General features: G+C 66.0%; 102 protein-coding genes, 1 other RNA gene and 1 pseudogene (2 of these 104 cut by a window edge). 58 read left to right on the top strand and 46 right to left on the bottom strand.

Features of this window, described 5'->3' with window-relative positions:
- Together ACR9Y6_RS12095 and rsmI are read right to left on the bottom strand one after the other, a co-directional pair.
- Positions 1-1,355, bottom strand: partial view of a penicillin-binding protein activator gene (locus ACR9Y6_RS12095; RefSeq protein WP_481281502.1) — the 5' portion only. 445 nt of this gene lie to the left of the window's left edge; the window shows 1,355 of its 1,800 coding nt (coding positions 1-1,355); the start codon lies at positions 1,353-1,355; its stop codon lies off the left edge, out of view.
- Positions 1,356-1,531: 176 nt separating this feature from the next.
- A complete protein-coding gene (rsmI, locus tag ACR9Y6_RS12090; RefSeq protein WP_481281501.1) occupies positions 1,532-2,359 on the bottom strand; it encodes a 16S rRNA (cytidine(1402)-2'-O)-methyltransferase in 828 nt (275 codons plus the stop codon).
- Positions 2,360-2,427: 68 nt separating this feature from the next.
- Between rsmI and rnpB the strand changes: the two genes are divergently transcribed.
- The 16 genes from rnpB (at position 2,428) to lpxC (ending at position 20,048) form a co-directional block, all read left to right on the top strand.
- Positions 2,428-2,794: RNase P RNA component class A (gene rnpB / locus ACR9Y6_RS12085), an RNA gene on the top strand.
- 558 nt (positions 2,795-3,352) lie between these two features.
- Complete coding sequence (gene mraZ / locus ACR9Y6_RS12080; RefSeq protein WP_371022700.1) at positions 3,353-3,799, top strand: division/cell wall cluster transcriptional repressor MraZ; 447 nt, start codon at positions 3,353-3,355, stop codon at positions 3,797-3,799.
- A 51-nt stretch (positions 3,800-3,850) separates the two neighbouring features.
- Positions 3,851-4,774, top strand: coding sequence for a 16S rRNA (cytosine(1402)-N(4))-methyltransferase RsmH (rsmH, locus tag ACR9Y6_RS12075; protein ID WP_481281500.1), 924 nt, complete (start codon positions 3,851-3,853; stop codon positions 4,772-4,774).
- Positions 4,771-5,043: a cell division protein FtsL gene (gene ftsL, locus ACR9Y6_RS12070; RefSeq protein WP_306850873.1), complete on the top strand. Its 273-nt coding sequence runs from the start codon at positions 4,771-4,773 to the stop codon at positions 5,041-5,043. Before rsmH ends, ftsL begins: the two co-directional genes overlap by 4 nt.
- Entirely contained in the window at positions 5,040-6,848 is a 1,809-nt protein-coding gene (locus tag ACR9Y6_RS12065; protein WP_481281499.1) for a peptidoglycan D,D-transpeptidase FtsI family protein, read from the top strand. The genes ftsL and ACR9Y6_RS12065 overlap by 4 nt, the downstream gene beginning before the upstream one ends.
- The gene (locus ACR9Y6_RS12060) at positions 6,845-8,344 is read left to right on the top strand and encodes a UDP-N-acetylmuramoyl-L-alanyl-D-glutamate--2,6-diaminopimelate ligase (RefSeq protein WP_481281498.1); all 1,500 of its coding nucleotides are present in this window, start codon (positions 6,845-6,847) and stop codon (positions 8,342-8,344) included. The genes ACR9Y6_RS12065 and ACR9Y6_RS12060 overlap by 4 nt, the downstream gene beginning before the upstream one ends.
- A complete protein-coding gene (locus ACR9Y6_RS12055) occupies positions 8,341-9,705 on the top strand; it encodes a UDP-N-acetylmuramoyl-tripeptide--D-alanyl-D-alanine ligase (protein WP_481281497.1) in 1,365 nt (454 codons plus the stop codon). Before ACR9Y6_RS12060 ends, ACR9Y6_RS12055 begins: the two co-directional genes overlap by 4 nt.
- On the top strand, positions 9,695-10,777 hold the full coding sequence (gene mraY, locus ACR9Y6_RS12050) for a phospho-N-acetylmuramoyl-pentapeptide-transferase (protein ID WP_306850870.1): 1,083 nt from the start codon (positions 9,695-9,697) through the stop codon (positions 10,775-10,777). The genes ACR9Y6_RS12055 and mraY overlap by 11 nt, the downstream gene beginning before the upstream one ends.
- Positions 10,778-10,784: 7 nt before the next feature.
- Entirely contained in the window at positions 10,785-12,008 is a 1,224-nt protein-coding gene (gene ftsW / locus ACR9Y6_RS12045) for a putative lipid II flippase FtsW (protein ID WP_481281496.1), read from the top strand.
- Positions 12,005-13,099: an undecaprenyldiphospho-muramoylpentapeptide beta-N-acetylglucosaminyltransferase gene (gene murG / locus ACR9Y6_RS12040; RefSeq protein WP_481281495.1), complete on the top strand. Its 1,095-nt coding sequence runs from the start codon at positions 12,005-12,007 to the stop codon at positions 13,097-13,099. Before ftsW ends, murG begins: the two co-directional genes overlap by 4 nt.
- A complete protein-coding gene (murC, locus tag ACR9Y6_RS12035; protein WP_481281494.1) occupies positions 13,096-14,535 on the top strand; it encodes a UDP-N-acetylmuramate--L-alanine ligase in 1,440 nt (479 codons plus the stop codon). Before murG ends, murC begins: the two co-directional genes overlap by 4 nt.
- Positions 14,535-15,509, top strand: a complete 975-nt coding sequence (locus ACR9Y6_RS12030) for a D-alanine--D-alanine ligase (RefSeq protein ID WP_481281493.1) — start codon at positions 14,535-14,537, stop codon at positions 15,507-15,509. Before murC ends, ACR9Y6_RS12030 begins: the two co-directional genes overlap by 1 nt.
- Positions 15,506-16,246, top strand: coding sequence for a cell division protein FtsQ/DivIB (locus ACR9Y6_RS12025; protein ID WP_481281492.1), 741 nt, complete (start codon positions 15,506-15,508; stop codon positions 16,244-16,246). The genes ACR9Y6_RS12030 and ACR9Y6_RS12025 overlap by 4 nt, the downstream gene beginning before the upstream one ends.
- 7 nt (positions 16,247-16,253) lie before the next feature.
- A complete protein-coding gene (gene ftsA / locus ACR9Y6_RS12020; RefSeq protein WP_306850864.1) occupies positions 16,254-17,489 on the top strand; it encodes a cell division protein FtsA in 1,236 nt (411 codons plus the stop codon).
- Positions 17,490-17,624: 135 nt separating this feature from the next.
- Positions 17,625-18,809 carry a cell division protein FtsZ gene (gene ftsZ / locus ACR9Y6_RS12015; protein WP_371022711.1) on the top strand — a complete coding sequence of 395 codons (1,185 nt, stop codon included), beginning with the start codon at positions 17,625-17,627 and terminating at the stop codon, positions 18,807-18,809.
- Between the two features lie 327 nt (positions 18,810-19,136).
- A complete protein-coding gene (gene lpxC, locus ACR9Y6_RS12010; protein ID WP_167031507.1) occupies positions 19,137-20,048 on the top strand; it encodes a UDP-3-O-acyl-N-acetylglucosamine deacetylase in 912 nt (303 codons plus the stop codon).
- Between the two features lie 381 nt (positions 20,049-20,429).
- On the opposite strand, the gene ACR9Y6_RS12005 is transcribed toward lpxC, so the two are convergent.
- Entirely contained in the window at positions 20,430-20,888 is a 459-nt protein-coding gene (locus tag ACR9Y6_RS12005) for a DciA family protein (protein ID WP_306850861.1), read from the bottom strand.
- Positions 20,889-20,919: 31 nt separating this feature from the next.
- On the opposite strand from ACR9Y6_RS12005, the gene ACR9Y6_RS12000 reads away from it, so the two are divergent.
- Positions 20,920-21,858: a M23 family metallopeptidase gene (locus ACR9Y6_RS12000; protein ID WP_481281491.1), complete on the top strand. Its 939-nt coding sequence runs from the start codon at positions 20,920-20,922 to the stop codon at positions 21,856-21,858.
- A gap of 130 nt (positions 21,859-21,988) precedes the next feature.
- Positions 21,989-24,703, top strand: coding sequence for a preprotein translocase subunit SecA (gene secA / locus ACR9Y6_RS11995; RefSeq protein ID WP_481281490.1), 2,715 nt, complete (start codon positions 21,989-21,991; stop codon positions 24,701-24,703).
- A gap of 260 nt (positions 24,704-24,963) precedes the next feature.
- Here secA and ACR9Y6_RS11990 read toward each other — a convergent pair whose 3' ends face one another.
- From ACR9Y6_RS11990 to ACR9Y6_RS11955, 8 genes are all read right to left on the bottom strand, one after another.
- Complete coding sequence (locus ACR9Y6_RS11990) at positions 24,964-25,323, bottom strand: hypothetical protein (RefSeq protein ID WP_481281489.1); 360 nt, start codon at positions 25,321-25,323, stop codon at positions 24,964-24,966.
- A 251-nt stretch (positions 25,324-25,574) separates the two neighbouring features.
- Positions 25,575-26,426 carry a symmetrical bis(5'-nucleosyl)-tetraphosphatase gene (locus ACR9Y6_RS11985; RefSeq protein ID WP_481281488.1) on the bottom strand — a complete coding sequence of 284 codons (852 nt, stop codon included), beginning with the start codon at positions 26,424-26,426 and terminating at the stop codon, positions 25,575-25,577.
- Positions 26,427-26,483: 57 nt separating this feature from the next.
- The gene (apaG, locus tag ACR9Y6_RS11980; protein ID WP_481281487.1) at positions 26,484-26,867 is read right to left on the bottom strand and encodes a Co2+/Mg2+ efflux protein ApaG; all 384 of its coding nucleotides are present in this window, start codon (positions 26,865-26,867) and stop codon (positions 26,484-26,486) included.
- Between the two features lie 53 nt (positions 26,868-26,920).
- The gene (rsmA, locus tag ACR9Y6_RS11975) at positions 26,921-27,700 is read right to left on the bottom strand and encodes a 16S rRNA (adenine(1518)-N(6)/adenine(1519)-N(6))-dimethyltransferase RsmA (protein WP_481281486.1); all 780 of its coding nucleotides are present in this window, start codon (positions 27,698-27,700) and stop codon (positions 26,921-26,923) included.
- Complete coding sequence (gene pdxA, locus ACR9Y6_RS11970) at positions 27,697-28,692, bottom strand: 4-hydroxythreonine-4-phosphate dehydrogenase PdxA (protein WP_481281485.1); 996 nt, start codon at positions 28,690-28,692, stop codon at positions 27,697-27,699. The genes rsmA and pdxA overlap by 4 nt, the downstream gene beginning before the upstream one ends.
- Before the next feature lie 7 nt (positions 28,693-28,699).
- Positions 28,700-30,067: a peptidylprolyl isomerase gene (locus tag ACR9Y6_RS11965; protein WP_481281484.1), complete on the bottom strand. Its 1,368-nt coding sequence runs from the start codon at positions 30,065-30,067 to the stop codon at positions 28,700-28,702.
- 30 nt (positions 30,068-30,097) lie between these two features.
- Positions 30,098-32,608, bottom strand: coding sequence for an LPS-assembly protein LptD (locus ACR9Y6_RS11960; protein ID WP_481281483.1), 2,511 nt, complete (start codon positions 32,606-32,608; stop codon positions 30,098-30,100).
- A 144-nt stretch (positions 32,609-32,752) separates the two neighbouring features.
- Positions 32,753-33,313, bottom strand: coding sequence for a cob(I)yrinic acid a,c-diamide adenosyltransferase (locus tag ACR9Y6_RS11955; RefSeq protein WP_481281482.1), 561 nt, complete (start codon positions 33,311-33,313; stop codon positions 32,753-32,755).
- Between the two features lie 84 nt (positions 33,314-33,397).
- Between ACR9Y6_RS11955 and ubiH the strand changes: the two genes are divergently transcribed.
- The 3 genes from ubiH (at position 33,398) to ACR9Y6_RS11940 (ending at position 36,677) form a co-directional block, all read left to right on the top strand.
- Positions 33,398-34,606, top strand: coding sequence for a 2-octaprenyl-6-methoxyphenyl hydroxylase (ubiH, locus tag ACR9Y6_RS11950; protein ID WP_481281481.1), 1,209 nt, complete (start codon positions 33,398-33,400; stop codon positions 34,604-34,606).
- Complete coding sequence (locus tag ACR9Y6_RS11945) at positions 34,603-35,820, top strand: FAD-dependent oxidoreductase (RefSeq protein ID WP_481281480.1); 1,218 nt, start codon at positions 34,603-34,605, stop codon at positions 35,818-35,820. Before ubiH ends, ACR9Y6_RS11945 begins: the two co-directional genes overlap by 4 nt.
- Before the next feature lie 71 nt (positions 35,821-35,891).
- Positions 35,892-36,677, top strand: a complete 786-nt coding sequence (locus tag ACR9Y6_RS11940; RefSeq protein WP_481281479.1) for a dienelactone hydrolase family protein — start codon at positions 35,892-35,894, stop codon at positions 36,675-36,677.
- On the opposite strand, the gene ACR9Y6_RS11935 is transcribed toward ACR9Y6_RS11940, so the two are convergent.
- The gene (locus tag ACR9Y6_RS11935; protein ID WP_481281478.1) at positions 36,674-37,672 is read right to left on the bottom strand and encodes a polyprenyl synthetase family protein; all 999 of its coding nucleotides are present in this window, start codon (positions 37,670-37,672) and stop codon (positions 36,674-36,676) included. The two genes, ACR9Y6_RS11940 and ACR9Y6_RS11935, sit on opposite strands and share 4 nt — an antisense overlap.
- A 290-nt stretch (positions 37,673-37,962) precedes the next feature.
- Between ACR9Y6_RS11935 and ACR9Y6_RS11930 the strand changes: the two genes are divergently transcribed.
- The 5 genes from ACR9Y6_RS11930 (at position 37,963) to ssb (ending at position 42,999) form a co-directional block, all read left to right on the top strand.
- Entirely contained in the window at positions 37,963-38,517 is a 555-nt protein-coding gene (locus ACR9Y6_RS11930) for a fimbrial protein (protein ID WP_481281477.1), read from the top strand.
- Between the two features lie 72 nt (positions 38,518-38,589).
- Positions 38,590-39,330 carry a fimbrial biogenesis chaperone gene (locus tag ACR9Y6_RS11925; RefSeq protein WP_481281476.1) on the top strand — a complete coding sequence of 247 codons (741 nt, stop codon included), beginning with the start codon at positions 38,590-38,592 and terminating at the stop codon, positions 39,328-39,330.
- Between the two features lie 139 nt (positions 39,331-39,469).
- Positions 39,470-41,761, top strand: a complete 2,292-nt coding sequence (locus ACR9Y6_RS11920) for a fimbria/pilus outer membrane usher protein (protein ID WP_481281475.1) — start codon at positions 39,470-39,472, stop codon at positions 41,759-41,761.
- Positions 41,762-41,814: 53 nt separating this feature from the next.
- Complete coding sequence (locus ACR9Y6_RS11915; protein WP_481281474.1) at positions 41,815-42,276, top strand: fimbrial protein; 462 nt, start codon at positions 41,815-41,817, stop codon at positions 42,274-42,276.
- A 156-nt stretch (positions 42,277-42,432) separates the two neighbouring features.
- Positions 42,433-42,999: a single-stranded DNA-binding protein gene (gene ssb / locus ACR9Y6_RS11910; protein WP_481281473.1), complete on the top strand. Its 567-nt coding sequence runs from the start codon at positions 42,433-42,435 to the stop codon at positions 42,997-42,999.
- A 185-nt stretch (positions 43,000-43,184) separates the two neighbouring features.
- Here the strand turns inward: ssb and ACR9Y6_RS11905 are convergent, their stop codons facing one another.
- Both ACR9Y6_RS11905 and ACR9Y6_RS11900 read right to left on the bottom strand, forming a co-directional pair.
- Positions 43,185-44,126 carry an N-acetylmuramoyl-L-alanine amidase gene (locus tag ACR9Y6_RS11905; RefSeq protein WP_481282724.1) on the bottom strand — a complete coding sequence of 314 codons (942 nt, stop codon included), beginning with the start codon at positions 44,124-44,126 and terminating at the stop codon, positions 43,185-43,187.
- 30 nt (positions 44,127-44,156) lie between these two features.
- Positions 44,157-44,744, bottom strand: coding sequence for a hypothetical protein (locus ACR9Y6_RS11900; protein WP_481281472.1), 588 nt, complete (start codon positions 44,742-44,744; stop codon positions 44,157-44,159).
- 308 nt (positions 44,745-45,052) lie between these two features.
- On the opposite strand from ACR9Y6_RS11900, the gene ACR9Y6_RS11895 reads away from it, so the two are divergent.
- The gene (locus ACR9Y6_RS11895) at positions 45,053-45,835 is read left to right on the top strand and encodes an alpha/beta hydrolase (RefSeq protein ID WP_481281471.1); all 783 of its coding nucleotides are present in this window, start codon (positions 45,053-45,055) and stop codon (positions 45,833-45,835) included.
- A 22-nt stretch (positions 45,836-45,857) separates the two neighbouring features.
- Here ACR9Y6_RS11895 and ACR9Y6_RS11890 read toward each other — a convergent pair whose 3' ends face one another.
- Entirely contained in the window at positions 45,858-46,319 is a 462-nt protein-coding gene (locus ACR9Y6_RS11890) for a PA2169 family four-helix-bundle protein (RefSeq protein ID WP_481281470.1), read from the bottom strand.
- A gap of 170 nt (positions 46,320-46,489) precedes the next feature.
- Here ACR9Y6_RS11890 and ACR9Y6_RS11885 point away from each other — a divergent pair, with 170 nt between their 5' ends.
- Positions 46,490-47,302 (top strand): SDR family NAD(P)-dependent oxidoreductase, encoded by an 813-nt coding sequence (locus ACR9Y6_RS11885; protein WP_481281469.1) that lies wholly within the window; start codon positions 46,490-46,492, stop codon positions 47,300-47,302.
- Positions 47,303-47,403: 101 nt separating this feature from the next.
- Positions 47,404-49,746, top strand: coding sequence for a S9 family peptidase (locus ACR9Y6_RS11880; protein WP_481281468.1), 2,343 nt, complete (start codon positions 47,404-47,406; stop codon positions 49,744-49,746).
- Between the two features lie 201 nt (positions 49,747-49,947).
- Here the strand turns inward: ACR9Y6_RS11880 and msrB are convergent, their stop codons facing one another.
- The 4 genes from msrB to ACR9Y6_RS11860 all read right to left on the bottom strand — a co-directional run bounded on the left by msrB (position 49,948) and on the right by ACR9Y6_RS11860 (position 52,708).
- Complete coding sequence (msrB, locus tag ACR9Y6_RS11875) at positions 49,948-50,535, bottom strand: peptide-methionine (R)-S-oxide reductase MsrB (protein WP_481281467.1); 588 nt, start codon at positions 50,533-50,535, stop codon at positions 49,948-49,950.
- 85 nt (positions 50,536-50,620) lie between these two features.
- The gene (locus ACR9Y6_RS11870; RefSeq protein WP_481281466.1) at positions 50,621-50,968 is read right to left on the bottom strand and encodes a glycine zipper 2TM domain-containing protein; all 348 of its coding nucleotides are present in this window, start codon (positions 50,966-50,968) and stop codon (positions 50,621-50,623) included.
- The gene (locus ACR9Y6_RS11865; RefSeq protein ID WP_481281465.1) at positions 50,965-51,912 is read right to left on the bottom strand and encodes a YihY/virulence factor BrkB family protein; all 948 of its coding nucleotides are present in this window, start codon (positions 51,910-51,912) and stop codon (positions 50,965-50,967) included. Before ACR9Y6_RS11865 ends, ACR9Y6_RS11870 begins: the two co-directional genes overlap by 4 nt.
- 91 nt (positions 51,913-52,003) lie before the next feature.
- Entirely contained in the window at positions 52,004-52,708 is a 705-nt protein-coding gene (locus tag ACR9Y6_RS11860; protein ID WP_481281464.1) for an HAD family hydrolase, read from the bottom strand.
- Between the two features lie 167 nt (positions 52,709-52,875).
- Here ACR9Y6_RS11860 and ACR9Y6_RS11855 point away from each other — a divergent pair, with 167 nt between their 5' ends.
- Entirely contained in the window at positions 52,876-53,067 is a 192-nt protein-coding gene (locus tag ACR9Y6_RS11855) for a CPXCG motif-containing cysteine-rich protein (protein ID WP_306850833.1), read from the top strand.
- A gap of 202 nt (positions 53,068-53,269) precedes the next feature.
- Here ACR9Y6_RS11855 and ACR9Y6_RS11850 read toward each other — a convergent pair whose 3' ends face one another.
- From ACR9Y6_RS11850 to ACR9Y6_RS11810, 9 genes are all read right to left on the bottom strand, one after another.
- Complete coding sequence (locus ACR9Y6_RS11850; protein WP_481281463.1) at positions 53,270-54,610, bottom strand: carbohydrate porin; 1,341 nt, start codon at positions 54,608-54,610, stop codon at positions 53,270-53,272.
- 117 nt (positions 54,611-54,727) lie between these two features.
- Entirely contained in the window at positions 54,728-56,251 is a 1,524-nt protein-coding gene (locus ACR9Y6_RS11845) for a CoA-acylating methylmalonate-semialdehyde dehydrogenase (RefSeq protein ID WP_481281462.1), read from the bottom strand.
- Between the two features lie 26 nt (positions 56,252-56,277).
- Positions 56,278-57,075, bottom strand: coding sequence for a 5-deoxy-glucuronate isomerase (gene iolB, locus ACR9Y6_RS11840; RefSeq protein WP_481281461.1), 798 nt, complete (start codon positions 57,073-57,075; stop codon positions 56,278-56,280).
- Complete coding sequence (gene iolE / locus ACR9Y6_RS11835; protein ID WP_481281460.1) at positions 57,072-57,980, bottom strand: myo-inosose-2 dehydratase; 909 nt, start codon at positions 57,978-57,980, stop codon at positions 57,072-57,074. The genes iolB and iolE overlap by 4 nt, the downstream gene beginning before the upstream one ends.
- Positions 57,977-59,860 (bottom strand): 3D-(3,5/4)-trihydroxycyclohexane-1,2-dione acylhydrolase (decyclizing), encoded by a 1,884-nt coding sequence (gene iolD / locus ACR9Y6_RS11830; RefSeq protein WP_481281459.1) that lies wholly within the window; start codon positions 59,858-59,860, stop codon positions 57,977-57,979. The genes iolE and iolD overlap by 4 nt, the downstream gene beginning before the upstream one ends.
- Positions 59,857-61,824: a bifunctional 5-dehydro-2-deoxygluconokinase/5-dehydro-2-deoxyphosphogluconate aldolase gene (locus ACR9Y6_RS11825; protein WP_481281458.1), complete on the bottom strand. Its 1,968-nt coding sequence runs from the start codon at positions 61,822-61,824 to the stop codon at positions 59,857-59,859. The genes iolD and ACR9Y6_RS11825 overlap by 4 nt, the downstream gene beginning before the upstream one ends.
- Before the next feature lie 13 nt (positions 61,825-61,837).
- Positions 61,838-62,626, bottom strand: coding sequence for an ATP-binding cassette domain-containing protein (locus ACR9Y6_RS11820; RefSeq protein WP_371022748.1), 789 nt, complete (start codon positions 62,624-62,626; stop codon positions 61,838-61,840).
- An 11-nt stretch (positions 62,627-62,637) separates the two neighbouring features.
- On the bottom strand, positions 62,638-63,798 hold the full coding sequence (locus ACR9Y6_RS11815) for an ABC transporter permease (RefSeq protein ID WP_481281457.1): 1,161 nt from the start codon (positions 63,796-63,798) through the stop codon (positions 62,638-62,640).
- A 19-nt stretch (positions 63,799-63,817) separates the two neighbouring features.
- Positions 63,818-64,861 carry a sugar ABC transporter substrate-binding protein gene (locus ACR9Y6_RS11810; protein ID WP_481281456.1) on the bottom strand — a complete coding sequence of 348 codons (1,044 nt, stop codon included), beginning with the start codon at positions 64,859-64,861 and terminating at the stop codon, positions 63,818-63,820.
- Between the two features lie 202 nt (positions 64,862-65,063).
- Between ACR9Y6_RS11810 and ACR9Y6_RS11805 the strand changes: the two genes are divergently transcribed.
- The 5 genes from ACR9Y6_RS11805 (at position 65,064) to ACR9Y6_RS11785 (ending at position 69,881) form a co-directional block, all read left to right on the top strand.
- Entirely contained in the window at positions 65,064-65,930 is an 867-nt protein-coding gene (locus tag ACR9Y6_RS11805; protein ID WP_448096469.1) for a MurR/RpiR family transcriptional regulator, read from the top strand.
- Positions 65,923-66,915, top strand: a complete 993-nt coding sequence (gene iolG, locus ACR9Y6_RS11800) for an inositol 2-dehydrogenase (RefSeq protein WP_481281455.1) — start codon at positions 65,923-65,925, stop codon at positions 66,913-66,915. The genes ACR9Y6_RS11805 and iolG overlap by 8 nt, the downstream gene beginning before the upstream one ends.
- Before the next feature lie 2 nt (positions 66,916-66,917).
- Complete coding sequence (locus ACR9Y6_RS11795) at positions 66,918-67,931, top strand: Gfo/Idh/MocA family oxidoreductase (RefSeq protein ID WP_481281454.1); 1,014 nt, start codon at positions 66,918-66,920, stop codon at positions 67,929-67,931.
- A gap of 294 nt (positions 67,932-68,225) precedes the next feature.
- Positions 68,226-69,458: an MFS transporter gene (locus ACR9Y6_RS11790; protein ID WP_481281453.1), complete on the top strand. Its 1,233-nt coding sequence runs from the start codon at positions 68,226-68,228 to the stop codon at positions 69,456-69,458.
- Positions 69,459-69,488: 30 nt separating this feature from the next.
- Entirely contained in the window at positions 69,489-69,881 is a 393-nt protein-coding gene (locus tag ACR9Y6_RS11785; RefSeq protein ID WP_481281452.1) for a hypothetical protein, read from the top strand.
- Positions 69,882-69,931: 50 nt separating this feature from the next.
- Here ACR9Y6_RS11785 and ACR9Y6_RS11780 read toward each other — a convergent pair whose 3' ends face one another.
- Positions 69,932-70,693 carry a carboxylesterase family protein gene (locus ACR9Y6_RS11780; protein WP_481281451.1) on the bottom strand — a complete coding sequence of 254 codons (762 nt, stop codon included), beginning with the start codon at positions 70,691-70,693 and terminating at the stop codon, positions 69,932-69,934.
- A 243-nt stretch (positions 70,694-70,936) separates the two neighbouring features.
- The gene (gene cls / locus ACR9Y6_RS11775) at positions 70,937-72,358 is read right to left on the bottom strand and encodes a cardiolipin synthase (protein WP_481281450.1); all 1,422 of its coding nucleotides are present in this window, start codon (positions 72,356-72,358) and stop codon (positions 70,937-70,939) included.
- Between the two features lie 116 nt (positions 72,359-72,474).
- Here cls and ACR9Y6_RS11770 point away from each other — a divergent pair, with 116 nt between their 5' ends.
- On the top strand, positions 72,475-73,659 hold the full coding sequence (locus tag ACR9Y6_RS11770) for an MFS transporter (protein ID WP_481281449.1): 1,185 nt from the start codon (positions 72,475-72,477) through the stop codon (positions 73,657-73,659).
- Between the two features lie 10 nt (positions 73,660-73,669).
- Here the strand turns inward: ACR9Y6_RS11770 and ACR9Y6_RS11765 are convergent, their stop codons facing one another.
- Together ACR9Y6_RS11765 and ACR9Y6_RS11760 are read right to left on the bottom strand one after the other, a co-directional pair.
- The gene (locus ACR9Y6_RS11765; RefSeq protein WP_481281448.1) at positions 73,670-75,064 is read right to left on the bottom strand and encodes an FAD/NAD(P)-binding protein; all 1,395 of its coding nucleotides are present in this window, start codon (positions 75,062-75,064) and stop codon (positions 73,670-73,672) included.
- Between the two features lie 46 nt (positions 75,065-75,110).
- The gene (locus tag ACR9Y6_RS11760; protein ID WP_481281447.1) at positions 75,111-75,689 is read right to left on the bottom strand and encodes a cysteine dioxygenase; all 579 of its coding nucleotides are present in this window, start codon (positions 75,687-75,689) and stop codon (positions 75,111-75,113) included.
- Between the two features lie 161 nt (positions 75,690-75,850).
- On the opposite strand from ACR9Y6_RS11760, the gene ACR9Y6_RS11755 reads away from it, so the two are divergent.
- Positions 75,851-76,135 (top strand): hypothetical protein, encoded by a 285-nt coding sequence (locus ACR9Y6_RS11755; protein WP_481281446.1) that lies wholly within the window; start codon positions 75,851-75,853, stop codon positions 76,133-76,135.
- 6 nt (positions 76,136-76,141) lie between these two features.
- On the opposite strand, the gene ACR9Y6_RS11750 is transcribed toward ACR9Y6_RS11755, so the two are convergent.
- Complete coding sequence (locus tag ACR9Y6_RS11750; protein WP_481281445.1) at positions 76,142-76,813, bottom strand: energy transducer TonB; 672 nt, start codon at positions 76,811-76,813, stop codon at positions 76,142-76,144.
- A gap of 167 nt (positions 76,814-76,980) precedes the next feature.
- Positions 76,981-77,754 carry a universal stress protein gene (locus tag ACR9Y6_RS11745; RefSeq protein ID WP_481281444.1) on the bottom strand — a complete coding sequence of 258 codons (774 nt, stop codon included), beginning with the start codon at positions 77,752-77,754 and terminating at the stop codon, positions 76,981-76,983.
- Positions 77,755-77,915: 161 nt separating this feature from the next.
- On the opposite strand from ACR9Y6_RS11745, the gene trhA reads away from it, so the two are divergent.
- Complete coding sequence (gene trhA, locus ACR9Y6_RS11740; protein ID WP_481281443.1) at positions 77,916-78,584, top strand: PAQR family membrane homeostasis protein TrhA; 669 nt, start codon at positions 77,916-77,918, stop codon at positions 78,582-78,584.
- 259 nt (positions 78,585-78,843) lie between these two features.
- Here trhA and ACR9Y6_RS11735 read toward each other — a convergent pair whose 3' ends face one another.
- The 3 genes from ACR9Y6_RS11735 to ACR9Y6_RS11725 all read right to left on the bottom strand — a co-directional run bounded on the left by ACR9Y6_RS11735 (position 78,844) and on the right by ACR9Y6_RS11725 (position 81,944).
- Positions 78,844-80,619 carry a DUF885 domain-containing protein gene (locus ACR9Y6_RS11735; RefSeq protein ID WP_481281442.1) on the bottom strand — a complete coding sequence of 592 codons (1,776 nt, stop codon included), beginning with the start codon at positions 80,617-80,619 and terminating at the stop codon, positions 78,844-78,846.
- A 72-nt stretch (positions 80,620-80,691) separates the two neighbouring features.
- Complete coding sequence (locus tag ACR9Y6_RS11730) at positions 80,692-81,174, bottom strand: DUF456 domain-containing protein (protein ID WP_481281441.1); 483 nt, start codon at positions 81,172-81,174, stop codon at positions 80,692-80,694.
- Entirely contained in the window at positions 81,174-81,944 is a 771-nt protein-coding gene (locus ACR9Y6_RS11725) for a DUF3298 and DUF4163 domain-containing protein (protein WP_481281440.1), read from the bottom strand. Before ACR9Y6_RS11725 ends, ACR9Y6_RS11730 begins: the two co-directional genes overlap by 1 nt.
- 93 nt (positions 81,945-82,037) lie before the next feature.
- Between ACR9Y6_RS11725 and ACR9Y6_RS11720 the strand changes: the two genes are divergently transcribed.
- Complete coding sequence (locus ACR9Y6_RS11720) at positions 82,038-82,688, top strand: protein kinase family protein (RefSeq protein ID WP_481282723.1); 651 nt, start codon at positions 82,038-82,040, stop codon at positions 82,686-82,688.
- Positions 82,689-82,703: 15 nt separating this feature from the next.
- Here ACR9Y6_RS11720 and ACR9Y6_RS11715 read toward each other — a convergent pair whose 3' ends face one another.
- Positions 82,704-83,480, bottom strand: coding sequence for a ferredoxin--NADP reductase (locus ACR9Y6_RS11715; RefSeq protein ID WP_426286784.1), 777 nt, complete (start codon positions 83,478-83,480; stop codon positions 82,704-82,706).
- A 231-nt stretch (positions 83,481-83,711) separates the two neighbouring features.
- Between ACR9Y6_RS11715 and ACR9Y6_RS11710 the strand changes: the two genes are divergently transcribed.
- Complete coding sequence (locus ACR9Y6_RS11710; protein WP_481281439.1) at positions 83,712-84,104, top strand: hypothetical protein; 393 nt, start codon at positions 83,712-83,714, stop codon at positions 84,102-84,104.
- Between the two features lie 95 nt (positions 84,105-84,199).
- Here the strand turns inward: ACR9Y6_RS11710 and ACR9Y6_RS11705 are convergent, their stop codons facing one another.
- Positions 84,200-87,232, bottom strand: a complete 3,033-nt coding sequence (locus ACR9Y6_RS11705; RefSeq protein ID WP_481281438.1) for an outer membrane beta-barrel protein — start codon at positions 87,230-87,232, stop codon at positions 84,200-84,202.
- 490 nt (positions 87,233-87,722) lie between these two features.
- On the opposite strand from ACR9Y6_RS11705, the pseudogene xth reads away from it, so the two are divergent.
- The 4 genes and pseudogenes from xth to ACR9Y6_RS11685 all read left to right on the top strand — a co-directional run.
- Positions 87,723-88,547 (top strand): annotated as a pseudogene (gene xth / locus ACR9Y6_RS11700) (exodeoxyribonuclease III); the annotation flags it as partial.
- Positions 88,548-88,654: 107 nt separating this feature from the next.
- The gene (locus ACR9Y6_RS11695; RefSeq protein WP_481281437.1) at positions 88,655-90,823 is read left to right on the top strand and encodes an ATP-binding response regulator; all 2,169 of its coding nucleotides are present in this window, start codon (positions 88,655-88,657) and stop codon (positions 90,821-90,823) included.
- The gene (locus ACR9Y6_RS11690; RefSeq protein WP_481281436.1) at positions 90,820-91,677 is read left to right on the top strand and encodes an alpha/beta hydrolase; all 858 of its coding nucleotides are present in this window, start codon (positions 90,820-90,822) and stop codon (positions 91,675-91,677) included. The genes ACR9Y6_RS11695 and ACR9Y6_RS11690 overlap by 4 nt, the downstream gene beginning before the upstream one ends.
- Before the next feature lie 47 nt (positions 91,678-91,724).
- On the top strand, positions 91,725-94,760 hold the full coding sequence (locus ACR9Y6_RS11685; RefSeq protein ID WP_481281435.1) for a sensor histidine kinase: 3,036 nt from the start codon (positions 91,725-91,727) through the stop codon (positions 94,758-94,760).
- Here ACR9Y6_RS11685 and ACR9Y6_RS11680 read toward each other — a convergent pair.
- Positions 94,757-96,559, bottom strand: a complete 1,803-nt coding sequence (locus ACR9Y6_RS11680; protein WP_481281434.1) for a glycoside hydrolase family 97 protein — start codon at positions 96,557-96,559, stop codon at positions 94,757-94,759. The two genes, ACR9Y6_RS11685 and ACR9Y6_RS11680, sit on opposite strands and share 4 nt — an antisense overlap.
- A gap of 118 nt (positions 96,560-96,677) precedes the next feature.
- On the opposite strand from ACR9Y6_RS11680, the gene ACR9Y6_RS11675 reads away from it, so the two are divergent.
- Positions 96,678-97,517, top strand: a complete 840-nt coding sequence (locus ACR9Y6_RS11675; RefSeq protein ID WP_481281433.1) for a methyltransferase domain-containing protein — start codon at positions 96,678-96,680, stop codon at positions 97,515-97,517.
- Here the strand turns inward: ACR9Y6_RS11675 and ACR9Y6_RS11670 are convergent.
- Positions 97,497-98,408 carry a hypothetical protein gene (locus ACR9Y6_RS11670; protein ID WP_481281432.1) on the bottom strand — a complete coding sequence of 304 codons (912 nt, stop codon included), beginning with the start codon at positions 98,406-98,408 and terminating at the stop codon, positions 97,497-97,499. The genes ACR9Y6_RS11675 and ACR9Y6_RS11670 overlap by 21 nt on opposite strands.
- Positions 98,409-98,538: 130 nt before the next feature.
- Between ACR9Y6_RS11670 and ACR9Y6_RS11665 the strand changes: the two genes are divergently transcribed.
- Genes ACR9Y6_RS11665 through ACR9Y6_RS11655 form a run of 3 tightly spaced genes read left to right on the top strand, consistent with a single transcriptional unit; the run spans position 98,539 to position 100,426 of the window.
- Positions 98,539-99,372: a DUF2167 domain-containing protein gene (locus tag ACR9Y6_RS11665; protein WP_481281431.1), complete on the top strand. Its 834-nt coding sequence runs from the start codon at positions 98,539-98,541 to the stop codon at positions 99,370-99,372.
- Positions 99,373-99,380: 8 nt separating this feature from the next.
- Positions 99,381-100,094 carry a hypothetical protein gene (locus ACR9Y6_RS11660; RefSeq protein WP_481281430.1) on the top strand — a complete coding sequence of 238 codons (714 nt, stop codon included), beginning with the start codon at positions 99,381-99,383 and terminating at the stop codon, positions 100,092-100,094.
- Complete coding sequence (locus tag ACR9Y6_RS11655) at positions 100,091-100,426, top strand: J domain-containing protein (RefSeq protein ID WP_481281429.1); 336 nt, start codon at positions 100,091-100,093, stop codon at positions 100,424-100,426. Before ACR9Y6_RS11660 ends, ACR9Y6_RS11655 begins: the two co-directional genes overlap by 4 nt.
- 19 nt (positions 100,427-100,445) lie before the next feature.
- Here the strand turns inward: ACR9Y6_RS11655 and ACR9Y6_RS11650 are convergent, their stop codons facing one another.
- Positions 100,446-100,934: a hypothetical protein gene (locus ACR9Y6_RS11650; protein ID WP_481281428.1), complete on the bottom strand. Its 489-nt coding sequence runs from the start codon at positions 100,932-100,934 to the stop codon at positions 100,446-100,448.
- A 99-nt stretch (positions 100,935-101,033) separates the two neighbouring features.
- Positions 101,034-101,861: a ParB N-terminal domain-containing protein gene (locus ACR9Y6_RS11645; protein WP_481281427.1), complete on the bottom strand. Its 828-nt coding sequence runs from the start codon at positions 101,859-101,861 to the stop codon at positions 101,034-101,036.
- A 173-nt stretch (positions 101,862-102,034) separates the two neighbouring features.
- Here ACR9Y6_RS11645 and ACR9Y6_RS11640 point away from each other — a divergent pair, with 173 nt between their 5' ends.
- Positions 102,035-103,198, top strand: a complete 1,164-nt coding sequence (locus ACR9Y6_RS11640) for a threonine aldolase family protein (RefSeq protein WP_481281426.1) — start codon at positions 102,035-102,037, stop codon at positions 103,196-103,198.
- Between the two features lie 50 nt (positions 103,199-103,248).
- Positions 103,249-104,112: a TolB family protein gene (locus tag ACR9Y6_RS11635; protein WP_481281425.1), complete on the top strand. Its 864-nt coding sequence runs from the start codon at positions 103,249-103,251 to the stop codon at positions 104,110-104,112.
- Positions 104,113-104,141: 29 nt separating this feature from the next.
- On the opposite strand, the gene ACR9Y6_RS11630 is transcribed toward ACR9Y6_RS11635, so the two are convergent.
- Together ACR9Y6_RS11630 and ACR9Y6_RS11625 are read right to left on the bottom strand one after the other, a co-directional pair.
- Positions 104,142-105,044: an SDR family NAD(P)-dependent oxidoreductase gene (locus tag ACR9Y6_RS11630; RefSeq protein WP_481281424.1), complete on the bottom strand. Its 903-nt coding sequence runs from the start codon at positions 105,042-105,044 to the stop codon at positions 104,142-104,144.
- A 38-nt stretch (positions 105,045-105,082) separates the two neighbouring features.
- Positions 105,083-105,820: an SDR family oxidoreductase gene (locus tag ACR9Y6_RS11625; protein WP_481281423.1), complete on the bottom strand. Its 738-nt coding sequence runs from the start codon at positions 105,818-105,820 to the stop codon at positions 105,083-105,085.
- A gap of 127 nt (positions 105,821-105,947) precedes the next feature.
- Between ACR9Y6_RS11625 and ACR9Y6_RS11620 the strand changes: the two genes are divergently transcribed.
- The 8 genes from ACR9Y6_RS11620 (at position 105,948) to ACR9Y6_RS11585 (ending at position 112,303) form a co-directional block, all read left to right on the top strand.
- The gene (locus ACR9Y6_RS11620; protein WP_481281422.1) at positions 105,948-106,841 is read left to right on the top strand and encodes a LysR family transcriptional regulator; all 894 of its coding nucleotides are present in this window, start codon (positions 105,948-105,950) and stop codon (positions 106,839-106,841) included.
- A gap of 36 nt (positions 106,842-106,877) precedes the next feature.
- Complete coding sequence (locus ACR9Y6_RS11615) at positions 106,878-107,291, top strand: DUF1801 domain-containing protein (RefSeq protein ID WP_481281421.1); 414 nt, start codon at positions 106,878-106,880, stop codon at positions 107,289-107,291.
- A 123-nt stretch (positions 107,292-107,414) separates the two neighbouring features.
- Positions 107,415-108,179: a hypothetical protein gene (locus ACR9Y6_RS11610; protein WP_481281420.1), complete on the top strand. Its 765-nt coding sequence runs from the start codon at positions 107,415-107,417 to the stop codon at positions 108,177-108,179.
- A gap of 65 nt (positions 108,180-108,244) precedes the next feature.
- Positions 108,245-109,225, top strand: a complete 981-nt coding sequence (gene dusA / locus ACR9Y6_RS11605; protein WP_481281419.1) for a tRNA dihydrouridine(20/20a) synthase DusA — start codon at positions 108,245-108,247, stop codon at positions 109,223-109,225.
- 31 nt (positions 109,226-109,256) lie between these two features.
- On the top strand, positions 109,257-109,763 hold the full coding sequence (locus ACR9Y6_RS11600) for a GNAT family N-acetyltransferase (RefSeq protein WP_481281418.1): 507 nt from the start codon (positions 109,257-109,259) through the stop codon (positions 109,761-109,763).
- A 119-nt stretch (positions 109,764-109,882) separates the two neighbouring features.
- Entirely contained in the window at positions 109,883-110,170 is a 288-nt protein-coding gene (locus ACR9Y6_RS11595; protein WP_481281417.1) for a PepSY domain-containing protein, read from the top strand.
- Positions 110,170-110,862, top strand: a complete 693-nt coding sequence (locus tag ACR9Y6_RS11590; RefSeq protein WP_481281416.1) for a response regulator transcription factor — start codon at positions 110,170-110,172, stop codon at positions 110,860-110,862. Before ACR9Y6_RS11595 ends, ACR9Y6_RS11590 begins: the two co-directional genes overlap by 1 nt.
- Before the next feature lie 55 nt (positions 110,863-110,917).
- Positions 110,918-112,303 (top strand): ATP-binding protein, encoded by a 1,386-nt coding sequence (locus tag ACR9Y6_RS11585; protein WP_481281415.1) that lies wholly within the window; start codon positions 110,918-110,920, stop codon positions 112,301-112,303.
- An 84-nt stretch (positions 112,304-112,387) separates the two neighbouring features.
- Here the strand turns inward: ACR9Y6_RS11585 and ACR9Y6_RS11580 are convergent, their stop codons facing one another.
- Positions 112,388-112,859, bottom strand: partial view of a M90 family metallopeptidase gene (locus ACR9Y6_RS11580; RefSeq protein ID WP_481281414.1) — the 3' portion only. It continues 293 nt past the right edge of the window; only the last 472 of its 765 coding nucleotides appear in the window; its start codon lies beyond the right edge, outside the window; the stop codon is at positions 112,388-112,390.

Raw genomic sequence — 112,859 nt, 5'->3', positions numbered from 1 at the left:
AGGAGGCGTGCCTGTTGCGGCTTCATGCTGATGAAGACGCCGCTGGTGGCGGGGTCCTGTCCGACCGGTTCGGACAGCTGCGACGCGAAGTCGATGCTCCCCGAATCGAGCGTGACCTGGCTGGCCAGCGTGCCACCCCGAGCCTGCCATTCGGCCTTGAACGCGTTGCCCGCACGGCGGGCGAAATCGTCGGTGGATACGATCACCGTGGCGGTTCGCATGCCGCGATCGGCCATGTGGTCGGCGACCTGGGCGCCTTCGGTTTCCGGCAGCAAGCCGAACTCGTTGGCACCCGCGGGCGGCAGGTTCTTGTTGTCGTTGGGGTAGTTCAGCGTGAGCATCGGCGCGGGCAGGGCGCCCTTGGCGAAGATCGCGGAAACACCGTCGCGATTGAGCGGGCCGACGACGAAACGCGCGCCTTCGGCCACGGCCTTGTCGTAGGCGGCGACGGCATGCTGGGCATCGTTGCCGGAATCGTAGACGGCCACTTCCGGACGGGGCGCATCGTTGTGCGCCGCTTCTATGTAGTTGGTGAAGAAGCCATCGCGGATAGCCGCGCCGGCGCCTGCCAGGGGGCCGGACAGCGGCAGTAGCAGCGCGACCTTGGTCGGCACCTTGTATCCCTCGCGCACGCCCTTGTCGCCGGTGACCGTGCCGACGGCCTGGTCGAGCACGGCCGGCGCGCGGGTCACGCTGCCCAGCTGTGCCTGGGCTTCCGTTACCCAGGGTTTCATCGGATCGTTCGCCGGAAGGGCGCCACCGCGTTCGGCGAGCGCTTGCGCACCGAGGCCCGTGAGCTGGGTGAGGATTTCCTTGCGGTTCTGCTCGCGGTCGATGCCGCGCAACTGGCCGTCCAGTTCGATCCGGGTCTGCGCGGCGCTCCATGGATCGCCGGCGGCGGCCTGGGCGCGGGCGCGCAATTCGGCGAGGCGCTGGTCGATCTGCGGCGATACGCGCGACGACGGCTTTCCGGTGAGGGAGAGCGCGGTCTTCGCGTCGTTGTTTTTCAGCGCGACTTCGGCACGCAACGCGTCGAGGCGCAAGGCGTCCTCGCCTTCGAGGCGGGAACGGCGAGTGTCGGCGACGATGGGAGCCGCGCGATCCAGGGCCCCCTCCTGCCGGTACGACTCCGCCGCGAGCAGCTTGTAGTAGTCGCGATGGTCGCTGTCCTGCGCGGCCAGGGCGAGGTACGCCTGCGCGGCCTGGTCGAACTGGCCCTTGATGTAGAGCGCCTGCGCCGCCTGGGTGGCCTCACCCGAAGGTGCGGCACCGTGCTGGACCCCGCCCTGGGTCACGCAGCCGGCGAGGCCGGCGGAAAGCAGGAGGACGAGGGTGGTGGCGCGGATCGATCGCATCGCAACGGATTCCTTGACTGCACGAAGACGCCCTCCGGCGCCGAAACGACCGGATCATAGCCCATCGCTTCGCGAGGCCGTTGTGAGGTAGCCCCTGCTTGTACCGATCCAGCCGCGGCCTGCCCCGGTCGTCCCCGGTGGGAGCCGACCCTGTCGGCGATACCCGCCCCCGACGATCAAGCCCCGTAAAGCGCCTTGCGCGGCGCGCCGGTGATCGCGGCCGCCAGCTTCGCCGCCTTCGCCGGAGGCAGCTCGTCCTTGAGGATCGCGAACACGCGCAAGCCCTCGGCCAGGCACTCGTCCTCGCCGGCTTCCCGCCCGGCGACCATCACGACGAATTCCCCGCGCTGCTGGTTCGGATCGGCGGCCACGCGGTCGACCAGGGCGGCGAGCGGGCCGTCGAGCACGGTTTCGAACATCTTGGTGAGTTCGCGCGCGACGACCGCCTCCCGTTCGACCCCGAAGATATCGCGCATGTCCTGCAACGATTCGAGGATGCGGTGGGAGGACTCGTAGAAAATCACGGTGCGCGTTTCGCCGGCCAACTCGCCCAGCCGCGCGCGGCGGGCCCCTGCCTTGGCGGCGAGGAAGCCCTCGAAGACGAAGCGGTCGCTGGGCAGTCCGGCGACGGAAAGCGCCGCGACGACCGCGCTCGGCCCCGGAACCGGGCTGACCTTCAGCCCCGCCGCCCGCGCGGCGCGGACGAAGCGGAAGCCGGGGTCGCTGATCAACGGCGTGCCCGCATCCGAGACCAGGGCGATATCGTCGCCGCCGCGCATGCGTTCGACGAGGCTGTCGACCGCCGTGCGCTCGTTGTGGTCGTGCAGCGCGACCAGGGGGGTATCGATGCCCAGGTGCTGGAGCAATGGGCGCGTGTGCCGCGTGTCCTCGGCCGCGATGACCTTCACCCGGCGCAACGTCTCGATGGCGCGGGCGCCGATGTCGTCGCGATGGCCGATCGGCGTGGCGACGACATGCAGCGTGCCGGGGCGTGGTGGGGACATCGGGGGATCCGCTGGGTGGGGCGGATCATTCTACGTGCAGGCGTCGCTTCTGCCGTACAATCGACGGTGGAGTCGGCCGGACAGTCGCGTCGCGCCTTCGGGCGTATCGAGGAAAGTCCGGGCTCCACAGGGCAGGGTGCCAGGTAACTCCTGGGCAGCGTGAGTTGACGGCCAGTGCAACAGAGAGCAGACCGCCGATGGCCCCGCAAGGGGATCAGGTAAGGGTGAAAGGGTGCGGTAAGAGCGCACCGCGTGCGGGGCTAACGCCGCACGGCACGGTAAACCCCACCCGGAGCAAGACCAAATAAGGGAACCATGACGCGGCCCGCGTCGTTCCCGGGTAGGTTGCTGGAGCCTGGCGGTGACGCCAGGCCGAGAAGAATGACTGTCACGTCGCAAGACGCACAGAACCCGGCTTACAGGCCGACTCCTTTTTCTTCCAGGCATCGCGGCGCCGTCCTTCTGGACGGCGCCGCGGCGTTTCCAGGGATAGTGGGGGCCGACCTTGTCGGCGGTCCGCGGCGGCAGCGGGCCAGGTTACGGCAGCACCCATCGCCGCTGAAGCGGCTCCCACAACGGCGATCGAGTAGACCGGTTGGGAAAGACCTGGTGGGAGCTTGGGAACAAACCTGTGGGAGCCGACCTTGTCGGCGATCCCGCGACAGCGGGCCAGGTCGAGGCGAGCACCCATCGCCGACAGGGTCGGCTCCCACCACGGTGGCTGCCACGGCTGGGAAGCCATCGTGGATGAACGTGGAGTTCAGTCGCGGTCGGTTTTGTGTCCTTTGGCGACCGCTGGAACAGCGAGGTCTGTCACAAAAAACCTCAACGATTCAACCACCTTCCGCCCCTTCCTCAGAAACGGCTGGAAATTGGCATGAACGTGAGCTTTCTCCTTGATTCACAAGAAAAAATTCCTTGACAGTCTCAGGACCCGAGACTATCGTGGGCCCCAGTGTTAAATCGTGGGATTTGGTGGGGCGGCCAACGAAGATGTTTCAAGGCGAGACAGCCATCACGGTCGACGACAAAGGTCGTCTGACGATTCCGACTTCGTATCGGGATCTGGTGGCCGACGCCTGCGCGAATCGCCTGGTCGTGACCTACAACCCGTTCGAGACCGGCTGCCTCTGGATCTTCCCGTACGCGGAGTGGGAGCAGGTGCGTGACCAGGTCAATGCGCTGCCCAGCGTGAAGGCCGTCCACCGGGCGTTGCAGATGAAGCTGGTGGGTGCCGCGGCCATCGTCGAACCCGACGGAGCCGCCCGCATCCTCCTCCCTTCCAGCCAGCGGTCGGCGGCGGGCATAGAAAAAAAAGCCGTGTTGCTCGGCATGGGAAAGAAGTTCGAGCTCTGGAGCGAACTGGCCCACCTCGCGAAGATCCGCCAGACGATCGGCGAGGACGACATCAGCGACGACATGGCGGAGTTGCGGTTGTGACGACGAACTAACTTTCGAGGTTTTTTGGTGGAACGGGAGCGGGATGTGGCAATGGCGGGGCGCGACGTGCACATCCCTGTGATGCTCGACGAAGTGCTGGAGGGCCTCGCCTTGCGCGAGAATGGGCGTTATCTGGACGGGACTTTCGGCCGCGGCGGTCACGCCCGGGCGATCCTCGCCCGTCTCTCCGACGCGGGCAGGCTCTTCCTCATGGACCGCGACCCGGCCGCCATCGCCGTGGCCGAAGCCGGCCTCGCCACCGATCCCCGTGTGTCCCTGCGCCACGACAACTTCGCCACCATGGGTGACTGGCCCGCCTTGGAAGGGGGCCTCGACGGCATCCTCCTCGACCTGGGCGTGTCTTCGCCGCAACTCGACGACGCCAGCCGTGGCTTCAGCTTCATGGCCGACGCGCCGTTGGACATGCGCATGGACACCACGCGCGGCATCAGCGCGGCGGAATTCCTCGCCGATGCCGACGAGGCCGAGATCGCACAGGTCCTGTGGACCTTCGGCGAAGAGCGCTTCAGCCGCCGCATCGCCAAGGCGATCGTCGAGCGCCGCGCCACCGATCCCGTCACCCGTACCGGCGAACTCGCCGAACTGGTCGCGCGCTGCGTCGGCCGCCGCGAGCCCGGCAAGAATCCCGCCACGCGGACGTTCCAGGCGCTGCGCATCCGCGTGAACGCCGAACTCGAATCCGTCGAGCGTGGCCTCGATGCCGCGCTCGAACTGCTCGACGTGGGTGGCCGCCTGGCCGTGATCAGCTTCCATTCGCTGGAAGACCGTACGGTGAAGCAGTTCATCCGCGCCCATGAGGGGCGTGTGCAGGGCAGCCGTCGCGGTCCGCCGGTCGAGGCGAAGACCGCCCGCCTGAAGCCCGTGGGCAAGGCCATCTTCCCCTCCGACGCCGAAGTGTCCGCGAACCCGCGTTCGCGCTCCGCCGTGCTGCGCATCGCGGAGAAACTCGCATGAAGGCCTTCGGCGCCGCCTGCCTCTCGATCCTGCTGCTGGCGGTCATCGCCAGCGCGATCGGCGTGGTGTGGACGCGCCATGAGAGCCGCGTGCTGTTCGTCGAGCTTTCGCGGCTGCAAAGCCAGAAGGACGATCTCGGCGTCGAATACGGTCGCCTCGAACTGGAACAGGCGACCTACGCCGAACCCAGCCGCATCGATGCGGACGCCCGCGGCAAGCTCGGCATGTTCACGCCGAAGCCGCAGGACATCCAGTTGGTGCGTCGATGAAGGCCCGTTACGGCAAGCCCGTCGTGCCGAGCCGCCGCCGCGGCCAGGGCCCGAGCCCGCGCAAGCGCATGACGGTGATCGTCGCGCTGCTCTGCGTGGCCGTCTCGGGACTGGTGGTGCGCGCCTTCGACCTCCAGGTGGTACGCAAGCAGTTCTACCAGGACCAGGGCGACGCCCGATTCCTGCGAGAGATGCCCATCGCGGTGTCGCGCGGCACCATCTTCGATCGCAATGGCGAACCCCTGGCGGTATCCACGCCGGTGGCTTCGATCTGGGCGAATCCGCCGGAAGTGCTGGAGAACGAGGACCGCATCCCGGAGCTTGCCAAGGCGCTGCACGTCGACGCCGACGACCTGAAGCAGAAGATCGTGCAGCGGGCGGACAAGGAATTCATGTACATCGCGCGCCAGCTGCGTCCGGAGGATGCGCAGGCGATCGTGGACCTGAAGATCCCGGGCATCGCCTCGCAGCGCGAATACCGTCGCTACTATCCGTCGGGCGCGGTGAACAGCCATATCCTCGGCTTCACCAACATCGACGACCACGGCCAGGAAGGCCTGGAACTGGCGTTCGACGAATGGCTCGCCGGCAAGCCGGGTGCGAAGCGCGTCATCCGCGACCGCATGGGCCATGTCGTCGAGGACGTGGAACTGGTGCGCGAGCCGCAGCCGGGCCGCGATCTCACCCTGTCGATCGATCGGCGCATCCAGTACCTCGCTTATAGCGCCCTGAAAGATGCGCTGGAGAAGAACAAGGCCGAGTCCGGCTCCATCGTCGTGATGGACGTGCACACGGGTGAAGTGCTCGGCATGGCCAACCTGCCTTCGTTCAACCCGAACGCGGTGCGCGGCAGCACGCCGTCGGAACGGCGCAACCGCGCCGTCACGGACGTGGTCGAGCCGGGTTCGACGATGAAGGCGTTCACGATGGCCGCGGCGCTCACCAGCGGCAAGTACACGCCGACCGCGCCGCTGATCGAGACCTCGCCCGGCACCTGGATGATGGGCGGCCATCCGGTGCGCGACACGCACAACTGGGGCACGCTGACACCGACGGGCGTGATCACGAAGTCGTCCAACGTGGGCGCGGCCAAGATCGCGATGACGCTGGACACCGATTTCCTCTACGGCGTCTACAAGTCGTTCGGGCTGGGCAACAGCACCGGCAGCGGCTTCCCCGGCGAAGCGGCGGGTTACCTGCCGGTGGGCCGCACCTGGAAGCCGATCGAGAAGTCGCGCCTGGCCTACGGCTACAACCTCAACGTCACGCCGTTGCAGCTGGCCACGGGCTATGCCGCCATCGCCAACGGCGGCGCCTTGCGCTCGCCGAGCTTCATCAAGGGCGCGGACAACCCGCCGAACCAGATCGTCACGCCCGACGTGGCGCACAATCTCGTGCGCATGCTCGAAACGGTGATGGCGCCGGGCGGCACGGGCTACGGCTTCGCCTCCGTCGCCAACTACAGCGTCGCGGGCAAGACCGGCACCTCGCACAAGAATTCCGCGGGCGGCTACTACGCCAACAACTACATTTCGCTGTTCGTCGGCATGATTCCGGCGAGCGCGCCGCGCCTGGTGACCGTCGTCGTCATCAACGATCCGAAGGGCGGGCACTACTACGGCGGTTCCGTGGCCGGTCCGGCCTTTGCCCAGGTGATGGAAGGCGCCGTGCGCCTGCTCGACATCCCGCCGGACAACGTGGGCCGCTGGTACGCGGGCGGCCCGAGCCAGGGCGGGTTGATCGGCACCACCAACGCGCAACCGCCGCAGGCGGACGAAAGTGCCGCCGAAGAGGTGGTGCCATGACCATGCGCCTCGCCGACTTGCTCGACGGTTTCGCCGACGCTTCCCGCGCCGGCGACATCGACGTTTCGGGCCTCGCCCTGGATTCGCGCGAGATCGCCCGCGGCAACGCCTTCGTCGCGTTGCGCGGCATGAAAGGCCATGGCATCGAGTTTGCCGCCAAGGCGGTCGGGCAGGGCGCGGTGGCGATCCTCGCCGAGCCGCCTTTCGACGCCGACGCCGCAGGCGCGGGCGTACCGGTCATCACGGTCGACAAGCTCCGCGAGAAGGCCGGGCCCCTCGCCGCGCGTTACTACGGCGACCCGTCCCGCGCGCTCGATGTCATCGGCGTGACGGGTACCAACGGCAAGACCTCCACCGTCCAGCTGATCGCGCAGGCGCTGGCCTTCCTCGGTCGCAAGCCGGCCACGGTCGGCACGCTGGGCGCGGGCCTGCACGGCGCGATCGCCGAGGGTGAGCGCACCACGCCGGACGCGATCCGCATGCAGGCGCTTCTCGGCGAGTTCCGCGACGCCGGCGCCACGCACGTCGCGATGGAAGTGTCCTCGCACGCGCTGGAGCAGGGTCGCGTGAACGCCATCGCCTTCGACGTGGCCGTGTTCACCAACCTCACGCGCGACCACCTCGATTACCACGGCACGATGGAAGCGTACGGCGCCGCCAAGGCCAAGCTGTTCGCTTTCGAGGGCCTGCGCAGCGCGGTGATCAACGTGGACGACCCGTTCGGCGCGAAGCTGGCCAAGGGCCTCGGCGAAGGCATCGCCAAGCTGCGCGTCTCGATGGCGGGCGACAGCACGGAAAAGGATGCCGAGATCCGCGCGGACATCGTCGTCACCTCGGCGAAGGGCCTGTCGTTCAACCTCAACACCCCGTGGGGCATGCGTACCGTACGCAGCGCGCTGCTCGGGCGCTTCAACGTCGCCAACCTGCTCTCGGTCGCCGCCGTGCTGGGCGCGCTGGGCGAACCGTTCGAGCGCATCCATGCGGCGCTGGAAGCGCTGCAGCCGGTGAATGGCCGGATGAGCCGTCTCGGCGGCGACGGCCGCAAGCCGCTTGTCGTGGTGGATTACTCGCATACGCCCGACGCGTTGAAGCAGGCGCTGCTCGCCCTGCGCTCGCATACCAAGGGCAAGCTGGTCTGCGTGTTCGGCGCCGGCGGCGATCGCGACCAGGGCAAGCGCCCGATCATGGCGGCTATCGCCGAGCGGCTCGCCGACGTGGTGATCGTGACCGATGACAACCCACGCAGCGAGGACGGCGACGCGATCGTCGCGCAGATCGTTGCCGGCTTCGCCCACCCCGACACCGTCATGGTCGAGCGCGACCGCGCGCAGGCCATCGCCCTGGCACTGGCCGACGCGAAGGCCGACGACGTCGTGCTGATCGCCGGCAAGGGCCACGAGACCTATCAGGAAGGCCCGGAGGGCAAGCGTCCCTTCGATGACCTCGCCGTCGCCCGCGAGGCGATGGAGACGAGCAAGAAGGGAGCCCGCGCATGATGCGCCTGTCCGCCGTCGCCCTCTGGACCCGCGGCCGCCTGCAAGGCGCCGACGCCGAGGTCAGCGGCTTTTCCATCGATACCCGTACCCTCCGGCCGGGCGACTTGTTCGTAGCCTTGCCGGGCGAGCGCGTCGACGGGCACGCCTTCGTCGCCGCGGCGGCTGAGCGCGGCGCCGTCGCCGCGCTGGTCACGCGTCCGGTCGACGCGCCGATCCCGCAGGTGATCGTCGACGACACCCAGGCCGCGCTGGGCGACCTCGCCAGCGCCGTGCGTGCGCAGCGCGACGTGCGCGTGGTCGGCATCACCGGCTCCAACGGCAAGACCACGGTGAAGACGCTCACCGCGTCGATCCTGTCGCGCCATGGCCGCACCCATGTCAACGCCGGCAACTTCAACAACGAGATCGGCATGCCGCTGACCTTGCTGGCGATGCCTGAAGACACCCGCTACGCGGTGCTGGAAATGGGTGCCGGCAAGCCGGGCGACATCGATTACCTCGCCGCCATCGCGCGGCCCGATATCGGCCTCGTCAATTCCATCGCGCCCGCGCATCTTGAGCGCATGGGCACGATCGAAGGCGTCGCCGAAACCAAGGGCGCGCTATACCGGTCGCTGCCCGCCGACGGGATCGCCATCGTCAACGCGGACGACGAGCGCTTCGCCGGTTTCTTCGCCAACTTGGCCGGATCGCGCGCCATCCTGCGCTATGCGCTGAACCACCGGGCGGACATCGGCGCGGACATCGTCGAAGAGCGCATCGACGGCACGCACTTCGTGCTGTCGACGCCGCATGGCGACGGTGACGTGCACCTTCCCTTGCCGGGTCGCCACAACGTGGCGAACGCGCTGGCCGCGGCGGCGATCGCCACGGCGCTCGGCGTCCCGGTGGACGTCATCGTGGAGGGCCTGGAGCAGGTCCCGCACGTACCCGGTCGCCTCGAACTCGAACCGATGCCCGGTGGCTGGACCCTGATCGACGACAGCTACAACGCGAATCCCGGCTCGGCGGCGGCGGCGATCGACACGCTGGCCCTCGCCCGCGGCGAGCGCTGGCTGATCCTCGGCGACATGGCCGAACTGGGGCCGGATGCGCTGAACCTGCACGCCGGGGTCGGTCGCCTGGCGCATGCGCGAGGCATCGAGCGCCTGCTCGCCACGGGGACCAGGAGCGTGGCGGCGGTAGAGGCCTTCGGCCCGGGGGCGCAGCATTTCGCGACGCAGGAGGCGCTGATCGAGGCCGCCTGCGCGCAGATCCACGAGGGGGTGACCTGCCTCGTGAAGGGGTCGCGTTCCTCCGGCATGGACCGGGTCGCGGCGGCGATGAAGAAATACGCTGAAGGAGCATTCCATGCTGCTTGAACTGGCGGAATGGATGGCTCGGCACTTCACGTCGCTGCATCTGTTCCAGTACATCACCTTCCGCGCGATCATGGCCGCGCTCACGGCGCTGGCGGTCTCGCTGCTGCTCGGGCCCGCGCTCATCCGCAAGCTCGCCGCGCTGAAGGCGGGCCAGGTCGTGCGCAGCGATGGTCCGCAGACCCATCTGGCGAAGGCCGGCACGCCGACCATGGGCGGCTTGCTCATCCTGTTCGCGGTCGGCATCGCCACGCTGCTGTGGGCCGATCTCGGCAACCGCTACGTGTGGGTGGTGCTGGCGGTGACCTTGCTGTTCGGCGCGATCGGTTTCTACGACGATTACCGCAAGCTGGTGCTGAAGGATAGCCGCGGCCTCGCCAGCCGCTGGAAGTATTTCTGGCAGTCGGTATTCGGCCTCGGCGCCGCGGTGTTCCTTTACCAGACCCACCAGCTTCCGGCCGAGACCGCACTCTACGTGCCCTTGTTCAAGCAGGTCGCCATCCCGCTCGGCGTGTTCTTCGTGGTGGTCGGCTATTTCATCATCGTCGGCTTCTCCAACGCCGTGAACCTCACCGATGGACTCGACGGCCTCGCGATCATGCCGAGCGTCCTGGTGTCGGGCGCACTGGGCATCTTCGCCTACCTCGCCGGTAACAAGCTGTTCTCCGAATACCTCGGCATCCCGGCGATTCCCGGGGCCGGCGAACTGGCGATCTTCTGCAGCGCGCTGGCGGGAGCGGGGCTCGGCTTCCTCTGGTTCAACACGTATCCGGCGCAGGTGTTCATGGGCGACGTGGGCGCGCTGGCGATCGGCGCCGCGCTCGGTTGTGTCGCGCTCATCGTCCGCCAGGAGATCGTGTTGCTGGTGATGGGCGGCGTGTTCGTGCTGGAAACCGCCTCGGTGATGCTCCAGGTCGGCAGCTTCAAGCTGCGCGGCAAACGCATCTTCCGCATGGCGCCGATCCACCATCACTTCGAGTTGAAGGGCTGGCCCGAGCCGCGGGTCATCGTCCGTTTCTGGATCATCAGCGTGGTGCTGGTGCTCATCGGTCTTGCAACCTTGAAGGTACGCTGAGAAAAGCATGTTCGGCTTCGGTAACAAGCAGGCGAAACGCCGTCAGGGCCCGCGGGGGAGCTTCGACCTCCCGCTGCTCGTGGCCGCGCTCGCCTTGGCCGCGCTGGGCGTGGTGATGGTCACTTCCAGCTCGATCGCCGTGGCCGATGGCTCGCACCAGGGCGCGTTCTATTACCTGAAGCGCCACCTCGTCTTCCTGTTCCTCGGTGGTTGCCTCGCCGCGGCGGCGATGCGTACGGAACTGAAGACGCTGGAGAAGCACAGCTTCCTGCTCCTGCTGGTGGGCATCATCATGCTGCTGATGGTGTTCCTGCCGGTGTTCGGCATGCGCATCAACGGTGCGCGGCGCTGGGTCAACCTGCTGGTCACCAGTTTCCAGCCGGTCGAGGCGGTGAAGCTGATCCTCGTCGCCTATCTTTCGAGCTACCTCGTGCGCCATCGCGAAGGCGTGGAGTACGAACTGTTCGGCGTGGTGAAGCCGGTGGGCGTCGCCGGTTTCATCGTGTTGCTGCTGCTTGCCCAGCCCGACTTCGGCTCGGCCGCGCTGGTCGTCGCCACCACCGTCGGGATGGTCTGGCTGGCCGGTGCGCGCATGCGCAACCTCCTGCTGCTCGCCACGCCGCTGGTGCCCGCGCTGATCTACGCGGCCACGGCCGAGGATTACCGTATCAAGCGCCTCACGTCCTTCCTCGACCCGTGGAAAGATCCCTTCAACGACGGATTCCAGCTGACCCAGGCGCTGATCGCCGTGGGTCGCGGCGAATGGACGGGCGTGGGCCTGGGGTCGAGCGTGCAGAAGCTGTTCTACCTGCCCGAGGCGCATACCGATTTCATCCTCGCGGTGCTGGCGGAGGAGCTTGGCCTGGCCGGGATCATGGTGGTCATCCTGCTCTACATCGTGCTGGTCGGTCGCGGGCTCTACGTGGGGCTCAAGGGTGTCGAGCTGGGCCATCGCTTCTCGGGCTACGTGGCCTACGGCATCTCGTTGATGATCGGTTTCCAGGCGATGGTGTCGATCGGCGTGAACCTGGGCGTGCTGCCGACCAAGGGCCTGACCCTGCCGCTGATCAGCTCGGGCGGCTCGTCCGTGCTGATGACCTGCGCGATGGTCGGCGTGCTGCTGCGCGCCACCTTCGAGATCAACCGCGCCGAAGACGCGCGCCAGACAGCGGTGCGCCTGCCCGCGAACGCCGTGCCCGATTCCGCGGCGGCGGCGGGAGGCATGGCATGAGCGCCCCCGTGTTGATCATGGCCGGCGGTACCGGTGGCCACATCTTCCCCGGCCTCGCCGTCGCCGACGAATTGCGTTCGCTCGGCATCCCGGTGGCCTGGCTCGGTGCCGAGGGTGGCATGGAGACGCGCGTGGTGCCCGCGCATGGCCTGGACCTGCATACCGTCGCCGTCGGCGGCCTGCGCGGCAAGGGCATGAAGACGCGTGTCCTCGCCCCGCTGATGCTCGCCCGCGCGTTGATCGCCTCGCTGAAACTCCTGCGCAAGCTGCGCCCGCGCTGTGTCCTCTCGATGGGCGGCTACGTGGCCGGACCGGCCGGTGTCGCCGCGCGGATCGCGGGGATTCCGCTGGTCGTGCACGAGCAGAACGCCGTCGCCGGATTCACCAACCGCAAGCTCGCCTCGTTCGCCAGGAAGGTCCTCACGGGTTTCCCGAACGTGCTGCCGAACGGCGAGTGGGTGGGTAACCCGGTGCGCGCGCGGATCGCCGCGTTGCCGCCGCCGGGCGAGCGCATGGCCGGTCGCACGGGCCGCGTGCGCATGCTCGTGCTGGGTGGGAGCCTCGGCGCCCGCACGCTCAACCTGGCGGTCCCCAAGGCGCTCGCACATATGCGCGGCAACGCCAGCCTCCACAACGCCGAGCCAGAAGTGGTCCACCAGACCGGCGAGCGCGGCCTCGACGAAGCGCGCGACGCGTACACCGAGGCGGGCATCGCCGCCACCATCGTGCCCTTCATCGAAGACATGGCCGGCGCCTACGAATGGGCCGATATCGTGGTCTGCCGCGCTGGCGCGCTCACCGTGGCGGAACTCTGCGCCGTGGGCATCGAAGCCTTGCTGGTGCCGTTCCCGCATGCCGTGGACGATCACCAGACGGCCAATGCGCGAGCCATGGTCGACGTCGGTGGCGCCCGGCTGGTTCCCGATGCCACGCTGAACCTGCCCGGCGCCCACGAGGCGTTCGCGGTGCTCCTGTTCGACATGATGCTGGATCGCCAGAAGATCCTTTCCGCCGCCAACGCGTCGCGCACGCTGGCCAAGCCCGACGCAGCAGCAACGATTGCCCGTCACTGCATGGAGGTTTCCGCATGACGCCCGGTCGTTTGCGTGCCCACGAAGATTTCATGACCTCGTTCCGCCGTGTCCATTTCATCGGCGTGGGCGGCGTCGGCATGAGCGGCATCGCCGAGGTGCTGTGCAACCTCGGTTACGGCGTGTCCGGTTCCGACCGCGCGCACTCGCCGACCACGGAACGCCTTGCCAAGCTGGGCATCGAGGTGCACATCGGCCACGAAGCCTCGAACGTGGATGGCGCCGACGTGATCGTCACTTCGAGCGCGATCCGCCAGGACAACGCGGAACTCGTCGCCGCGCGCGCCGCGCGCATCCCGGTCGTGCCCCGCGCGGAAATGCTCGGCGAGCTGATGCGTTTCCGCCGTGGCATCGCCATCGCCGGCACGCATGGCAAGACCACCACCACGAGCCTCGTGGCGAGCGTGCTCGCCGAGGCCGATTACGATCCCACCTTCGTCATCGGCGGACAGCTCAATGCCGCTGGCGCGAACGCGCGCCTGGGCACCGGACAGTACCTGGTGGCCGAAGCCGACGAGTCCGACGGCTCGTTCCTGATGCTTTCCCCGGTGATCGCGGTCGTGACCAACATCGACGCCGATCACCTGGAGAACTACAACGGCGACTTCGGCCAGGTGAAGAAGGCCTTCGGCGATTTCCTCCATCGCCTGCCGTTCTACGGCCTGGCCGTGCTGTGCATCGACGACGAGGAAACCGCGAAGCTGGCCGAGGACACCTCGCGCCGCCTGCTCACCTACGGCATCGATAAGCCGGGTGCGGACGTGACGGCGAGCAACGTCCGCCAGGTCGGCTTCGAGATGCATTTCGACCTGCACCTGCCCGGCATGGCCGGCACGTTGCCGGTGACGTTGAACCTGCCGGGCCGGCACAACGTGCAGAACGCGCTCGCCGCCGCGGCGGTGGGCTGGCAGCTGGGCGTGGACGCGGAAGCGATCGCGCATGCGCTTGCCCGTTTCGAAGGCGTGGGCCGTCGCTTCCACCGTCGTGGCGAGATCGCGCTGGATTCCGGCAGCGCGCTCCTCGTGGACGACTATGGCCACCACCCGCGCGAACTGGCCGCCGTGTTCGCCGCCGCGCGTGGCGGCTGGCCGGATCGACGCCTCGTGGTCGCCTTCCAGCCGCATCGCTACAGCCGCACGCGCGACCTGCTCGACGATTTCGCCAAGGTGCTCGCCGAAGTGGACGTGCTCGTGCTGACCGAGGTGTATCCGGCTGGCGAATCGCCCATTCCCGGCGCGGACGGGCGGGCCCTGGCGCGTGCGATCCGCGCGCGCGGAAAGACCGATCCGGTCCTTGTCGACCATCCGCGCGACCTGCGCGACACGCTGCCCGCCCTGGCGCGGGACGGCGACCTGATCATGCTGCTCGGCGCCGGCGACATCGGCGCGGCGGCCATCGAGCTGGCCAACGCCGGCAACCTGAGGACTCGTACGTGATGAGCAGTACCCGCTTCCCCCGCATCGTCACGGACGCCGCCGATTTCGGCCGCGTCGCCGTCGTGATGGGCGGCAATTCGGCCGAGCGCGAGGTGTCGCTCGACTCCGGTCGCGGCGTGTTCGAGGCCTTGCGCTCCAGCGGCGTGGATGCGCAGCTGATCGACGGTATTCCCGCCTTGCTCGACGCCGTGCGCGCGGGCCATTTCGCGCGGGTGTTCAACATCCTCCACGGCGCCGGCGGCGAGAATGGCGAATTGCAGGGGGCCCTGCAGTCGCTCGGCGTGCCGTACACGGGTTCGGGCGTCCTTGGTTCGGCGCTGGCGCTGGACAAGGTGCGAGCCAAGCAGGTGTGGATCGCCCTGGGCCTGCCGACCCCGAAGTTCAAGGCGCTGCCGCGTGGCGCCGACGTGCACGCCGCGGCGCGCGAGGTCGGTTTCCCGCTGATCGTGAAGCCGGCGTGGGAAGGGTCGAGCGTGGGCGTGACGCGCGTGTTCGACGAATCCGGCCTCGACGCCGCCGTCGAACTGGCGCGCAGGTATCCGGGCGACATGCTGATGGAGACCCTCATCGAGGGCGACGCGAACGAAGGTGGCGAGTTCACCGTCGGCATCCTGGGCCGCGAAGTGCTGCCGACGATCAAGATCGTGCCCCAGGGCGAGTACTACGACTACAACGCCAAGTACATCGCCGAGGACACGCAGTACATCGTGCCCGGCCTGTCGGGCGCGGAAGAGGAAGCCATGCGGGCGCTCGCGCTGCGGGCGTTCGACGCGCTCGACTGCGTGGGCTGGGGGCGCGTCGACGTGATGCGCGACCGCCATGGCAAGAACTGGCTCCTCGAAGTGAATACCGCGCCGGGCATGACCTCGCATTCGCTCGTGCCCAAGGCCGCCGCCGCCGCGGGCCTGGACTATGCCGCCCTGTGCTGGCGGATTCTCGAAACCTCGATGCAGCGGGAGGGCGCGAAGGCATGAAGGGAGCCGCCGCCACGCGGATCGTCGCTTGGGGTATCGCCATCACGCTGGTGGTGTTGCCCGTGGTCGGCGTGATGCAGGGTTGGTTCGCCGCCGGCCGTTGGCCGGTGACGCAGCTCAAGGTCGAGGCGGAGTTCGCGCACGTCAGCGCCGAGCAGATCCGCAGCGCCGTGCTGCCGCGGCTCGGCAAGGGATTCTTCGCCACTGACCTGGAAGACGTGCGCCACGCGATCGGCGCGCTGCCTTGGGTGGAGTCGGTGGAGGTGCGCAAGCGCTGGCCCGATACGCTGCTGGTGCGCATCTACGAACGGCAGCCGTTCGCGCGCTGGAACGAAGACCGCCTCATCAGCCGCCAGGGTCTCGTCTTCGACGCGCCGGGTGCCGACCAGATGGGCGACCTTCCGCGCTTGCGTGGCCCCGATTCGCGCCTCGCCGAAGTGGTGAGTTTCTACGCGCAGGCACGCAAGTCCTTCGAGGGACGCACGGGTCTGTCCATCGTCGGCGTCAGCCTGAGCGAGCGTGGCAGCTGGAGCGTCACCACCGACAGCGGTGCCGAGATCGTGATCGGCGATCGCGACCAGGCCGATCGCCGCCTCGCGCGCTTCCTCGATGTCTACCCGCAACTCGTCGCTGGCCGGCAGGGCGGTTTCGCCTACGCCGACCTGCGTTACACCAACGGATTCGCCATCCGGTGGCCGCAACCGGAAACCACGGCCACACCCAAGGTCGGAAGCTGAGCTAACCATGAGAAACAAGAACGACAAACAGCTCGTCGTCGGCCTCGACATCGGAACCTCGAAGGTGGTCGCGATCGTGGGCGAGTACGAGCCAGGCGAACCGATCGAGGTGATCGGCATCGGCACGCACGTCTCGCGCGGCATGAAGCGCGGCTCGGTCGTCGATATCGAATCCACCGTGCACTCGATCCAGCGCGCGGTGGAGGAAGCCGAGTTGATGGCGGGTTGCGATATCCGCTCGGTGTACGCGTCGATTTCGGGTAGCCACCTGGAAACGCGCAACTCGCATGGCACCGCGGCCATCCGCGACCGCGAGGTGATGTCGGCCGACCTCGAACAGGTGCTGGAAGCCGCAAGCGCGGTCGCCATCCCGGCGGACCGCAAGGTGCTCTACAAGGAATCGCAGGAATACCGCATCGACGGCCAGGACGGCATCCGCCACCCGGTCGGCATGAGCGGCGTGCGCCTGGAAGCCAGCGTGCACCTGGTGACCGGCGCGGCGAGCGCCGTGCAGAACATCTCCAAGTGCATCCAGCGATGCGGCCTGTCCGTCGACGAACTCGTCCCGGCCGCCGTCGCCAGCGCCAAGGCCGTGCTCACCGAGGATGAGCTGGAACTGGGTGTCTGCCTCGTCGACATCGGCGCGGGCACCACCGATATCGCCATCTACACGCAGGGCGCCATCCGTTACACCAAGTCGTTGCCGGTGGGCGGCGACCAGGTCACCAACGACATCGCCTACGGTGTCCACACGCCGACCGCCCACGCGGAAGAGATCAAGATCAAGTACGCCTGCGCGCTCGCCCAGCTCGCGCACGCGGAAGAAACCATCCAGGTGCCCAGCGTCGGCGATCGTCCGCCGCGCCGCCTCGCCCGGCAGGCGCTCGCGCAGTCGGTGCAGGCGCGCTACGAGGAGATCTTCGAGATGGTGCAGGACGAACTGCGCCGCTCGGGTTACGAAAGCCTCGTCGCGGCGGGCATCGTGCTGACCGGCGGCGCCTCGCGCATGGAAGGCGCACTGGAGCTGGCGGAGGAGATCTTCCACAAGATGGTACGCATCGGGGTCCCGCAGCACGTCTCGGGACTGGGCGACGTCGTTTCCAGCGAACTCCATTCGACCGGCGTGGGCCTGCTCCTGCATGGCTCGCGGTCGAGCGGCGGTTCGCGTCACGCGAGTTCGGCTGCCGGCAATGTCGGCAGCGTGGTCGAGAAGTTCCGAAGCTGGTTCACCAAGAACTTCTGAGTTCGTTTCATCGGATTGTCGGTGCCCGATGGAAGGGGGGCGCCGGGGCACGAGGAAGGCCCGCAACCCGCGGCCGACAGGAGTCGGACACGGGACATAAACCAAAAAAACTAAAAGTTCTGCGGAGGACGGGAAATGTTCGAACTGATTGAAAAACTGGCACCGAATGCGGTCATCAAGGTCATCGGCGTGGGTGGTGGCGGCGGCAACGCCGTGGCCCACATGGTGAATTCCAACATCGAAGGCGTCGAGTTCGTCGTCGCCAACACCGACGCGCAGGCGATGAAGAGCTGCGCCTCGCGCACGCACCTCCAGCTGGGTGGCAATGTCACCAAGGGCCTGGGTGCCGGCGCGAACCCGGAAGTCGGCCGCCAGGCCGCGCTGGAAGACCGTGAGCGCATCGAGGAAATGCTCGAAGGCGCCGACATGGTCTTCATCACCGCCGGCATGGGCGGTGGCACGGGTACCGGCGCGGCGCCGGTCGTGGCGCAGCTGGCGAAGGAGAAGGGCATCCTGACGGTCGCCGTCGTGACCAAGCCGTTCCCCTTCGAGGGCCGTCGTCGCATGCAGGTGGCCCTCAAGGGTATCGAGGACCTCTCCCAGCACGTCGACTCGCTGATCACCGTGCCGAACGAGAAGCTGCTCTCGGTGCTGGGTCGGGAAGTGACCTTGCTCAATGCCTTCAAGGCGGCCAACGACGTGCTCCAGGGCGCGGTCCAGGGCATCGCCGACCTGATCACGGCCCCGGGCCTGATCAACGTCGACTTCGCCGACGTCCGCACCGTCATGAGCGAGATGGGCATGGCGATGATGGGCTCGGGCACCGCCCGTGGCGACGATCGCGCCCAGGCCGCCGCGGAAGCGGCGATCAACAACCCCTTGCTCGAGGACGTGAACCTGGCAGGCGCCTGCGGCATCCTGGTCAACGTGACCGCCGGCCCGAACCTCACCATGCGCGAGTTCGACGAGATCGGCCGGGTGATCCACGATTTCGCCTCGGAAGACGCGACGGTCGTGATCGGTACCTCGCTCGATCCGGAAATGCAGGACGACGTTCGCGTGACGGTCGTCGCCACGGGCCTGAACCGTGGTGTCACCGCCAAGCAGCCGATCCGCCAGCCGGTCCAGCAGCATGTGGAAATGCGCCAGCGTCCGCGCCCGGTCGTGCTGCGCACGGGTACCGGCAACGAAGTGGTCGACTACGCCCAGGCCGACGCGATGCCGTCGGTCCGGTCGGAACCCGCCCAGCCGCAGAAGAATGCGGAACCGGCCATCGATTACCTGGATATCCCGGCGTTCCTGCGTCGCCAGGCCGACTGACCGGCACTCACCGCTGAAGGCACGTTAAGGAAAACGTGAGGCCGACCCGGCACGATGCCGGGCCGCCCGGTGCCCCGCCGCCCTCCCGTTCCGGGTGGCGGGGCACCGCCGTGCCTCGACAGGAAAACCTGCAAGTGATATCAATCGTTTGCAAGTCTTTGAATGAACGCCATTTCAGTCGCAAGCTAGATGAGAATGGGTCGCGGATCTTGCTGAAGGAACGGTGAAGCAATGCTGGACTGTACCGTCCGGTTTGTTTATTCCGAGGTTAAGACTGTGTTAGCATGTCCGCTACTTTAGGCTGCTGCCAACAAGGTTCGACCCAACATGATCAAGCAGCGCACGCTCAAGAACATCATTCGCGCCACGGGCGTCGGCCTCCATACCGGCGACAAGGTGTACATGACGCTTCGTCCGGCGGCGCCGAACACGGGCATCGTGTTCCGCCGTACCGATCTCAATCCGCCGGTCGAGTTGCACTCGCGTCCGGAGAACGTCGGTGACACGCGTCTTTCCACCACCCTGATCAATGGCGACGTTCGCGTGTCGACCGTGGAGCACCTGCTCTCGGCGATGGCCGGTCTCGGTATCGACAACGCCTACGTCGACCTCTCGGCGCCTGAAGTGCCGATCATGGACGGCAGCGCCGGTCCGTTCGTCTTCCTGATCCAGTCCGCCGGCATCGAGGAACAGGATGCGGCCAAGCGCTTCATCCGCATCAAGAAGCCGGTGATCGTGCAGGACGGCGACAAGTGGGCCAAGCTGGAGCCGTTCGACGGCTTCAAGGTGGGCTTCTCGGTCGAATTCGACCACCCGCTGTTCAACAAGCGCAATTCGCAGGCCGAGATGGATTTCTCGACGACTTCGTTCGTCAAGGAAGTCAGTCGCGCCCGCACGTTCGGCTTCATGCGTGACATCGAAATGCTCCGCGAGCGCAACCTCACGCTCGGCGGTTCGATGGACAACGCCGTGGTGCTCGACGACTACCGCGTGCTCAACGAAGACGGCCTCCGCTACGACAACGAGTTCGTCAAGCACAAGATCCTCGACGCCATCGGCGACATCTACATGCTGGGCCACAGCCTGATCGGCGCGTACTCCGCGCACAAGTCGGGCCACGAGCTCAACAACAAGCTGCTCCGCAGCCTGATGGCCGACGCCACGGCGTGGGAAGAAGTCAGCTTCAAGGACCCGGCCAAGGCGCCGATCTCCTACGCCCATCCCGCCCAGGCGGTGTAAGGCACCGCCCCTCGGGGCGACCGGAGACGCCTCAGGCGATCCGTTACGAAAAAGGCCGCGAGCGATCGCGGCCTTTTTCGTTGTCCGGCCCAACCCAGTGGGATCCACCCAGAAGGAGGCCACCTGGTGGGAGGCAACGTTGTGGGAGCCGACTTGTCGGCGATCCCGCGGCAGCGGGCAAGGTTACGGCAGCCCCATCGCCGACAGGGCCGGCTCCCACAGGAGCCCCCTGACCCCATGAGACCGCCCGTGACCCACGTCACGTCAGTGAAATTTACGTGCAATTTAGGCATTTCCACGCTTCATGCGTGCTATAAAGTTCGCCGCCCTTGGCGGTCCGTGGGTGCTTACGGATCGGCGAAGGTGAACGCAAGCATAGGATTATTCTGAATTTTCGGCCTTGGAGGCCAATTCAAGGAACAGATCCCGCAACGTGGGGTCGGAGAGTGACGCCGCGGCGCTCCGAAGATGTCGGGCCGCCGAGGTGGAAAGCGGTTTGTGCCGGTCGGGGATCACTTCCACGGGCGGTAGGGGGGCCACTTTCACGGCAACCGAGTGGGCCTTCGCGCCGATGGCGCGAGCGGCTTCGAGGATTTGCGCCTGGTAAAGGCGTACCCGCGAAGCCCAGGCCGACGAGGGCGCAAGGAAGACGAGCCTGCCGTCGCGCAGGTCCGCGAAACGGACCTGGTCACGCAATGGCGAGGGCAATGTCGCGCGCAGCTGGCGATCCAGTTGGTCGAGTTCGCGGGCCCGCTGGGCCAGCGACGCGACGGGCCCGAACTCCGTGATGGACGTCAGTCCACGCGTGGAGCGGCGGGGCGGCTGGGATGGCGGTGGCATGGGCCGGCTTTAACTATTCGATGTGGAACGTATGCAGATCATACTCGTGTCTCGTGGCCTGAAAGGGCCGAAAACGCTCGACCTGACTTGCCGGCGCCTGCGCTGCAAGTTCGCACTGATGGCCATCGCCGGTTTCGTGGGTATCGCCTGTCTCGGCGCCGGAGTGGCGCTCGCGGTGGCGAGTCCGAAGGAGCGCGCGCTCGGCGATATCGGTAGCCTCGCCCAGCGGGTGGGCGATCAGGACGCACGGGTCGCGGAAATCAAGCGGGATGCACAGCGCGATCTGGACGCGCTGGCCGTGAAACTGGGCCAGCTCCAAGCCCAATCCGTCCGTCTCAACGCCTTGGGCGAACGCCTCACCCAGGTCGGCAAGCTCGACGACGGTGAATTCGATTTCGACGAGGAGCCGGGCCAGGGCGGCCCGGAACTCACCACCGGTGCCGATGTGCCGGCTTATGCCTTGCCGGCATCGCTCGACAAGAGCATCGATCAGCTTTCCGGGCAGTTCGACACCCAGCAGGCCCAGCTCGAGGCGCTGCGCGACATGCTGATGGACCGCACGATCGAATCCAGCCTTCGGCCCACCGGCATGCCGGTGAATGGCTACATCTCCTCGTATTTCGGTGGGCGGCCCGATCCCTTCAGCGGCCATGCCGCCCGTCACACGGGCATCGACATCGCCGCGCCCACGGGTACGCCCGTGACGGCGGTCGCTGAAGGAATGGTCACATTCGCCGGTCAGCGCAGTGGTTATGGCGACGTAGTCGAAATCGACCACGGCAATGGCTACATGACCCGGTACGCCCATAACAGCGTCATCCTGGTGCACCCCGGGCAGCGCGTCCGGATCGGCGACGCCATCGCGAAAGCCGGCTCCACGGGGCGCTCCACCGGGTCGCACGTCCATTTCGAGGTCTGGTACCGCGACCGCGTGGTGAATCCGCTGGCCTACGTCCGCAGCCATCGTTGAGAAGGCTTGAATCCGGTCCGGGCCGCCGCCACCCCGAGGAAAGCCGGGGACGCCCGTAGTATGATCGTCCCTTCGTGCCGGCCGGCCATGGCCGTTCGGCAGCCCTTTTCGCTTCAGATCCGGATGATCGATGTTCAATCGTGCCCTGACGAGTATTTTCGGCAGCCGTAACGAGCGTGTCCTGCGCGACCTCTCCAAGACGGTCAAGCGCATCAACGCCCTCGAGCCGGAGTACGAAAAGCTTTCCGACGACGCCCTTCGTGGGAAGACCGAGGAATTCCGCCAGCGCCTCGCCGCCGGTGAGACCCTCGACAAACTGCTGCCCGAAGCCTTCGCGGTCACCCGCGAGGGGGCCAAGCGCGTCCTCGGCATGCGTCATTACGACGTGCAGCTGATCGGCGGCATGGTCCTGCACGGCGGCCGGATCGCGGAAATGCGCACCGGTGAAGGCAAGACCCTGGTCGGCACGTTGCCGGTGTACCTCAATGCCCTGGAAGGCAAGGGCGTACACGTGGTCACCGTGAACGACTACCTGGCACGCCGCGATTCGGCGCAGATGGGCAAGCTCTACAACTTCCTCGGCCTCAGCGTCGGTGTCGTGTATCCGGGCATGGACCACGCCGACAAGCGCAGTGCCTACCAGGCCGACATCACCTACGGCACCAACAACGAGTTCGGTTTCGACTACCTGCGCGACAACATGGCGCTCAGCAAGGAACAGCGCAACCAGCGCGGCCTGCACTACGCCATCGTCGACGAGGTGGATTCGATCCTGATCGACGAGGCCCGTACGCCCCTGATCATCTCCGGCCCCGCCGAGGACTCCCCGCAGCTGTACATCGCGGTGAACAAGATCGTGCCGGGCCTGACGCGGCAAGAAAAGGAAGACGGCCCGGGCGATTATTTCGTCGACGAGAAGCAGAAGCAGGTGCACATGTCCGAAGAGGGCATGGAACACGCCGAGCAACTGCTGCGTGAGGCGGGCGTCATCGATCCCGATAGCGGCCTGTATGACTCGAAGAATCTCGCCGTCGTCCATCATATGAACGCGGCGCTGCGCGCCAACGCCATCTACCAGCGCGACGTCGACTACATCGTCCGCGATGGCGAAGTCATCATCGTCGACGAGTTCACCGGCCGTACGCTGGCGGGCCGTCGCTGGTCGGACGGCCTGCACCAGGCGGTGGAAGCGAAGGAAGGCGTGCCCATCCAGCGCGAGAACCAGACCCTGGCGACGGTCACGTTCCAGAACCTGTTCCGCATGTACAAGAAGCTGGCCGGCATGACCGGTACGGCCGACACGGAAGCGTACGAGTTCCAGACCGTCTACGGCCTGGAAGTCGTCGTGATCCCGACGCACAAGCCGATGATCCGCGTGGACAACCCGGACTCGGTGTTCCTCGGACAGGAAGCGAAGTACAAGGCGGTCATCGCCGACATCAAGTCGTGCCACGAGCGCGGTCAGCCCGTCCTCGTCGGTACCGCTTCCATCGACGTGTCGGAACTGGTGTCGGGCCTGCTCAAGCAGGAGCGCATCCCGCACGAGGTGCTCAACGCGAAGCAGCACGAACGCGAAGCGCACATCGTGGCCCAGGCGGGCGCCCCCGGTGCCGTGACCATCGCGACGAACATGGCCGGCCGCGGTACGGACATCGTGCTCGGCGGCAGCCTGGAGGCCGCACTCGCCACCTTGCCGGAAACGGCGTCCGAGGCTGAGCGCCAGAAGGTTCGCGAGGACTGGAAGAAGCGCCACGAACAGGTGCTCGCCGCGGGCGGCCTGCACATCATCGGCACCGAGCGTCACGAATCCCGTCGCATCGACAACCAGTTGCGTGGTCGTTCGGGCCGCCAGGGCGATCCGGGTTCCTCACGCTTCTATCTGTCGCTGCAGGACAACCTGATGCGTATCTTCGGCGGCGAGCGCATCGGCCGCTGGATGCAGATGTTCGGCATGAAGGAAGACGAGGCGCTGGAAGACCGCCTGATCACGCGTCAGATCGAGAAGGTGCAGCGCAAGGTCGAACAACACAACTTCGACATCCGCAAGAACCTCCTCGAGTTCGACGACGTCGCGAACGACCAGCGCAAGGTCATCTACGCGCAGCGCGACGAACTGCTGGAGACCGACGATATCTCCGACATGATCGGTGACATCCGTCAGGACGTCATCGTCGGCTTGGTGCGCAAGTACGTACCGGCGGACAGCATCGACGACCAGTGGGACATCCCCGCCCTCGACCGCGAACTGGCGAGTGACCTGAACCTGCGTCTCGACCTCGTCCAGTGGATCGAGACCCAGAAGGACATCGACGCCGACGGCATCCTCGACCATGTGCGCGAGGCGGTGGACGCCATGTTCGCCGAGAAGGAAGCCCAGGTCGGTGCGGAGACCATGCGCTCGCTCGAGAAGCACGTGATGCTCTCGGTGGTCGACAATGCGTGGAAGGAGCACCTCGCCAGCATGGATTACCTGCGCCAGGGCATCTACCTGCGCGGTTATGCGCAGAAGCAGCCGAAGCAGGAGTTCAAGCGCGAATCGTTCGAACTGTTCGCCGAGATGCTCGACCGCATCAAGCTCGAAGTCGTGCAGATGCTCGCACGCATCCGCATTCGCAGCGAAGAAGAAGTGCTGGCGATGGAAGCGGAGCAGCAGCGCGCCGCCGAGACACAGCGCCTGCAGTTCCAGCATGCCGACGCGCAGGCCATGGGTCAGGGCGGCGGCAACACCGAGTCCGAGCCGGCGATGGCCCCGATCTTGAACGACGGCCCCAAAGTCGGTCGCAACGATCCGTGCCCCTGTGGGTCAGGCAAGAAGTACAAGCACTGCCACGGCCAGTTGAGCTGATACGAAAGAACAGGACTGCGTCGAACCTTTTCTGGCGCAGCTACGAAGGCGCTCTTCATCCGAGGGGCGCCTTTTTCTTTACGGGAGCACGGCTCGGCTTCGCCATCGCGCATGTGTGTCGAGGCAGGGGAGCCGTCGGCTGCCATTCTCTTCGCTAAGTCCTCGTCCGGCCTTCGCCTCCCTGCGGAATCGCTCTGAGAACGACACCCGACGCCTCCCCCTCGAACGGCGCGGCGGAGTGTCTGGCGAGCGAGCTCATCTCATCGAATGATGACGGCAAGTAAAGTACCAAGGACCGCCCCGACAGCGACCATTAGCGCCCCCATGGCATGCGTGCCCAGGAATTTTTTCCTTACGTATAGAAGATGTTGCTTGGCGCGACGAAGCCCTGGCCCATCTTCCGGCCGGACGAAATTTCCGGGACGAAGCAGGTAGTCGGCCTTCAGCGCGAAAGAGAAATGCATATCCAGCAAATCGCCGTTCTCGCGCGCCATACGCTGTGCTGCGGCTATTTCTCGTTGGAACCCGATCATGTTTTGCGCCAGATAGATCAATCCTGGCGCAGCGCCCAAGAAAAATCCCAGCTCATCGGAATTCATATGCCACCTCTTGATGGTCACGTTCGCTCGTCGAGGACTGGCACCGAGTAACAACGAGCAACACCAGCATCCTTGTCCTGCTCGCCAATCAATCACCCGTCCGTCCGTGGGGGAGTCGTCGGCTGCCATTCTCAGAGCGATTCCGCAGGGAGGCGAAGGCCGGACGAGGACTTAGCGAAGAGAATGGCAGCCGACGGCTCCCCTGCCTCGACACACATGCGCGATGGCGAAGCCGAGCGTTGCCACCCGAACTGTCACAGCGGCGAAAAGCGTCAGTCGCCACCGCCCTTGGGTTTCTGCCTGTACGGTTCCGCGTCGACGGTGACATAGACCGGCTCGGGCACGTCGATGCGCATGGCGGTCAGTTGGCCGCCCCACACGCAACCCGTGTCGATCGCATAGACGCCCAGGCCCGCGAAGCGTCCCAGCGCGGACCAGTGCCCACAGACGATCTTCGTCTCGCGACGACGCATCCCCGGTACTTCGAACCACGGGTACATGCCGGGCTTCTGTGTGCCGGGGATACCCTTGCCCTCGAAATCGATGCGGCCGTTGACGTCGCAGTAGCGCATGCGCGTGAGCGTGTTGATCGTGGCGCGATGACGCTCGACACCCTGCAGTCGATTGTTCCAGCCAGGCGGACGATTGCCGAAGAGGTTCTTGAGCAAACGCTGGTGGCGGGGGCCGCCGAGTTCGCGTTCCACTTCCAGCGCGGCCCGCTGGGCCTGGCGCAAGGTCCAGATCGGTGCCAGGCCGGCATGGACCATCGTCCAGCCAAGCTCTTCGTCGTTATGCAGCAGCTTCTGCATGCGCAGCCATTCGAGAAGCACCGGCGCGTCCTCCGCGAACAGCACTTCACGCAACTCGGGGTTCACCCGCGCCTGTGCGTCTTCACGACGTTGGCCGATCGCCAGCAACGAGAGGTCGTGGTTGCCAAGCGTGATGACCGCCTGGTCGCGCAGCGAGTGGATCAGGCGCAACGTGGCCAACGACTCACCGCCTCGATTCACCAGGTCGCCGCAGAACCACAGCCGGTCGTTGGCCGGGTCGAAGCGGAGCTTCTCCAGCAGGCGCTGGAGTTCGGGGTAGCAACCCTGGACGTCGCCGATCGTGTAGACGGCCATCAGTACTGTTGCTCCGTGAGGCCGTTCCCGGCGTGCGCACTATCCATGGGTTCGATCCTAGTGGAGCGTGCGCGGGATCGAAAGCACGAATGGCGGGATGGGCGCGTCGAAATGCGTTCCATCGTCGGCGACCATGCGATAGCTTCCTTCCATGGTACCGACCGCGGTTTCGAGCACGGCGCCCGAGGTGTACTCGAAGGTATCGCCTGGTCGCATCCACGGTTGCTCGCCGACGACACCGTCGCCGCGTACTTCTTCGACCTTGCCGTTCGCATCGGTGATCAGCCAGTGCCTCGTGAGCAACTGTGCGCCGGTGGCGCCGACGTTGCGCAGCGTGATCGTATAGGCGAACACGTAGCGGTTGTCGGTCGGTTGCGATTGGTCGGGAACGAAGCGGGAAGCGACCTCCACGTCGATCGTGTAAGGGGATTTGGAATTCATGCCGCGATTGTCATGGACGGGGAGGGGGTGGGCAAGTGAGTCCGCGGCAGGATTCACATCGCATTCGCGAGTTTCACGAAATCTCCCGGGGCCAGGGTCTCCGCACGTGCACGCGGATCGATGCCGAGTTCACGAATGGTCGCCTCGTCTACGAGGCCTTTCAGCGTGTTCGTGAGCGTCTTCCGGCGCATCGCGAAGGCCGCCTTCACGACCGCGTGAATCTTCGCCGGATCGCCCTTGGGCAGCTGCTCCGGCGCCAGGGGCACCAGGCGGACCACGGCGGAATCCACCTTGGGGGGCGGCCGGAAGGCTCCCGGAGGCACCGTGAAGAGCGGCGTCACCTTGCAGGCTAGCTGGAGCATCACGCTCAAGCGGCCGTAGACCTTGCTGCCGGGCTCGGCGGCCATGCGGTCCACGACCTCCTTCTGGAGCATGAAATGCATGTCCTGGATCGCCGCCGCGTGCTCGACGCAGTGGAAAAGGATGGGGCTGGAAATGTAATAGGGCAGGTTGCCCGCGATACGCAGCCGCTCGGCGCCGAGCTCCCGGGCGAGCTGGCTGAAATCGACCTTGAGCACGTCCGAATGGACGATCCTCAACTCACCGATCGCCGCCGCTCGCGCCTGCAGGCCGGGAATCAGGTCGGTATCCAGTTCGATGGCCGTCATCTTCCTGGCCACGGCGAGCAGGGGCAGGGTCATCGCTCCTTCGCCAGGGCCGATCTCGACGACGGTGTCGCCATCCTTCGGCGCGATCGAGGCGACGATGCGTTCGATATAGCGCTTGTCGTGCAGGAAGTGCTGACCGAAACTTTTCTTGGGGCGTGCGTTCATGGGCGGCCCCGGTGGCGGGCGAGATCGATGGCGAACCGCGTGGCGGCGAACAGGCTGGCTGGATCCGCCCGGCCCGTGCCGGCAAGGTCGAGCGCCGTACCGTGGTCGACCGACGTGCGGATGAAGGGCAGGCCCAGGGTCACGTTCACGGTTCGGTCGAACGCCTCGCTCTTGAGCACGGGCAAGGCCTGGTCGTGATACATGGCCAGCACCGCGTCGTAGCGTCCACGCATGGCGGGGACGAAGGCGGTGTCGGCCGGAAGCGGCCCGATCAGGTCCATGCCCTCGCCGCGGAGGCGCTCCAGCAAGGGGATGATCGTGTCGATCTCCTCGCGGCCCATGTGCCCCCCTTCGCCTGCATGCGGGTTCAGGCCGAGCACCGCGATGCGTGGATGGGCAAGGCCGAAAAGCGAAGTCAACGCAGCGGCGACGATGCGCAACGTGCGCTCGATCAGGGCCGGCGTGACCGCCGCAGGGACCGCCGACAGCGGCAGGTGCGTCGTGGCCAGGGTCACCCGCAGTTCCGGACTGGCGAGCATCATCACGACCTCGGTACCCGCGCGCTCGGCGAAGAACTCCGTGTGGCCGCTGAAGGCGACGCCCCCTTCATTGATGCTGGATTTCTGTACGGGTCCGGTCACCACGGCGTCGAAATCGCCAGCCATGCAGCCATCCGCGGCCATGCGCAGGAGATCGAGCACGTGGTGCGCATTGCGGGGGTCCGGATGGCCGAAATGGACGTCGGCCCCAAGCGGCACGTGGCGAACCCGGATACGTCCGGCGGGGCGCGAGGCGATGCGCGTTCCATCGTCGTCCACGATGTCGAGGTCGAGCCCGCAGAGGATGGCCGCGCGGCGAAGCAGGTCGCGATCGGTGATGGCGACGAGGTCGGCAGGGAGTTCGGAGGCCGCGAGACGCGCGACCAGCTCGGGTCCCACCCCGGCTGGCTCACCGGCGGTAACGGCGAGCCGTGGCAGGGTGGTGGGAGTCATCGGGGCATTACGGCGTGTTCGAGACCTGCTTGTCGTCGGGATCCTTCAGTTCCGGCACGCGGATATCGACGAACGAGGTCGAGCGCAGTTCGCGCAGGTAGTTCTCGTAAGCCTCGTCCGCCTTGCGGTTACCGATGGCCTGACGGGCCTGGTCACGCTGGAGCTGGTCGGTGAGATCGCTCTGGCGGGTGCCGAGGCGTTGCAGCACGATCCAGCCCGCATCGGTCTGGATCGGGTGCGAGACCTCGCCATCCTTCAGCTGATCGACCTGGGCGGCGATGGCCTGGCCCCAGGCGTCCTTCACGAACCAGCCCATGTCGCCGCCGTTGTTCGCCGTGGTGTTGTCCTTGGACTCGTCCTTGGCGAGCTTGGCGAAGTCTTCCTTCTTGTCGACGACGCGGGTGTAGATGTCCTGCGCCTTCTTCTCCGCCTGCTCCGGCGTGACGATCTCGGAAGGCTTGATGAGGATCTGGCGGGCGTGGTACTCGGTGACGATCTGCCGGCCCGGCTGGCGGGTTTCCACCAGCTTGAGGATATGGAAGCCGGTCGGGCCGCGCAGGGCCGCCGTGTTCTCGCCAGCCTTCAGCGACGACACGGCGTCGGCGAACGCCGGCGGGACTTCGTCGAGGCGACGCCAGCCGAGGTCGCCGCCATCGAGGGCGTCGGGAGCATCGGAGTAGCGAATGGCCGCGGCGTTGAAATCCATGCCGCCCTGGATCGCCTTGATCGCTTCCTCGGCCTTCGCCTGGGCCTGGGCGATGTCGCTGGCGCCGCCGCCGGCCGGGGTGCTGATCTGGATGTGCGCGAGGTGGACCTCGCCGGCCTTGTAGGTCGGGCTGGCGAGCAGGTTGTTCACTTCGGCGTCGGTGACCGTGACCTGGTCGCGGACGATGCTCTCGTGCAGCTTCTGCGCGACGATCTGGTCGGACAGCTGCTGGCGGAAGGCGGCATAGCTGTAGCCGTCCTGCTCGACCGCCGCGCGCAACTGGTCGAGGCTCATCTTGTTCTGCTGGGCCACGTTGGCGGCGGCCTGGTCCACGTCCTGATCGGACACGCGGATGCCCTGGTCGTTGGCGCGCTGGACCTGCAGCTTCATGAGGACCAGGCGGTCGAGCACCTGGCGGGCCAGGACGTCCTTGGGCGGCAGCTGGGCCGGATTCGATGCGTATTGCCGCACGATGGCGTTGATCGCCTCGTCGAGCTCGCTCTGCAGGATGACGTCTTCTTCCACGACCGCGACGATGCGGTCGAGCGAGCCATTGCCGACGCTCGCGCCTGGCGACGGCTGGGCCGAAGGCATCAACTGGGCCTGGGCGGAAGGCACGGCCACGAGCAGGGAAGTGGCGAGCAGGGAGTACGCGAGGATCTGCTTCATCGAATAGGGAGCCCGGGGCGCCTGCCCCATTTATTGATAGCCAAGGATAGCACGCCGCAGGTATTGGCCCGATTGCGGGTTGAGCGAGCCAATGCCCTTGAATTCCACCTCGAACATGATCGCGTTGTCCGTGGCCCGCAGGTAGTCGTGCACGTAGTGGCGGCCGAGCACGCGGAACGCGACGCAGCAACTGTCGTACTCGACGCCCACGGCGGCCTCGAGGGTCCGGTGCGAGAACGTGAAGGAGGTGAAATCCCGTCCGTTGTAGGTGACAGGCAGCACGTCCCGGCGGGCGAAGACCCAGCGGGCGAGCGCCCGCCACCGCTCGGACACAGGAAAGACAACGGACGTGTCGAATTGTTCCATGGTGTTACGGCGGTACCGGTACGAGAAATTGACGATGCCGTCGTTCTTGATCCGGCGTTGGATCTGCACCGTTGCCAGGTCGGTGTCCCGGCCCTGGTCGACGTACACGCCCTTGTCGTTCGGATACGGCGAAGGTTTCTTGTTCGGATTCCACTGGTAGGAGCTGTTCAGGCGCCACTTGTCGTTGAACTGGATGGCGAGCTGGGCCACGTAGTCCGAACGACTGAAGTCGGTGGGCGCGACCCCCGGCATCTGCACCTTCTGGTCGCTGAAATACTTGATCTGGCCGACGCTGGCCGACAGCCTTTCCACGCCGGTGTCGTCGAGCAGGCGGGTGGTCAGGGCCGCGGTCAGGTTGTTCGCGTCCATCTGGCGGTCGGCGCCGGAGAACCGGTTGGTGGTGAACAACTGCCAGAAGTCGAACGACATCTCATTGGTGTCGAAGGTCGGCAGGTTGTTCTGGTTCCGGTAGGGTACATACAGGTAATACAGGCGCGGCTCGAGGGTCTGGGTATAGTTCGTGCCGAACAGGCTGGTCTGTTTGTCGAAGATCAGGCCGGCGTCGAGGCTGCTGATCGGTACGGAGCGGGATGGGCTCTGCCGTGCGTAGTTGTACTGCGAGTAGTCGGAGTCCAGCCGGTAACCGGTGTAGCGGTATTCGACGCGCGGCCGCACGAACCACGAGGCGCCCGAGAAGTCGGCCGCGAGATAGGGGGCGAGGTCGATGCGGTTGCCGTCGATCTGGCCGGGCGCGCGATCGACCTTGCGGAAGGCCACGGCTTCGGTGTCCACGCCCACGTCCAGCCAGTGGTTCAGCGGCGCCTGCAGGTTGAATGTTCCGCGCGGCCAGCGGCGGTACGGCACCACATAGTTCGGCAGGCCGGCATCCACGTTCTGGTAATCGTCGGCGCCCAGCGAGGCGCTCCAGTACTTGCCGCCCTTGCTGACGTAGGCACTGGACGAGAGGATGCCCACCGCCGACTGGTATAGGTCGTTGCTGAAGTCGCGGAAATACTGGTTGTCGGACGCGTGGTTGATGTTGGCCGCGAAGTTGAACCCGCCGCCGAGGTTGGTGGAATTGGTGATCTGGACCAGGTAGCGCTGTTTGGAGCCGTCACGGTCGCTGGTGCCGCTTTCGTCGTCGTCCGGACCCTTGTCGTGGGCCATGTACTGAAGGTTGAACGTGCCGTTCGACCGCGGCAGCAGGTAGCGGAACTCCGTGCCCAGCATGAATCCGCGATCACTGTAGTACCCGGGGGTGATCGTTGCATCGTAATTCGGCGCGATGTTCCAGTAGTACGGCAGGTTGAGGAACAGGCCCGAACGGCTCGACGAGCCGAAGGTCGGATACAGGAAGCCGCTCTTCCGCCGGTCGTCCAGCGGGAAGGTGAAATACGGCAGGTACATGAACGGCACGTCCTTGAAGCGCATCGTCGCGCTGCGTGCCTCGCCGACGCCGGTTTCCTTGTTGAGGTTGAGCGTCTTGGCGCGGAATTCCCACATATGGCTGCCGACATCGCAGGTCGAGTAGGAGGCCATGCGGAAGCGGCCGTGCTGCGGGTCGAGCACCTTGGCGTGGCTGGCCACGCCGTTGCCGCGCGACTGCAGTAGCTGATAGCGGACGTTATAGGCGTCGCCTTCGTTCGGCGTCGTCGTACCGGTCATGCGGTCGGCGGAGACCAGCATGCCCGCCTCTTGATACTTCACGTCACCCTTCGCGTCGTAGGCCGTGGAGTCTGAGTTGTACGTGACGTCGTTCGCTCGCAGCACCTGGTCGGCGCGTTCGAGGCGGACGCCACCGGTCATGTGATAGAGGTTGGGTTCCGGGCTCTCGACCTTGACGCCACTGGTGTTGCCGTCGTCGATGCCCGAGTGGACGTCGGTGACGGCGGTATCGCGCAGCGTACTGTCCTTGGTGATGCCCGGCTCGTAGAAATCGAGCATCGCGTTCGGCCGGCACAGCGCGTAGCTGATCGGCCGCGGTGGACAGATGAACGAACCGAGGGGGCAGGTTTCCGCGGCGACGGGCGTGGCTGGCGCGGGCGCGACGGCGTGTGTCTCTCCCTGTGCCGGCGCGGACTGCGCCTGTGCGTCCAGGGCGGCGCCCGCCACGATGAGGGCGACGGCGGTCGCCAGCAGGCGGCGTTTAGGCAGGATGCTGATGCGTGACGTCACAGGCTCGGTCTTGTCCGTTCGAAAGGTCGCCAACTTAGCAGAATCGCCAACCCCACCGCACGATGGCACGTCGCCCATGAGCATGACCCCTCGAAGGATGCGGCGGCGATCGCCGCACCGGCCGGACGAGCTTACACCGCCGGATCAGCCGCGCGGACGGCGCTCGTGCTGCCAGAGCACCTCGCCGTGGCCGCTGCGGCGGGCCAGCACGCGGGCGATGACGAAGAGCAAGTCTGAAAGCCGGTTCAGGTAGCGCTGCGCTTCCGGACGCACTTCCTCGACCCGGCCGAGGGCGACCACCTCGCGTTCGGCCCGGCGGCAGACCGTGCGGGCCAGGTGGCAGGTGGCGGCCGCCATGCCACCACCGGGCAGGATGAAGTCCTTGAGCGCGGGAAGGTCGGCGTTGAAGGCATCGAGCACCGTCTCGAGGCGGTCGATGTCCCGTGCCTGGACCATCGCCATGCCCGGGATGCACAGTTCGCCGCCCAGATCGAACAGCTCGTGCTGTATCTGGACGAGGGCCTCGCGGATGTCGTCGTCCACGCCGTCGGAGGCCATGATCATGCCGATGGTGCTGTTGAGCTCGTCCACGGTGCCGTAGGCGCCGACCCGGAGAGAGTCCTTGCCGGTGCGGCTGCCGTCGCCCAGGCCGGTGCTGCCGTCATCGCCGGTGCGTGTATAGATCTTCGAGAGTCGATTGCCCATCCACGCATTCTATCGGGGCTCATCGCCACTGCGGCAGGGGGCCGCAGGATCGGCGTCTTCACATGGCGAGGGTATGATCCGCGGATGAGCCCGTCCGAACCCATCCTCATCGTCGGCGGCGGCCTGGTCGGTGCCAGCCTCGCCATCGCGCTCGACACCGCCGGCCGCCCCGCCGTCCTTGTCGAAGCCTCCGCGCCGCGCGTGGGCGAGCAGCCCAGCTACGACGAACGCAATCTCGCCCTTGCCCGTGCGACCGTGAACGGCCTGGAGGCCATCGGCGTATGGAACCTGGCCCGGCACCGGGCCACGCCGATAACCCATATCCATACGAGCCGAGCCGGCGACTTCGGCAGTGTTCGCATGGACGCCGCAGTCGAGGGCGTCGACGCCCTCGGCTGGACCCTGCCGGCACGGGAACTGGGCGCGGCCTTGCTCCAGCGGCTGGAAACCTGCCGTCACCTGACCCGCCTGGCGCCCGCGCGGGTCGAGACCATCGAGCCGGTCGAGGGTGGCTGGGCGGTCACCATCGCGTCGAATGGGCAACGGCGTCGCCTGGAGACACCGCTGCTGGTAGGGGCGGATGGCACGGCTTCCTGCGTGCGCGCGCAATTGGGCATCGGTACCCGAGAGCACGATTACGGGCAGGCCCTGTTCGTCAGCACGATGACGCCGGGACGGGACCCTGCGGGCCGAGCGTTCGAGCGTTTCACCGACCAGGGACCCGTCGCGGTCCTGCCGCTCGCCGAACGGCGCATCGGCGTGGTCCTGACCGTGCCCGCCGAACGTGCCGACGAGGTGGCGGCCATGGATGATGAAGCCTTCCTGGCCCTCGCTCAGGAGCGTTTCGGTTGGCGCCTCGGGCGCCTGGAACGCCCGGGCAAGCGCTCTCCCTATCCGATTCGCCGGGTCGCCGCGGAATCCCTGACGGCGCCCCACGCCGTGTTGGTCGGCAATGCCGCGCAGACGGTGCATCCCATCGGGGCACAAGGGTTCAACCTCGGCCTGCGCGATGCGCTGACCCTGGCCGAGCTGGTGGTGGCCGCCGACGACCCGGGCGCCACCACTCTGCTCGACGAATATGTACGCCGGCGCACGCCGGATCGCGAGGGGACGATGGCGATGAGCCATGGCCTCGTGCGTCTGGCATGCATGGACCAGCCCTTGCTGGGGCCGCTGCGTTCGCTTGCCATGCTTGCGCTCGATCGCGTGCCACCGCTGCGCCATGCCCTGAGCCGGCGCGGGATGGGATTCCGCGCGAACGCGCCTTTCGCCGTGCGGGAGAAGACGCCGTGAACGATTCCCGGGCTAACGCCGTGCCTTCGCGCCGGCGCAGCGGTGGCCTTCTCGACGTGGCCGTGGTGGGCGGTGGCATGGTCGGCGCGGCGGCGGCGCTGGCCCTGGCTCGCGCCGGTTTCTCGGTAGCGCTGGTCGACGCACGCGAACCCGCTCCCTGGGCCACCGCGGACGAGGTCGACCTGCGCGTGGTGGGGCTCGCCCCGTCATCCATCGGCCTGCTCGATGAACTGGGGATATGGACCTCCGTCCAGGCCGCGCGTGCGTCCGCCTATGAGCGGATGGTCGTATGGGATGCGGAGAACGGCGCCACGATCCGTTTCGACGCCGCCGATGAAGGGCGTGACGTGCTCGGCTACATCGTCGAGAACGGGCTCGTGCAGGCGTCGCTCTGGCACGCGTTGGACGATGCCGGCGTGCGCCGTATCGTTCCCGCCGAGGTGGTCGCCTACGCGGTGCGCGAAGATCGGGCCCAACTGGAACTGGCCGATGGGCAGGTCGTTGCCGCCCGCCTGGTGGTGGCCGCGGATGGCGCGGAGTCACCGCTGCGCACGATGGTGGGTATCGGCACGCATGGGCGCGACTATGCCCAGCGTGCGGTGGTGGCGCATGTCGAGACGGCACGTCCGCATGAGCGGACGGCGTGGCAGCGGTTCCTGCCGACGGGGCCGCTGGCGCTCTTGCCGCTCGCCGATGGGCGCAGTTCCATCGTCTGGTCGTTGCCGGATGCCGAGGCGGCGCATGTGCTGGCTCTCGATGATGCCGGTTTCCGCGACGCGCTCGGCGTGGCCAGCGACTTCCGCCTTGGACCCATCGGCGCGATCAGCCGCCGCGCCGCCTTTCCCTTGCGCCTGAAGCTCGCCGATCGGTACGAAGCGGAGCGGCTGGTCCTTCTGGGCGATGCCGCACACGCGGTCCATCCGCTGGCGGGGCAGGGCGTCAACCTGGGCCTGCGCGACGTGGCCGAACTCCGCGATACCCTGGTCGACGCACGCGAAGCGGGCCGCGATATCGCCGCCGCGCACGTGCTGCGCCGCTATGCGCGCCGCCGCCGCAGCGCGGACGGGCTCGATGCCTGGTCGTTCGACGCCCTGGAGCGCGTCTATGGGTGGAAGGCCACGCCGCTGGTCGCCATGCGAGGGGTGGGCGTCCGCCTGCTCGACGCCTTCGGGCCACTGAAACGAAAGCTGGCCAGGCACGCGGCAGGGCTCTGAGGGCGGTCGCCACATTCCCTCGCCCGGGGAGGACGCCTATGCTTGGCGAACCTTCCATGGGAGCCACGCCGATGCGCCGTTCGCTGCTTGCCTTGTCCTTGCTGGTCCTCGGTCATGTCGGTGCCGCCTCGGCGGCGATGGTCGCCAAGCCGGTCCAGTGGACCGACCAGGGAGTGACCTACAAGAGTTTCCTCGTGTACGACGATGCCGTCGCGGCCAAGCGACCCGGCCTGCTCATGGTGCCCAACTGGTTCGGGGTGAACGACATGGCGGTGGCGAAGGCGAAGGAGATCGCGGGCAAGGACTACGTGATCCTGTTGACCGACATGTATGGCGGCGGCACGCGGCCGACATCGGAAGCCGAAGCGGGCGCCGCCGTGAAGCCGCTCTACGCCGATCGCAAGGTGATGCGGCTGCGCGTATCGCGGGCATTCGAAGCATTGAAGGCGCAGGCGAAGCACGCGCCCATCGATCCGGCCAGGCTCGCCGCGATCGGCTTCTGTTTCGGCGGCTCGGCCGTGCTCGACCTGGCTCGTGCCGGCGCGGATGTCTCCGCGGTGGTCAGCTTTCACGGCCTGCTCTCGACCGACGACCCGAAGCTCGCGTCGAACATCCACGCGAAAGTGCTGGCGCTCAATGGCGCCGACGACGCCAACGTTCCCGCCGAGCAGCGCGCCGCGTTCGAGGCGGAGATGCGTGACGCGAAGGTGGACTGGGCCTCCGAGGACTTCGGCGGCGCGGTGCATTGCTTCACCGAGAAGGAAGCGACGGCGGCGACGGGCAATTGCCGTTACGACGCGAAAGTCGCCCGACGTGCCTACGCCGCCATGCGGTCCTGGTTGAACGAGGCTTTCTAGAACCGCCGTTCGACCGAATAGTCGGCCAGTGCCGCGAGTGCGTCGCGGTAACTGGACGCGGGCAGTTCGGCGAGCGCCTCGCGCGCCGCCGCGGCGTGAGCCACGGCTTTTTCGTGCGTGCGTTCAATCGCGCCGGAGTCGCGTATGGCGGCGACGATGCGATCCAGTGAATCGAGCCCGCCATGCTCGATCGCGTGGCGCAGCGATTTCAACTGATCGGCGTCCGCCACCTGCATCGCGTAGATCAACGGCAGGGTGGGCTTGCCTTCGGCAAGATCGTCTCCGATGTTCTTGCCCAGCGTTTCCGCGTCGGAAACGTAGTCGAGCAGGTCGTCGGCGATCTGGAAGGCGTAGCCGAGTTCCATGCCGTAACGGCGCAGCGCGGCGACCTGCGTCTCAGGCAAGCCACCCAGCACGCCGCCGAGTTCGGTGGCCGCCGCGAAGAGCACGGCCGTCTTCCGTTCGATCACGGCGAGATATGCGTTTTCGTCGACGTCGGCGTTGCCGATGTTCAGCAGTTGCAGCACTTCGCCTTCGGCGATGGTATTGGTGGTGTCGGCGAGGATGCGCATGATCCGCATGTCGTCCAGTTCCACCATCAGCTGGAACGAGCGCGAGTAGAGGAAGTCGCCCACCAGCACGCTGGCGGCATTGCCCCAGAGCGCATTCGCCGTCTTGCGGCCGCGGCGCATGTCGGACTCGTCGACCACATCGTCGTGCAGCAGGGTGGAGGTATGGATGAATTCGACGATCGCCGCCAGCTTGGCATGCTGCTGCCCGTGATAGCCCGCGGCGCGCGCCGCCAGTACGTGGAGCATCGGGCGAAGGCGCTTGCCGCCGCCGGCGATGATGTGATCCGCGATGCGGTTGATCAGGACGACATCCGACGAGAGCCGATGGCGGATCAGTGCATCGACCTCCTTCATGTCTTCCGCCGCCAGGGCACGGACGCCAGCGAAATCGAGGAGGGTGGAACGAGCGGCGATGGATGACATGGACCAGGGTCGTATGCGGCAGGTGGATCACATTATAGGGGTAGCCCGGCCCATTCCGCGTCCACGGCCCGGGACGTCCTCGGCCCGGGTCGGAGCGGCATGCATCGCCCTTCACCTGCACCGGCTGCGGGCGGGCGCTTACGAAGACCGCGGAAGGGCCCGCAAGATGCTGCCGAAGGGGCATTTTTTTCAGAATTTACGTATCGCAACGGGGGCTTGGGATACGCAGACTTTCTGTGCGCGCCGATCGCTCCATTGCCGGCACGCCATCCCTTTTCCAGGAAGCCGCCATGTACAGAAAACGTAGCGCCATCGCCTTGCTCGCCACGGCCCTCATCATCTCCGTCCCACGTTCCCACGCAGCGAACGACGGCATCATCGACATCACCGGCCGCATCGTCGCCACGACATGCCAGGTGGAGGGGAAACCTCCTGGCGGCGGCGCGGCGACGAAGGCCGTGGACCTGGGCAGCATCAGCGCGGGTGCGCTGGCCAACCCGGGCGATACGGCCGGGGACCGTGGCTTCGTCATCCGTATTGGCGGTAACGACGAATGCACCAACGACATCACCGCGAAGATCCGTTTCGATCCCGCCAGTCCCGCCCTGGATCGCACCACGGGCCGTCTCAATGTCGATGCCGGCGATGGCGCGGCCACGAACGTGCAGATCCAGATGGCGAACCAGGACGGCACGCCCATCAACATGTACACCGAGGACTCCCAGGGCGTGAAGGTCACGGACCATGTCGCCGAAATCGGCCTGATCGCACGCTACTACAGCATGGGCGATGTCAAGGGCGGCACGGCTGCCTCCAGGGTGGGCTTCCAGGTCGTTTACGACTGAGCAGCCTGTGCATCGGGTGCCGGCCGGACCATCGTGCCGGTCGGCTCATGGAAGCGAGACGAAGGATTCCCCATGTTTCGAGCGAAGCCGACGATCCTGGCCATCGTCCTGGCAATGTGTGGCATGTCAGCGGCGAATGCAGCTGTTGTCATCGGCGGTACACGGGTGGTCTTCCCCGCACAGGTGCGCGACGTATCGCTGCGCCTGGAAAACAAGGGCGGCGATCCGGCACTGGTCCAGGTATGGGTCGATGACGGCGATGAGCGCTCCACGCCCACGAGCGCGCACGCGCCGTTCGCCATCACGCCGCCCGTGTTCCGCATCGACCCCGGCAACGGCCATGCCTTGCGCATCGTGCACGTGGGCGACGACCTCCCTCGCGATCGGGAGGCGCTCTACTGGCTCAACGTATTGGAGATCCCACCCAAGGCGTCGGACGTCGACGGTAAGAACGTGCTGCAGCTCGCGTTCCGTCATCGCCTGAAGCTCTTCCACCGGCCGAAGGGTCTTCCGTCGTCACCGGACCGCGCAGCGGCGACTTTGCGGTGGTCGATCGAGCGGGGTGCGGACGGCTCGTCGCTGAAGGTCGTGAATCCCTCGCCGTATCACGTCTCCTTCAACGCGGTCGACCTGCATGCAGGCAACGATGCCGGTTCGCCTGTGTCTCTGGGTGGTGGAATGGTGGCTCCGGGCATGTCGCTCGGTTTTCCCCTGCCGAAGGAAAAGGCCAACGTCGATGTCGCCAAGGTGGCTTTCGTGACCATCAACGATTTCGGAGCCACGGTCAGTGGCTCCGCAGCGGTGGATCGGTGAGCAGGGGAGCCTGTGCATGCCGGTTGTCGTCAGTCGGCGATGCCACCAGGGTTCGTCGCGCTTCACGGTCCCGTGGCGTATCGCTTTCGCCGGCTGCCTTGTCGTGGGATGTGCCGCCCAAGCGCAAGAAATACCCGAGGTGGAATTCGATTCGGCGTTCCTTCCCGTGGAAGAGCGTTCGACACTCGATCTGTCGCGTTACTCGCATGGCAACCCGGTGCTTCCGGGAAACTACGAAGTGGACATCTGGATGAACGGCGAGTGGCAGATACGCAAGAACGTCCGGTTCGAATCGAAGGCGGGCCGCGCGGACGCCACGCCATGTATCACGCATGACGAACTTCTATCTTTCGGTCTCTCTCCGACCGTACCGGGGACGCCTGCGGACGACCCGTGTCGATCGATAGGCGAGCGTGTCGATATGGCCACGTCGCGCCTCGATATCGGCGAACAGCGCCTTTACATCGAAGTGCCACAAGCGGTGATGACGCGCCGGTTCAGTGCGGCGGTTCCGCCTGCCCAATGGGACCAGGGCATCGGCGCGGGGCTGCTTGCATGGCGCACGAACGTTCGCCATGCGCCTTCCGCGAACCACCGCCGTAGTTCGGTTTTCATAGGCGCCGACGCCGGCTTGAACCTGGGCGCCTGGCGCGTGCGTCAAGCCGGCGCATGGTCGGGCCGGCGCTACCGCAATCGATATGGATTCGTCGAACGACAGTTGGGAGCGTGGCGCTCGCAGCTACGCATGGGCGATATCGCTCCGACCGACGACCTGTTCGCGCCCTTGCGACTGCGCGGACTCAGTATCGCCAGCGACGCACGCATGTCCGCCGACGCAACGGCCGGCTATGCGCCGCGAGTGACGGGAACGGCGGTCAGCCATGCGACGGTCAGGGTGACGCAGAACGGCATGCTGCTGCGCGAACTGACCGTTCCTCCTGGGGCTTTCGTGATCGACGATCTCTACGCCACCGGGCGTGGCGGCGACCTCGAAGTGGACGTCCTGGAAAGCGATGGCGTCCACAGGACCTTCCGCATACCTTTTTTTCCCGTACCCGAACTTCTGCGCGAAGGGCATACGAGCTATGCGCTCAGCGCGGGCAACGCCTTGGTGGGTCGCGGACGTACCGTGGCGCTGTTCCAGGCGAGTTGGCGGCATGGATTTCCGCATGACACGACCTTGTATACCGGCTGGCGTCAATGGCCACGCCAGGCTTCGGTAGTGCTGGGTGGGGCGGTCGATACCCTGGCGGGGGCTTTCGCCATGGATGTCACTCATTCCGTATCCCGGAATGGCCGGCATGGAAGCTTGTGGCGCCTGCGTCACGGCAAGCAATGGCGTGACGGGACGCTGGTCTCGGTGAGCATGGCGCGGGGGCGGGAAACGCCGCTGCCCACGCCGTCCAACGCCAGGAGCCGCCTTGCGTCGATGCGCCGGATCGACCTGGTCGCGCAGCGGGATCTCGGTGACGAGCGCGGCTCACTGAGCGTGAGCATCAGCCATGTTTCGCGCAAGCGCGCCGAAGGCACGACAGTCGATCACGCGATGTCGTGGACCCGAGGTTGGCGGCGCGCCACGATGGATCTCTCCCTGCGCCGGTCGCGCCACGATATGACGGGACAATGGACGCTTTCGGTGCCGCTTGGTACGGGGGCGTCTTCGACGACCCTGCATACGTCGCTGCTCGGCGAGCATTCGGGCGGCGCTCGTGTCGGCCTCAGCGGAAGCATGGATGACGACGGGACGATGTCGTACGGCGCGGCACTCGCGGGACACCGTCACGAAGGGCAGCGGCTCGATGCATCCTTGACCAAGGTGCTGCCGATGGGCGAGGTATCCGCGAGCATCGAAAGCACAGGTACCTCCCGGGGTGGTTCCCTTTCGGCAGCGGGCGGCGTCGTGTTCCATGCCGGTGGCGTCACGTTCGCACAGCGCCTTGGGGAGGCGACCGCCCTGGTTCGGGCCCGGGGAGCGGGGGGAGCCCGTGTGGGAGCCGGCCCGGGCATTCATATCGATCGCAGCGGCCACGCCGTTGTTTCCCATCTCACGCCCTTCCGTTGGAACAGTGTCGATCTCGATCCCTCGGGCCTGTCGTTGGACGTTGCCCTGGCCTCCACCCACCGGCGCGTGGCGCCGACGTCGGGTGCCGTGGTCCTGGTCCCGTTCGAGACGGACGTAGCTACCACGTTCCTCGTGACCGCGGCCTTCGCCGACGGGACCCCCCTGCCGTTCGCGGCTGAAGTGGTCGATGGCGCTGGCCGTTCCGTGGGTGTCGTCGGCCAGGCGGGTCGTGTCTTCCTGCGTGGTCAGGATGCCGGGGGCCAATGGACGGTGCGCTGGGAGGGCATCGATGGCCGTTGCGGCCTGCGGCTGCTTGCCACTACGAAAACCGCCGCCGGCGACGTCCGGCACATGGGAGTATGCGAATGAACACGATCCGGTTACACGTTCGAAAATGCGTTTCGACGGCCACGGCCCTCGCCATGGGCACGGCTGCCGTCGTCCACGCCGACGATCGCCTCGATTTCGAGGTGCAAGGGGCGGTGACCCCTTCCTGTGGTCTCGCGCTCAGCCGTGTCCGGATCGACCTGGACACGGTGGCGGCGTCCGAGTTGGGTGCCGTGGGCGACGGCAGTCGTTGGCGCGAGGCCAGTTTCACGGGGGTGGACTGCGTAGGTGCGACCAAGGCCAGCGTCACGATGCGTGCCGCCGCCCACCCGGCCGATCCCCGTTATATCGCTCCCGTGGGGGGCGCCGAGGGGGTGGCCATCGAGATGCGCACGGCGGATGGCCAGCCCCTGCCGCCTGACGGCTCCTCGCCTGTGGAATTCAGCTGGATGGGGGATGTCCCGGCGCTTGCCTTCCAGGCCCGCTATGTACGCGTGGGCCCACTCAAGGCCGGGGACGCCGTCGCCACGGCCCTGGTCCAGATCCAATGGGAGTGAGCCCGGGGCCTACGGCATGCGCAGGGCTCTCCCGTCACCGTACGGTTTGCCCTCCGCACGCCCTTCGACCAAACTAGCCGGTCCGACCCCGCAAGCCCCCGCCTCGGCGCTGGCTCGCTATCATGGGCGGGAAAGACACGCATACGAGGGAAATCCATGGCACGCGGCATCAACAAGGTCATCATCGTCGGCAATCTCGGCGCGGACCCGGAAACCCGTTACACCGGTAGCGGCACGGCGATCACGTCCTTGCGCATCGCCACGTCCGAAGCCTGGACGGACAAGCAGTCCGGCGAGAAGCAAGAGCGCACCGAATGGCACCGGGTGAAACTCTTCGGCAAGCTCGCGGAAATCGCGGGCGAATACCTGAAGAAGGGTCGCCAGGTCTATATCGAAGGCTCGCTGCGCACCGACAAGTACACCGACAAGGACGGCGTGGAGCGTTATTCGACCGACATCATCGCCAACGAAATGCAGATGCTCGGTGGCCAGGGCGGCGGTGAAGGCGGCGGTTTTGCCGGTGGCCAGGGCGGCGCTCGCCCGCAGCAGCAACCCCGCGGCAATTTCGGCGGCGGCGCGGGCGGCGGTGGCCAGCAACGCGGCAACTTCGGTGGCGGTGCGCGTGGCGGCGACGACTACGGCCAGCCGCGAGGCGGCAATGCACCGCAGCGTTCGGCTCCGCCGGCCAACGAAGGTTTCGACGACGACGATATTCCGTTCTAGATTCCATCTGAGATCGATTTGTAACGGTTGCAATTATAAGCCCCTGTTTGTGCAGGGGCTTTTTGCATGTCACGGATCGACTTCCCGTTTTGCTGGCCATTCAAAAGGCAACAGTTTCTAGCCTTGAAAACTAGTGCAAATGCTTCCGGCGTTTTGTGGATGCGGCATAGTTTCAACCGACATGCTTAGCCTTTAGGCTTACACGTCATAGCAACAGGGGTTTTTGCCTTGACGCCATCTGCATCAGTAAAGAAGGCATCCCACTTGGTGGTGAAGGGTTGGTCTTTCATCGCCATGCAGTCATAGCGAATGGACAATGGTGCAGCCGAGTCCTCGAACTTGCCATATCGTGGGGTGCAAGTAATGCCGGGCGAACATTCCGTGACAATCATCGCGTACTTAACGGGAAACCTTGGAGCTCCACTGAACACCACGTCTATTTCCACTGGTGTCTCCGAGACTAGACTCACTTCAGGGTGGGTGACAGTGAACTCTTCGCATCCTCTGCCTTCGCGAAACATGCGGTACCCCTTCTCAAGTCCCCGCATCGTGAGATCGCGGAAAACGTAGTTCCCGATTGCCGCGGCGTCTTCCTTGTTAGTGTGAAAGCCGATCTCTGCAACGATGCTTGGTCGCGTCGCATAAGTGTTCTCACCATATCGGCCCATGCTGGGCATGGACCCAACTGGAAAGTCTTCAAAAGAAGGGTTGGATTGCAAGCTCTCTTTGATGTAGCACAGCGCTGTGGTCGCAAGGTGCTCGTCCGCCTCCCGTCCTTTCGTATAAAAGACGCGAATGCCCCTTGTTTCGGGCGAAGTATCCGCGTTGGTGTGAAGATGGATGGCGGCATCCACCCCAAGATAATTCGCGTACAACGGGCGACTCCTGATGTCTTGGTTGTACTCTTCCATATCACCGCCCTCACCGGGCTTGCTATTCCATATTTCAGGCGCATCCGGAAGCATATCTTTGAGGAAGTAACGACTCGCCATGTCAACCCACGGTTTGTCGCTTTCAGCATGCCGTTCTCTCGACAGAGAGCGGGCCCGGAAGACTTCAGCATCGCTGCGGGAACTTAGATAAGTATTCAATGAGGCGGCAAATGCCGGCGTGGCAAAATCCTCGATGATTCCATTTATCGATGATCTCTGTGTGGTTCAGCCGTATTTCTTATGGAAATAGTATCCGTGACCGCCTGAGACGAGCACGCGGCCGCTTCCGGTATCAGCTCGATGAAATAACGCGTCTCGCTGCGACATCTCCGCTTGTTCTTTGAGCCCCCTTTCATAGGGGAAGTAGTCGAGAATGTCCCTTCCTTCGAAGGTGAAGTCCACGCTGCGAAGCGGACCGATTTTTTCCATGTAAGCATATACATTATTAGCCAGTGCATGGATGTGATCTTCGAAATCACCTCCGTAGTATGTAGGTACGTAGCCTTTTCCAAGCTCCACTACGAGCTCATCACCGGAATCATTAAAGGACACCTTACTCACCACGATAACTGGTGCCTGCCCTGGTATGCGTTCCTGTGCGTCGACCTGAGCCTGCAGTAATCCTCGTAAGATCGGCTCCAGGGAGGCACGATGATTGGCGGTAAGTTGGGTCGAATCCTCGGCAGGCCCAGCATCTGTCAGTGTTTCACTCCCCGGTTGTGCCGCTAGGGAATGTTCGATGGGCAAAATGGTTGCGGTACCGCAAAGGATGGTTGCATATAGTGCTTGCATCATCGTGGTCATGCTTTTCATTTTTATCTCTCCGGCGAATGAATCGACCTGATCGCATCGATCGAACGATGCGCGGCAATCGTCCGTCCTTCCGAAGATTCGCTACAGTCACCGACGCTCTCAGTAATCTGTCAGGACATGGAGATTTACATTCGAGTCATCGCTGTCGGCGTGTGCGCTGCCGACCCAAATACCCATAAGAAATCATAGGTTTTTGCCTTTCGGCGCAAGGTTCGCCAATACCGCCAGGCCGATAGAGCCAGAATCGGCACCACCGGGCGGGCTGCGCTTGCTCTTTCCGGGCTCCTTCCCTCAAGGCCCCCATTCCGATGAACAGCAAGAAAGGCGCGACCCTGCTCCTCTCCGCCGCGATCCTCCTCGGAGGCGTACTGGCCGGCGGTTCCGCCATGGCGGCGACCCCTGTGCGGAACATCGTCCTGGTTCACGGCGCGTGGGCGAACGGAAGTGGCTGGAAGCCGGTCTACGACATCCTGGTGAAGAACGGTTATCACGTGTCGGTCGCCGAGCATCCGCTGACCTCGTTCGCCGATGACGTGACCGCCGTCAAGCGTATCGTCGACATGCAGGACGGGCCGACGATCCTCGTGGGGCACAGTTACGGTGGTGCGATCATCACCGATGTCGGCAACGATCCGAAGGTGGTGGGCCTGGTGTACATCGCCGCGCACGCGCTCGACCAGGGGGAGACCGAAGTGGCCAACGGCAAGCGCTTCCCCAGTGCCACCAGCCAGACCAAGGACATCAAGAAAACTGCGGACGGTTTCCTTTATCTCGATCCCGCGAAATACCCGGCCGACTTCGCCGCCGACCTTCCGCCGCAGCAATCCACCTTCGAGGCGAACGCCCAGGGCTTCACGGCGGCGTCGGTGTTCGACACGCCCGCCGGTCATCCCGCCTGGAAGGACAAGCCGAGCTGGTACGCCGTGGCGACCGCCGACAAGATCATCAATCCCGACCTGGAGCGCATGTACGCCAAGCGCGCGCAGAGCCACACGATCGAGGTGAAGGGCGCGAGCCATTCGGTCTATCAATCGCGCCCGAAGGAAGTGGCGGCACTGATCGAACAGGCCGCCACCCAAGCCACTCCGTGACGGAGTGGCGCTGGCTCAATGATCAGTGCGTCGAACCGTGCAGCGCGTGCTTGAGGTCGCGCATCTGGTCGTGCCCGTTCTTCACCGTGACGTAGGCTTCGTTGATCAGTGAGCGTGTGCCTGCGGTCACGTCGTTGTCTTCCAGGGCGTGCTCGTACTTCGCCTTGATGTGGTCTTCGCCACGCTCGACCTCGTCGACGATGGCGGTGTCGTCCCGGGAACTCATTTTCGAGCGCAGCTCCACGAACATGCGGTGCGCCTTGGCCAGTACGGAGCCGTCGTCTTCCGGCTTGCCGCCGAGCGAACTGACCTGCTGTTGCAGGCGACGCGCCAACTGGCGGCGCTCGGCCGCGCGCTGCTGGAACGAGGCGGCATAACGCGTATTTCCGGCATCCTTCGCCGCCTCGCCATAGCCTTCGGCGCTGTCGATGGTGGTTTCGATCAGGGTGTTGAGAACCTTGATGTCATGGTCGGTGCTTGTCATGGTCGTGGACTCCTCGTGATCGACGGGATCGTTCGTAGGGAGCACGAGCTTCGTGGCCAGGGGGTGCACGAAAGCGTGAAAGGCGCGTCGCGCCGGCAACGACGACCGCCTCTCGTTCATGCTCCGCCGGTGCATACTCCTGCTCACACAGGTTGCACGGGAGAGCACCCATGACATCCAATCGTCGCGCCCTGGTCACGGGCGCATCGGCAGGGATCGGCGAGGCTTTCGCCCGCGAACTCGCCCGCCGCGGCCATGACCTCGTGCTGACGGCACGCCGGGCCGACCGCCTCGAAACGCTGGCCAAGGAACTGCGTGAACGCCACGCCGTCGAGGCGGTCGTCGCGCCGCTGGATCTCGCCCGGCCGGACGGCCCGGAGGCGCTGGTGGCGGCGCTCGACGCCCAGGGCTTGTCGATCGATGTGCTGGTCAACAACGCCGGCTACGGTGTCACCGGCTATTTCGACGAGCAGCCGTGGCCGACGCATGCAGCCTTTATCCAGGTATTGATGACGGCACCCACCGAATTGGCGTATCGCTTGTTGCCGGGCATGAAGGCGCGTGGCTATGGCCGGATCGTCAACGTCGCCTCGCTCGCCGGCCACGTGCCCGGCTCCGCCGGCCACACGCTGTATGCGGCGTCGAAGGCCTACCTGATCAAGTTCTCGCAGTCACTGGCGCTGGAAGGCAAGGGTACGGGCGTGCACACCACCGCGGTTTGTCCTGGCTTCACCTATTCCGAATTCCACGATGTCACCGGTTCCAGGGAACTGGTCTCGAAGATGCCCGGCTTCATGTGGATGGATGCGCAGACGGTCGCCCGGCAGGGGCTGGACGCGGTGGAGGCGGGCAAGGCCGTGTACGTGAACGGCGGGGTGAACAGGGCCATCAAGGGCCTGTTCAAGCTGATGCCGGACAGCCTCGCCCTGAAGATGGTGGAGCGCCAGGGCCGGCGTTTCCGCACCGGGCCACGCAACGCCTAGCCCACCCATGACCTCTGGCATAGGCCCCGTGGGCCGCCGGGGGCTAGCCTCGTCCGGTTTGCGGCGCTTTCCGCGCCGCCCTGCCGTCACGGGGACCATCGATGTCGATCACACGCAACGCGGCGCTTTCCGGCGCCGTCCTCCTCGGCCTGATCGGGGCCTCCGCCGCCTCGGCGCAGACCGTCACCACGGACGATTACCGGCGCGCGGACTCGTTCCTCGCCAACAACACCATGCCGCTGGTGGACCACTCGGTCCAGCGCGTGACCTGGATCGACGATGGCCACTTCTGGTATCGCGACCACGACAAGGATGGCGACCAGTTCATGAAGGTGGACGCCGCCACCGGCGAGGCCGCGCGCGCATTCGATCGCGACAAGGTGGCCGCGGCGCTTTCCGCCGCGACCGGCAAGAAGGTCGACGCGGCAAAGCTGCCTGTCACCGGCTTCGTCGTCCGTCCGGACGATGGCCTGGACATCACCTCGCACGGCAAGCGCTACGTCTGCGACAAGGCGGTCGGCAAATGCGAACTCGCCGCGGTGAAGAAGGACGCGAACGGCAAGGTCTACGGTGACGAGCCCGGCCTGAAGTCGCCGGACGGCAAGTCCGAGGCCTTCATCCGCGACTGGAACCTCTGGGTGCGCGATATCGCCACGGGTGCGGAAACGCAGCTGACCACCGATGGGGTCAAGGATTACGGCTACGCCACCGACAACGCGGGTTGGAAGCACACCGACGAGGCTATCCTGGTCTGGTCGCCGGATTCGAAGAAGATCGCCACCTTCCAGCAGGACCAGCGCAAGACCGGCGAAATGACCCTGGTCGGTGTCAACGTAGGGCACCCCAAGGTCGATACCTGGAAGTATCCGTTGCCGGGCGACAAGGACGTGACGATGATCGAGCGCGTCGTGATCGACGTGCCGACGAAGAAGGTCGTCCGCTTCAAGATGCCGCCCGACCAGCACCGCTCGACGATCTGCGACGACGTCTCGTGCAGCCCGGGCGTATGGGACGACGTACGTTGGGCCGCCGACGGCAAGAGCGTCGCCTTCGTTTCCACTGCGCGTGACCATACGCATGAATGGTTCCGCGTGGCCAACCCGGAAACCGGTGACGTCCGTACCGTATTCGACGAAAAGGCGAAGACCTATTTCGAAGGCGGCAACGACATGGCCAACTGGCAGTACGTGCCAGAGACCGACCAGGTGATCTGGTTCTCCGAGCGGAGCAACTGGGGCCATCTGTACATGTACAGCCTCAAGACCGGCAAGCTCGAACAGCAGATCACCAAGGGCGACTGGAACGTCACCCAGGTGCTGCATGTCGATCCGAAGACGAAGACGATCTGGTTCCGTGGCGTCGGCCGCGAGAAGGGCGTCGATCCGTACTACCAGCAGTTCTACAAGGTCGGCTTCGACGGCAAGGGCCTGACCCTGCTCACGCCCGAGAACGCCGACCACAGCGTGTCGATGTCGAAGGACGGCACGTACTTCTTCGACTCGTATTCGACGATCGACACGCCGCCCGTCGCCGTGGTGCGCCGCTCCGATACCGGGGCCACGGTGAAGGAGATCGCCCGTGCCGATATCTCGCGCCTCAAGGCCAAGGGCTGGGTGCCGCCCACCGCGTTCACGGTGAAGGCGCGCGACGGCAAGACCGACCTCTACGGCCAGATGTTCAAACCGACGAACTTCGATCCGTCGAAGAAGTATCCGCTCGTGGTCTACATCTACCCGGGCCCGCAGACCGGTTCGGTACGCACGCGCAGCTTCATCCCCTCGCATGGCGACAACCAGGCGCTGGCCGAGTTGGGCTTCGTCGTGGTGGCCGTGGATGGCATGGGCACGCCGTGGCGCTCTAAGGCCTTCCACGACGCCTACTTCAAGAACATCGGCGACAACACGCTGCCCGACCAGGTCGCGGCGGTGAAGCAGCTGGTGCAGAAGTATTCCTGGCTCGACGGCGATCGCGTCGGTATCTGGGGCCATTCCGGCGGCGGCAACGCCACCGCCACCGCCATGTTCCGCTATGCCGACGTGTTCAAGGTCGGTATCTCGGAATCGGGCAATCACGACAACCGCAACTACGAAGACGACTGGGCCGAGAAGTGGCAGGGCCTGATGGTCACCGACAAGGATGGCAAGTCGAACTACGACGATCAGGCGAACCAGAAGTGGGCATCGGGCCTGAAGGGCCATCTGATGCTCGCCCACGGTACTTCCGATGACAACGTGCCGCCCTACGAGACCCTGCTGGTGGTGGAGGCACTGATCAAGGCCAACAAGGACTTCGACCTGGTCATGATTCCCAATGCCCACCACGGTTATGGCGCGGCCACTCAGTACATGACGCGCCGCCGCTGGGATTACTTCGTGCGCTACCTGAAGGGTGAAACGCCCCCGAAGGAATTCGAACTGACGCCGATGACGCCCCCGGGCGGTTGAACCAGAAACCCCGCCTAAATGGCGGGGTTTTTTTGTACGGTGGGAGGCCGCCTGGTGGGAGCCGACCCTGTCGGCGATTCCGCGGCAGCGGGCCAGGTCGAGGCAAGCACCCATCGCCGACAGGGTCGGCTCCCACCAAGGGAGACTGGTTCCCACCAGGCAGGCCGTGGGAGCCGCTTCAGCGGCGATTACCGTCCTCGGCTAGGCCGCGTAGGCCACGAACCGCATCGCTGCCGCGTTCATGCAATAGCGCAGCCCGGTCGGATCGGGACCATCGTCGAACACATGGCCCAGGTGCGCGTCGCACCGCGCGCAGTTCACCGCCGTGCGCTCCTCGATCAGGCTGCGGTCGGTCTTCTCCGTGATGTTCCGCTTCGAGATCGGCTGGTAGAAACTCGGCCAGCCAGTGCCCGAATCGAACTTGGTCGCCGAATCGTAGAGGGCCGTGTCGCAACAGATGCACCGGTAGATGCCGTTGTCATGGCGGTCCCAGCCCTCCCCGGTATAGGCCGGCTCGGTGCCATCGTGGCGGGTGATGTAATAGGACTTGCTGCTCAGCTTCGCCTTCCACTGCTCGTCGGTGAGGACGATGCGGGGCTCGACGCAGGTCCCCAGCGGTTTCTTGTTGTTGCCGAAACAATCCAGCGTCACATTGCCGCCCTTGGGCACGGGCGCGTCGGCCGCCATCGCGGGCCGGGTGGCGCGCAGGACGAAAGGCAGGGAAATAGACGCGGCCGCCGTGGCGGCCAGCACGCCGAGGAAACGACGACGATCGGGATCGGTACGCATACAGCCTCCGGAAGCGGGAAAGGGCGCCAGGGCGCCCTTTCCATGAGACCGGCGCCACCGCCGTCCGCTTACACCCCCGCGACGCTCAGTCGTCCACCCAGCGGCAACGGCGCTCCGTGGTGTACGTCGCATTCTTGTCCTGGTGACTCTTCTGGATGCGGTTGCCGGCGTAGCCGCCGCCCACCGCGCCGGCCACCGTGGCCAGGGTCTTGCCCTTGCCGCCGCCGACCTGGTTGCCGATGAGGCCACCGGCCACGGCGCCGACGCCCGTGCCGATCAGGCGGTTGTCGTCCTTGGAGTTGATCTGCTTCACCCGGACGTTCTCGCAGACCTGGTGCTGGCTCCGCCGGGCCTGGGCCTCGGCCGGTGGCGTGGAAACAGCGGCCGTGCCGGCGATGGCGATCGCGGCGACGGCGAGCAGGTGGGTCTTCATGTCGGGTCCTCCTTCTCGGTGGCCTTCAGGGATACCGCCGGCTTCGTGACGGACGGGTCAATCCCGGGCGTTCGAGGCGTCCGCGTCGACATCGCATATGGCCGCGGTTTAATCGGCGTGCCTCGCTCCTCGGCCACGGCTTCCGTCAGTTCGGCGCCCAGCAGCAGGATCAGGGCCGAGTAGTAGACCCAGACCAGCAGGACGACGACGCCGCCCGCGGGGCCATAAGGGCCACCCACGTTGCTGCGGTCCAGGTAGATGGCGATGGCGAACTTGCCCACGGCGAAGAGCAGGGCGGTCAGCGTCGCACCGATCATCGCGTCACGCCATTCGATGATCGCGTCCGGCAACACCTTGTAGATCGCGCCGAAGATGAGGACGAAGACGGCCAGGGAGATCACGATCTCCAGGACCTGCCAGCCGGTGGTCCCGCCGCGGACGAACACGGCGATCAACGCGCTGGCGGAAAACGAGATCACCAGCAGGAAGGCCAGCGAGAGCAGCAGGCCCAATGCATGCATGCGCGCCCGCAGCCAGCCGAGAATGGCGCCCTTCGTCGATCCAGGGCGGGGTTGGAGGCTCCAGACCCGGTTCAGCGCACCCTGCAATTGCGCGAAGACCGCGGAAGCGCCGATCAAGGTGACGCCCAATCCGATCACGCCCGCCATGCTGCCGACGCTGGGACGCTGCCTGGCATTGTCGATCACCAATCGCACCGCCTCCGAGGCTCGTGGACCGACCAGTCCGTTGAGGCTGTCGATCAACTGCGCCTGCCATTCCGGCCGCAGCGAGGCCACGATCCAGAGCAGGAGGACCAGCAGAGGGGCGAACGACAGCGCCGAGTAGAAAGCCAGTGCCGCGGCACGGGTCATCAGTTCATCGTCACTGAAACCCCTCGCCGTGGTCCGGACCACGCGCCAGGCCAGGTGCAACCTCGAATCCATGCCCTACCTCCGTCTCGCCTGGGTGCAAGCTTCGTGCGGGACCTGCGAAAGAAACGTGGATCGCGAGCGCCGCGACCACGCTCCCATGCCATCACGCCCTGTGCATTCGTTCGATCGCGGCCGCGATACCGGTCGCATCGGCCACTTCGATCACCCGCTCGGTCATGGCGAACTCCGTCACCAGTTCGTGGGCCCAGGTGCTGTGATAAGGCATGTATACGCCCCAACCCCCAAGCTTGATCACCGGGACGATGTCCGACTTCAACGAGTTGCCGACCATGGCGAACCGATCCGGACCCACCTCGAACTCGCCGAACAACCGGGCATACGCCGCCGGGTCCTTTTCCGAAACGATCTCGATGCGATGGAAGATGTCCGCGAGCCCGCTGCGCGCGACCTTGTATTCCTGGTGGAACAGGTCGCCCTTGGTGATCAGGACCACGCGGTGCTTCGCCGCCACGGCTTCGACGGCCTCGCGGATGCCGGGCAGGAGTTCCACGGGGTGGGAAAGCACGTCTTTGCCCAGGCGCACGATGCGGTGGATGTCGCGCGCCTCGATGCGGCCGTCGGTCAGTTCGATCGCCGATTCGATCATCGACAGCGCCATGCCCTTCGCGCCGTAGCCGAAGAGGGCGATGTTGCCGCGTTCGGTGGCCAGCAAGGCGTCGCGGAGGCCTTTGGTGGTGAGGTCCACATAGCGGCCCAGGATGGCTTCGAACGCCTCCTGGGCCTGGTCGTAGAACTCCTGGCTGCGCCAGAGGGTATCGTCGCCGTCGAAGCCGACAAGATCGATCATGGGTGCAAGTCTCGTTTGTCGCAGCGGGATAGGATACAGCGAACCGAATCGCCGACAGGGTCGGCTCCCACCAGGGCATCGGCCCACCGAAGGCTCAGTCCAGGGTTGGCTTTCATCGGCTTTGGTGGAAGCCGACCCTGTCGGCGATGCCAATGGAGCGAGAGACCATGTTCAATTTCACCGACATCGCCTGCCCCTATTGTGGGGAAACCATCGAAGTCGCCGTCGACACCTCGGCAGGCAGCCAGACGTATATCGAGGACTGCCAGGTGTGCTGCCGCCCCATCGTGATGCGACTGGTGGTGGATGAAGGCGACGAGACCTTCGAACTCCATGCGTCGGCGGAGAACGACGGGTGAGGGAATCGCCGCTGAAGCGGCTCCCACACGGAGCCCCGCTGAGCCGTGGATTGCGAGGTTCACGAGGAGCCGCCTCAACAGCGATTCCCTCACGGGGTTCATGTGGGAGCCGCTTCAGCGGCGATAACGGGAAACGAAGAAGGCCCGGGTTTCCCCGGGCCTTCCCACTTCCAGCAAACGTCTCGACAGATGAGCGCGTCGTTTAGAACGCCACGCTCGTCTTCAGGCCCAGCACGAATGCGTCGTCGTTCTGCTTGCTGCCGCCCGGATCCTTGATGTACTGAAGGTTCGGGCGGATCGCGATCGAGGGAATCGGCGACCAGCTGTAGAACACTTCGGCCACCTTCTCGTAGCCGTCGTTGACGATGCCTTCCTGGCCCGGATGCGTCGCGTTGAACAGTCGCTGGTTCTTCGCGGCGTAACCGTTGGCGTGCGAACCACCGAGCGCCGCGCCGACGAAGTCGTTCGGGCGATCGAAGATGCCCTTGTACTCCACGCCGAGCGCGATCTGGTTGTTCGTCGCCGAGGTGGCATGATCGGCCGACGTGACATTCAGGAACACGGTGGCGCCCTTGCCACCGGCTTCACCGGTCACCTGCTGCTGGAACGTGATCCACGCACCCTTGCGCGAATCGTGCTGCAACGGATCGCCGCCGGCGATCGCCAACGGCTGGCGATCCTCGTTCAGGTACAGGTCGTCGCCCTTGGAAGTGTTGTACCAGACGCCCGCGCGGTACGAACCCGGCAGGCCGTTCACCATCGGCTTCCAACCGAACTCCAGCGGAATGAGCGCGCCGGTGGTGCCGCTCGGGAAGTTCGGCTTCAAGCCGTTGTGGCGCTGGTACGAATCGTCGACGTACTTCGGATTCATCTGGTACGCGGCGATCTGCACGAAGGTGTCCTTCGTGGTGTCCAGCTTCAGCACCGTGGCCCACTGGCTGGTCGGCCAGTTGACCCAGTAGTCGCCCACGATGTTACCCGGCTGCGCACCGCAGAACGTCAGGTTCTGGAAGTCGCACGAGAACTGGTTGATGTCCTCGCCGACCGGCAGGCGGCCGATCTTCCAGGTCAGGCGGTCGTTGAAGAATTTCTGCTCCAGCGAGAACACCGTCAGGTGCCAGGTCTGACCGCGTCCGTACACTTCCTGGATCAGCTGGTTGTTGCCGATGTTCGCGTCGGCACCGATGTTGCGGCCGTTACGATCGGTGATGACGATCTTGAACGTGGCTCCGGTCCAGCCCCACAGCTTCTGCAGGTCGAACGCGCTGCCGAACTTCCACTGGTCGGTATAGCGGGTGATGTTGCGATCGCCGCCGGAATAGTTGTGCGCGGCTTCGAAACCGTAACCGAAGTCGAACGAGATGCCCTTGTCTTCGAGACGCGTGCGTTCACCGCCCCAATCGCCGAACAGGTATTTGCTGCTCGCCATGGGGCTGGGGTCGGACCTCATCGAATCATCTTGCGCGTGTGCCGCGGTGGCGCCGAACGCGAGGCACGCGAGCACCAGTCCGGCAAGGGGACGCTTTTTGAATTGATTGCGCATGTACCCTTCTCCCTGAATAAAAATTATGCTTTTTCGTACTTGGCTTTTGATTATCTAAGTTGCAACGCACAATGTTCCCCATGCGTTCAACCGCCGCATCATAGTGTTTTTGTCGTACTAATGGGTGGGCATCGCAAATTCGGCGCCAGCGCTTTCATCGTGGTTCAGCCAACGCTGTGTAACGGCCTTCTGTCTTGTGTAAAAGCGCACGGATTCCGGGCCGTGGGCGTGGTGGTCTCCCATCAGGCTCTTCTTCCATCCACCGAAACTATGGAAGGCCATCGGTACCGGAATGGGAACGTTGATGCCGATCATCCCTACCTGGACACGGTGCGCGAACTCCCGAGCCACTTGTCCGTCACGCGTGAAGATCGCGGTACCGTTGCCGAATTCGTGTTCATCCACGAGCTTCAACGCGCTGGCGAAATCGGGAACGCGTACCACGCACAGCACGGGCCCGAATATCTCTTCCTTGTAGATGCGCATGGACGGCGTCACGCGATCGAACAACGTGCCGCCGACGAAGAAGCCCTGCTCGCAGCCGGCGACCTGGTAGCCGCGCCCGTCGACGACCAGTTCGGCACCCGATGCCACGCCATCGTCGATATAGCCGGTGATGCGGTCGCGATGAACGCCGGTGACGACCGGGCCCATCTCCACCTTTTCGTCCATGCCATTGCCGATGCGCAGCGCCCTCACGCGCGGCGCGAGCTTCGCGACCAGCGCATCGGCCGTCGCCTCGCCGACCGCGACGGCGACCGAGATCGCCATGCAGCGTTCGCCCGCCGCGCCATAGCCGGCGCCCATCAAGGCATCGGCGGTCTTGTCCAGGTCGGCGTCGGGCATGACGATCATATGGTTCTTCGCGCCACCCAATGCTTGTACGCGCTTGCCCTTCGCGCAACCGCGCGCATAGATGTATTCCGCGATCGGGGTGGAGCCGACGAAGCTCACCGCGCGAACGAGATCGTGATCCAGCAGCGCGTCCACCGCGGTCTTGTCGCCATGAACCACGTTGAACACGCCGTCGGGCAAGCCGGCTTCCTTGAGCAGCTTCGCCAGTTCGACGGCAAGCGACGGATCGCGTTCGGACGGCTTGAGTACGAAGGTGTTTCCGCAGGCCACCGCCATGGGGAACATCCACATCGGGACCATCGCGGGAAAGTTGAATGGCGTAATGCCGGCGCAGACACCGAGGGCCTGGCGCATCGTCCACGCATCGATGCCATTGGCGATCTGCTCGGTGTATTCACCCTTGAGCAACTCGGGTATGCCGCACGCGTACTCCACCACCTCGAGGCCGCGCACGAGTTCGCCCTTGGCATCGGAGAGCACCTTGCCATGCTCGGCGACGATCACGCGGGCGAGCCGGTCCATGTCGCGCTCGATCATCTCCTTGAAGCGGAACATGACGCGGGCGCGCTTGAGCGGCGGTGTCTGCGACCACGCGGGGAAGGCGGCCTGCGCGGCGCGCACGGCGGCGTCGACATCGGCGACGGAAGCGAGATCAACCTCGGCGGCGGGAACGCCGCGTGCCGGATCGTAGACGGGCGCGGAGCCCGCGGGCGTACCCGCGTAGGGTTTGCCGGCGATGAAGTGGCCGATGCGGGGGAGGGCGTTGCTGGAAGGCTGGGCGGACATGTCTTGGTTACTCCGATCGCGGCGCGTCAACGCGCGATCATCCATTCGTGGGCGGGATCGTTGCGAAAATGCCATTCACGGCGGGGGCCGGCCATCACGTTGAGGTAATAGCCCCGGTAGCCGTGTGGCATCACCACGGGGTGATAGCCGCGCGGCACCATGACCACGTCGTGGTCGCCCACGGCCATCGACTCGTCGATGTCGCGGGTGTCGGTGTAGACGCGCTGGAAGGCGAATCCCTGTGGCGGGTCGATGCGGTGGTAGTAGGTTTCCTCGAGCACGCTTTCTTCCGGCAGCGCGTCGGTGTCGTGCTTGTGTGGCGGATAGCTCGACGAGTGACCGGCGGGCGTGAGCACCTCGACGACCAGCAGCGATTCGGCGGGTTCGGTTTCCGGCAGGATGTCGCACACGTACCGCGTGTTCGATCCGCTGCCGCGCACCGAGCGCTTCATCGATTCCGGTGCGAGCAGCCGTGCTTCCAGTCGTCCCGAGGCGGGTGCCGAGGCGATGGCTAGTTCGGCGTCGGTCCTCGCGGTGACGCTGAATACCGACGATGGAGGGGCGTACACGGCATGCGGCGAGCGATCCTCGAAGACGCTCGCACGGCCGCCGAGGCTTTCCCATGCGTGCGTTCCGACACGGACGTCGACAGTCCCGGTCAGCACGACGAGGCATCCTTCGCGATCGGATGGCAGCGCGATCTCCGTGTGTTGCCCCGCGGGGAGCCGGCGCGCCTCGAAGCCGACATGTTTCCAGTGTGCGGTCTGTGGCGTCACCTTGACGATGGCCTCGCCCGTGGGCATGGCTTTGACGAGCAGGCTCATGCGACCTCCTTCACCGGTTCCCGGTCGAGCAACCCACGCAGGGTGTCGTAACCCTTCTTCGCGAAGGCATAGCTGGGAGCCACCGCCGGGTCCTGTTCGGCCTCGACGACCAGCCATCCCTTGTAGCCATGCGCCTTCAGCCTGCCCACGATCGCGGCGAAGTCGATCACGCCGTCACCGGGAACGGTGAACGCGCCGTTGAGCACGGATTCGAGGAAGGTCCATTGGCGGTTGCGTGCGAGACGAACGATGCCGGGACGTACGTCCTTGCAATGGACATGGCAGATGCGGGCGATATGCCGATCCAGCACGGCCAGCGGATCGCCGCCGCCGAAGTAGGTGTGGCCGCTGTCGAACAACAGCCCGACGTCCTCTCCCGTGTGCGCCATGAGCTGGTCGATATCGTCGGGCGACTCGACGTAGGCACCCATGTGATGGTGATAAGCCAGACGGACGCCTTGCGACAGGGTGAAGCGGGCGAATTCCGTCACCTTCTCGCCATAGCGTTTCCAGTCGTCTTCGCCACGGAAGCGTGGACGCTTGTACAACGGCACTGGCTCGCCCTGGATGGCATGGGCCACTTCGCCATACACCATGACCTTGCAACCGTTCTCGGCCAGCAGGCGAAGATGCCTGGCGACGGCGGCCGTTTCTTCTTTCGCGGAGCGTTCGCCCAGCCGGCCCGAATACCAGCCCGAGACGACATCGAGACCGTAGCCCGCCATCAACTCCCGCAGTGCCGCCGGTTCTTTCGGAAACTTGTTGCCGAGTTCGAAGCCCTCGTAGCCGATGGCCTTGCCTTCCGTGAGGGCGGTGGACAACGGTATCTCCCCGCCCAGCGATGGCAGGTCGTCGTTGCTCCAGGAGATCGGATTGATGCCGATGCGGATGGGATCGTTCTTCATGCTGGCGTGATCCTGGCCTTGCGGCCCACGATGGCGGTCTCGTAGCCCGCGCGCGCTTCGCGCACGGCGTCCCGCGTGGAAACTTCCGGCACCGCCACGTCCCACCACACGCCTCCCTCGTCGGTCGTGCGTGTGTGGTCGGTGTCGATGCTGATGAGATAGGTGCGGTCGGCGGCGCGTGCGCGCTCCATGGCGGCCTCGAGCCCGGCGATGCCGGGCACGTGCTCGGCGATCGCGCCCAGACTGCGGGCGTGGGCCGCGAAGTCGATGCCGGGCGCGCCGTGGCGGCCCTGCACGCAGTCCTCGAACATGTTGTTGAACGGTGCGCTGCCGGTCGCTTGCTGCAGCCGGTTGATGCAACCGTAACCGCGATTGTCCAGCAGCACGATGATGAGCTTCGCGTCGAGCATCACGGAGGTCGCGATCTCCGAGTTCATCATGAGGTAGCTGCCGTCGCCCACCATCACGATGACCTCGCGGTCGGGCTGGGCCAGCTTCACGCCCAGGCCACCGGCGATCTCATAGCCCATGCACGAATAGCCGTATTCCATGTGGTAGCCGCCGGGCGTTTCGGTACGCCAGAGCTTTTCCAGTTCGGCGGGCAGGGTGCCGGCGGCGCAAACCACGATGTCGTCCATGGCGGAGCGCGACGACGAACGCTGCACGGCGCCGATCACTTCGCCGTCGTATGGCAGGCGTCCGGCCGGCGGCTCACGCTGGCCGGTGATGCGCGAGACGATGTCCACCCATTCCCTGGCCGCCTCGCGAGCGCGCGTCGTCCAGGCCTCCGGTGCCGCCCAGTCCTCGAGCCCGAAGCTGATGTCGTCGAGAACCTGTGCCGCATCGCCGATCGCCTCCAGCCCGTTGCCCTTGAGTGCGTCGAAGCTGTTCACGTTCACCGAAAGAATCGGCACGTGGCGGAACAGGGCGTTCGAGCCCGTGGTGAAATCCTGCAGCCGCGTTCCCACTGCGATGATCAGGTCCGCCTCGCGGAGCAAGGCGTTCGCGGCGGTCGATCCGCTGACCCCGGCCGGACCGAGGTGCAACGGGTGGTTCCACGGCAAGGCGCCCTTGCCCGCCTGCGTCTCGCAGACAGGGACGCCATGCTTGTCCGCGAAGTTGAGCAGCGCCGGCGTGGCCTTGGCGTAGAGGGCGCCACCGCCAGCGATGATCACCGGGCGCTCGGCGACCTCGATCGCGTCGAGCGCGGCCATCAGCTCGTCGTCGGTAGGTTGCGGGGCGCGGAAGACGATCTCGCGCGGCTCGAAGAACGACAACGGGTAGTCATAAGCTTCCGCTTGCACGTCCTGGGGCAGGGCGAGCGTGACCGGTCCGCACAGCGCGGGATCGGTCAACACGCGGATGGCGCGGGGGAGGGCGGTCAGCAATTGCTCCGGCCGGACGATGCGATCGAAGTAACGCGACACGGGCCGGAAGCAGTCGTTGACCGAGACCGTGCCGTCGGAGAAGTCCTCCAACTGTTGCAACACGGGATCGGGCTCGCGCGAGACGAAGATGTCGCCGGGCAACAGGAGCACGGGCAGGCGGTTCACGTGGGCCAGCGCGGCGGCCGTGACGAGATTGGTCGCGCCCGGGCCGATCGACGTGGTGACGGCCATCATGCGCCGGCGCATGTTCGCCTTGGCGTAGGCGATCGCGGCATGCGCCATCGCCTGCTCGTTGTGCGCGCGAAGCGTCGGCAATTCCCCGCGCACGCCATACAGCGCTTCGCCCATGCCGGCCACGTTGCCGTGGCCGAAAATGGCGAACACGCCGCTGAACAGCGGCACGGAGTCCTCCTGGTCGGCATCGCGCCCGCGCAGTGCCGAGAGGTAACGGACCAGCGCCTGCGCGCAGGTGAGGCGGATCGTCTCGCTCATGCGGCGGCGCCTTCCTTCAACGTTTCGGGACTGCGCCGGCCGTCGCGCCACAGGGCGATCATGCGTTCGAAGGCGGCGCGTGCCTGGGCGGCGAGGGCGGCATCGTCGATGCTTCCGGCGAGCCATGCCTTGGCCGGCTCGGCGAAGATCGTGCGGCCCACGGCGAAGCCCCGGCAGGTGGCGCTGTCGGCGGCGTCGGCGAAGCCGGCCGCCAGGGTTTCGGCCGGTGCGTTGAGCCCGAGCAGGAGCACGCCCCGGCAATGCGGATCGCGCTCGTGGATCAGTGCATCGATCGCGGGCCACGCTTCGCGGCGCGGCGGGCAGAGCTTCCACCATTCCGGCTTGATGCCCAGGTTGTAGATACGCTTCAGCGAACGCAGCACGAGTTCGTCGCGTTCCGCCTGGCCCTTGCAACCCGGCGGGATCACTTCCAGGAGCAACTCATGACCACTGATCTTCGCCGCGTCGTACAGCGAGCGAAGCTGGGTTTCCTGCTCCACGCGGTCCATGGGATTCGCATCCGGATCGAACGCGACCAGGCACTTGATGACGTGCTCGCGCGGCCAGGCGACCAGCTGGCTGCCGATGGAGCGGCCGCGTTCCAGTTCCAGCGGATTCGAACCGGAGACCTCGACAGGCCGGCCGATCCACCAACCACGGCCCGTCGCGGCATTGAGTGCGTCCTGTCCGTAGCGGTCGTCTGCCAGCAGGCCGACGTGGCCCTGGAGTTTTCCGGCCCGTTCCGTGGCGGCCACGGCTTCCACCAGCAATTCCTTGAGGCGCGGTATGCGCGCCTCGTCGCCACCGACCTGCCTGGCCAGTTCGAAGAACGGCACGCGATGGTCGAAGGCGAACACGTAGAGTTCGTCCCACGCTTTCCGCGGCACGGCCGCGCGATGAAGGTGGGACAGTTCGGCGTCGAGGTCCGGCCGGCGGATGCCGCCTTCGCGTTGGAGGAAGGCGTCGAGTTCCGCGCGTCCGGGCATGGCCGGCGCGCAACCGTGGCGGGACACCACGATCGCGCCGCAGGCGTTGGCGAAGGCACAGGAACGCTCGATCGATTCGTCGCGCAGCCAGCCGGCGAGGAAGCCGGAGAGGAAGGCGTCGCCGGCACCGAGCACGTTGAGCACCTCCACGCGGCTGCCGCGATAGGTGGGCGCATCGTCGATCACCGAAGGGATCGCGCCTTCGATCACGCTGCAACCCAGCGGCCCACGCTTGACCACGAGGGTGGCCGCGCTGATGCCGCGCACGGCACGCAACGCGGCGAGCAGGTCTTCGCTGCCACCGGCGATGTGGAATTCCTCCTCCGTGCCTACGATCACGTCGAAGCCGGGGAGGATGGCTTGCAGGTGGCCGGTGACATGGTCGGCGGCGACGAATCGCGTTTCGCCTTCACCCCGGCCGGTGAGGCCCCAGAGCACGGGGCGATAGTCGATATCGAGCACGGTGCGCACGTCGTGCTTGCGGGCCAGTTCGATGGCGCGCGTGCTCGCGGCGTGGACGCCGGGTTCGGAGAAATGCGTTCCCGTGATGGCGAGGGCGCGGCACGAGGCGATGAAGGTCTCGTCGATATCCCCGGCGGTCAACGCCATGTCCGCGCAGTTCTCGCGGTAGAACAACAGGGGGAACGTCTCGCGATCCTTGATGCCGAGGATCGCCAGCGCGGTCAGGCGATCGGGGTCGATCCGGACCTGGCTCACGTCGCAGCCTTCCGCATCGAGCGTCTCGGTCAGGAAGCGGCCCATGTGGTCGTCGCCCACGCGCGAGAGCATGGCCGAGCGCAAGCCCAGCCGCGCGGTGCCGAAGGCCACGTTGGCCGACGAGCCGCCAAGGTACTTGGCGAAGCTGGTCACGTCCTCCAGGCGGGCGCCGATCTGCTGGGCGTAGAGATCCACCGCGAGCCTGCCGAGGCAGGCGACGTCGATGGGGCGGGAGGAGGAGCGGGGAAGGGGACTACGCATAGGGGTTCCGTGTTCAGGCCGCGCGGCCTTCCAGTTCATCGACCAGGCTCTGGATCTCGGTGCCGCCGGCCATCATGTCGAGCACTTCTTCCTTCGTGATGTCGCTCTTGGCGAAGGTACCCATGGATTGGCCGCGGTTGAGCAGCGTGAAGCTGTCCGCGATGGGATAGGCGTGGTGCACGTTATGGGTGATGAAGATCACCGAGATGCCACGCTCGCGCGCGTTGTGGATCAGCTTGAGGACGTTGCAGGACTGCTTCACGCCGAGTGCGGCGGTGGGCTCGTCCAGGATCAGCACCTTCGCGCCGAAGTGGATCGCGCGGGCGATCGCCAGGCATTGCCGTTCGCCGCCGGACATCGTGCCCACCGGCTGGCTCGCGTCGCGGACGCGGATGCCCATCTCGGCGAGCTTGTCGCGGGCGGTCTCGTTGGCGTAGTTCATGTCGATGACCGGGATGACGCCGAACATCTTGCGGCGTGGTTCGCGGCCGGCGAAGAAGTTGCGCGCCACGCTCATCAACGGGACCAGGGCGAGATCCTGGTAAACCGTCGCGATGCCACGGTCCAGCGCTTCGCGGGGCGAGTTGAAGCGGACTTCCTCGCCGTCGACGCGGTATGCGCCGGAGCTGGGCTGGTGCACGCCGGCCAGGGTCTTGATCAGGGTGGACTTGCCCGCGCCGTTGTCGCCGAGCAGGCAGTGCACCTCGCCACGCTTGAGGCGCAGCGTGACACCCTGGAGGGCGATCACGGTACCGAAATACTTGCTGACGTTGTCGAGCTCGAGGATGTAATCGTCGGCCATGGTGGTGCTCCTCACTTCGTCGCCGCGGCGCGGCTGCGGATGTAGTGGTTGAACAGCACCGCCAGCAGCAACATGCCGCCCAGGAACACGCGGTACCAATCGGAATCGATATTGGTGTACGAGATGCCGATCTGCACGACGCCGAAGATCAGCGCGCCGAAGCAGGCGCCGATCACCGAGCCGAAGCCGCCGGTGAGCAGCGTGCCGCCGATGACCACGGCGATGATCGCCTCGAATTCCTTTTGCAGGCCGCGATCGGCCGCGGCGGAGCCGACGTCGGCCACCTGGAGCACGCCGAACAGGCAGGCACAGAACGCGGTGAGGACGAACAGCGAGATCTTCACGCGGCGCACGGGTACGCCGACGTTCTTCGCGGCGTTCGCATCGCCACCGACCGTATAGATCCAGTTGCCGAAGCGCGTACGGGCGAGCACGAAGCCGGCGGCGATCGCCATCACGATCCACCAGACCAGCACCTTGGGCAGGCCCGCCACGACCGGATCGCCACTGGGCAGCTTCTCGATCAGGTTCATTCCGGCGAGCGCGCTGAACAGCCAGTGCAGGGTGGTGCCCTGGAACAGGGCGGAGACGACGGGGTCGTCGGTGAACTTGTCGCCGATGCCGCTGACGATCGTGCTGTTGGCGAAGCCGGTGGAAAGGACCAGGGTCAGGCCACGCAGGATGAACATGAAGGCCAGCGTGACGATGAACGACGGCAACTTCGTGCGAACCACGAGGTAGCCGTTCAACGCGCCGAGCGCCATGGAGCCGGCGAAGGCGAAAATCACCGACGCCCACAGTGGCCAGCCCAGGTACATGGGCGGGATGGCCACCATGACGCCGGCGAATCCGATCATCGAACCCATCGACAGGTCGAATTCGCCGGCGATCATCAGCAGGCAGGCACCGACGGCGATGATGCCGAGGTAGCCCGCTACCTGCGCCCAGTTGATCACGCCATCGAGCGCGAACATGCCCGAGCCGCCGGCGAAGATGCCGAAGAAGACGAAGACGAGCACGGTGCCCGCGATGGACCCGAGTTCGGGCCGGTCGAGGAGGATGCGCCACGGGGATATCTTCCGTACGCGTTCGTCCGTGGATGCCGCTTCTTCCGGCGCTTTCGCGCGGTTGCTATGGATCATGTTCGTGACGCTCTCGTTGATGGCGCTCATGGACTTCTGCTCCTGCCGGTCAGCGGTACTGGCCGGCGTACTTCTCTACGGTGGCGACGTTGTCCTTGGTGACGAAGGCGGGTCCCGAACTGACGCCGGTGGCGGTGTAGACGGGCTTCAGGTCGTACTGTTTCAGGCGCGCCTGGAACTTCGGGTTGGCCTTCAGCGCGGCGATGATCTTGGCCGGGTCCTTGGTGTTCTGGTCGTGCGCGATCACCAGGGCGGCGATGCCCATGTAGCCTTGCAGGTAGGGCTGCTGGTCGATGGCGTACTGGATCGTGCCGGACTTGATGCCGTTGATGATCGCGGGCGAAAGATCGAACGTGCCGAAGTTGATCTTGCCGGCCAGGTGCATGTCCTGGACCACCTTGATCGCCGGCTCGGCCGCATTGGGGCCCAGCGCGAGGATGGCCTGCGTCTTGGGGTTGCTGCGCAGGTAGGCGCTGAGCTTGCTGGCGACCACGGTCGGGTCCATGCCCGTGTCGATCATCGAGGTCTTGCGCCAGTCCTTCAGTCCGATGGCATCGGCGAAGCCCTGGCAGCGCTCGAACGAGGCGTTGTTGGTGGCGTAGTGGTTCACGCAGACGAAACTGGTGACGCCGGCGGCCTTGGCTCGCTCGCCGGCGGCCTTGCCCGCGTCGTATTCACCCTGGCCCACATGCATGATCGCGCCGAGCTTCTTGCTCTCGTCGGGCGTGCCGGAGTTGATCGTGACGATGGGGATGCCCTTGGCGGCGACCTTCGCGGCCGGGGCCTTCAGCACCGCGTAGCTGGCGATGTCGAAGGACACGCCCTTGTAGTTGCGGGCGGCCGCCGATTCGAGCTGGCGCGCCATTTCACTCAGGTCGCCGTTGCCGGACCCGCGATAGTCGACGTCGACACCGAAATCCTCGCCCGCCTGCTTGATCGAGTTCTTGATGGTGTTCCACCAGGAATCGGAGTCGGCGGCGTGGGTAACGAGAACGTAACGATCGCCGGGAGCCGCCTGCGAGGCGGGGGCGGCAAGGCCAAGACCGAGGGCTAGGGCTGCCGCCAACGAGGCGTGGAACAGTTTGGATCGCATAGTGCCTCCACAGGTGACCGGCTTTGCGGTCGGATGGATGGATATCGAAGTGCGATGCGGCCTCGCGGCCGCTGTTTTGCCGAAAGCGGGTCGAGCATGGACCCCCTGTTCCACGGTTGCAATTTGCATTGCAGCAAAAAAATAAATGGAAAATATGTTCCATCGCGTGCTTCAATGCGGCCGGTCCCCGATGGAGCCGTCCATGGCCAAACGCAGCGAAGCCGATGCACTCATGCAGCGCATCGCGGAGGAATTCGAAGCCCTGCCACGCCAGCTGCAGGGGGTCGCCCGTTACCTTGAGGAACATCGCAGTTCGATCATGGTCCAGCGCGTCGGCGAGATCGCCGAAGGCTGTGGCGTGCACGCTTCCGCGGTGGTTCGTTTCGCGCAGCGCTTCGGTTATTCCGGTTTTTCGGAAATGCAGGCGGTGTTCCGCGATGCGTGGACGGCGCAATCCGCGCCCTCGCGCAGCTACCAGCAGCGCATCCGCAGCGTCATCAAGGGCCGTGCCGGCGGCATGCCGGCCGTGGAGATCGCGTCGCGTTTCATCGACGCCAGCCGGGCCGGGCTCGACGAACTCGCCGAGGAGCTGGACGAGACCCGGTTCCAGAAGGCGGTGGACATGCTCGCCGCGGCGGAAAACATCTACGTGATCGGCGTGCGCCGTTCGTTCGCCATCGCGACCTACATCGCCTATGCGTTGCAGCACACGCAGAAGCGCGTGCACCTGGTCAGTGGCCTCGGCGGCATGTTCCGCGAGCAGCTGCGCAGCATCGGCAAGGGCGACGCGCTGATCGCCATCAGCTTTCCCCCGTTCGGCAAGGAAACCCTTTACGCCATGCGGGTGGCCCAGCAACACCGGGCGGGCGTGCTCGGCATCACCGAGAGCGATCTCGGACCGCTGGCGCGGCATTCGGACGTGCTGCTCAAGGTGAAGGAGGGAAGCGCGTTCGCATTCCGCGGCCTCACCAGCACCATGTGCCTGTGCCAGGCGCTGTTCGTCGCGCTGGCCTACAAACTCGAACTCACTGTCGAAGAAACGATTCCCCGAGGAGAATACGATGATTGAAGTTGCCGTTTTCGGTGCCGGTCGCATCGGCAAGATCCACGCGGGCAATGTCGCCCGCCATCCGGAGGCGCGACTGCGCTATGTGGTCGACGTACATGCACCCTCGGCGCAGGAACTTGCGGACAAGCACGGCGCGAAGGTCGCCGGTGTCGACGAGGCATTGAACGATCCCGCCGTGGGCGCCGTGGTGATCGGGTCGAGCACCGACACCCATGCCGACCTCATCCATCGTGCGGCCGCCGCCGGCAAGGCGATCTTCTGCGAGAAGCCGGTGGACCTCGATGTCGAACGCGCACGTTCGTGCCAGGCCGCCGTGGAAAAGGCTGGCGTCGTCTGCATGATCGCTTTCCAGCGCCGCTTCGATCCCACCTTCTCGTCACTGAAGAAGCGCCTCGACGATGGCGAGGTGGGCACACCGGAGTTGCTGATCGTCACCAGCCGCGATCCCGGCGCGCCGCCGGTCAGCTACATCAAGAGCTCGGGCGGCATCTTCAAGGACATGCTCATCCACGATTTCGATATCTTCCGCTGGATCCTCGCCGACGAGGCCGTCAGCGTGCACGCCACCGGGAGCTGCCTGACCGATCCGGCGATCCAGGAGGCAGGCGACATCGATACCACCGCCGTCACCATTCGTACCAAGAGCGGCAGGCTCTGTCAGATCAATACATCGCGCCGTGCGGCCTATGGCTATGACCAGCGTTTCGAGGTGCTTGGCAGCAAGGGCATGCTGCAGGCGGGTAACGTCGCGCCGACCCAGGTCGTGTCGCATACGTCGAAGAACATCGCCCATGATCTTCCGGAGCACTTCTTCCTGGAGCGCTACCGCGAAGCGTATGCCGCCGAGATCGCCCATTTCTTCGACGCCCTGGCCGGTGGCACGCCCGTGCGCACGACCATCGCCGATGGCATCAAGGCATTGGAACTGGCCGAGGCCGCCGCGCGTTCGTGGCGCGAAGGCAAGGCCGTCGAGGTAAGCATCTGACCATGAGCAAGCTTCGTATCGGCCTGGCCGGCCTGGGGCGGCTCGGCCAGCGCTACGCCGAAAATCTCGCCCGCGCCGTCCCGCGCGCCGAGTTCGCCGCCGTGTGCAGCCCCGTCGAGGCCGAACGCGAATGGGCGCGTGGCCTCGGTATCGAGACGATCCATCACTCGTACGAGGAGATGCTCGCCGATCCGTCCCTGGACGCGGTATTCCTCGTCACGCCGACTTCGTTGCATGCGGCGCAGATCGAGCAGGCACTGGACGCCGGCAAGCACGTGTTCTGCGAGAAGCCGCTATCGCTCGACCTGGAAGACTGTCGTCGCGCCGCCGCGCACGCCGCGAACGCGGGCAAGCGAGCCATGGTCGGCTTCGTCCGCCGCTTCGACGAGAGCTATCGCCACGCCTTCATGCATATCGAGGGCGGCGGCATCGGCCGGCCGTTTCTGGTCTACTCGCAGACGACGGATCTCGCCGATCCGAGTGGCGCGTTCCTGAAGTTCGCGCCGACCAGCGGTGGCATCTTCCTCGACTGCAGCGTGCACGACATCGACCTCGCCCGCTGGCTGCTCGGCCGGCCGAAGGCGATCAAGGTCTACTCCACGGGCACGGTGGCGATGTATCCGCCGCTTGAAGCCATGGGCGACGTCGACAACGGAATCGCCATCGTCGAGTTCGAAGGCGGTCGCATGGCCATGTTCTACGCCTCGCGCACGCAGGCGCATGGGCACGATACGCACACCGACGTCACCGGCACAGCCGGCAGGGTGAGCATCGGGCGCAACCCGCGCGCCGACCGCGTGGAGATCGCCGATGCGAACGGCGTGCGCAATTCGGTCGTTCCCTCGTTCTACGAGCGATTCGCGCCGGCGTTCGTGACCCAGGCGAAGCACTTCGTCGACGCGGTGCTCGACGACGCGCCGTTCGAACTGACCATGGACGACGCGGTGGAGGCGACACGCATCGCCATCGCGTTGCGCGAATCGCTGCAAAGCGGCCAACCCGTGGAACTGGGCTGATCCTGCCCTGGTGGGAAGCCGACCTGCGGCAGATGGCCTCGACCCGGTAGGAACCGACTTGCTAAGGATGGCCTCGACCAAGTGGGAACCGACTTGCTAAGGATGGCCTCGACTTGGTGGGAGCCGACTTTGTCGGCGATCCCGCGGCAGCGGGCCAGTGTCGGCAAGCACCCATCGCCGACAGGGTCGGCTCCCACCAGGCTGCGGCTTCTCCAGGCCGCGGTTTCTCCTTTCAAATGGCCGCATGGCGAGTCATGACGCGCTGCAACAACGGCGCGCTATAATCCTCGGGCCATGTCTCTGCCTTCCCTCGTCCCCCATCGCGGACGGCGTTTCGCCGTCACGGCCCGGATTCTTTCCGCGGTCGTTTTTTCCTTCGTCTGCTACCTCTGCATCGGCATTCCGCTCGCCGTCCTGCCTGGATTCGCGCATCTCGACCTGGGTTATTCGACGATCGTCGCCGGGCTGGCGGTCAGCGCGCAGTATCTTGCGACGCTGCTGAGCCGCCCGCACGCGGGGCGCATGGCCGATGCGATGGGACCGAAGCGGACCGTGGTCGCCGGCCTCATCGTCCTGGCCATCTCCGGGCTGTTCCTCGCACTGGCGGCGCTGGTGCCGAAGATACCCGTGCTTTCGCTGACGCTGATCCTTCTCAGCCGCCTCGGCCTCGGATTCGCCGAAAGCTGGGTGAGTACCGGGTCGATCACCTGGGGTATCGGCGGCATCGGTGGCGAGCACACCGCACGGGTGATTTCCTGGAACGGCATCGCCACCTACGGCGGTATCGCGCTGGGCGCCCCCCTGGGCGTGACCTTGGCGCGAGACCATGGCTTCATCTCGCTGGGCATCCTGACCTTCGCGCTGGGCCTCGTCGCCCTGCCGCTGGCGCTGGCGAAGGCCCGCGTGGCGCCGAGCCATGGCGAGCGCCTGCCGTTCAAGAGCGTGCTATCGCGTGTCATGCCCTATGGCGCGGGCCTGGCGTTGGCGTCCATAGGTTTCGGTTCGCTCTCGACCTTCGTGGCCCTTTACTACGCCAGCCGCGGCTGGGCCGATGCCGCGCTGTCGCTGTCGATCTTCGGCGGTTGCTTCATCGGCATCCGGCTGGTCTTCGGCAACGCCATCGACCGCTTCGGCGGCTACCGCGTGGCGATCGCTTCGCTGTTCGTCGAATGCCTCGGCCTGCTCCTGCTCTGGCAGGGGACGACGCCGCACGCCGCCCTTGCCGGGGCCGCACTCACGGGCGCGGGTTTCGCCCTGGTGTTTCCGGCGCTCGGCGTCGAGGCCGTCGGCCGGGTCAGCACGCACAATCGCGGCGCCGCCCTGGGTGCCTATTCGGTGTTCCTCGATGTGGCGCTGGGCCTGACCGGTCCGATCGGCGGCTGGGTCGCAGGCCTTTACGATTACCCCGCGATCTTCCTGCTGGCGGGATTCGCCGCGCTGGCGGCGATGCTCCTGGCCACCTCCCTCTACCTGCGTTTCGGCCGCGATAGAAACGTACGCGATAACCAGGCGGACGCGCGGGCATAATGCGCTTCCGGTTCCGCTAGAGTTCTTCGCATGCCATACGATCGCAGTTGGACGGGCTTCGGCATCGTCGGTGCCCTGGAAACGGGCGCCATCGCGCTGGTCGTCGGCATCGTCGTCTTCGGGTTGCTGCATGCCTTCGGCAAGGGCAATGGCTGGAGCGACGGTAAACAGCTTGCCATCGCCTACGTGTTCGCCGTGGTACTGGGCGCCGGGCAGGACGTGTGGGACCTCTTCTACTTCAACATGGCGCCGCTGCAATCGCTCACCTTGTTGAAACTGAAACTCGCCGCCGTGCACGATCCCGATGCCATCGGGCTGCGCGTCTTCTTCGAGTTCGTCGGCGCCCTGGTGGGGGTATGCATCGGCTGGCTGGTATTCGCTGGCGGGCTGAAGAAGCTGTCCGCCAGCATGCGCAGTTCCTGATAACACCAATGTGAGGATCACCTTGGCGTGAGCCGGCCTTGGTGGTTCCCTTATCGGGTGTGGCTGAACATCCAGGCCCACAGGTCCGGCGTCGCATAGGCCTTTTCCCATGAGCCGTGGTTCACGCCGGGGAATTCGCTGTACTTCACCTCCGCCCCACGCTTGACCAGAGCCGCGTTCATCTTGCGCGACTGCTCGGTGGGCACGACGTTGTCGTCGCCGCCGTGGAAGATCCACACCGGCAGCTTGCCGATCTTCTCCGCCACCCAGGTGAAGGGATCGTCGCCCTTCGGTGCCCCGTGCACATGGAGCGCCCGCTCGTCGCTCAACGCGCTGACGCCGCCGCAGATGATGGCCGCCGCGGCGAACGTGTCGGGATGATCCACGGCAAGTTGCCAGGAACCGTAACCGCCCATGGAGAGGCCGGTGAGATAGAGACGCTTACGGTCGCCATGAAACTCCTTCACGCTTTTCTCGAGCGCGGCCATCGCCATGTCGGCATCGGCCGGATCGGTCCATTCCGTGTCGTCTGGCGCCTGGGGAATCACCACCACCGCCGGGAAATCCATGTGCTGCTTCAGCCAGGGCGGCAGGCCTTGCGACATCTGCTTCTGGTTGTCGTCGCCCCGCTCGCCGCTGCCGTGAAGGAACAGCACCACGGCCGGATGCTCCTTGATGTCCGCAGGCACGAATACCTGGTAGCGATAGGTCTTGCCATGGACATCGACGGAGCGCTCGACGAAACGTGCGGGGGCGGCGAAACCCGCCGTGCTGGCGATGGCGGCGGTGAGGAAGGCGAGGGTGCGAAGCATCGTGGCGGTTTCCTGGGGACAGGTAGCCGAGTCAAGCGGAGTAACGGGCGTATCGCAAGGCTCGGGAGCGCCCCGATGGGAGCCGACCTGCCGGCCCCTGGTGGGAGCCGACTCCGGTGGGAGCCGACCCTGTCGGCGATGGGTGCTTGCCGCAGCCTGGCCCGCTGCGCGGGATCGCCGACAAGGTCGGCTCCCACCAGGGTAGGCGCCAACAGGACTTTTTCCGGGAATGCGGGAAGAGAACTACAGGATGGGATCGAACAGGCGGGCGACATGCAGCGCCACGCGGCGGAAGTACGACAAGCGCCGGTAGTCGTTCTGATTCACTTCCTCGCTGTTGGCGAAGTCCATTGCCAGCATGGCCTCCACCTCGGTGGCGAAAGCCTCGTCCACGTTCAGTGCGGCGATCTCGAAGTTCAGCCGGAAGCTGCGGTTGTCGAGGTTCATGCTGCCGACCACCGCGGTGTCGTCATCGATGAGCATCACCTTCTGGTGCACGAAGCCCGGCTGGTAACGGAACATGCGAACGCCCGCCAGGGTCGCCTCGTGCGCATAGAGCGTGGAGGCCATGAAGACCGTGCGATGGTCGGGCCGGCAAGGAATGAGGATGCGCACGTCCACGCCACGGAAGACGGCCAGGCGCAATGCGCCGAACACGGCCTGGTCGGGCACGAAATACGGCGTGGTGATCCATACGCGTTTTCTTGCGGCATGGATGGCCTGCGTGAAGAACAGCGAGCAACTCTCCTGGCGGTCGGCCGGGCCGGTGGCGACGATGAGGCTCGCCGCGCGGCCGCATCGCTCCGGTGGCGGCGACGATGGCGGCCGTTCGCCGGTGACCCAGTACCAGTCCTCGGCGAACACGCGTTGCAGGTCGGCCACCGCGGGGCCCTCGATCTCCATGTGCGTATCGCGCCAGGGAGATAGCGGTGGCTTCGCGCCGAGGTACTCGTCGCCCGCATTGAGGCCGCCGACGAAGCCACGGACGCCGTCCACGACGAGTACCTTGCGGTGATTGCGAAAATTCAGCTGGAAACGGTTCCGCCAGCGCCGCGTGGCGAAGCGGTGCACGTGCACGCCGCCGGCGCGCAAGCGTTCCACGTAGCTGTCGGGAAGCGCATGGCTGCCGATGCTGTCGTACAGCACGCATACCTCCACGCCCGCGGCCGCACGCTCCAGCAGCGCGTCGCTCAGCCGGCGGCCCAGTACGTCGTCATGGATGATGAAGAACTGCAGGAGCACGTAACGCTCCGCTCGGGCGATGGCGGCGAACATGGCGGCGAAGGTTGCCTCGCCGTCGACATGCAGGAATAGCGCGTTGCCACCGTGCATGGAGGTATTCAGCATCTTTCCGATGGCGTCGTACCGGATGTCGTGGATAGGCGCGGCTTGCGGCAGCACGCCGGGCCGCGCGGGATGCGCGGCTTCCTCGTGGAGCATGAAGAAGCGTGCCTGGCGCTGCCGGTGCAGGTCCACGTAGCCGCCGAAGTGGCTCGCGCCCAGGAACAGGTATGGCACCAGGGTGACGTAGGGCAGGAGCACCAGTCCCAGCACCCAGGCGAACGCGCCTTGCGCCGTCCGGGTGTGCATCACCGCGTGCATGGCGGCGAACACGCCGGCGACGTGCAGGCAGAGCGCCGCGATGGCGACCAGGGTGGCGATCATGCGCGGGCGGTCTCCACTCTCAAGTTTTCGGCAACAGTGTTTGGCGCCAGGAGGAGTATTTGCATAAGGGCCGGGGCGGGAGAATGCACGTTATCGCTTTCCATCGAGCCTATCCTATGAATCGTCCTTCGTCCCGTCTGCCCTTGCTGGCCCTGGCCGTGGCGGCCTTCGCGATCGGAACCACCGAGTTCGTGATCATGGGCCTGCTGCCTGAGGTGGCCGCCGATCTCCGGGTAAGCATCCCCTCGGCCGGCATGCTCGTTTCGGGCTATGCCCTGGGCGTGGCGGTGGGCGCGCCCCTGCTCGCGGCGCTGACCGCCAAGCTGGAGCGCAAGCGTGCGCTGCTCCTGCTGATGGGCCTGTTCATCCTCGGCAACCTGTTGTGCGCCATCGCGCCGAATTACGACGTGCTGATGGTGGCACGCGTGGTGGCGGCGTTCTGCCATGGCTCGTTCTTCGGCATTGGCGCCATCGTGGCCGCACATCTCGTGCCGGCCAACCAGCGCGCGCGTGCGATATCCCTCATGTTCGCCGGACTCACCCTGGCCAACGTGTTGGGCGTGCCGTTCGGTACCTTCCTCGGCCAATGGGCTGGTTGGCGGGGGACCTTCTGGGCGGTGACCGGATTGGGCGTGGCCGCGTCGCTGGCTGTCGCGCGGTTCGTGCCGGCCTTGCCCCACCTGAAGGCGCCGCACATGGGCCGGGAACTGCGCGTGCTGCGTGAGCCGCAGGTGCTGCTTGCGCTGGGCATGACCGTGCTGGGCTTCGGTGGCGTATTCACGGTCTTCACCTACATCGCACCGATCCTGCAGGAGCAGTCGCACATCGATCCGCACTGGACCGGTGCCGTGCTGGTGCTGTTCGGCCTCGGCACCACGATCGGCAACATCCTGGGTGGGCGGCTTGCGGACTGGAAGCTGATGCCGTCGCTGATGGGCATCCTGGTGCTGCTGACCTCGCTGCTGGTGATCTTCGCCTGGACGATGCATTCGGCCGTGGCGGCGGTCGTCACCGTCTTCGTCTGGGGCATCGCGGCCTTCGCCACCGTGGCGCCGTTGCAATCGCGCGTGGTGCACGTGGCGGGCGACGCGCCCAACCTCGCCTCGACGCTCAACATCGCCGCGTTCAATCTCGGCAATGCGGGCGGTGCATGGCTGGGCGGTGCCGTGCTGGCCGCGGGCTACGCCATGCCGGTGGTGAGCCTGGCCGGCGCCGCGGTCACGGTGGCGGGCTTGCTGGCCACGATGGCCAGCGTCGCGCTCGAACGGCGCGCCGTATCCCTCGCCGCGGGGTGCGCCTGACCTCCCGCCGTTATCGGGAGGCGACGCGCTCCATCTTCTCGGCCAGCAGCATGTTGGCCAGGCTCTGGGCCTGCTTGCGGATCTCGGGAATCGCCGTGGATTCCCAGAGGGCGCCACGCAGAAGGCTGCCGATCGCGAAGAGGTTCGGGCGCGGCTTGCCGTCACCGTCGAGCAGGTGGCCGTCGGGCAGGGCGGAGAAGCCGAGTCCGAGCGGATCGGGGTTGACCAGGCCATCGAGCACCAACTGGCGCACCAGGTGGTGTTCGGTGCGCTGCGTGTCGGTGTTGAGCCCCACCGTCTGGATGACGATGTCGTAGGAGTCGGTGGAATCGCCCCCACCCGGCAATCCGTGCACTACCGCGAGCGAGCCATCGTGAGACAGCTGCACGGAACGCATGCGCCCGCGGCCACGGGTGAAACGGCCTTCCGCCTCAAGCTTGGCGATGGTGGCGGCGACCTGGGGCGGCATGCGATGGCGTGCGCGCTCCCATGCCCAGCGGGCATGACGAAGGAAACGCGCCCGCTCGGCCCGCGGCAGGTCGTGCCATAGCGATTGCGTATGCGGGCGCATGCCGTCGATCACGGTGCGCCAGTCTTCGGCGCTGGCGGTCGTCTCGCGCAGGCGGCGCAGCCAGACGCGGATGTTGGCGTCGTCGCGCATCGACTCGATCAGTTCGCCGCCATCGTCGTTGGGGGCGGAAGCGGCGGCGAGGTGCGGCTCAGGCAGCTTGCCGTGGCGTGACAGCGCGTCGAAATGCGCGTTCGGCCAGCGAGCGGACAGCTCCAGCAGGACGTCGACGGCGGTAAGGCCCAGACCGATGACCAGGACGCGCAAGGGGCGATCGTCGCTCCCGGCGGAAACCAGGAACGGCCAGGGGTCGGTGATATAGCGCCTGCTCGCGATCGCGGCGTCTTCCACGCCCGGCAACGGACGCGGCGGGAGCGAACCGATGGCCAGCACGGCCGCCTCGGCCTGCGTTTCTCCATCCCCATAGCCGATGGTGACGCCCTGGGCCGAGGGCACCACGGATTCCGCGGCGAACGGCAACACGTTCACGTCGTGGCCGAACGAACCCGCGTTCTTCACGGCGTCCTCGACGCGCGACTGCAGGAAATCGCCGTACATCCGGCGCGGCAGGAAATCCGAGCCCTTCACCGAAGGGTCCAGGGCCTGGGCGTACTCCAGGAAACCGCCGGGCTTGCTGACGAACATGCCCATCGAGGCGGCGCGCACATTGAGCAGGTGCCGTTCCGACGGCGTGCCGTAGGCGACACCGCGGCCGGCCTCCCGGCCGCCCGTATACCAGTCGAGGTGAAGCGGGCGCTGCGTGCGCCGCTCCAGCAATTCGCTCACCAGCGTCGCCGCTGCTGCGCCACCGCCGATGATGGCGACTTTATGAAACATGTATGGGTCCTTCGCCCGATGGCTGGGGTGGAGGGCCGTGAGACCGTCAGGCCGTCAGGCGTCCCGCGATGATCGATTGCCTCGGTCGTGCGATCCAGTGTCCGGAGGGACCGGGCTGCTCGTACGCGAGATACTGTGCCAGATCGCCACCGTACACGTGAAGCGTGAGCGCCGTGTCGTGCCGCGACAAATTGCGGCAGCGGTGCGTCTGGCTTTCCGTGGCGTCGAACCAGGTGGCATCGCCTGGACCGAGCCAGGTGCGGCCGCTGCTGCGCAGCGAATGATCGGTGTCGTCCTTGATGAAGGATTCCACCTCGAGCGCGCCGGCGATCGTAGCTTCCAGGCCCCATAGTCCACCGTGGTCGTGCACCGGCGTGGCATAGCCCGGAGGCCACGCCATGACCAGCATGCTGACCGGCGGACGCGCGCGCTCGGCGAGCATCCAGCGCTCGAAGCCGCGCCGGCGCTCGCGCAGGGGACCCAGCATGGCGGCCAGGTCGGCGCTGCGACCGTGGAGGACACTTCCGATCTCCCGCCCCATCGAGGCGAGGTCCGGATGCTCGGCGTCCGAGAGGTCGAACGCGATGTCCCGCAAGGTCCTGATGATGGAAGAACGCTTACCCATGGACGGGCTGCCCGCTAAATCAACTGGCGGGAAGTGGAGCATGTGGGCCGTTAAACGGTCGTAACCTCCGTCTTTCGCGATCCGCTTAAACTCTTTGCCCGGAGGCCGCATCCAAGCCCTGACCGCCCCGTGGGCGGCCACCTGTCCTCGGAGCAAACGCCATGATCGTCCTCACTTCGCTCGTCGTCCTTGCCGTCGCCTTCTGGCTGGTCTTCGCCTTTGTCGGGATCGTCCTGAAGGTGGTTTTCGGCATCATCGGTGGCGTGTTCAGCATCGTCGGCAGCATCCTCGGTGCCGTGGTCGGCGGCGTGGTGATGCTGGCCATGGCGCCGGTGGTCGCCCTCGCCCTGCTGCCGGTCCTCCTGCCGGTGGCCTTGCTGGCCCTCATCGTCTGGGCGATCGCCCGCGCCACGCGCAAGCCCGATGTCGTGGTGATGCCGCGCTGAGCCGCCCTAGATGTCGCGGAGGTTGAAGGTCACCGGGATTCGCGCCCAGGCGCGCACCGGCTGACCGTTCGCCTTTGCCGGCTGGAATCGCCAGCGCGCCAGGACCTGTTCGCGTGCCGCCTTGTCGAGCACGGGATGCCCGCTGCTGTTCTCCACGATCACGTCGACAGGCTTGCCTGCCTCGTCGACCAGGACACGCAGCGTCACGGTGCCCTGCATGTGGCCTGCCATCGCCACGCGGGGGTAGGCAGGAGCCGGCGCCGACACGTAGGCCAGGGTGGCTTCCACCGGAGCCGACGGCGTGGCGGGCACGGTGACCGGCGTGATGTCCAATGCCGCCGGTGGCGTCTCCTGCGCGCTGCCTTCATCGGTCGGGACAGGTTGTGCCGTGGCTGGCGGCACCCGCACCGGCGTGGGTCGGGCGTGGGGCTGTTCCACCCGTTTCGCCGGCAAGGGCTTCAGGTCGATCGGTGGCGGGGGAACGACTTTCGGTTCCGCGGGATGATCGATAAGACGAATCGTCGGTGCCGAGGATGGCGCGAACGATATCGTCGCCACCATCGGCCGCATCACGGCGATCAGCGCGGCGGCGTTGAGGGCGATCGCGGCACTCATGGCCACGATACGGACGGTATCCGGATGCACTCCGGTGGAGAATTGCGGACGAGCGAACGACATGTGCCACCTCCTGCAACGTGGGGGAAGGTGATGCGCGGTCGGGAACACGGCCGGTGGGGACCGGCGGGGATCGTGTTCAGGTCCGATGGCAGGTTAGGCTGGCTTCGAAAGAATTTGCAATAGGGCCGTCCGGACGGCTATTCCGTCAGCGGTGACCGACATGCGGGCTAGTGCGCGACGAGCATCGGCACGTCCGATTGCATGAAAAGGAAGCGCGTGGTGCCGCCCAGTACCATTTCCGATAGTCGCGAACGGCCCCAGGCTCCCATGACGATGAGGTCGGCCTGTTCCGCGTGAGCGATGTCCAGCAAGGCCGGGCCGGGAGCGGCAAGTGCCGCCTCGTCGAGCCGCCGGACTTCCGCCTTCACTCCATGCGTGTCCAGCCAGCCGCAGATATCGGTATCGGGCAGGGCGCATGTGCCGATGTCTTCGTCGCGGCTGCCGTCGATGACGGTCACCCTCGTCGCCTTGCGTAGCAACGGAAGCGAGGAACGCACGGCCAGTGCGGACTCGCGGCTGCCACTCCACGCCACCAGCACGTGCTCGCCCAGGGTGGCGACCGGTGATGCCTCCGGCACCACGAGGACGCCGCGGCTGGACGCGAAGACGGTTCGCGAGACGACGCCGAAGCCTACCGGTGCGTCGCCGCGCATCGTGGAGGAGCGCTCCATGACGATGAGGTCGTAGCCCGCCGAGGCATGCGCGAGCAGGGTGACCGTATCGCCGTTGCCGACACGCCAGTTCCCGTGGAGATGGTGTGAGGCGAGCAGGGCGGCCCAATCGCCGGCCACCGCCCGTGCGTCCGTCGACCGCTGGCGCACGGCGTCCAGTTGCATGGGCACGGCCTCGGGCACGGTGAATGCCGCCGCCGGAAGGTCCACCACGTACAGGGCGTCCAGGCGCGCACCGAGCCGCGAGGCCATGGCCAGCGCGGCACGCAAGCCCGAGCCCTGGGGGGCAGCCGGCCGATATGCGCGAGCAGTTCGTAGGTCATGGCCCATGGAACAACGGAGAGCGTGCCGCGGTCAATGACCGCTGCGCCTCTACCGGGGCGTCGCATCGGTTACCCTCGACCGGTATAGACCACATCAGCGGAACAGCCATGGTTATCGACAGCGCACAGCCCCGCTACCCCTACGCCGAAGAAGTCGCCAGCAGCGTGATCCACGGTATCGGGCTCGTCCTGAGCATCGCGGGCCTCGCCGTACTCGTGGCTTTTTCCGCCATGCATGGCGGCGCGCGCGCGGTGGTGGCGAGTTCGGTATTCGGTACCACCCTCATCCTGCTCTATACCGCCTCGACGCTCTACCACTCGATCCCGGGCGTCATGGCCAAGCGCGTCCTGCGCACGCTCGACCACATCGCGATCTTCCTGCTCATCGCCGGCACCTATACGCCGTTCACCCTGCTGGCGCTGCCGGGCGCCTGGGGATGGAGCCTGTTTGGCACGATCTGGGCGCTGGCGATCATCGGCAGCGCGGCGGAGCTGGGCTTGCTGAAGCGGTATCGGAAGGCCGCGGTGGTGATGTACGTCGCCATGGGTTGGGTGGCGGTGGTGGCGATCGAGCCGTTGCGCGACAACGTGCCGACGGGCGGGCTCCTCTTGCTGTTCGGCGGTGGGCTCGCGTATACCGCCGGCGTCCCGTTCTACATGGCGCGGAAGCTACCGTATCACCATGCCATCTGGCATTTCTTCGTGCTCGCCGGCAGCGTGCTGCATTACCTGGCAGTGTTGTTCTACGTGATCCCCGGCGCGCCGTCGCAGGGTTGATCCGACGTATGTGTGGGAGCTGCTTTCTGCGCGAGGGCCACTTCTCTGCGTGAGGGGTACTTCAGGTTTGTGTGGGAGCCGCTTCAGCGGCGATGGGGGCTTGCCCCGTAACCTGGCCCGCTGCCGCGGGATCGCCGATAAGATCGGCTCCCACCAGGCAGACGATGGCTGGTGGGAGCCGATCCTGCTGGCGATAGCCCGGTGGGAGCCGACCCTGTCGGCGATGCTTTCCGGGCCGGCTCCCACACGGTTCGAAGGCTCAGCTCTTCTTGGCCTTCTTCTCCTGCTCCGGAATGAAGCGCGTGCGCACGGCCTCAGCCAGCAGGTCCGGGGGCAGCAGGCCCTGGGCGATCAGGAAATCGTTGAACGCCTTGCGGTCGAAGCGATCGCCCAGCTTGGTCTGCGTTTCCGCGCGCAGCTGCAGGATGCGCGTGTAGCCATAGAAATACGCGGTGGCCTGGCCTGGCGAGTTGAGCGTGTAGCGATCCAGTTCCTGCCGCGCCATCGGCTCGGACAAGCCCACGTCGTGCACGAGGATCTCGCGTGCCCTGTCGCGGTCGATCATGCCGAGGTTGAGCATCGGGTCGAGGAAGGCGCGGGCCGCACGCAGCAGGCGGAACTGCAACGCGATGAACTGCCCCGCGGGTGGTTCGTACGGCATCATTTCCGCTTCGGCGTATAGCGCCCAGCCTTCCACGTTCACGCTGTTGAAGGCGAACAGGCTGCGGGTCAACGACACGCCTTGCTCGACCATCGCCGCGAATTGCAGTTCGTGCCCAGGACGCCCTTCATGCGCGGTGAGTGTCCATGCCGCGGCTTCGAAGGTGAAGTCGTCGTACATCTGCGTCTTGTCGCCGTCGGCCGGCGGGTTGCCCGTGGTGAGCACGAAGGTGCCGCGTTGACCGGTGTTGCCGACGAAAGGCGGCGGGTCCATATGCGGCGCCGGCGTGCGCGCGTTCTCGGCTTCGGAAGCGAGGCGCATGGCCATCTGGCGTTTCGGCAGTTCGACGATGCGCTGCTGGCGGATGGTCTCTTCGATCTTGCCGATGACGTCGTGATACGTGGGCTCGACCTTGTCCTTCGCGAGCTGCTTTTTCTTCAACGCCTTGAGCACATCGCGGTAATCGCCGTTGGGCAGGCCTTCCGCCTTCGCGACGACGGGCGCGAGCATCTGCAGCGCGTAGGTCGTTTCCATGAACTCCAGCTGGGCGCGGTCGATCAGGTCGTGCGGCGAGATGTCGAGGCCGACCTGTTCGAGGTTGTACGCGTACAGCGGCTCGGGCAGGCGGAAATCCGTGCGCGCATGCGGAAGCACCACCTTCTTCACCCAGGCGTTGTAGTCCTTCAACTGCTGGTCCAGCTTGGCCATCGCCTCGTCGGAGCCGGCGATCTTCTTCTCCGCGAACAGCTTGCGGATGCCGTCGACATAGCGTTGCGTGTTGCCCAGTTTCTGCTCGATGTCAGCCTTCACGGGGCCGAGCAGGGCCTTGTCGCCCAGTTTCTCCGTGGTACGGGCACGCGCCTGGTCGACCAGGGCCGTGCAGCCGGCGGTCATGCCGACGTAGCACTTCAGGCGTCCGAGGGCGGCCTTGTTCTGTTCCGGCGTGCTTTCGGCGTTGAGCAAGGAGAACTCACCGCTGAAGACGATCTGCCCGGCGTCGAACCATGGCAGGAGGTACTTGTCGTTGAGGTCGATGCCCTTGATGTTGCCGTCGATCTGTTTGAGCAGAATCTGAAGATCCTGCTTCACATTGGGGTCCTTCTCCTCGGCGAGGCGCTTGTTCACCTTCGCGCGTACGTCGACCAGCGCGGCGCGCTGGCGCTTGTCGACGTCGGGCCCCAGGTCCATCGTCTTTTCATCGAAACCCTTGAGGCCGATGTCGGTGGCGGATTCGGGACTGAAGCGGGCGGTGACATCGAGCAGCGCCTGCGCGTCGGCGTTGCTGCGGGCGATCCAGGCGGGTTGCGCCGTTTCCGCGTGCAGGCCGCCGATGGCGAAGGTCACGGCAGTGGCGAGGATGAGTCGTCGGAACATGCGTATCTCCCCAGTGAAGTCCGGCGAGACTAGCTTCTGCGGACGGCGCGCGCCAATGTGCCTGATGGCCGATCAGCTGAAGAGCAGTGTGAGCCCGGCCATGCCGATCATGAGGAAGGAGATCACCACCTTGGCGAGGATGCCCACCAGCATGCCGATCCAGGTGCCGATGCCCACGTGGGCCGAGCGGAGGATGCTGGTTCCCGACCATAGCTCGCCGATCACCGCGCCGGCGAAGGGCCCGATCAATAAGCCGGGGATGCCGAAGAACATCCCCACGGTGGTCCCGATGCCCGCGCCCCACAAGGCGCGCGGGCTGGCTCCGATCCGTTTCGCGCCGAGCGACGCCGAGACGAAATCGAGCGCGATGCCGACCGCGCCGACGATGCCGATCGCCACCAGCCAGCCCCAGCCGAGGTGGCGGTACTCGTCCACGGCGGCGGCCAGCCAGATGCCGCCGAAGATCATGGGGATGCCGGGTAGCACGGGCAGGACCGCACCCACCACGCCACCGACGATCAACGCGGCGGCAAGCAGGTAAAGGGCGGCCTCCATCAACGGAACGCCTCTCGGTACTCCGGCTTCAGGTATGCCGAAAACGACTCGCTGGGAACGTCGACCGCCTGGGGGCCCGCGGCGTAGGAAGCCACCTGGTAAGGAGGAAAGATGAAGGTCAGGCCGTGCACCTTGTCGTCCGGCCCGGTGAGCAGGCTGAACACCCGGTAGTGATCCTTGCCCGGCGCGGTGCCTTCATCGATTTGCTCGCTGTCGGAGGCCAACGGCTCGTCCTGGTCGTCCAGCGCCGTGAGCAGTTGCCGGCGTGCTTCCGCCGCGAAGGCGTTTTCCGCCGCATGCGGATCGGCGAACAGGTCGTCGATCCCGACCACCCGCTGGTCATCCAGATCGTAGGTGAAACTGTCGACGATCGGCGCGGGATGGGCGCCACCGGTGAAGGCCGAGCCATCGACTTGCACGTTGATGAAACGGTCGGTGCGCGCGGCCACGGCGATGTCCAGGTTCAGGTCCCAAGGCAGTTCCCGCGCGCGGGCCTTGGCACCCGGCGCGTCCAGGCTGGCGAGGAAAGACCGCTTTTGCCGCTCCACGTAGCGGTCGATGGCGCCGCGCAACGGTGCCGCTTTTGGCGGCAACTCCGGGAGTTTCAGTTCCATCGTGTACAGGCCCTCCCTTCCGGATTGGGTATCCTTGGCCACGTTCGCCTTTGCGGGCGGTGGCGTATCCCCGTCGTTCGTCCGGTCGGCGCCGTCGCGGCAGGCCACGAGCCCGGCCGTGGCGAAGACCAGCGACAGGATGTGTCGCACCAGCATGTTGCGTCTCTCCCTGCGAGGATCGCATCTTACCGTAGCTCCTCGTTAGCGGAGAGCGCGTCAACGAACCGAAGGACCAGCGTGCATACCGTGATGACGGAGTCCGTCACCCTGCTCAAGGCCGATGAGCTTGGCCGCATCGAACGCGTGGAACGCGACGGCGTGCTGCTGATCCGTCGAGACATCGGTGCCGCCCGCTGGTGGGCCCGCTGGTTCGCCCGCCGCGCCGCCGCTCGCGAGGCGCGTGCGTTGACCCGCCTGGACGGCATCGACGGCGTGCCGCGCCTGCTCGCCTGGAACGGCCGCGTGCTGGAACGCAGCTACATGGCCGGGCAGCCGATGCAGCTGGGCAAGCCGCTCGACGCGGCCTATTACCGCGATGCGCTGCGCCTGCTCGCCGTGCTGCACCGCCGGGGCATCGTCCATAACGACCTGGCCAAGGAGCCGAACTGGCTCGTCCGCGAGGACGGCTCGCCGGGCCTGGTGGATTTCCAGATCGCCTGGACCCGGGGGCGGCGCGGCCCGCTGTTCCGCTTGCTGGCCCGGGAAGACCTGCGTCACCTGCTCAAGCACAAGCGCACCTATGCGGCGGAACGCCTTTCGGTGCGGCAACACGCGATGCTGGCTCAACCGGCAGCGCATTCCCGGTTGTGGCGAGCTACGGGAAAGCGTCTCTACAAGCTGGTCGCGCGGCGGATCTTCGGTTACTGGGATAACGAAGGGCAGGGCCGCATTCGCCGTTGAAGCTGCGGCACGCCCTTATTTCTCGACGAACGCCCGCTCGATCACATAGTCGCCCGGCTCGCGCGTGCGCGGCGACGCCTGGAAGCCCTCGCCGTCCAGCAGGACGCAGATATCCTCCAGCATCGACGGGCTGCCACAGAGCATCACGCGATCCTCCGCGGGATTCAGCTGGGGCAGGCCGGTGGCGCGCGCCAGTTCGCCGTCGGCGATGGCGTCCGTGATGCGGCCACGATTGCGGAATTCCTCGCGGGTCACCGTGGGGTAGTAGACGAGCTTCTCGCGCACCAGGTCGCCCAGGTACTCGTGGTTCGGCAGCTCGTTCTCGATATAGGTGGAGTAAGCGAGGTCGTCCACGTGGCGAACGCCATGGGCGAGCACGATCTTATCGAAGCGCTCGTAGGTCTCCGGATCGCGGATGATCGAGAGGAAGGGGGCCAGGCCGGTGCCGGTACCCAGCAGGTAGAGCCGCTTGCCCGGCTTGAGGTCGTTGAGGACCAGGGTACCGGTCGGTTTGCGGCTGACGATGATGGGATCGCCCGGCTTCAGGTGCTGGAGCCTGGACGTGAGTGGGCCGTCCTGCACCTTGATGCTGAAGAACTCCAGGTGCTCCTCGTAATGCGCGCTAGCGATCGAATAGGCGCGCATCAGTGGCCGGCCATCGACTTCCAGCCCGATCATCACGAAATGCCCGCTCTCGAACCGGAAGCCGGGATCGCGGGTGGTACGGAAACTGAAAAGACTGTCATTCCAGTGGTGCACGTCGATGACGTGCTCGGTCGCCAGTGCCACCATGGTTGCTTGAACCTCGAAAAACGAAAGGGACGGGCCATCGCGCCGTGCGCGTAGCCTGGGGATCGGCTGGGGAAGCGGCCCGTGGGCCGCGCTGCCTCGCGCATGGCGTCGCACCCGCGTAGGTGCGCGCCCATGGAGCGTAAGTTTAAATCAAACCGGCAGGGGCCGCCCTGCGGGCGCCTGAACGCGCCCTGGTCTAAGATGCGGGGCCGCCCAGCAGGAGAAAACCCGGTGCCCAAACCCGACTATGCCGCGGGCCAGTCCTGGACCTACCGCACCCGTACCGGCGAGGAGGCGTCGCGCGTGGCGATCCGCCACATCGACCATGAGCCGGAAGACGGCGAGGTTTTCCACGTGTCGATCCTGGACGTGAAGCTGCGCAACCACCGGGTGCCGGGGGGCATGCAGCGGGCCATGAACCACGCCGCCGTGTCCCGGGCCACGCTGGATGCGAGCCTGCTCGCCTTGGCAGGCGAGGCCGACGCGGACGAAAGCTGGCGCGATGGATACGGCGTCTGGCGCCAGGCCTACGACAATGGCGACGCGGGCATCTTCGAGATCCCGGTGAACGAGATACTCGGCTACATCGAGATGGTCGTGGCGGCCTCGGGCGAGGCTCGATAATAAAAAAAGGGCGCCCGGTCTACGGAAACCGGCAGGGGAGAGTCCGGTTTCCGTAGAGGGGCGCAAGTGTCACACAGGGATCTGGGTTTCTTCGCTTAGAAGTCGTAGGTCACCGCGAGGCGGCCGTAGCGCGGATCCTGGGTGTAGAGCGGTACGCGATAGATCGTGTTGAGCGTGTTCGCCGGACCTTCGCTGGCCGGATAACGGAACGTCGCCCGTTGCTGGTTCAGCACATTGAAGACGTTGGCCGAGAAGGCGAGCTTCTGGCCACCCCAGGACGGACGATAGGTCACGCCGAGATCGAGCTGGAATGTCCAGGGCAGGCGGCCATGGCTACCCGGGGGCGAAGGCTGTCCATTGCACCAGCGGTACGAACTGCCGTAAGACACCGGATCGGTGTGGTTCGGGCCGTAGTAGCCGGTACAGACTTCGGGGGCTCCGGAAATGGCCTGCAGGTTGCCCGACAGCTGCCATTCCGGCAGGAACTGCCAGTAACCGTACGCCTTGACGACGTGCGTGTGGTCGTTGCCCTGTGGGCCGTTCGAATACTCCATGACGTACTTGTTGTCCCAGTCGACGCTGCCGGCTGCGCCGCTCTGGCGGGTGTCGGTGCGTGCCTGGCCCTCGGTATTGCCGTAGCTGCGCGAGAACACGTAGTCGAGCTTGCCGTACCACACACCGTCGAAGCTGTGCTCGATGAATGTTTCGAGGCTGTAGTAGCGACGCTTCAGTGCGGGGAAACCAATTTCCTTGCGGCTGAGCGGTACTTCGAACGCGTTGCCGTTCGGGTCGAGCAGCGTGAAGGTGTTGGACGCGCCGCCATTGACCAGGTAGCAACTGTTGGTCGAGCCGACGGTGTATCCAAGTGCCTCCGCCTTGTCGGTCACGAGCGCGACGTCGCAGAAGTCGTCGATGGCGCTGCGCAGGATGCGCTGGGTCGCCTTGGCACCGTACACCCAGTGATCGCCGAAGGACTTGTCGAAGCCGAGGATGAATTCATCCTGGTGCTCTGCCTTCAGGTTCTTGCCGGCGACGGTACGCGGGTCGGGCGGTATGCCATACGAATTGTTTGCCGATACAGGGGCGCTGATCTGGGTGAGTCCCGTGGGCGCGCCAGTCGAATCGATGCCCGAGTACGTGTAGTACTGCTGGGTGGAGGTATACCCGGCAGCCGCGCCCGTGGCAGGGTTGAGTGGCAGGCCCAGGTAATAGCGGCCGGCATTGGCGAATACCTTGAACGAACCGTCGCCGTTGACGTCCCACGACGCGCCCAGGCGTGGCGCCCACTGCGGCTTGGTCTGCGTGATGAATTCCTGGCCGAACTGGTTGTAATCGGTGAACTGGTCGTTGCGCAGGCCGATGGAGAGCAGCCATGTATCGCTTATCTGCCATTTGTCCTCGATGTACTGCGCTTTCTGGTCCGACCGGACATTGACCAGGTTGTCCACGACGTTACGGCTGACGTAATAGCCTTCCGCGCCGTTCGCGAAGCCGGCGGTACCGGGAACGAAGTTGATGCCGGGCGCATCCGAGATCGGCTGCGTCGGATCGTCCTGCTGTCCGTAGTTCCAGGTGTAGCCGGGGCCGGGGCTGTGCGTGCCGAATTCCACGGCCTTCGACTTCACGTTGTCGATACCCACGGAAATCGTGTGGTCGCCCAGCGTGTAGGCGACGTCGAAGCGGAAATTGGTAGCCTTGTTGCCCCGGCCTGGCGCGCTGATATCGTCGACCTGGTTGTTGCGAATCGCGGAGCCGCCGTTGAGCGCCGGATTCTGGTTCTGCGAACTGTCGACACGCACCAGGGTGGGATCATAGTTGCCCGGCTGGTCGTAGTTCTTCGTGTTCATCTTGCCGTACATGGCGCTCACCGTCAGGTTGTCGGTGATGTAGCTCGTGTACTTGGCCACCCACAGGTCGCCACCGGTCTTGGTGTCGTCCACCGGGCCGATGGTGCTGGTGCGGTTGAGGTTGACATAGTCGTAGTTGTAACGCGTGCCCGAACCTTCGCGCTTGTCGCCCGCGCTGGTCAGCTCGAGGATGTTGCTGTCGTTGATGTTCCAGTCGAGCTTGGCGTACCAGCGAGGCGACTTATAGTCGTTGGTGGACGAAGGCGTGTTGCTGCCGACGGAGTTGACGTTACGTTGGCCCTGTTTCTCGAACTCGCCTGCCACGAAGAAGAACAGCTTGTCCTTGATCAGCGGACCGCCGGCGTATGCACTGACCGTGGTGGTCCAGCGATCGTTCTGGCTCTTCGGCTGGTAAAGATTTCCCGCCGGGGCCGATGAAGGTACGCGTGCATAGTGCAGGTCGTCGTTGCTGGCACGCGCCCAGGCGGGCTCCCAGAGAAGCTGCGCACCGAAGTGCCACTCGTTGGTGCCGCGTTTGCCGACCTGGCTGATCACGCCGCCATCGGAGCGGCCATACTGTGCGCTATAACCGCCGGTGTACACCTCTTGCTGGTCGATCGCCCCGTAGGGGAGTTGCAGGCCGCCGACGGCGTTGAGCGGGTCGGTGGTGTTGAAACCGTTGATGTAATACGCGTTCTCGTTGGCTGCGGCACCGCCGAAGCTGGCGACGGAGCGGCCGGTATCGCTGGTGAATCCGCCACCATTGTTGACCACGCCGGGCGCAAGCCTGGCGATTGCTTCGGCCGTGCGGGCTAGCGGCAGCTTTGCAAGTTGCTCCGAGGTGATGACGGTGCGCGAGTCCACCGAAGTGACGTCGATGTTGGGTAATGCGGTACCGGTGACGGTCACGCCCTGGAGACTGGTGGCATCGCTGGCGCTGCCTGCCGTCGCCGGAGGCGCGTTGAAGGAAACGTCCGTGCTGGCGCCGACACGCAGGGCCACGTCTTTCCGGGTATCGACGGTGGTGCCGTCGCGAACGAGGCTCACGGTGTAGGTACCCAGGGGCAACTGTGCGATGGAATAGCGGCCACGCTCGTCCACTGGCACTTCGCGGCGGAAGCCGGTGCCACTTTCGATCACGATGGTTTCATTGCCACCCGCCGGGACGGAGCCGTTGATGGCGCCGGTGGTGGACTGCGCGTAAACGCTCGAAACGCCACCCAGGCAGGTACATACCGCCAGTGCGAGTGCGCTCCTGCGAGAGAGAAACTGCTTCTTCATGCCTTCCCCGAAAAGTGATGCCCCAGAAAAAGACGGCAACACGGGACCGCGGCGCCGGGCCCCCGCCCGGCGCTGAGATATGGAGCCTCGAAGACCCCTCCCGCGCTCCATCGCTGTGCTCCCCATTTGCCTCGATCCAAATGGGTCAAGCCGACGGTTTACAGCACGCCGGCTGCGTTGTCCAGCGGCCGAAAGACACGCCGGGATAGCCGTCCAGCCGTCCAAACGCGATGTGGCGGCGCAGCAGAAAACGAAGTAACTATGGGGATTTGTGGAGTTTTATGCGTTCGAAGGAGCTTGCCGGAAACGTGCCTATGCGGTGTCGGCGGGCGCCGTAAAAATTTACGCGGGGACCCCTCGGGGAGTCCCTTCCTGTACCGGCTGAGGGCCACGGGTTTGGATCGAGGCAAATCTCGTGCCAAGTTTTTGCGGTCGTCCGTCCGGCCGGCCATCACCCGTCATCCACCCGGCCTGACCGACATTCCGGCGAATGAAGATCGCGACCTACAACGTCAACGGCATTCGCTCCCGGCTCCCCCACTTGATCGAATGGCTCAAGAGGGAATCGCCCGATATCGCCTGCCTGCAGGAACTGAAGGCGGTGGACACGGGATTTCCCATCGGGGCGATCAACGATGCGGGGTACGGAGCGCTCTGGGCCGGCCAGGCCTCATGGAATGGGGTGGCGGTCCTGGCGAAGGGAGTGGACCCGGTGGAAAGCCGCCGGGGCCTGCCGGGCGATGAAAAGGACACGCAGAGCCGTTACCTCGAGGTGGCGGCGCACGGTGTCCTGGTCGGCTGCCTCTATCTCCCCAACGGGAATCCGTGGCCAGGCCCGAAGTTCGAGTACAAGCTGGCGTGGTTCGAGCGTTTCATCCGCCATGCCAAGGGGCTGCTAGGCAGCGGACAACCCGTGGTGCTGGCGGGCGACTACAACGTCGTGCCCACCGACGAGGACATCTACGATCCGAAGGGCTGGCGCCGGGACGCCCTGTTACAGCCGGAAAGCCGTGAGGCCTATGCGCGGTTGCTGGCACAGGGCTGGACGGATGCCCTGCGCGCTATCCACCCGGACGAACGCATCTACACGTTCTGGGATTATTTTCGCCAGCACTGGCCACGCGACAGGGGGCTGCGCATCGACCATCTGCTGCTGTCGCCGGACCTGGCCAAGCGGCTCAAGGACGCCAATGTCGACCGCTGGGTTCGCGATCTGCCGAAGGCCAGCGATCACGCCCCGGTGTGGGTCGAACTGGGGAAACCGGTCCGGAAGCGCGCAACGGCGAAGAAGGCAGCGGCCGCCCGAAAGCCCGCGTAGCGCGGCTGGAAACGTTTTCACGAAAGTGAATCCCACGCCGCACTTGCCAGCGGCGACAGAGTTCATAGACTAGGCGGCTATTGGGGGAGGTGGACCAATCGAGCATGAAGATCGATGGCGGTAGCGGCAAGCGCGCCGAACCGGTGATGCTCAGTGAGGTCGCCGAGCGGTTGCATAACCCGCGTATCGATCGCATCGTGGCGAGCTTTCGTGAGTACCACGTCTCGCTGATGCGCACGGTGGTGCTCGGCTTCGTCGTCATCTGGTCCGCCGCATGGCTCCAGGGCCCCGCTCCCATGGCGGTCGAGGCCCATCGTGTGGTCCCCGTTGCGGCCGCCCTGTTCGTGCTCAGTACCTTCTGGATGCTCGGCGTCCGGGCGGGCTCGCTGCGCCAGAACGTGGCGATCGACGCCGTCGGCGGTGTCGCCAACTTCGCCATGGTCGCCGTCCTGCTCAAGTCGGCGTTCATGTTGCTCATCACGCTGACCCCGGTGTTGCCCTTCCTCTCCGTGGCCTTGGGCGTGCGTTACAGCCGCTGGGCCTTCGTCGCCAGCGTCGCTGCGTCGGTGGCCATCCTGGCCGTGGTGGCGCCGGACGGCTTCTGGATCGCCCGTCCGGCCTATGCGTTATATGCCCTGGCGCTGGTGATCGTGCTCCCGATGACGCTCTACCGCATGATGGACGCACTGCGCGAGGTGTCGGCGGAAGCCATCGCCTCGCGCGAGGCACAGCACCGCTTCATCTCGATGATGAGCCACGAGATGCGCACGCCGCTGGGTACGGTGATACATGCCGCCTCGTTGCTCGACACCTCGGCCATGAACGACGACCAGCGCCGCCTGGTGGCCCTGCTTTCCACCAATGCCAATGCCTTGCTGCACCGGGTGAACGCCGTGCTGGATGTCGCGTCCTTCGCCGGTGGCAGCTTCAACCTTCGTCACCAGGCCTTCGCCTTCGACGAGGTGTTGGCCACGGTGGGCGCCGTTTGCCGTCCTTATGCCGCCGAGAAACGGATCGCCTTCAGCCTGTCGCGGGACGCCTCGGTCGAGGGCGTGTTCGCGGGCGATCCGGGGCGCATCGAGCAGGTGCTGTCCAACCTTGCCTCCAATGCACTGAAGTTCACGCCGCCGGGAGGCTCGGTCGACGTGCGCGTGGAACTGCTGGAAAGCATGGCGGGTCGCGATCCGACCATCGTCTGCACCGTGACCGATACCGGCATCGGCATCGCCGACAGCGACAAGCAGCGGATCTTCGATCCCTTCCACCAATTGAGCGCAGGCGAAAGCCGGCGCCAGGAGGGGGTCGGACTGGGCCTCTACATCGTGCGCAACGTCTCGGAGCAAATGCAGGGCAGCCTCGACGTGGGCGACAACCCCATGGGTGGCTCGGTCTTCAGCTGGCGCTTCACCTTGCCTCGCGCGGCCGCCGGGGCCCGCAGCGTCGCCGACACGCCACTGACGGACTTGCTCGACGATCACAAGGCGCGGGTCACGCCGCTGCGCTGCCTGGTGGTGGACGACAATGCCGCCAATCGCGAGATCGTGGGGCGTATCCTGGAACGTGCCGGTCACCTGCCCGTGTTCAGTGCCAGCGGCGACGAAGCCCTGTCGCGCCTGGCCAACAAGGGTATCGACCTGATCTTCATGGACCTGCACATGCCCGGCAGTTCCGGCTGGGACGTGCTTGGCCGCATCGAAGTCGCCCGGCGCACAGGCAGCGTGCCGCCCATCGTGATGCTCAGCGCGGATTCCAGCCACGACGCCGTGCGCATCGCCTTCAGGGCGGGTGCGCGCGCCTACCTGACGAAACCGATCGCGGCGCAACGCCTTCTCGATGTGATCGAAGCCGTCGCGGAGGAGCGCGAACTCGAACATGCCGTGCGGCATTGGCAACCGGTGATCGACTCGCCAACGGAAGGGCGGGGTCACACCGGAAGCCCCCTGGATGAGATGCGCGCGCTCAGCAGCCAGGACGAGTTCGCCAACTTCGTCGATCTCTGCGCCCATACCACCGGACATCACCTGGATGCGCTTTCCGCCGCGATCGCCTCGCACGATATCGCCGCGGCGTCCGAGGCGGTGCATGCCTTGCGCAACGTGTTGGGTAACCTGGGTGTACCCGGCGCCAGCCGCGTGTGCGACGACATCGCCGTGATCGTCGACGCCGGCGGCGACATGCGTGCGGCCGTCGCCGAGGTCGACGCGCTGGGCCGGTCGGTACGGCGCTTCGTGGAAATCCAGCGACAGCAGGCGCGCGTGGCGGCCGACGCGTGACGATCCTCGATGAGCTGGCCAGCGACATCGACCAAAGGGAACGCCATGTAGCGGGCATCAAGCCCGACAACGAAGCACGCATCGTGTTTGGTGCCGGCGTGCCGCACGAGCGCCAGCCGCTCTCGGTCGTATACCTGCACGGTTTCACCGCCAGCCAGGCGGAGGGTGCGCCGGCGCATCGTGCGATCGCCCGGGCCTGTGCGGCCCACCTCTTCCTCAATCGCTTCACGGGACACGGCACGGACGAACCCGGCGCCATGGCTGGTGCTTCGCCGGAACGCTGGCGCGAGGACGCCGATGCGGCGTTGGCGATCGGCCTGCGTCTGGGTGAGAAGATCGTGCTCGTCTGCACATCGATGGGTGCGTCGCTCGCCCTCGACCTGGCGGTGCGCCGCCCCGACGCCGTCGCGGCCGTGGTGGCGTGGTCGCCGGGTATCCGCGTGCACGATCCCGAGCAGTTGCGCGCGGCGCTCTTGCTGCAAGGCGCCGTGGTGCCACCGGGGGAGAGGTCGCCGTTCCAGCGGCGCCACTGGTCGTCGGTGGTCCATTCCGATGGCTATCGCGCCATCGCGCGGCTCTTCATCGAGTGGATGCGACCGGAGCGGCTGGGTTCCATCGTTTGTCCGGTGTTCTTCGGCATATGGGACGGCGGCGAAGGCGACCGGGATACGCTCACGTCGGTGGCGGCGATGCGCGAGGCGTTCGCGTGGCTGGGGACCGCGCCATCGCGACGCAGGCTGGTGGCCTACGATCATGCCGCGCACGTGCTCGCCTCACCGGAGCGTTCCCCCGCGGCCGCACGGGTACTCGCCGATTCGCTGGCCTTCCTGCACGACGTGGGCCTCGCGCGCTGACGGGTCGCGGACGCGCTATCTTTGCCCGTTCCGAAGGAGGTCGACCGGTGCGTTTCCAACGCGCGATCGCTGCGTGGGTGTCTGTCTGGCTGGTGGTTGCCGGCTGGCTGGCGTTCGCCTGCGACATTCGCGCGGCGGACAGCCGCGATCGCGATATCGACCAGTTCTACCACACGGCCTGGACGGTGCGCGAAGGTGCGCCGGGCCAGGTCACGGCGTTGGCGCAGACACGCGACGGTTATCTCTGGCTGGGCACGCAAACCGGTCTCTATCGGTTCGATGGCGTGCGTTTCGAACGCTATCGCCCACGCGAGGGCGGCGATTTCCAGGCGTCCAGCGTGGCCTCCCTCTATGCGCCGCCCTCCGGCGGCCTGTGGGTCGGGTTCCGCTATGGCGTGGCGAGTTTCATCGACGGGGACCACGCCACGCATTACGCGGCGGCGTCGGGGCTACCGACGGGGACGCTCTATGCCATCGGCGGGACGCCCGACGGCACCGTCTGGGCGGCGACCTTCAATGGCCTGGTTCGCTTCGATCACGGGCGCTGGATGTCGGTCGGCCCTTCGATGGGCTTGCCAGGCATGCGCGCCCGCAACCTGTTCGTGGATCGCGAGGGCCGCCTGTGGGTGGCGACCGAAGACGCATTGGCCTGGTTGCCGCGTGGCGGCCACCGTTTCGAAGTGGCGACACGCGAGGTCGGGCGGGTGAACCGCATCGCCGAGGCCGCCGACGGTTCGATCTGGGTGGCCGAGGCCGATGGCGGCGTGCATCCCGCATGGGCGGGTGGGGCCGATCCTTCCAAGGCCGGTCCCGTGCTGCGACTGTCGTCGGCGGGTTTGCTGTTCGACCGGGACGGTGCCTTGTGGATGCCGACATTGGGCGACGGCATCCGCCGGGTGCCCCGGGTACGCGATCTTCCGCACCGCGTGATCGGTGCGGAAAGTGCCGAGGCGCAGCGTTTCGTGGAGCGCGACGGGCTCAGTTCCGATTACGCCAGCAGCGTGATCCAGGATCGCGAAGGCAATATCTGGGTGGGCGGCAGCCGGGGCCTCGACCGTTTTCGGGTGAGCCGCCTGCTGCCGGCGATGCTTCCTTCCGGCGCCACGGATTTCGCCATGGTGGCGGCGAAGAATCATGGCGTATGGGTCGGCACCAAGAGCCGGCCGCTCAGCCGGGTCGAGGCGAACAGCACCGAACCCATCGCACTGACCGAGGCGATCACCGCCGCCAGCCGCGATGCCGACGGCATCTGGCTCGGCGGTCCCGGCGGCGTCTGGCGCCTGCACGATGGCAAGCCCGAACCGTTCGCCCCATTGCCCTATCCGGATTACTCCGGCGTGCAGGCGGTGGTGGGCGATGGCAAGGGCGGCGCCTGGGTGTCGGTCAACCGGCCCGGCATCTTTCACTTCACCGAAGGTGGCTGGGAGCACGACCCCTTGCCGGCCGTCCCCATCGACTCAGCCCCCCTTGTCATGATGAACGACCGCCGCGGGCGGCTGTGGATGGGCTTCGCCCGCAACTACATCTTCGTGCGCTCGCAGGACTCGGACGTCGTGATCGGATCGGGTGAAGGATTGGCGGTGGGCAACGTCACGGCGCTGCTGGAAGACGGCGAGGCCGTATGGGTCGGCGGCGAACTCGGCATCGGCGTCGTCGTCGCCGGTCGGGCGCGGATGATCGCGATGGCGGGCGATCCGCTACGCGGTGTCTCCGGCCTGGTCCGCGATCATCGCGGCGACTTCTGGGCGAACGCGGCACAGGGCGTGGTCCGGATAGCCGCGGCAGACATGACCCGTGCGTTGGAGGAGCCGGACTATCGGCCCCCGGGCACCTTGTTCGATTTCCTCGATGGCTTGCCGGGCACGCCCGCGCAATTCAGGCCACTCCCCACCGCGGTCGTGGCCGACGACGGCCGGCTATGGTTCGCCACCACGAGCGGCATCGTCTCGATCGATCCGGCGGACGTGCCTCGCAACCCCCTGGCGCCACCGGTGTCCATTCGTTCCGTTTCCACGGATGTCGGCACGTGGCCCGCGGGCTCTCGCATCAAGCTGCCGGCGCATACCGAGCGGCTGAGGATCGCGTTCACGGCCACGAGCCTGAGCGTGCCCGAACGCGTGCGGTTCCGCTATCGCATGGAAGGCCTGGACACGCGCTGGCGCGACGCCGGAAACGATCGCGAGGCCATCTACACCGATCCGCCGCCGGGCCATTATGTGTTCCGCGTCACCGCGGCGAACGAAGATGGCGTGGTCAACGAGGAAGGCGCATCGATCGAGGTCGACGTGGCGCGCGCGTTCTACCAGATGCCGTGGTTCTTCCTGCTCTGCCTGCTGGCGGTCGTGCTTCTTGCCTGGCTGGTCTTCCTCCTGCGCCTGCGCAGCATGGCCTCGCAGCTGCGGGCGCGCTTGCAGGAGCGGCACGCGGAGCGCGAACGCATCGCCCGGGAATTGCACGACACCTTGTTGCAGAGCATCCAGGGACTGACCATGCGCTTCCAGGCCATCGCCAACCGCGTGCCGCCGGAAGAACCCCTGCGCGGGGAAATGGAACGCGCACTGGATCGCGCCGACGAAGCGCTGGTGGAAGCACGCGACCGCGTGCGTGACCTGCGTGCCCACGCAGGGGAGTCGGCGCCCATGGATGTGGCGCTGCGGGCCCTGTCCTCGGCCTACGCGGCGGAACACACGCTGCCCGTGGTCGTGACCACCTACGGCGACCTGCGTGGCCTGGGCGACCTGGTCCGCGACGAGTTGTATGGCATCGCCCGCGAAGCCGTGCACAACGCCGTCACTCATTCGGAAGGGAGCCGGGTCGACGTGGAGCTACGGGTCGAAGACGCCGAGCTGGTCCTGTCGATCCGCGACGATGGCCGCGGGATCGACGACGAGGTGCTTCGCGACGGTCGCGACGGCCATTGGGGCCTGCGTGGCATCCGCGAGCGTGCCGCCGCTATCGGTGCGGTCGTCTCGATCGCCTCGCGCCTGGATGGCGGGACGGACGTATGCGTAAGGCTGCCACTCGCGCTGGCGTTTCCGCACCATGCGGGATGGCTGCGCCGCGCCTTGGATGCGTTGCGCTAGCGGTAGCAGCCGTTCCCGAACTGTCCCTTGGCCAGTGGGCACAGGATCGCGGCGAATCCACCGTTCGCGGAGACGTCGAGCGAGAGCGTGCCGTCGGCCGTGACGTTCTGTGCCGTGCGAACCACGTCACCCCGGCCGCTGCCATCCCGAACGATGTCGGCGTGCCACGGCCCGACGCCCAGGGACGCCAGTGGCACGCTGAGCCGGCGCGCCGGCCCGGCCGAGATCGCGCCGATGAACCAGCGGTCGCCGCTGCGGCGGGCGAAGATCGCATCCTGCCCCGGCGTGCCGCCGAGCAGCTTCGTCTCGTCCCATACGGTGGGAACCTGGTCGAGGAAGGCGAGCGCCTGCGGCCGGCGCTCGTAGGCTTCCGGCATGTCGGCCAGATGCGTCCAGCCTGACTCGAAGACGATCGGCAACGCTACCTCGTGCGCGATCGAGGCCTCCTTGCGGCCCGCGTCGAACGCCACCGGCGTGTAGTCCATCGAGCCGACGACATTGCGCGTGTACGGCTGGATGGTGTTTCCAGCCGCTGGCGGATCGTTCTCCGCACCGCGCACGCCTTCCATGGTCATCAGGTGCGGCCACGTACGGGCGAGGCCATGGGGAATCGTCGCGCCATGGAAGTTCACCATGAGGTGCAGCTTCGCCGTGTCCGCGAGAGTGTCGTCGTACCAGCGATAGCGTGCCTGCGAGTCGGACTCCATGAAGTCGATCTTCACTCCCTTCACGCCCCAGCCCTTCACCCGCGTGAGTTCCGCCATGCGCTTGGCGGGCGTGTCGAGTTTCGACCAGTGGAACCACAGCAGGATGTCGACGTGCTTCGCGTTCGCGTAGCGGACCAGGCCCGGCACCCAACTCTCGTTCCAGCCTTCGTCGACCAGCACATAAGGGATATGGTTGCGCGCGGCGAAGTCCACATAGGCTTTCTGCCGCTCGGCGTTCGAGGGGCTGTCGTGTTTGCTCAGCCACGACCAGGCGACCTTGCTCGGGCGAATCCACGAGGTATCGGCGAAGCGTGCCGGATCGGCGAGATCGTCGACCAGCGTGGACTCCGTGACGGTGGCGAGGTCGCCGGCGATCACCGTGCGCCAGGGCGTGACACCGGTGCTTTCCACGCGGGCGTCGGCGAGCGTCAAGGCATACGTGCCGCTGTTCGCCGCATGCGTAAGGCGGCTGCCGTCGTAGCGGCCATCGGCGTTGGCTTCGGTGACCAGCACGTAGTTGTCGCCGACCTGGAACAGCGAGGGATAGCCGTAATCGCCCGGTGCGGCACCTCCCGCGGTGGTTTCGACGCGCTCCTTTTCATACTGCGGGTTATAGGGAAGCAGCCAGGCTTTCGCCGTCGGTGGAACAGCGAACGCGGTGGCTTCGCCGGTCACCGTCACCCGAGCCGTTCCCGGCAGTTCGTAGCGGAAGGCCACGCCGTCGTTGGCGACGCGCACGACGACATCGAGCTTCTGCCCCTTGCCGTTCTGCAAGGCATACCGGGTCTCGGAAAGATTGGCGTTGCGCTCCAGGCGCTTGCCGACGGTCATGCGATAGCGCTCGGTGATCTGCCGCTGCGTGGTGCCGACCAGCCGCAGGTCATGGGTAAGATCCGCTTCCGTGGTGCGGAGGCCGAGGGTCTCGTCCACGAGGGCGAGACCATGTGGATCGGTGATGGTGAGCACCGGCCGTCCACCGTCACGAAACACCAGCGTCGCCAGCGGGGGGCTGGCCAAGGCGGGCAGGCAGAAGCACGCGGCGAGCATCGCGGCGATGCGGCGAGGTACGAACGAACGGCGTACGAGCTTCATCCGGCGGTTCCTGTCGGCTGCGGGAGGCATGTGCATGGAAGTCCCCCACCGAGGATTCCACACGACACCCCCGTACTCAAGGCATCCTTGGGCGAACTGTGAGGAGACACACCGTTCCATGGAATCGCTAGCCTCCATCGTCGTGCTGCTCGAACAGGAGCAGGGGTGGCGTGACCCTGCCGCCTTCCTGTGGCGTGCCGAAGCCGCCGATCGCCTCGACCTGCTCCTCATCGGCGCGGACGATCCCGCATGGCGCGAGCGCGCGGTGCGACTCCTCGACGCCATGGAAACACTCGACGCGGAAGGCTTCTCTTCGATCCGTGATGCCATCCGTCGCGGCGAAGGGCGCGCGGCGCTAACCGCGTGGCTCGATGTCGGTTTTCCCACGGGGCAGCACTACGATGTGCTGGACCATGTCGTCGCGGGCGTGCTCGCGCTGGAGGAGCCTGCGGTTCCGCACGTCTTGCCGGCGGAGATGGTTTTCTACCAACCGAGCCCGGCACGGCACATCATCGATGGCGTGGCGCGTGCCGGCATCACGGCCGGCGATGTCGTGTTGGACCTGGGAGCGGGCATGGGACACGTGCCGCTCCTGGTTGCGATTCTCTCGGGCGCGCGCACGCTCGGCGTGGAACGCGAGCCCGCCTACGTCGAGCGGGCGGTCGAGGCGGCAGCGCGACTGGGCCTGGCCGGCGTGCACATGCGCGTTGGCGACGCGCGCGACGCCGACCTGTCGGAGGCGAACGTCTTCTACCTGTTCACGCCCTTCATCGGCAGCGTGTTGCGCGACGTCGTGGCCAACATCGAGCGCGAAGCCCGGCGGCGACCGATCCGCGTGGTCACGCTCGGTCCCTGTTCGCGCACCTTTGCACGGATGCCATGGCTCCGCAGCGACGACCCCGATCCCCAGGCGACGGAACGCATCGTGGTGTTCCGTTCAACGCTTGGCGAGCGGTAACCGGCTTATCAGCTTTGCGCGGAAGATGCCCGCGAGTTGGTGGAACCCTGCCTCGGTGGGGTGCATCTCGTCGTTCCATTGCGTGTCGTCGGTCAATTGCCCGCGCAGGTCCACGTAATCGAACATGCCGCCGAAGGCGGCGTCGCGCTTGACCGGCTCGAGTACGCGCTCGACGAAACCGTCGATCAGGCGACGGGTGAAGTCGCGCCATGCGTCGATGCCGCCATCGATCACGGTCTCGATGTTCGGCCCGATCCACGGGCCGACCGATTTCTTCAGCAAGGCGGCGGCGCCGAGGTTGCGCAAGCCCAGTTCGGCCGCACTGCCGATGCGCCGTGGATAGTCGTATGTGTGCGCGATGATCGGTACGTCGGGGCGGACCTGGTGGAATGCCTCGACGAAGAACCCATAGGCTTCGCGTACCTGTTCGTAACGGCCGGTCGCGACGATGACATCGAACGCCTGGCTGGCGCTCAGGCCACGCCGCCCGGCCAGGGCATCGTGCAGCCATGTGTCGACGAAGTCGTTGCCGCCGGCGCTCAGCAGCACGGCATCGAACCGATAGCGCGTGAACCAGCCGATGAGATCGTCGACGTTGTCCTCGGTGAACATCGATCGCCCGGGGTCGGCGGCTTGCGGAGCCGCCTGGTCGCCGCTGCGTTCCACCCGGAAGAACAGGCCGCCCTGGCCGAACTGCGGCACGCCGCGCGCCTCGTCTTCCGGGGCGGGGGACACGATCCAGTCGAGCAGGTTCATCGCCAGCGGCGTGGAAAACCAGGAGTCGCCCTCGCAGAGGATCACGGGGGTGTGTTCGAGCGCGTGCTGGCTCTTGAGGCCCATGTACATGGCACGGAACTGGCCACGCTGGGACAGGGCGGAGGATTGCGGCATGGCGTGTCCTCGTTCGGCGGCCCCGTCGATCCTACCACCCCGCCATCGTGGGGTTGCCTTGACGATGGTTTTCCCCGGTCCCAAACTCGCCCGGTCGCGGCAGGGGGCCGCGGCCTACCAGGGGAAAGCCATGAAGGGTTTGGCAAGGAAGTGGGCGACCTTCGTCGCCTTGTCGTTGTTCGTATCCATGACGCATGCGTCGGCGCTTTCGGATCTGCCATGGCAGTTCGGGCCGACCAAGGTGCAGGTGGGTCCGCAAGCCACGATCGACGTGCCCGATGGCTATGCCTTCCTCGATCCGGAAGGCACGAAGCGGCTCAACGTGCTGATGGAGAATCCGCCGGACGAGACCGATACGTACACGCTCGCGCCGACCGACATGCGTTGGACCGCCTTCTTCGACTACGACGACATCGGCTACGTCAAGGACGACGAGAAGCTCGACCCCGACGATATCCTGAAGTCCGTCAAGGAAGGTACCGAGGAAAGCAACAAGGAACGTCGCTCGCGCGGCTGGGACACGCTCACCCTGGTCGGCTGGAAGAACCCGCCGCAGTACGACACGCGGTTCAAGTCGTTGGCCTGGTCGTTCCTGGCGCGCAACGACAAGTCCCAAACGGAAGTGGTGAACTACAACGCGCGCATCCTCGGCCGAAGTGGCGTCATGAACGTGGTGCTGGTGTCTGATCCGGAATCGCTCGACGCATCGGTCGCGGATTTCAAGGGTGCGCTGGATGGTTTCGCGTTCACTCCAGGCCAGGCCTATACCGATTTCCATGCGGGCGACCGCGTGGCCGAGTACGGCCTCGCCGCCTTGATCACCGGAGGCGTGGCCGCGGTGGCGGCCAAGAAGGGATTCTTCGCCGTGATAGCCACGTTCTTCGCGGCGGCCTGGAAGTTCATCCTCATCGGTCTCGCCGCTGTCGGCGGCGCGATCAAGCGCCTGTTCGGGCGCAAGGCGTAAACGCCGGGATGTTGCCGCATGCGTGGTGGCTGCTGGCAGGCGTCGCGGGGATGTATCTCTACGACGCCGTGCTGCTCATCTATCACAACGAGGTGGTGTTCTTCGAACGGAGGGACGGCCGCTGGTCGTTCTCCGTCGGTTCGGACTTCGAACTGGCGGGGCGGCATGTCTACATGCCACCCTTGCTCGCGCCTGGCCGGCCCCTGCTGCGCTTGCGCTGGTCGTCCCGCCTCGCCCCGCTCGACATCGCCTCGCCGCATGGTTTGCGTGCCTGGCGAGCCGGTGTGGCCGCCACGGTGTTTCCGGTCACGCTCGTGGCCTTGCTGTTCGCCGCGATGCCCGCCGTCTTGTTCACGTCGGTATGGGTGCTCCTGGGCTGGATGGTCGCGTTGTACGTCGCCATCGTCCTGGCCGTGCTGCGGACCTGGCGGATGCGCAAGCTCACGGGGCTCGGCGGCAAGGCCTTCGCTTCGTTGGCCTCCGATGCCTTGCTCTGTGCGCCCTACGCGCTGAACATCGTGCGGAAACAGGGAATGCATGCCGCGGAGCGCTTCGACCTCGTGGCCGCGGCCCATGCCTTGCTCGATAGCGGCGAACGTGCGCGCCTGACGGCGGCCATCCATGCGAGGCTGCATCGGCAGATGGATCTCGAAGACCTCGGCAGTGAACGGCACGCGCAATTGCAGACTTACCTCCTACAGATCGAAGGCGCCCTGGCATGACCACGCTCGAATTCGTCGTCATCGCCGCCTGCCTGGCGATCGGCTACAAGTACACGTCCGCGTTGCTGGGCAAGCGCGACGAGCCCGCCCCGGACGACCGTCCCCTGGACACCACGCCGCTCTTCGAGCGGCCGCTGCCATGGCACGAGGTGCTGGGAGTGCTTCCGGAGGCGACGCATGAGGAGATCGTGGCCGCCTACCGCACGCGGATGAGCCAGTACCACCCGGACAAGGTGGCCAACATGGGAGAGGATATCCGCGCGCTGGCCGAACGCCGCGCGAAGGAGATCAACGCGGCCTACGCGGAGGCTTGCGCCGCACGGCCCGCCTGAGCGGGTCGGCGGAAAGGAATCAGCGGATGCGGCCGCCGCCGAAGTGTCCGGTACCGCCGCCCACGGAAATGCTGACCCCTCCGGTGGGATGCTCGCAGCTGCCGAAGGCCTGGCTGAGGCTCACCGTGCCCGCCTGGTAGTTGCCGCTGCCGCCGTGGCTGGCGCTGACCACGCCCGTGCTGACACTGCCGTGCACCTGCGGCTTGTTGTAGGTGGCGTCGTCGCAGCGGGGGCCATCGTCTTCCACGTCGGCACCGGCCATGCGGCCGCTGGTGTCGCCGTAGTAGGTGCCGGGCGGGTCCTTCGGCCGGGACGGCGTCACGGCGACGCTTTCGCCGCTCTTCGTCACCGCCGTTCCGGACGCGCCTTGGGCGGCGGCCGGGGGCGCGGTGCTGCTGGAAGAGGCGGGCACGTAGTCCGCCGGCAACCTGAGGTTGAGCGGTTTCTCCTGCGCCATGGCGGACGTGGCGAGGAGGGAAAGGGCGGTGAGGGCGAGGATCGGTTTCATGGGACGCTCCGGGTTAGGCCATGGAACGCTTCAGGGCGCGTCCGGTGTACCGGCCTTGGAACACCGGGATGCCACCGGAGTTCCCGGCCTTTCGCCACCTTACTCCGCCAGCGCCTCGTCGGCGTCCTCGGGCACGCTTTCGCCGAGGCGGGCGCGCAGGCTGTCGATCTCGCGGCGAAGGTTGCGGTTTTCGGCTTCGAGTTCAGCGACCTGTTCGCGCAAGGCCTTCACCTCGTCGGTCGGCTTTTCACGCGGCTTGCGCTTCGACTCCCGGACGCGCTTGGCCGCTTCCTTCAGCTCCGCGTCGCCGGCGGTGGCCGCGGCGCGCTGTTCTTCCTCGGGCAGGCTGGCCACGGCCGCCGCCGCGCTGATCGACAAGGTCCCGGATTTCACCGCGGCGACCACCTCCGGGGCGGCCTCCTTGCGGATCTTTTCGATCATCCCGACCTGGTTGCTGCTGATCCTGGCTTCGCGCGCGATGTCCTTGCGGGTCTCGGCGGGAGGGGCCTTGGCCGGCTTCCCCTGTGCCGGCTGCGCGCCGGCGGCATCGAAGGGCAGGTCGGACGCCGCGTCGGCACCCTCGGCCGCGGCCATGCGGGCACGCCGCTCGGCGAGGATCTCGCGCTTGCGCAAGGCCAGCACGCCGCGCTGGAAGTCCGAGACGCTGCGCCGTCCCAGGTGCTGTTCGATCATCCACAGGTGCACGTCGTCCATGGACTGGAAACGCTCGTTCTGCACGGTGGTGAAGGGGATGTCGTGCTTGCGGCAGATGCCGTACCGGTTGTGCCCGTCGACCAGCGTGTCGCCCCATAGCACCAGCGCGTCGCGGCAGCCTTCGGTGAGCAGGCTGCGCTCCAGCGCCTCGTACTCGTCGGGGGTCAGCGGGTCGATGTAGGCCTTGAGGTCTTCGTTGATGACGATATGCATGATGCGGCTACAGGCGGACGCGACGGCGGGGGCGGCATTCTAGTGCCTGCGACGGAACCGTGCAGGAATCCAGCCTCCGCCGCGCCAGGACCCATGACCGACGGCCGTTGGCGGCCACGAAAGGACATGAGAGCCTTGGCCGACATAGGGGCGTCGCTCACGGGAGGGGTCGGATGGTCAGTCGTCGCGAGTTCATGCAGGCCGCGCCGTTGGGCGCGCTTTCCCTGGCGGGCCTGGGCCTGGCCTGGCCCGCGGCACACGCCGCCGCCAGGACGCTACGTTCGATGCAGGACATCCCCGTTGAAAAGATCGTCTCCCTGGCTGGCGACAACGTGCCGAGGAAACCGGCGCAGTACCCCGCCCAATTGGCCGAGATACTCAAGGACGCCAGCGATGTGGGGGACTCGTATCTCACCGAAGGCGCCGTGGGACGCCTGGAGGCGCAGTTCGCGAAGTTGTTGGGCAAGGAGGACGCGGCCTTCATGCCGACCGGTACCATGGCCAACCAGATCGCCATCCGGATCCTGAGCGGCGACCGTTCGCGCGTGCTGCTGCAGAAGGAAAGCCACGTCTATCGTGACGAGGCGGACGCGGTCGCCGTGATGAATGCGATCAACCCCGTGCCGGTCGACGGCGGGGCTTCGGACGGCCTCTACGACGCCGTGGCCGCGGCCTTCGCGCAAAGCGCCGAGAAACCTTACCCGGTCGAGATCGGTGCGGTATCGATCGAGAGCCCCGTGCGGCGGCTGGATGGCGCGGCGGTCTCGCAGGAAACGGTGTCGAAGATCGGCGAGCTCGCACGGAGCAAGCGCACGGGCATGCACCTGGATGGCGCCCGCTTGTTGTTGATGCATGGCCACGAGGACTTCGACCTGCAGCGCTATTGCGCGCCGTTCGATTCGGTCTATGTGTCGCTTTACAAGTACCTGGGCGCGCCGTTCGGCGCCGTGTTGGCGGGCGACAAGGCCTTCGTCGCGAAAGCACGCCTGGCGCGCCACGTGTTCGGCGGCACGATCTACCACGGCTGGATAGCCGCGGCGATCGCATCGAAGACACTGGCTGGCTTCGACCAGCGGTTCGCTCGCGTGCATGCCGAGGCGGAGAAGTTGCTCGGCTTGCTCGGCGCCATGCCTGGAGTCGAAGTGCAGCGCGTACCGAACGGCAGCAACATCGCCTTCCTCAAGCTCGACGAGCGGATGGCCACGGGATTGCGGGAACGCCTGTTGGAGCGCGACATCGTCGTCGGCTCGGTCCGTGAAGGCAGGTTGCAACTCACCTTCAACGAAACGATCCTGCGCAAGCCGGTGGCGGCGATCGCGGCTGCCTTTTCGCCTTAGCTCGCGGACGATCCCGCCGTAAAGGCAACCTTCGCCGGCCTGGAGTCGACATGCGTTCTTTCCGCATCGTAATCCTTGGCTTGATCGTCCCCTTCGTCGCTATCGCCGCCGGTAGCGATAGTCCATCGCATTCGGTGGAGCCGTGGACACCGGCCGGTGTGTCGAGCAGCTTGTTCGAGTCGCATGCCGCGTTCGATCCGCGAAATGGCGACCTCTACTTCGTCCGCAGCAGCAAGTCGTTCTCGGGCTGGCGCATTCTCGTATCACACCGCGAAGGCAAGCGCTGGTCGCCGCCCGTGCCGCCACCCTTCGCCGGTCCCGGCCTCGAGGCCGATCCCTGGTTCACTCCGGACGGCAATCGCCTGTACTACATCTCGTCCCGGGCCACGGCTGGCCTGAAGAGCAAGGATCTCGATATCTGGCAGGTGGATCGTGGGCCGGACGGGCGTTGGGGAACACCGTCGCGCCTGCCGGCTCCGGTCAATTCGAGCGAGGCGGAATGGTTTCCCCGGCTCGCACCGGATGGCTGGTTGTATTTCGGATCGAACCGGCCCGGTGGTTTCGGCAAGAACGATATCTGGAGAGCCCGTCAGGACCCTTCAGGTCGATGGACGGTCGAAAATGCAGGTGCGGGTCTCAACACGGCAGGCGACGAATACGAAGCGCTTCCCTCGCCGGACGGTTCACGACTGATCCTCAATGCGGATGGCGCGTTCTACGAATCGACGTGGACGGGTACGGCGTGGTCTCGACGGGTGAAGCTCGGCCCGGACATCAACGTCAACGGCACGGAGATCGGCGCGGTGTTTTCGCCGAGCGGCAAGTCGTTGTTGTTCGCCCGCGACACGGGCGAGCCGAAGTCCGGCGAGTTCTTCGTCTGGCGGCTCGGGGAAACGGAAGACTGGCCGCCCTGAGGCGGCCAGTCACCGGACGCGGATCGGATTCAGGCTGATGTGGCTGGCTTGAGCAGGTCGGACAGGCCGACGCGATGCAGCATCTCCGCACGAAGGCGGTCGAGTACCGCGAAGCCCACGTTCGCGCCGTCTTGCGTCGGGTCGTAGTGGAAGCGGAACGGGCGCGTGCCGAAGGGCATGTCCACGATCTCCACGATGCCCTTCGCGACGCCGCCGACATCGGCATCATCCGGAACGATCTCGGCGAATGCCTTCTGGACCTGCTCGCCAAAACCCTTGTAAGGGCCGGCTTCGTAGTCGGCGAGGCGGGCTTCATCCGCGGGACGCCCCGAATGGGCGAAGTGGTTGGTGCCCTTGGTGAAGGCCCCCGGCACGACGATCGAGGTCTCGATGCCCCAGCGCGAGAGTTCGCGTGCATATTGCACCGCCAGCGCATCCATCGCGGCCTTCGCGGCGAAGTAAGGCGACAGGTAAGGCGGTGTGCCGCCGGCCGAGCTGCTGCTGGAAATCCATACCAGGAGGCCTTGCTTCGCGGCGCGCATGTGAGGAAGTGCCGCGCGGTTGACCCGCTGCGTCCCCAGCACATTGACGTCGTATTGCTGGGCGAACTGTTCGGGCGTGAAGGCTTCGGCGGGGCCGAACATCATGTGGCCGGCGTTGTGGACAAGGACATCGATGCGCCCGCTCTCTTGGATGACGGCCGCGATGGCGGCTTCGGCCGAGGCTTCCGATTGCACGTCGAGTTCGAGTGCCCGCAGGTCGATGTTTTCGGCGGCCGATAGCTGGGCCATCTCGGCCGCGTTTCCCGCATTGCGCCCGGCCACGTCGCGCATCGACGCGTACACAATGTGGCCAGCGCGGGCGAGCGCTTCGGCGGTGATGCGGCCGAAACCGCTGGAGGCGCCGGTGATCAGGATGATTTTCTTGCTCATGACGGGATGTCCTGGATGGGGATGTCGTTCGAAGGGGATCAGATGACGCCGCCGTTGGCGCGCAGTACCTGGCCGTTGATCCATGCACCGTCCGGGCCGGCGAGGAACGCCACCGCGCTGGCGATGTCTTCCGGCTGGCCGAGGCGTTCCAGCGGCGAGAGTTTCGCCAACTGGTCGATGACGGCCTGAGGCTTGCCATCGAGGAAGAGCGCGGTGGCCGTGGGGCCGGGAGCCACGGCATTCACCGTGATGTCGCGGCCGCGCAATTCCTTGGAGAGGACGTGGGTCATGGCTTCCACGCCAGCCTTGGTGGCCGCGTATATGGCGTAGTTGGGCTGGTAGAGGCCGACGACGCTGGACGACAGATTGATGATGCGGCCGCCTTCGCGCAGTCGCTTCGCCGCTTCGCGGAGCATGTTGAAGCTGCCCTTGAGGTTGATGGCGACATGGCTGTCGAACAGCGCGTCTTCCGTATCGGCGATGCTCGAAAGCTTCATGATGCCGGCGTTGTTGACGATGACGTCCACGCCACCGAAGGCCGCCTGCGCGGCGTCGAACATGCGGGCCACGGCGGCGCCGTCGCTGACATCGGCCTGCGCGGGAATGGCGCGGCCGCCGGAAGCCTCGATGGTGGCGACCAGGCCCTCGGCCTCCGCCGCGCTGCCGGCGTAGTTGACGACGACGGTAAAGCCGTCGGCCGCGAGCCGCTTGGCGATGGCGGCGCCGATGCCGCGCGAAGCCCCCGTCACGATGGCAACCTTGTTCGTCTCGTTCATGATTTCGTCTCCAGAAGGGCCACCCGTGGTGGGCGGCGTGGGACGAACTATCGGCGCTTGAGTTCGCCGAATAATCTAGCTAGTTTTGGCAACACAATTCCGTAATTGCGAACAATAGAGGCGATGGATGGATCGACTCGAAGCCATGCGGCTGTTCACCCGCGTCGTCGATCGCCGGAGCTTCACCCAGGCCGCCAATGACCTGGAGATCCCCCGCTCGACGGCCACCCAGGTCATCAGGCAGTTGGAAGACCGGCTAGGGGTGAAACTGCTGCAGAGGACGACACGAACCGTTCGTCCCACCCTCGACGGCGAGGCCTACTACCGCCGTTGCCTGGCCATCCTCGACGATATCGAAGATGCGGAAGGCGCCTTCAGCGGGGCGGTACCCAAGGGCATGTTGAGGATCGAAGTGCAGGGGACCCTGGCCCGCCACTTCCTGATGCCGAGCCTTCCGCGTTTCTTCGCCGCGTACCCGCAGATCGAGATCGCCATGAGCGAGAGCGACCGCTGGGTCGACGTCATCCGCGAGGGCTGCGATTGCGTGCTGCGCTATGGAGCCCTGCCGGATAGCGACCTGATCGCGAGGCCCGTCACGTCGCTCGAACGGATCACCTGTGCCGCCACCAGCTATCTGGAGAAGTACGGTGCCCCAGCGCGTCTCGACGACCTGGCGAATCACCGGGCCGTGTGCCTCCGCTCCATCACCACGGGGGCATTGAGGCCGTTCGAGTTCATCGAGGCCGGCCAGCTCACCAAGGTGGACATGGCGGTACCGTTATCGGTCACGGGAACGGAGAGCTTCCTGGAAGCGGTGCGGCTCGGCTTCGGCCTTGCGCAAATGCCGTTGTTCCACATCGAACGCGACCTTGCCGAAGGGCGTTTGCGGCGGGTGCTCGCACCGTATGCGCTGCCGCCGGGACCGGTGTCCATCCTGTATCCGAGGGCCCGCCAGTTGAGCCCGCGCGTGCGCGTGTTCATCGACTGGGTGATCCAGCAGTTCAGCTCCGTAGGACGATAGACTTCGACGGGGGGCATTGATGGGGAGGCGTGGCGTATGAAGGCTAAAGATCTGTCGGGAAACGAGTCGGCGTCCAGGTTGATCGACGAGCGGATCGCGAGCCTCGGAGACTGGCGCGGCGAGACATTGGCGAGGATGCGCCAGCTGATCCATGAGGCCGACCCGGAGGTCGTCGAAACCTGGAAGTGGATGGGTACGCCGGTATGGGAGCACGGCGGCATCATCTGCACCGGCGAAACCTATAAGGCGAAAGTGAAACTGACCTTCGCCAAGGGCGCCTCGTTGAAAGATCCCTCGAAGCTGTTCAATTCGAGCCTGGACGGGAACGTGAGGCGTGCCATCGACATCGGCGAGGGCGAGGAGGTCGACGCGGATGCGTTCAAGGCGCTCGTTCGCGCCGCTATTGCGCTCAATGCGTCCGGTGGGAAGGCGGCGAAGCGGGAAAAATAGGGCCCGGCGAATTTTTTCCGACGGCCTGTCGAAATCCGCTGCGGCCGTTCGACGATAAGTGAAGGCAGCCCATCGGCGCCTCTCACGGGCCGGCTGAAACCGCCCGTCATCAGGAGGAATCCCATGTACAAGGCTAAGCGGACGATCGGCATCATGAGTTTCGCGTTGCTTGCGGCGTTCGGTATATCGCAGCAAGCCCTGGCGCAGGGCACGCAGAAGGCCGGAGGTACGGCGCCTTATCCAACGATGGCACCGGTCGATCAATACCTCATGGCGAACCGGGACGACGAAATCGCCCTGGCGCGAAGCGCGGCTCCCGCATCCATTTCCCGTGACGCGACGGTCCTGGTTCTGGGACGGAAGGGTTACGAAACAGCGGTCGAAGGCAAGAATGGCTTTGTCTGCGTGGTGGGCAGGAGTTGGACGGGACCGTTCGACTGGCCGGAATTCTGGAACCCGAAGATAAGAGCTGCCGATTGCCTGAATCCGCAGGCCGCACGAGCGATCGTGCCCATCTTCCATCTGCGCGCAAGGCTGGCGATGGCCGGCCGGTCGAAGGCGGAGATGCTGTCGGCGGTCAAGGCCGCGTACGCAAAGAAGCAACTGCCGGAACTCGAAAGCGGCGCGATGGATTTCATGATGTCGAAATCGTCGTACCTGACCGACGAAGGCGGGCACAACATGCCGCACCTCATGTTCGATACCCTGGTCAAGGACGGCAAGGATTGGGGTTCCGGTGCGGAAGGTTCGCCGGTCATGTCCAGCCCTTACTGGTTCATGTCTCCGAACCCGCAGGACCAGACGAAGGGGCTGCCGCCTATCCTGGTATTTCTGGTCGGGGTGGGAACGTGGTCCGATGGGACGCCGGCGGACATGCATGGTCACTGATACCGGGCATCCCTAAGGGGTCACGGTTAAAACAGCACGTGCATAGGGCAGTTAGAATACGCCCTATGCAGCCCACCGCCCCCTCAGCCTTCCGCCTGACCGTCGCCCCCATGATGGACTGGACGGACCGCCATTGCCGGTACTTCCACCGTCTGCTCTCCCCGCACGCCCGCCTTTACACGGAGATGGTCACCAGCGCCGCGCTGGTGCGCGGCAACCAGTTGCGTCTGCTGGAGCACAGCCACGAAGAGCATCCGGTGGCCCTGCAGCTGGGCGGCAGCGATCCCGTGGAACTGGCCAAGGCCGCCGTGATGGGAGCGCAGGCGGGCTACGACGAGATCAATCTCAACGTGGGGTGCCCGTCGGATCGGGTGCAATCCGGCAAGTTCGGCGCCTGCCTGATGCGCGAGCCGGAACTCGTCGGCGAATGCGTCCGGGCGATGGCCGACGTGGTCGACGTACCGGTGACGGTGAAATGCCGCATCGGCGTGGACGACCAGGACGAATATGCCGACCTGCAGCGCTTCACCACGACGATGGTCGAGGCGGGCGTGAGGATTCTCGTGGTCCATGCGCGCAAGGCCTGGCTCGATGGCCTCAGCCCCAAGGAAAACCGGGAGATCCCGCCGCTGGACTACGGGCGGGTGTACCGGTTGAAGCGGGAGTTCCCGGAGCTGACGATCGTCATCAATGGCGGCATCACCACGGTGGAAGCCGTCCGCGAGCACCTGGCTCACGTCGACGGCGTGATGCTCGGCCGGGCGGCCTATCACGACCCCTTCGTCCTGGCGAAGCTGGAGGCCGATCTCTACGGCACGCCACTGCCCGAACGGTCCGACATCCTCGAACGGATGCGTATCTACATCGATGCCGAACTGGCTCGTGGCACGCCGTTGAAGCACATCACCCGGCACATCCTCGGGCTGTACCAGGGCGAGCCCGGCGCGCGCGGCTTCCGCCGCCAGCTGTCCGAAGGCGCCCATCTGCCCGGGGCCGACTGGTGCCTGATCGAAACGGCGCTCGCCGCGTTTCGGCAGGCCGCATGATTCCCCATACCCCTCACGAGGCCCGCACCGCATGATCGTCACCGAGCGTCTGATCCTTACCCCGAGCGCCGTCTCCGATTTCGACGACTGCCATGCGATGAGGACGGACCCGGAGGTGATGCACTTCATCGGCGGCATCGCGCCGGGGGAAGACACGTGGATCCGGCTGCTCCGTAACGTGGGGCATTGGACGTCCTTCGGCTACGGCCTCTTTACCTTGCGCGAGAAGGACGGTGGCCGGTTCGTCGGCGAGGCGGGCCTGGCGCACTTCCGCCGCGACCTGGGCGACCGCTTCGATCCGTTCCCGGAGGGCGCCTGGGCGCTGGCACGCCCGGCTCATGGCAAGGGCTATGGCGCCGAAGCGCTGCGGGCCGTCCACGACTGGTTCTTCGAGCGCCGCGGGGTGGGCCGGACCGTCTGCCTCATCGACCCGGCGAACCTGGCGTCCGTACGGCTGGGCGAACGCCTCGGCTACCGGGCGTTCGACCAGGCCGAATACAAGGGAAAGACGCAGACGATGTTCGAGCGCGTCCCCTAGCCGATCGAAGGGGCCATGGCGCCCCCGGACCAGGGTGCCCGGGTTTCGTTCAGCTTCGGGCTGGGCGGGGCTGGGCATGATCGGTCGACTAGCCAGACCCCGGTCGCTTTCCGTCAGACATGAAAATCACGTTTCGTCCGCTACTTTTCGCCGCGCTCAGCCTTGCCTTGCCCGCCGTCGCCCAGACCGACCAGTCGTTGACGCTGGAACAGGCGGTAAGCAAGGTGCAGAAGGATACCGGGGGAAAGGTGCTGTCGGCGGATACGCGACTGGTGGAGCGCGGCAGGATCACCGAATACCGGGTCAAGGTGCTCACCCTCGACGGACACGTCAAGGTGGTGCCCGTCCGTACCGAAACCGCCAAGCCCCTGGACGTCAACGCCGGGGATAACAAGGAGAAACATTGATGCGAATCCTGTTGGTAGAGGACGAGGCCCCGCTGCGCGAGACGCTCGCCGCACGCCTCAAGCGCGACGGTTTCGCCGTCGATGCGGCGCAGGACGGCGAAGAGGGCCTGTACCTCGGTCGCGAAGTGCCGTTCGATCTCGCCATCATCGACCTGGGCCTGCCCAAGTTGTCGGGCATGGACCTGGTGAAGGCCCTGCGTGAGCACGGCCAGCGCTACCCGATCCTCATCCTTACCGCCCGCGGCAGCTGGCAGGACAAGGTCGAGGGCCTGAAGTACGGCGCCGACGATTACCTGGTGAAGCCCTTCCATGTCGAGGAATTGCTGGCACGCATCAACGCGCTGGTGCGCCGTGCCAGCGGCTGGTCCAAGCCGGTGCTGGCCTGCGGCCCGATCAAGCTCGACACCACGGCGCAGACGGTCACCGTCGAAGGGCGCCAGGTCGACCTCACCAGCTACGAATACAAGGTGCTGGAATACCTGATGATGCATGCGGGCGAACTGGTCTCCAAGGCCGACCTCACCGAGCACATCTACCAGCAGGACTTCGATCGCGATTCCAACGTGCTGGAAGTCTTCATCGGCCGCCTGCGCCGCAAGCTCGATCCGGAAAGCGCGCTCAAGCCCATCGAGACCGTTCGTGGCCGTGGCTACCGGTTCGCCATCCCGCGCAACGAAGCGGACGAAGACTGATCGCCCGCGGGTGGCGAGGGCAAGGTGCCGCGCCACCCGCAGGTAAGCTCGAAGCATGGACAACGCTTCCCCGATCAAACGCCGGCCCCTCTCGCTGGCCGCGCGAGCGGCGCTGGCGACCGGTTTCGCGCTGGCCGCCTTCCTCGGCCTGACCGGCCTCGCGCAGAACAAGGCCAACTACGCATCCGAGCTGTCGGCCATGCACGACCGGCTGCACAACTACGCCATCGCGTATATCACCGGCACGGATATCACACGGGCCGGCAAGGTCACCACGCCAGACAGCCAACCCAATCCGGACTTCTCCCGGCCCGGTTCGGGGCTTTACGCGATCATCGTCGGCAACGACGGTTTCCGATGGGAGTCGTCGTCCGCGCTGGGGCGCGATTTCGATTTCGTGCGCATGCTCTCGCCCGGCGAAACCGCCTTCGAGCCGGTGGAGACACGCAGTGGCAAGCTCTATGTCTTCAGCTACGGCGTTTCGCTGGACAGCACGGACAAGCGCAGCGTGCCATTGACCTTCGCCGTGGCGCAGACGGAAGACCAGTTCGAACGCCAGGTGGCGACGTACCGGCGCACGCAGTTCCTGTGGCTGGCGATGCTCGGCATGATGCTCATGCTGCTGCAGCTTTTCCTGTTGCGCTGGAGCCTGTTGCCGTTGCGCCGGGTATCCAGCGATCTCGCCCACATCGAACGCGGTACGCGGGATCACCTCGATGGACCGTATCCCGTGGAACTCACGGTGCTCACCCGTCGCCTCAACGCCTTCATCGACAGCGAGCGCGAGCAACGGTCGCGTTACCGCGACACCCTGGCCGATCTCGCGCATAGCTTGAAGACCCCGCTGGCGGTGGTGCGCTCGCAACTGGAGAGCGGCGGCGACGCCGACAACCTGCGCGGCGACATCCTCGACCAGGTGCGAAAGATGGATGAGATCGTCGCGTACCAGCTTTCCCGCGCGGCCACGTCGGGCCGACGCACCATCGCCTCGGTGGAACCGATCGCCGGGCATGCCGAAGATCTCGTGCAGAGCCTCGAAAAGGTCTATGCGGCGAAGAATGTGCTTTGCGAGTTCGAACTCGAAGAGGGCGTGACCTTTCCCGGCGAGCAGGGCGACCTGCTCGAACTCATGGGCAACCTTGTCGAGAACGCCTTCAAATGGGCATCGCATCGCGTACTGCTCACGGCGCGGTCCGTCGGCAAGGTGCGTGGCCGCAGTGGCCTCGAACTGGTCGTCGAAGACGACGGCCCCGGTATTCCCGACGAGAAGATCGAGAAGATCCTCCAGCGTGGCGTGCGCGGTGACGAACGCGTGCAGGGCCACGGCATCGGCCTGTCCATCGTGCAGGACATCGTGAAGGCCTATCAGGGCGAACTGCATGTCGATCGCTCCGAGGAACTTGGTGGGGCCCGGTTTAGCGTGAAGCTTCCGCCGCCTTGATGGTTCGAGGGGGCGGGGTATCGCCGCTGAAGCGGCTTCCCACCAGGGCGAGGGATGTTTCCCATCAGGACGATGGGGTGTTGGTCAGGTGGTTGGCGAGGGGCCGTAGAAGGCGTCGAGCAGGCGTGCGACGTCGGGCTCGGCTTCGCGGAGCAGGGCCGGTTGCGAGAAATGCAGTTCGCTGGTCACGGCGAAGTATTCTTCCGGCGCCTCGGCGGCGTAGGGATCGATCGCAGTCCTTCTGCCTCGTTCCACCGCCTTGGACAGGCGGTCGTAGCCTCGCTGCATCGTCTGGATCCACTGCCGCCGGTTCATCGACGACGGTAACGGCGGCACGCCGTTGGCCGGGCCCGCGAGCATGTCGAGCTTATGCGCCATCTCGTGGATCACCACGTTGAAACCGTCCCATGGCGCTTCCAGGTCGAGCGCCACGTCGGCGAGCGACAGGATCATGGGTCCCCGTTCCCATGCTTCGCCGATCAAGGTGTCGTCGCTGTCGGTCACCACGCCGGTAGGGGCGTCACGATGGCTGCGTCGTACATTGAACTCGCCGGGA

The sequence above is a fragment of the Luteibacter sp. TLI7-4A genome (assembly GCF_056754745.1).
This window is presented reverse-complemented; position numbering and strand designations above follow the sequence as displayed.

Excerpts from the sequence above, each read along its gene's own strand:
- rsmI (WP_481281501.1), bottom strand. The coding sequence starts at position 2,359 with ATGTCCCCACCACGCCCCGGCACGCTGCATGTCGTCGCCACGCCGATC.
- mraZ (WP_371022700.1), top strand. The coding sequence starts at position 3,353 with ATGTTTCAAGGCGAGACAGCCATCACGGTCGACGACAAAGGTCGTCTG.
- rsmH (WP_481281500.1), top strand. The coding sequence starts at position 3,851 with ATGGCGGGGCGCGACGTGCACATCCCTGTGATGCTCGACGAAGTGCTG.
- ftsL (WP_306850873.1), top strand. The coding sequence starts at position 4,771 with ATGAAGGCCTTCGGCGCCGCCTGCCTCTCGATCCTGCTGCTGGCGGTC.
- ACR9Y6_RS12065 (WP_481281499.1), top strand. The coding sequence starts at position 5,040 with ATGAAGGCCCGTTACGGCAAGCCCGTCGTGCCGAGCCGCCGCCGCGGC.
- ACR9Y6_RS12060 (WP_481281498.1), top strand. The coding sequence starts at position 6,845 with ATGACCATGCGCCTCGCCGACTTGCTCGACGGTTTCGCCGACGCTTCC.
- ACR9Y6_RS12055 (WP_481281497.1), top strand. The coding sequence starts at position 8,341 with ATGATGCGCCTGTCCGCCGTCGCCCTCTGGACCCGCGGCCGCCTGCAA.
- mraY (WP_306850870.1), top strand. The coding sequence starts at position 9,695 with ATGCTGCTTGAACTGGCGGAATGGATGGCTCGGCACTTCACGTCGCTG.
- ftsW (WP_481281496.1), top strand. The coding sequence starts at position 10,785 with ATGTTCGGCTTCGGTAACAAGCAGGCGAAACGCCGTCAGGGCCCGCGG.
- murG (WP_481281495.1), top strand. The coding sequence starts at position 12,005 with ATGAGCGCCCCCGTGTTGATCATGGCCGGCGGTACCGGTGGCCACATC.
- murC (WP_481281494.1), top strand. The coding sequence starts at position 13,096 with ATGACGCCCGGTCGTTTGCGTGCCCACGAAGATTTCATGACCTCGTTC.
- ACR9Y6_RS12030 (WP_481281493.1), top strand. The coding sequence starts at position 14,535 with ATGAGCAGTACCCGCTTCCCCCGCATCGTCACGGACGCCGCCGATTTC.
- ACR9Y6_RS12025 (WP_481281492.1), top strand. The coding sequence starts at position 15,506 with ATGAAGGGAGCCGCCGCCACGCGGATCGTCGCTTGGGGTATCGCCATC.
- ftsA (WP_306850864.1), top strand. The coding sequence starts at position 16,254 with ATGAGAAACAAGAACGACAAACAGCTCGTCGTCGGCCTCGACATCGGA.
- ftsZ (WP_371022711.1), top strand. The coding sequence starts at position 17,625 with ATGTTCGAACTGATTGAAAAACTGGCACCGAATGCGGTCATCAAGGTC.
- lpxC (WP_167031507.1), top strand. The coding sequence starts at position 19,137 with ATGATCAAGCAGCGCACGCTCAAGAACATCATTCGCGCCACGGGCGTC.
- ACR9Y6_RS12005 (WP_306850861.1), bottom strand. The coding sequence starts at position 20,888 with ATGCCACCGCCATCCCAGCCGCCCCGCCGCTCCACGCGTGGACTGACG.
- ACR9Y6_RS12000 (WP_481281491.1), top strand. The coding sequence starts at position 20,920 with ATGCAGATCATACTCGTGTCTCGTGGCCTGAAAGGGCCGAAAACGCTC.
- secA (WP_481281490.1), top strand. The coding sequence starts at position 21,989 with ATGTTCAATCGTGCCCTGACGAGTATTTTCGGCAGCCGTAACGAGCGT.
- ACR9Y6_RS11985 (WP_481281488.1), bottom strand. The coding sequence starts at position 26,426 with ATGGCCGTCTACACGATCGGCGACGTCCAGGGTTGCTACCCCGAACTC.
- apaG (WP_481281487.1), bottom strand. The coding sequence starts at position 26,867 with ATGAATTCCAAATCCCCTTACACGATCGACGTGGAGGTCGCTTCCCGC.
- rsmA (WP_481281486.1), bottom strand. The coding sequence starts at position 27,700 with ATGAACGCACGCCCCAAGAAAAGTTTCGGTCAGCACTTCCTGCACGAC.
- pdxA (WP_481281485.1), bottom strand. The coding sequence starts at position 28,692 with ATGACTCCCACCACCCTGCCACGGCTCGCCGTTACCGCCGGTGAGCCA.
- ACR9Y6_RS11965 (WP_481281484.1), bottom strand. The coding sequence starts at position 30,067 with ATGAAGCAGATCCTCGCGTACTCCCTGCTCGCCACTTCCCTGCTCGTG.
- ACR9Y6_RS11955 (WP_481281482.1), bottom strand. The coding sequence starts at position 33,313 with ATGGGCAATCGACTCTCGAAGATCTATACACGCACCGGCGATGACGGC.
- ubiH (WP_481281481.1), top strand. The coding sequence starts at position 33,398 with ATGAGCCCGTCCGAACCCATCCTCATCGTCGGCGGCGGCCTGGTCGGT.
- ACR9Y6_RS11940 (WP_481281479.1), top strand. The coding sequence starts at position 35,892 with ATGCGCCGTTCGCTGCTTGCCTTGTCCTTGCTGGTCCTCGGTCATGTC.
- ACR9Y6_RS11935 (WP_481281478.1), bottom strand. The coding sequence starts at position 37,672 with ATGTCATCCATCGCCGCTCGTTCCACCCTCCTCGATTTCGCTGGCGTC.
- ACR9Y6_RS11930 (WP_481281477.1), top strand. The coding sequence starts at position 37,963 with ATGTACAGAAAACGTAGCGCCATCGCCTTGCTCGCCACGGCCCTCATC.
- ACR9Y6_RS11925 (WP_481281476.1), top strand. The coding sequence starts at position 38,590 with ATGTTTCGAGCGAAGCCGACGATCCTGGCCATCGTCCTGGCAATGTGT.
- ACR9Y6_RS11915 (WP_481281474.1), top strand. The coding sequence starts at position 41,815 with ATGGGCACGGCTGCCGTCGTCCACGCCGACGATCGCCTCGATTTCGAG.
- ssb (WP_481281473.1), top strand. The coding sequence starts at position 42,433 with ATGGCACGCGGCATCAACAAGGTCATCATCGTCGGCAATCTCGGCGCG.
- ACR9Y6_RS11900 (WP_481281472.1), bottom strand. The coding sequence starts at position 44,744 with ATGAAAAGCATGACCACGATGATGCAAGCACTATATGCAACCATCCTT.
- ACR9Y6_RS11895 (WP_481281471.1), top strand. The coding sequence starts at position 45,053 with ATGAACAGCAAGAAAGGCGCGACCCTGCTCCTCTCCGCCGCGATCCTC.
- ACR9Y6_RS11890 (WP_481281470.1), bottom strand. The coding sequence starts at position 46,319 with ATGACAAGCACCGACCATGACATCAAGGTTCTCAACACCCTGATCGAA.
- ACR9Y6_RS11885 (WP_481281469.1), top strand. The coding sequence starts at position 46,490 with ATGACATCCAATCGTCGCGCCCTGGTCACGGGCGCATCGGCAGGGATC.
- ACR9Y6_RS11880 (WP_481281468.1), top strand. The coding sequence starts at position 47,404 with ATGTCGATCACACGCAACGCGGCGCTTTCCGGCGCCGTCCTCCTCGGC.
- msrB (WP_481281467.1), bottom strand. The coding sequence starts at position 50,535 with ATGCGTACCGATCCCGATCGTCGTCGTTTCCTCGGCGTGCTGGCCGCC.
- ACR9Y6_RS11870 (WP_481281466.1), bottom strand. The coding sequence starts at position 50,968 with ATGAAGACCCACCTGCTCGCCGTCGCCGCGATCGCCATCGCCGGCACG.
- ACR9Y6_RS11865 (WP_481281465.1), bottom strand. The coding sequence starts at position 51,912 with ATGGATTCGAGGTTGCACCTGGCCTGGCGCGTGGTCCGGACCACGGCG.
- ACR9Y6_RS11860 (WP_481281464.1), bottom strand. The coding sequence starts at position 52,708 with ATGATCGATCTTGTCGGCTTCGACGGCGACGATACCCTCTGGCGCAGC.
- ACR9Y6_RS11855 (WP_306850833.1), top strand. The coding sequence starts at position 52,876 with ATGTTCAATTTCACCGACATCGCCTGCCCCTATTGTGGGGAAACCATC.
- ACR9Y6_RS11850 (WP_481281463.1), bottom strand. The coding sequence starts at position 54,610 with ATGCGCAATCAATTCAAAAAGCGTCCCCTTGCCGGACTGGTGCTCGCG.
- ACR9Y6_RS11845 (WP_481281462.1), bottom strand. The coding sequence starts at position 56,251 with ATGTCCGCCCAGCCTTCCAGCAACGCCCTCCCCCGCATCGGCCACTTC.
- iolB (WP_481281461.1), bottom strand. The coding sequence starts at position 57,075 with ATGAGCCTGCTCGTCAAAGCCATGCCCACGGGCGAGGCCATCGTCAAG.
- iolE (WP_481281460.1), bottom strand. The coding sequence starts at position 57,980 with ATGAAGAACGATCCCATCCGCATCGGCATCAATCCGATCTCCTGGAGC.
- iolD (WP_481281459.1), bottom strand. The coding sequence starts at position 59,860 with ATGAGCGAGACGATCCGCCTCACCTGCGCGCAGGCGCTGGTCCGTTAC.
- ACR9Y6_RS11825 (WP_481281458.1), bottom strand. The coding sequence starts at position 61,824 with ATGCGTAGTCCCCTTCCCCGCTCCTCCTCCCGCCCCATCGACGTCGCC.
- ACR9Y6_RS11820 (WP_371022748.1), bottom strand. The coding sequence starts at position 62,626 with ATGGCCGACGATTACATCCTCGAGCTCGACAACGTCAGCAAGTATTTC.
- ACR9Y6_RS11815 (WP_481281457.1), bottom strand. The coding sequence starts at position 63,798 with ATGAGCGCCATCAACGAGAGCGTCACGAACATGATCCATAGCAACCGC.
- ACR9Y6_RS11810 (WP_481281456.1), bottom strand. The coding sequence starts at position 64,861 with ATGCGATCCAAACTGTTCCACGCCTCGTTGGCGGCAGCCCTAGCCCTC.
- ACR9Y6_RS11805 (WP_448096469.1), top strand. The coding sequence starts at position 65,064 with ATGGCCAAACGCAGCGAAGCCGATGCACTCATGCAGCGCATCGCGGAG.
- iolG (WP_481281455.1), top strand. The coding sequence starts at position 65,923 with ATGATTGAAGTTGCCGTTTTCGGTGCCGGTCGCATCGGCAAGATCCAC.
- ACR9Y6_RS11795 (WP_481281454.1), top strand. The coding sequence starts at position 66,918 with ATGAGCAAGCTTCGTATCGGCCTGGCCGGCCTGGGGCGGCTCGGCCAG.
- ACR9Y6_RS11790 (WP_481281453.1), top strand. The coding sequence starts at position 68,226 with ATGTCTCTGCCTTCCCTCGTCCCCCATCGCGGACGGCGTTTCGCCGTC.
- ACR9Y6_RS11785 (WP_481281452.1), top strand. The coding sequence starts at position 69,489 with ATGCCATACGATCGCAGTTGGACGGGCTTCGGCATCGTCGGTGCCCTG.
- ACR9Y6_RS11780 (WP_481281451.1), bottom strand. The coding sequence starts at position 70,693 with ATGCTTCGCACCCTCGCCTTCCTCACCGCCGCCATCGCCAGCACGGCG.
- cls (WP_481281450.1), bottom strand. The coding sequence starts at position 72,358 with ATGATCGCCACCCTGGTCGCCATCGCGGCGCTCTGCCTGCACGTCGCC.
- ACR9Y6_RS11770 (WP_481281449.1), top strand. The coding sequence starts at position 72,475 with ATGAATCGTCCTTCGTCCCGTCTGCCCTTGCTGGCCCTGGCCGTGGCG.
- ACR9Y6_RS11765 (WP_481281448.1), bottom strand. The coding sequence starts at position 75,064 with ATGTTTCATAAAGTCGCCATCATCGGCGGTGGCGCAGCAGCGGCGACG.
- ACR9Y6_RS11760 (WP_481281447.1), bottom strand. The coding sequence starts at position 75,689 with ATGGGTAAGCGTTCTTCCATCATCAGGACCTTGCGGGACATCGCGTTC.
- ACR9Y6_RS11755 (WP_481281446.1), top strand. The coding sequence starts at position 75,851 with ATGATCGTCCTCACTTCGCTCGTCGTCCTTGCCGTCGCCTTCTGGCTG.
- ACR9Y6_RS11750 (WP_481281445.1), bottom strand. The coding sequence starts at position 76,813 with ATGTCGTTCGCTCGTCCGCAATTCTCCACCGGAGTGCATCCGGATACC.
- trhA (WP_481281443.1), top strand. The coding sequence starts at position 77,916 with ATGGTTATCGACAGCGCACAGCCCCGCTACCCCTACGCCGAAGAAGTC.
- ACR9Y6_RS11735 (WP_481281442.1), bottom strand. The coding sequence starts at position 80,619 with ATGTTCCGACGACTCATCCTCGCCACTGCCGTGACCTTCGCCATCGGC.
- ACR9Y6_RS11730 (WP_481281441.1), bottom strand. The coding sequence starts at position 81,174 with ATGGAGGCCGCCCTTTACCTGCTTGCCGCCGCGTTGATCGTCGGTGGC.
- ACR9Y6_RS11725 (WP_481281440.1), bottom strand. The coding sequence starts at position 81,944 with ATGCTGGTGCGACACATCCTGTCGCTGGTCTTCGCCACGGCCGGGCTC.
- ACR9Y6_RS11720 (WP_481282723.1), top strand. The coding sequence starts at position 82,038 with ATGACGGAGTCCGTCACCCTGCTCAAGGCCGATGAGCTTGGCCGCATC.
- ACR9Y6_RS11715 (WP_426286784.1), bottom strand. The coding sequence starts at position 83,480 with ATGGTGGCACTGGCGACCGAGCACGTCATCGACGTGCACCACTGGAAT.
- ACR9Y6_RS11705 (WP_481281438.1), bottom strand. The coding sequence starts at position 87,232 with ATGAAGAAGCAGTTTCTCTCTCGCAGGAGCGCACTCGCACTGGCGGTA.
- ACR9Y6_RS11695 (WP_481281437.1), top strand. The coding sequence starts at position 88,655 with ATGAAGATCGATGGCGGTAGCGGCAAGCGCGCCGAACCGGTGATGCTC.
- ACR9Y6_RS11680 (WP_481281434.1), bottom strand. The coding sequence starts at position 96,559 with ATGAAGCTCGTACGCCGTTCGTTCGTACCTCGCCGCATCGCCGCGATG.
- ACR9Y6_RS11675 (WP_481281433.1), top strand. The coding sequence starts at position 96,678 with ATGGAATCGCTAGCCTCCATCGTCGTGCTGCTCGAACAGGAGCAGGGG.
- ACR9Y6_RS11670 (WP_481281432.1), bottom strand. The coding sequence starts at position 98,408 with ATGCCGCAATCCTCCGCCCTGTCCCAGCGTGGCCAGTTCCGTGCCATG.
- ACR9Y6_RS11665 (WP_481281431.1), top strand. The coding sequence starts at position 98,539 with ATGAAGGGTTTGGCAAGGAAGTGGGCGACCTTCGTCGCCTTGTCGTTG.
- ACR9Y6_RS11660 (WP_481281430.1), top strand. The coding sequence starts at position 99,381 with ATGTTGCCGCATGCGTGGTGGCTGCTGGCAGGCGTCGCGGGGATGTAT.
- ACR9Y6_RS11655 (WP_481281429.1), top strand. The coding sequence starts at position 100,091 with ATGACCACGCTCGAATTCGTCGTCATCGCCGCCTGCCTGGCGATCGGC.
- ACR9Y6_RS11650 (WP_481281428.1), bottom strand. The coding sequence starts at position 100,934 with ATGAAACCGATCCTCGCCCTCACCGCCCTTTCCCTCCTCGCCACGTCC.
- ACR9Y6_RS11645 (WP_481281427.1), bottom strand. The coding sequence starts at position 101,861 with ATGCATATCGTCATCAACGAAGACCTCAAGGCCTACATCGACCCGCTG.
- ACR9Y6_RS11640 (WP_481281426.1), top strand. The coding sequence starts at position 102,035 with ATGGTCAGTCGTCGCGAGTTCATGCAGGCCGCGCCGTTGGGCGCGCTT.
- ACR9Y6_RS11635 (WP_481281425.1), top strand. The coding sequence starts at position 103,249 with ATGCGTTCTTTCCGCATCGTAATCCTTGGCTTGATCGTCCCCTTCGTC.
- ACR9Y6_RS11630 (WP_481281424.1), bottom strand. The coding sequence starts at position 105,044 with ATGAGCAAGAAAATCATCCTGATCACCGGCGCCTCCAGCGGTTTCGGC.
- ACR9Y6_RS11625 (WP_481281423.1), bottom strand. The coding sequence starts at position 105,820 with ATGAACGAGACGAACAAGGTTGCCATCGTGACGGGGGCTTCGCGCGGC.
- ACR9Y6_RS11620 (WP_481281422.1), top strand. The coding sequence starts at position 105,948 with ATGGATCGACTCGAAGCCATGCGGCTGTTCACCCGCGTCGTCGATCGC.
- ACR9Y6_RS11615 (WP_481281421.1), top strand. The coding sequence starts at position 106,878 with ATGAAGGCTAAAGATCTGTCGGGAAACGAGTCGGCGTCCAGGTTGATC.
- ACR9Y6_RS11610 (WP_481281420.1), top strand. The coding sequence starts at position 107,415 with ATGTACAAGGCTAAGCGGACGATCGGCATCATGAGTTTCGCGTTGCTT.
- dusA (WP_481281419.1), top strand. The coding sequence starts at position 108,245 with ATGCAGCCCACCGCCCCCTCAGCCTTCCGCCTGACCGTCGCCCCCATG.
- ACR9Y6_RS11600 (WP_481281418.1), top strand. The coding sequence starts at position 109,257 with ATGATCGTCACCGAGCGTCTGATCCTTACCCCGAGCGCCGTCTCCGAT.
- ACR9Y6_RS11595 (WP_481281417.1), top strand. The coding sequence starts at position 109,883 with ATGAAAATCACGTTTCGTCCGCTACTTTTCGCCGCGCTCAGCCTTGCC.
- ACR9Y6_RS11590 (WP_481281416.1), top strand. The coding sequence starts at position 110,170 with ATGCGAATCCTGTTGGTAGAGGACGAGGCCCCGCTGCGCGAGACGCTC.
- ACR9Y6_RS11585 (WP_481281415.1), top strand. The coding sequence starts at position 110,918 with ATGGACAACGCTTCCCCGATCAAACGCCGGCCCCTCTCGCTGGCCGCG.